101 protein-coding genes, 1 tRNA gene and 2 riboswitches are annotated in these 111,539 nt (G+C 70.6%); of the genes, 62 read left to right on the top strand and 40 right to left on the bottom strand.

What is annotated here, in order from left to right; genetic code table 11:
• The first annotated feature begins 165 nt into the window (after positions 1-165).
• The 9 genes from BLQ43_RS05530 (at position 166) to BLQ43_RS05565 (ending at position 5,353) form a co-directional block, all read left to right on the top strand.
• Positions 166-660 (top strand): ASCH domain-containing protein, encoded by a 495-nt coding sequence (locus BLQ43_RS05530; RefSeq protein ID WP_218119140.1) that lies wholly within the window; start codon positions 166-168, stop codon positions 658-660.
• A 64-nt stretch (positions 661-724) separates the two neighbouring features.
• A complete protein-coding gene (locus tag BLQ43_RS05535; protein ID WP_090019150.1) occupies positions 725-1,666 on the top strand; it encodes a phage Gp37/Gp68 family protein in 942 nt (313 codons plus the stop codon).
• A gap of 225 nt (positions 1,667-1,891) precedes the next feature.
• Complete coding sequence (locus BLQ43_RS05540) at positions 1,892-2,644, top strand: sporulation protein (RefSeq protein WP_090019151.1); 753 nt, start codon at positions 1,892-1,894, stop codon at positions 2,642-2,644.
• A gap of 176 nt (positions 2,645-2,820) precedes the next feature.
• Positions 2,821-3,177 (top strand): hypothetical protein, encoded by a 357-nt coding sequence (locus BLQ43_RS05545; RefSeq protein ID WP_143006169.1) that lies wholly within the window; start codon positions 2,821-2,823, stop codon positions 3,175-3,177.
• A complete protein-coding gene (locus BLQ43_RS05550) occupies positions 3,174-3,587 on the top strand; it encodes a cell wall hydrolase (protein ID WP_090019153.1) in 414 nt (137 codons plus the stop codon). The genes BLQ43_RS05545 and BLQ43_RS05550 overlap by 4 nt, the downstream gene beginning before the upstream one ends.
• 385 nt (positions 3,588-3,972) lie before the next feature.
• On the top strand, positions 3,973-4,335 hold the full coding sequence (locus BLQ43_RS05555) for a hypothetical protein (RefSeq protein WP_090019154.1): 363 nt from the start codon (positions 3,973-3,975) through the stop codon (positions 4,333-4,335).
• 4 nt (positions 4,336-4,339) lie between these two features.
• Entirely contained in the window at positions 4,340-4,540 is a 201-nt protein-coding gene (locus BLQ43_RS05560; RefSeq protein WP_090019155.1) for a hypothetical protein, read from the top strand.
• A complete protein-coding gene (locus tag BLQ43_RS14295) occupies positions 4,482-4,742 on the top strand; it encodes a hypothetical protein (protein WP_143006170.1) in 261 nt (86 codons plus the stop codon). The genes BLQ43_RS05560 and BLQ43_RS14295 overlap by 59 nt, the downstream gene beginning before the upstream one ends.
• 83 nt (positions 4,743-4,825) lie before the next feature.
• Positions 4,826-5,353, top strand: a complete 528-nt coding sequence (locus BLQ43_RS05565; RefSeq protein ID WP_090019156.1) for a universal stress protein — start codon at positions 4,826-4,828, stop codon at positions 5,351-5,353.
• A 354-nt stretch (positions 5,354-5,707) separates the two neighbouring features.
• Here BLQ43_RS05565 and BLQ43_RS14545 read toward each other — a convergent pair whose 3' ends face one another.
• A complete protein-coding gene (locus BLQ43_RS14545) occupies positions 5,708-5,848 on the bottom strand; it encodes a hypothetical protein (protein WP_176758535.1) in 141 nt (46 codons plus the stop codon).
• Positions 5,849-6,235: 387 nt separating this feature from the next.
• Between BLQ43_RS14545 and BLQ43_RS05570 the strand changes: the two genes are divergently transcribed.
• Positions 6,236-6,652, top strand: coding sequence for a hypothetical protein (locus BLQ43_RS05570; RefSeq protein ID WP_090019157.1), 417 nt, complete (start codon positions 6,236-6,238; stop codon positions 6,650-6,652).
• A 6-nt stretch (positions 6,653-6,658) separates the two neighbouring features.
• Here the strand turns inward: BLQ43_RS05570 and BLQ43_RS05575 are convergent, their stop codons facing one another.
• Positions 6,659-7,591 carry an ADP-ribosylglycohydrolase family protein gene (locus tag BLQ43_RS05575; protein WP_090019158.1) on the bottom strand — a complete coding sequence of 311 codons (933 nt, stop codon included), beginning with the start codon at positions 7,589-7,591 and terminating at the stop codon, positions 6,659-6,661.
• Between the two features lie 158 nt (positions 7,592-7,749).
• Here BLQ43_RS05575 and speE point away from each other — a divergent pair, with 158 nt between their 5' ends.
• The gene (gene speE, locus BLQ43_RS05580) at positions 7,750-8,607 is read left to right on the top strand and encodes a polyamine aminopropyltransferase (RefSeq protein ID WP_090019159.1); all 858 of its coding nucleotides are present in this window, start codon (positions 7,750-7,752) and stop codon (positions 8,605-8,607) included.
• A 3-nt stretch (positions 8,608-8,610) separates the two neighbouring features.
• Here the strand turns inward: speE and BLQ43_RS05585 are convergent, their stop codons facing one another.
• Together BLQ43_RS05585 and BLQ43_RS05590 are read right to left on the bottom strand one after the other, a co-directional pair.
• Positions 8,611-9,192 carry a queuosine precursor transporter gene (locus BLQ43_RS05585; RefSeq protein ID WP_437123471.1) on the bottom strand — a complete coding sequence of 194 codons (582 nt, stop codon included), beginning with the start codon at positions 9,190-9,192 and terminating at the stop codon, positions 8,611-8,613.
• 14 nt (positions 9,193-9,206) lie between these two features.
• Positions 9,207-9,941, bottom strand: coding sequence for an SAM hydrolase/SAM-dependent halogenase family protein (locus BLQ43_RS05590; protein WP_090019161.1), 735 nt, complete (start codon positions 9,939-9,941; stop codon positions 9,207-9,209).
• 175 nt (positions 9,942-10,116) lie between these two features.
• Between BLQ43_RS05590 and BLQ43_RS05595 the strand changes: the two genes are divergently transcribed.
• From BLQ43_RS05595 to BLQ43_RS05605, 3 genes are all read left to right on the top strand, one after another.
• Complete coding sequence (locus BLQ43_RS05595; protein WP_090019162.1) at positions 10,117-10,674, top strand: GcrA family cell cycle regulator; 558 nt, start codon at positions 10,117-10,119, stop codon at positions 10,672-10,674.
• Positions 10,675-10,801: 127 nt separating this feature from the next.
• Positions 10,802-11,101 carry a hypothetical protein gene (locus tag BLQ43_RS05600; RefSeq protein WP_090019163.1) on the top strand — a complete coding sequence of 100 codons (300 nt, stop codon included), beginning with the start codon at positions 10,802-10,804 and terminating at the stop codon, positions 11,099-11,101.
• A gap of 6 nt (positions 11,102-11,107) precedes the next feature.
• Positions 11,108-12,310, top strand: a complete 1,203-nt coding sequence (locus BLQ43_RS05605) for an amidase (protein ID WP_090019164.1) — start codon at positions 11,108-11,110, stop codon at positions 12,308-12,310.
• A gap of 12 nt (positions 12,311-12,322) precedes the next feature.
• Here BLQ43_RS05605 and BLQ43_RS05610 read toward each other — a convergent pair whose 3' ends face one another.
• The 4 genes from BLQ43_RS05610 to BLQ43_RS05625 all read right to left on the bottom strand — a co-directional run bounded on the left by BLQ43_RS05610 (position 12,323) and on the right by BLQ43_RS05625 (position 16,465).
• Positions 12,323-13,264 carry a sulfotransferase family protein gene (locus BLQ43_RS05610; protein WP_090019165.1) on the bottom strand — a complete coding sequence of 314 codons (942 nt, stop codon included), beginning with the start codon at positions 13,262-13,264 and terminating at the stop codon, positions 12,323-12,325.
• 126 nt (positions 13,265-13,390) lie between these two features.
• Complete coding sequence (locus BLQ43_RS05615; protein ID WP_090019166.1) at positions 13,391-14,335, bottom strand: hypothetical protein; 945 nt, start codon at positions 14,333-14,335, stop codon at positions 13,391-13,393.
• Positions 14,336-14,345: 10 nt separating this feature from the next.
• Positions 14,346-15,284, bottom strand: a complete 939-nt coding sequence (locus BLQ43_RS05620) for a diacylglycerol/lipid kinase family protein (RefSeq protein WP_176758536.1) — start codon at positions 15,282-15,284, stop codon at positions 14,346-14,348.
• Positions 15,281-16,465, bottom strand: a complete 1,185-nt coding sequence (locus BLQ43_RS05625; protein WP_090019168.1) for a CDP-alcohol phosphatidyltransferase family protein — start codon at positions 16,463-16,465, stop codon at positions 15,281-15,283. The genes BLQ43_RS05620 and BLQ43_RS05625 overlap by 4 nt, the downstream gene beginning before the upstream one ends.
• 54 nt (positions 16,466-16,519) lie before the next feature.
• On the opposite strand from BLQ43_RS05625, the gene BLQ43_RS05630 reads away from it, so the two are divergent.
• Positions 16,520-17,398: a metallophosphoesterase family protein gene (locus tag BLQ43_RS05630; protein ID WP_176758537.1), complete on the top strand. Its 879-nt coding sequence runs from the start codon at positions 16,520-16,522 to the stop codon at positions 17,396-17,398.
• A gap of 131 nt (positions 17,399-17,529) precedes the next feature.
• On the top strand, positions 17,530-18,291 hold the full coding sequence (locus BLQ43_RS05635) for a phosphocholine cytidylyltransferase family protein (RefSeq protein WP_218119141.1): 762 nt from the start codon (positions 17,530-17,532) through the stop codon (positions 18,289-18,291).
• A 5-nt stretch (positions 18,292-18,296) separates the two neighbouring features.
• On the opposite strand, the gene BLQ43_RS14550 is transcribed toward BLQ43_RS05635, so the two are convergent.
• From BLQ43_RS14550 to dusA, 9 genes are all read right to left on the bottom strand, one after another.
• On the bottom strand, positions 18,297-19,103 hold the full coding sequence (locus BLQ43_RS14550) for an NTP transferase domain-containing protein (RefSeq protein ID WP_176758538.1): 807 nt from the start codon (positions 19,101-19,103) through the stop codon (positions 18,297-18,299).
• Positions 19,100-20,227: a hypothetical protein gene (locus BLQ43_RS14555; RefSeq protein WP_176758539.1), complete on the bottom strand. Its 1,128-nt coding sequence runs from the start codon at positions 20,225-20,227 to the stop codon at positions 19,100-19,102. The genes BLQ43_RS14550 and BLQ43_RS14555 overlap by 4 nt, the downstream gene beginning before the upstream one ends.
• A complete protein-coding gene (locus tag BLQ43_RS05645; RefSeq protein ID WP_176758540.1) occupies positions 20,224-21,000 on the bottom strand; it encodes a sterol desaturase family protein in 777 nt (258 codons plus the stop codon). The genes BLQ43_RS14555 and BLQ43_RS05645 overlap by 4 nt, the downstream gene beginning before the upstream one ends.
• Before the next feature lie 173 nt (positions 21,001-21,173).
• Positions 21,174-22,250, bottom strand: coding sequence for an LptF/LptG family permease (locus BLQ43_RS05650; protein ID WP_090019171.1), 1,077 nt, complete (start codon positions 22,248-22,250; stop codon positions 21,174-21,176).
• A 4-nt stretch (positions 22,251-22,254) separates the two neighbouring features.
• Positions 22,255-23,433, bottom strand: coding sequence for an LptF/LptG family permease (locus BLQ43_RS05655; protein ID WP_090019172.1), 1,179 nt, complete (start codon positions 23,431-23,433; stop codon positions 22,255-22,257).
• Entirely contained in the window at positions 23,430-23,864 is a 435-nt protein-coding gene (locus BLQ43_RS05660) for an HIT family protein (RefSeq protein WP_090019173.1), read from the bottom strand. Before BLQ43_RS05660 ends, BLQ43_RS05655 begins: the two co-directional genes overlap by 4 nt.
• An 89-nt stretch (positions 23,865-23,953) precedes the next feature.
• The gene (locus tag BLQ43_RS05665) at positions 23,954-25,297 is read right to left on the bottom strand and encodes an MATE family efflux transporter (RefSeq protein WP_090019174.1); all 1,344 of its coding nucleotides are present in this window, start codon (positions 25,295-25,297) and stop codon (positions 23,954-23,956) included.
• Positions 25,298-25,345: 48 nt separating this feature from the next.
• Positions 25,346-26,107 (bottom strand): DUF1499 domain-containing protein, encoded by a 762-nt coding sequence (locus BLQ43_RS05670; protein ID WP_090019175.1) that lies wholly within the window; start codon positions 26,105-26,107, stop codon positions 25,346-25,348.
• Complete coding sequence (dusA, locus tag BLQ43_RS05675) at positions 26,107-27,129, bottom strand: tRNA dihydrouridine(20/20a) synthase DusA (RefSeq protein WP_090019176.1); 1,023 nt, start codon at positions 27,127-27,129, stop codon at positions 26,107-26,109. Before dusA ends, BLQ43_RS05670 begins: the two co-directional genes overlap by 1 nt.
• Positions 27,130-27,266: 137 nt before the next feature.
• Here dusA and BLQ43_RS05680 point away from each other — a divergent pair, with 137 nt between their 5' ends.
• The 8 genes from BLQ43_RS05680 to fhuF all read left to right on the top strand — a co-directional run bounded on the left by BLQ43_RS05680 (position 27,267) and on the right by fhuF (position 36,309).
• Positions 27,267-28,013, top strand: a complete 747-nt coding sequence (locus BLQ43_RS05680) for a protein-L-isoaspartate(D-aspartate) O-methyltransferase (protein WP_176758541.1) — start codon at positions 27,267-27,269, stop codon at positions 28,011-28,013.
• Positions 28,014-28,560: 547 nt separating this feature from the next.
• A complete protein-coding gene (locus BLQ43_RS05685; RefSeq protein ID WP_143006173.1) occupies positions 28,561-28,968 on the top strand; it encodes a DUF6746 family protein in 408 nt (135 codons plus the stop codon).
• 101 nt (positions 28,969-29,069) lie between these two features.
• On the top strand, positions 29,070-30,473 hold the full coding sequence (gene thrC, locus BLQ43_RS05690; RefSeq protein WP_090019179.1) for a threonine synthase: 1,404 nt from the start codon (positions 29,070-29,072) through the stop codon (positions 30,471-30,473).
• 131 nt (positions 30,474-30,604) lie between these two features.
• A complete protein-coding gene (locus BLQ43_RS05695; RefSeq protein ID WP_090019180.1) occupies positions 30,605-31,864 on the top strand; it encodes a M16 family metallopeptidase in 1,260 nt (419 codons plus the stop codon).
• A gap of 9 nt (positions 31,865-31,873) precedes the next feature.
• A complete protein-coding gene (locus BLQ43_RS05700; protein WP_090019181.1) occupies positions 31,874-32,533 on the top strand; it encodes a GNAT family N-acetyltransferase in 660 nt (219 codons plus the stop codon).
• Between the two features lie 148 nt (positions 32,534-32,681).
• Entirely contained in the window at positions 32,682-33,518 is an 837-nt protein-coding gene (locus BLQ43_RS05705) for an ABC transporter ATP-binding protein (protein WP_090019182.1), read from the top strand.
• Positions 33,515-35,542 carry an iron chelate uptake ABC transporter family permease subunit gene (locus BLQ43_RS05710; RefSeq protein ID WP_090019183.1) on the top strand — a complete coding sequence of 676 codons (2,028 nt, stop codon included), beginning with the start codon at positions 33,515-33,517 and terminating at the stop codon, positions 35,540-35,542. Before BLQ43_RS05705 ends, BLQ43_RS05710 begins: the two co-directional genes overlap by 4 nt.
• Positions 35,539-36,309, top strand: a complete 771-nt coding sequence (gene fhuF / locus BLQ43_RS05715) for a siderophore-iron reductase FhuF (RefSeq protein ID WP_090019184.1) — start codon at positions 35,539-35,541, stop codon at positions 36,307-36,309. Before BLQ43_RS05710 ends, fhuF begins: the two co-directional genes overlap by 4 nt.
• Here fhuF and BLQ43_RS05720 read toward each other — a convergent pair.
• The gene (locus BLQ43_RS05720; protein WP_090019185.1) at positions 36,231-37,208 is read right to left on the bottom strand and encodes an ABC transporter substrate-binding protein; all 978 of its coding nucleotides are present in this window, start codon (positions 37,206-37,208) and stop codon (positions 36,231-36,233) included. The two genes, fhuF and BLQ43_RS05720, sit on opposite strands and share 79 nt — an antisense overlap.
• 165 nt (positions 37,209-37,373) lie before the next feature.
• On the opposite strand from BLQ43_RS05720, the gene BLQ43_RS05725 reads away from it, so the two are divergent.
• Entirely contained in the window at positions 37,374-39,470 is a 2,097-nt protein-coding gene (locus BLQ43_RS05725) for a TonB-dependent receptor (protein WP_176758542.1), read from the top strand.
• A gap of 132 nt (positions 39,471-39,602) precedes the next feature.
• Here BLQ43_RS05725 and BLQ43_RS05730 read toward each other — a convergent pair whose 3' ends face one another.
• A complete protein-coding gene (locus BLQ43_RS05730) occupies positions 39,603-40,172 on the bottom strand; it encodes a YqgE/AlgH family protein (protein ID WP_090019187.1) in 570 nt (189 codons plus the stop codon).
• 150 nt (positions 40,173-40,322) lie between these two features.
• On the opposite strand from BLQ43_RS05730, the gene BLQ43_RS05735 reads away from it, so the two are divergent.
• Together BLQ43_RS05735 and BLQ43_RS05740 are read left to right on the top strand one after the other, a co-directional pair.
• Entirely contained in the window at positions 40,323-42,464 is a 2,142-nt protein-coding gene (locus BLQ43_RS05735) for a protein-disulfide reductase DsbD family protein (protein ID WP_090019188.1), read from the top strand.
• Positions 42,465-42,528: 64 nt separating this feature from the next.
• Positions 42,529-43,011: a peroxiredoxin gene (locus tag BLQ43_RS05740; RefSeq protein WP_437123472.1), complete on the top strand. Its 483-nt coding sequence runs from the start codon at positions 42,529-42,531 to the stop codon at positions 43,009-43,011.
• A 28-nt stretch (positions 43,012-43,039) separates the two neighbouring features.
• Here the strand turns inward: BLQ43_RS05740 and rnhA are convergent, their stop codons facing one another.
• The 3 genes from rnhA to ispH all read right to left on the bottom strand — a co-directional run bounded on the left by rnhA (position 43,040) and on the right by ispH (position 45,608).
• Positions 43,040-43,480, bottom strand: coding sequence for a ribonuclease HI (gene rnhA, locus BLQ43_RS05745; protein WP_090019189.1), 441 nt, complete (start codon positions 43,478-43,480; stop codon positions 43,040-43,042).
• Positions 43,481-43,621: 141 nt separating this feature from the next.
• Positions 43,622-44,584 (bottom strand): homoserine kinase, encoded by a 963-nt coding sequence (locus tag BLQ43_RS05750; protein ID WP_090019190.1) that lies wholly within the window; start codon positions 44,582-44,584, stop codon positions 43,622-43,624.
• 22 nt (positions 44,585-44,606) lie between these two features.
• Positions 44,607-45,608 carry a 4-hydroxy-3-methylbut-2-enyl diphosphate reductase gene (gene ispH, locus BLQ43_RS05755; protein WP_090019191.1) on the bottom strand — a complete coding sequence of 334 codons (1,002 nt, stop codon included), beginning with the start codon at positions 45,606-45,608 and terminating at the stop codon, positions 44,607-44,609.
• 173 nt (positions 45,609-45,781) lie between these two features.
• On the opposite strand from ispH, the gene BLQ43_RS05760 reads away from it, so the two are divergent.
• From BLQ43_RS05760 to gcvP, 5 genes are all read left to right on the top strand, one after another.
• The gene (locus BLQ43_RS05760; RefSeq protein WP_090019192.1) at positions 45,782-46,318 is read left to right on the top strand and encodes a hypothetical protein; all 537 of its coding nucleotides are present in this window, start codon (positions 45,782-45,784) and stop codon (positions 46,316-46,318) included.
• Between the two features lie 289 nt (positions 46,319-46,607).
• Complete coding sequence (locus BLQ43_RS14560) at positions 46,608-46,931, top strand: alanine-zipper protein (RefSeq protein WP_176758543.1); 324 nt, start codon at positions 46,608-46,610, stop codon at positions 46,929-46,931.
• Between the two features lie 208 nt (positions 46,932-47,139).
• Positions 47,140-47,235, top strand: a riboswitch (glycine riboswitch).
• A gap of 1 nt (position 47,236) precedes the next feature.
• Positions 47,237-47,329, top strand: a riboswitch (glycine riboswitch).
• A 74-nt stretch (positions 47,330-47,403) separates the two neighbouring features.
• On the top strand, positions 47,404-48,558 hold the full coding sequence (gene gcvT / locus BLQ43_RS05770; RefSeq protein WP_090019194.1) for a glycine cleavage system aminomethyltransferase GcvT: 1,155 nt from the start codon (positions 47,404-47,406) through the stop codon (positions 48,556-48,558).
• A 14-nt stretch (positions 48,559-48,572) separates the two neighbouring features.
• Positions 48,573-48,947, top strand: a complete 375-nt coding sequence (gcvH, locus tag BLQ43_RS05775; RefSeq protein WP_090019195.1) for a glycine cleavage system protein GcvH — start codon at positions 48,573-48,575, stop codon at positions 48,945-48,947.
• A gap of 177 nt (positions 48,948-49,124) precedes the next feature.
• On the top strand, positions 49,125-52,022 hold the full coding sequence (gcvP, locus tag BLQ43_RS05780; protein ID WP_090019196.1) for an aminomethyl-transferring glycine dehydrogenase: 2,898 nt from the start codon (positions 49,125-49,127) through the stop codon (positions 52,020-52,022).
• An 89-nt stretch (positions 52,023-52,111) separates the two neighbouring features.
• On the opposite strand, the gene BLQ43_RS05785 is transcribed toward gcvP, so the two are convergent.
• Complete coding sequence (locus BLQ43_RS05785) at positions 52,112-52,660, bottom strand: adenine phosphoribosyltransferase (protein ID WP_090019197.1); 549 nt, start codon at positions 52,658-52,660, stop codon at positions 52,112-52,114.
• Between the two features lie 788 nt (positions 52,661-53,448).
• On the opposite strand from BLQ43_RS05785, the gene BLQ43_RS05790 reads away from it, so the two are divergent.
• Positions 53,449-55,047, top strand: coding sequence for a hypothetical protein (locus BLQ43_RS05790; RefSeq protein ID WP_090019198.1), 1,599 nt, complete (start codon positions 53,449-53,451; stop codon positions 55,045-55,047).
• A 24-nt stretch (positions 55,048-55,071) separates the two neighbouring features.
• On the opposite strand, the gene BLQ43_RS05795 is transcribed toward BLQ43_RS05790, so the two are convergent.
• Complete coding sequence (locus BLQ43_RS05795; protein ID WP_090019199.1) at positions 55,072-56,079, bottom strand: GlxA family transcriptional regulator; 1,008 nt, start codon at positions 56,077-56,079, stop codon at positions 55,072-55,074.
• A gap of 332 nt (positions 56,080-56,411) precedes the next feature.
• Here BLQ43_RS05795 and BLQ43_RS05800 point away from each other — a divergent pair, with 332 nt between their 5' ends.
• The 9 genes from BLQ43_RS05800 to BLQ43_RS05840 all read left to right on the top strand — a co-directional run bounded on the left by BLQ43_RS05800 (position 56,412) and on the right by BLQ43_RS05840 (position 69,617).
• Positions 56,412-57,665, top strand: coding sequence for a sarcosine oxidase subunit beta family protein (locus tag BLQ43_RS05800; RefSeq protein ID WP_090019200.1), 1,254 nt, complete (start codon positions 56,412-56,414; stop codon positions 57,663-57,665).
• A gap of 76 nt (positions 57,666-57,741) precedes the next feature.
• Entirely contained in the window at positions 57,742-58,035 is a 294-nt protein-coding gene (locus BLQ43_RS05805; protein ID WP_090019201.1) for a sarcosine oxidase subunit delta, read from the top strand.
• A gap of 205 nt (positions 58,036-58,240) precedes the next feature.
• Positions 58,241-61,255, top strand: a complete 3,015-nt coding sequence (locus BLQ43_RS05810) for a sarcosine oxidase subunit alpha (RefSeq protein ID WP_090019202.1) — start codon at positions 58,241-58,243, stop codon at positions 61,253-61,255.
• Positions 61,248-61,883: a sarcosine oxidase subunit gamma gene (locus BLQ43_RS05815; RefSeq protein WP_090019203.1), complete on the top strand. Its 636-nt coding sequence runs from the start codon at positions 61,248-61,250 to the stop codon at positions 61,881-61,883. The genes BLQ43_RS05810 and BLQ43_RS05815 overlap by 8 nt, the downstream gene beginning before the upstream one ends.
• A 215-nt stretch (positions 61,884-62,098) precedes the next feature.
• Complete coding sequence (locus BLQ43_RS05820) at positions 62,099-62,611, top strand: DUF29 domain-containing protein (RefSeq protein ID WP_090019204.1); 513 nt, start codon at positions 62,099-62,101, stop codon at positions 62,609-62,611.
• 518 nt (positions 62,612-63,129) lie between these two features.
• Positions 63,130-64,785: an electron transfer flavoprotein-ubiquinone oxidoreductase gene (locus tag BLQ43_RS05825; protein WP_090019205.1), complete on the top strand. Its 1,656-nt coding sequence runs from the start codon at positions 63,130-63,132 to the stop codon at positions 64,783-64,785.
• A gap of 225 nt (positions 64,786-65,010) precedes the next feature.
• Positions 65,011-67,578: a GcvT family protein gene (locus BLQ43_RS05830; protein ID WP_090019206.1), complete on the top strand. Its 2,568-nt coding sequence runs from the start codon at positions 65,011-65,013 to the stop codon at positions 67,576-67,578.
• Between the two features lie 270 nt (positions 67,579-67,848).
• On the top strand, positions 67,849-68,598 hold the full coding sequence (locus tag BLQ43_RS05835; RefSeq protein WP_090019207.1) for an electron transfer flavoprotein subunit beta/FixA family protein: 750 nt from the start codon (positions 67,849-67,851) through the stop codon (positions 68,596-68,598).
• Positions 68,599-68,804: 206 nt separating this feature from the next.
• Positions 68,805-69,617: a substrate-binding periplasmic protein gene (locus tag BLQ43_RS05840; RefSeq protein ID WP_090019208.1), complete on the top strand. Its 813-nt coding sequence runs from the start codon at positions 68,805-68,807 to the stop codon at positions 69,615-69,617.
• A 79-nt stretch (positions 69,618-69,696) separates the two neighbouring features.
• On the opposite strand, the gene BLQ43_RS05845 is transcribed toward BLQ43_RS05840, so the two are convergent.
• Positions 69,697-70,680, bottom strand: coding sequence for an ABC transporter substrate-binding protein (locus BLQ43_RS05845; protein ID WP_218119142.1), 984 nt, complete (start codon positions 70,678-70,680; stop codon positions 69,697-69,699).
• 240 nt (positions 70,681-70,920) lie between these two features.
• On the opposite strand from BLQ43_RS05845, the gene betI reads away from it, so the two are divergent.
• From betI to BLQ43_RS05865, 4 genes are all read left to right on the top strand, one after another.
• On the top strand, positions 70,921-71,541 hold the full coding sequence (gene betI, locus BLQ43_RS05850; protein ID WP_090019209.1) for a choline-binding transcriptional repressor BetI: 621 nt from the start codon (positions 70,921-70,923) through the stop codon (positions 71,539-71,541).
• Positions 71,525-72,991, top strand: a complete 1,467-nt coding sequence (gene betB, locus BLQ43_RS05855; protein ID WP_090019210.1) for a betaine-aldehyde dehydrogenase — start codon at positions 71,525-71,527, stop codon at positions 72,989-72,991. Before betI ends, betB begins: the two co-directional genes overlap by 17 nt.
• Before the next feature lie 55 nt (positions 72,992-73,046).
• Positions 73,047-74,708, top strand: a complete 1,662-nt coding sequence (gene betA, locus BLQ43_RS05860) for a choline dehydrogenase (protein WP_090019211.1) — start codon at positions 73,047-73,049, stop codon at positions 74,706-74,708.
• A 484-nt stretch (positions 74,709-75,192) separates the two neighbouring features.
• Positions 75,193-77,115 (top strand): propionyl-CoA synthetase, encoded by a 1,923-nt coding sequence (locus BLQ43_RS05865; protein ID WP_281217563.1) that lies wholly within the window; start codon positions 75,193-75,195, stop codon positions 77,113-77,115.
• Positions 77,116-77,575: 460 nt separating this feature from the next.
• On the opposite strand, the gene BLQ43_RS05870 is transcribed toward BLQ43_RS05865, so the two are convergent.
• From BLQ43_RS05870 to BLQ43_RS05885, 4 genes are all read right to left on the bottom strand, one after another.
• A complete protein-coding gene (locus BLQ43_RS05870) occupies positions 77,576-78,445 on the bottom strand; it encodes a restriction endonuclease (protein ID WP_090019213.1) in 870 nt (289 codons plus the stop codon).
• Between the two features lie 83 nt (positions 78,446-78,528).
• Entirely contained in the window at positions 78,529-82,119 is a 3,591-nt protein-coding gene (locus tag BLQ43_RS05875) for a class I SAM-dependent DNA methyltransferase (RefSeq protein ID WP_090019214.1), read from the bottom strand.
• A gap of 362 nt (positions 82,120-82,481) precedes the next feature.
• Complete coding sequence (locus BLQ43_RS05880; RefSeq protein WP_090019215.1) at positions 82,482-82,706, bottom strand: DUF1150 family protein; 225 nt, start codon at positions 82,704-82,706, stop codon at positions 82,482-82,484.
• A gap of 132 nt (positions 82,707-82,838) precedes the next feature.
• On the bottom strand, positions 82,839-83,321 hold the full coding sequence (locus BLQ43_RS05885; protein WP_090019216.1) for an Hsp20 family protein: 483 nt from the start codon (positions 83,319-83,321) through the stop codon (positions 82,839-82,841).
• Between the two features lie 273 nt (positions 83,322-83,594).
• Here BLQ43_RS05885 and BLQ43_RS05890 point away from each other — a divergent pair, with 273 nt between their 5' ends.
• From BLQ43_RS05890 to BLQ43_RS05905, 3 genes are all read left to right on the top strand, one after another.
• Positions 83,595-85,919, top strand: coding sequence for a xanthine dehydrogenase family protein molybdopterin-binding subunit (locus BLQ43_RS05890; RefSeq protein WP_090019217.1), 2,325 nt, complete (start codon positions 83,595-83,597; stop codon positions 85,917-85,919).
• Between the two features lie 217 nt (positions 85,920-86,136).
• Positions 86,137-86,568 (top strand): hypothetical protein, encoded by a 432-nt coding sequence (locus BLQ43_RS14300; RefSeq protein WP_143006174.1) that lies wholly within the window; start codon positions 86,137-86,139, stop codon positions 86,566-86,568.
• A gap of 177 nt (positions 86,569-86,745) precedes the next feature.
• Positions 86,746-87,771: an NUDIX hydrolase gene (locus BLQ43_RS05905; protein WP_090019220.1), complete on the top strand. Its 1,026-nt coding sequence runs from the start codon at positions 86,746-86,748 to the stop codon at positions 87,769-87,771.
• Positions 87,772-88,146: 375 nt separating this feature from the next.
• Here BLQ43_RS05905 and BLQ43_RS05910 read toward each other — a convergent pair whose 3' ends face one another.
• A complete protein-coding gene (locus tag BLQ43_RS05910; RefSeq protein WP_090019221.1) occupies positions 88,147-88,611 on the bottom strand; it encodes a hypothetical protein in 465 nt (154 codons plus the stop codon).
• Positions 88,612-88,804: 193 nt separating this feature from the next.
• Between BLQ43_RS05910 and BLQ43_RS05915 the strand changes: the two genes are divergently transcribed.
• From BLQ43_RS05915 to rapZ, 5 genes are all read left to right on the top strand, one after another.
• Positions 88,805-89,191 carry a helix-turn-helix transcriptional regulator gene (locus BLQ43_RS05915; RefSeq protein WP_090019222.1) on the top strand — a complete coding sequence of 129 codons (387 nt, stop codon included), beginning with the start codon at positions 88,805-88,807 and terminating at the stop codon, positions 89,189-89,191.
• A gap of 78 nt (positions 89,192-89,269) precedes the next feature.
• Positions 89,270-90,808, top strand: coding sequence for a threonine/serine exporter family protein (locus BLQ43_RS14305; protein ID WP_143006175.1), 1,539 nt, complete (start codon positions 89,270-89,272; stop codon positions 90,806-90,808).
• Between the two features lie 293 nt (positions 90,809-91,101).
• Positions 91,102-91,800, top strand: a complete 699-nt coding sequence (locus BLQ43_RS05930; RefSeq protein ID WP_090019392.1) for a response regulator transcription factor — start codon at positions 91,102-91,104, stop codon at positions 91,798-91,800.
• The gene (locus BLQ43_RS05935; protein ID WP_090019225.1) at positions 91,793-93,490 is read left to right on the top strand and encodes a sensor histidine kinase; all 1,698 of its coding nucleotides are present in this window, start codon (positions 91,793-91,795) and stop codon (positions 93,488-93,490) included. Before BLQ43_RS05930 ends, BLQ43_RS05935 begins: the two co-directional genes overlap by 8 nt.
• A 454-nt stretch (positions 93,491-93,944) precedes the next feature.
• The gene (rapZ, locus tag BLQ43_RS05940; RefSeq protein WP_090019226.1) at positions 93,945-95,303 is read left to right on the top strand and encodes an RNase adapter RapZ; all 1,359 of its coding nucleotides are present in this window, start codon (positions 93,945-93,947) and stop codon (positions 95,301-95,303) included.
• A 24-nt stretch (positions 95,304-95,327) separates the two neighbouring features.
• On the opposite strand, the gene BLQ43_RS05945 is transcribed toward rapZ, so the two are convergent.
• A complete protein-coding gene (locus tag BLQ43_RS05945) occupies positions 95,328-96,824 on the bottom strand; it encodes a C69 family dipeptidase (protein WP_090019227.1) in 1,497 nt (498 codons plus the stop codon).
• A gap of 342 nt (positions 96,825-97,166) precedes the next feature.
• On the opposite strand from BLQ43_RS05945, the gene nadA reads away from it, so the two are divergent.
• The 3 genes from nadA to nadC are packed head-to-tail and all read left to right on the top strand — an operon-like array spanning position 97,167 to position 100,551.
• Positions 97,167-98,201 carry a quinolinate synthase NadA gene (nadA, locus tag BLQ43_RS05950; RefSeq protein ID WP_090019228.1) on the top strand — a complete coding sequence of 345 codons (1,035 nt, stop codon included), beginning with the start codon at positions 97,167-97,169 and terminating at the stop codon, positions 98,199-98,201.
• A 5-nt stretch (positions 98,202-98,206) separates the two neighbouring features.
• The gene (locus BLQ43_RS05955) at positions 98,207-99,706 is read left to right on the top strand and encodes an L-aspartate oxidase (protein WP_245659473.1); all 1,500 of its coding nucleotides are present in this window, start codon (positions 98,207-98,209) and stop codon (positions 99,704-99,706) included.
• A complete protein-coding gene (gene nadC, locus BLQ43_RS05960) occupies positions 99,703-100,551 on the top strand; it encodes a carboxylating nicotinate-nucleotide diphosphorylase (protein ID WP_245659474.1) in 849 nt (282 codons plus the stop codon). Before BLQ43_RS05955 ends, nadC begins: the two co-directional genes overlap by 4 nt.
• A gap of 1 nt (position 100,552) precedes the next feature.
• Here nadC and BLQ43_RS05965 read toward each other — a convergent pair whose 3' ends face one another.
• Positions 100,553-101,968 carry an aminotransferase-like domain-containing protein gene (locus tag BLQ43_RS05965; protein ID WP_176758544.1) on the bottom strand — a complete coding sequence of 472 codons (1,416 nt, stop codon included), beginning with the start codon at positions 101,966-101,968 and terminating at the stop codon, positions 100,553-100,555.
• Between the two features lie 202 nt (positions 101,969-102,170).
• On the opposite strand from BLQ43_RS05965, the gene BLQ43_RS14565 reads away from it, so the two are divergent.
• Positions 102,171-102,311: a YjiS-like domain-containing protein gene (locus BLQ43_RS14565; RefSeq protein WP_176758545.1), complete on the top strand. Its 141-nt coding sequence runs from the start codon at positions 102,171-102,173 to the stop codon at positions 102,309-102,311.
• 94 nt (positions 102,312-102,405) lie between these two features.
• Here BLQ43_RS14565 and BLQ43_RS05975 read toward each other — a convergent pair whose 3' ends face one another.
• The 4 genes from BLQ43_RS05975 to BLQ43_RS05990 are packed head-to-tail and all read right to left on the bottom strand — an operon-like array spanning position 102,406 to position 106,279.
• The gene (locus BLQ43_RS05975) at positions 102,406-103,668 is read right to left on the bottom strand and encodes a branched-chain amino acid ABC transporter permease (protein ID WP_245659475.1); all 1,263 of its coding nucleotides are present in this window, start codon (positions 103,666-103,668) and stop codon (positions 102,406-102,408) included.
• Positions 103,669-103,674: 6 nt separating this feature from the next.
• Positions 103,675-104,724 (bottom strand): branched-chain amino acid ABC transporter permease, encoded by a 1,050-nt coding sequence (locus tag BLQ43_RS05980; protein WP_090019232.1) that lies wholly within the window; start codon positions 104,722-104,724, stop codon positions 103,675-103,677.
• A 54-nt stretch (positions 104,725-104,778) separates the two neighbouring features.
• Entirely contained in the window at positions 104,779-105,486 is a 708-nt protein-coding gene (locus tag BLQ43_RS05985) for an ABC transporter ATP-binding protein (RefSeq protein WP_090019233.1), read from the bottom strand.
• On the bottom strand, positions 105,467-106,279 hold the full coding sequence (locus BLQ43_RS05990; protein WP_437123473.1) for an ABC transporter ATP-binding protein: 813 nt from the start codon (positions 106,277-106,279) through the stop codon (positions 105,467-105,469). Before BLQ43_RS05990 ends, BLQ43_RS05985 begins: the two co-directional genes overlap by 20 nt.
• 195 nt (positions 106,280-106,474) lie before the next feature.
• Here BLQ43_RS05990 and BLQ43_RS05995 point away from each other — a divergent pair, with 195 nt between their 5' ends.
• From BLQ43_RS05995 to BLQ43_RS06005, 3 genes are all read left to right on the top strand, one after another.
• Complete coding sequence (locus BLQ43_RS05995) at positions 106,475-106,744, top strand: hypothetical protein (protein ID WP_090019234.1); 270 nt, start codon at positions 106,475-106,477, stop codon at positions 106,742-106,744.
• A gap of 156 nt (positions 106,745-106,900) precedes the next feature.
• A complete protein-coding gene (locus BLQ43_RS06000) occupies positions 106,901-107,479 on the top strand; it encodes a PAS domain-containing protein (protein ID WP_176758546.1) in 579 nt (192 codons plus the stop codon).
• 73 nt (positions 107,480-107,552) lie between these two features.
• Positions 107,553-108,089 (top strand): NUDIX hydrolase, encoded by a 537-nt coding sequence (locus BLQ43_RS06005; RefSeq protein ID WP_090019236.1) that lies wholly within the window; start codon positions 107,553-107,555, stop codon positions 108,087-108,089.
• 295 nt (positions 108,090-108,384) lie between these two features.
• Here BLQ43_RS06005 and folD read toward each other — a convergent pair whose 3' ends face one another.
• The 3 genes from folD to BLQ43_RS06020 form a co-directional block, all read right to left on the bottom strand.
• Positions 108,385-109,302, bottom strand: coding sequence for a bifunctional methylenetetrahydrofolate dehydrogenase/methenyltetrahydrofolate cyclohydrolase FolD (folD, locus tag BLQ43_RS06010; RefSeq protein WP_090019237.1), 918 nt, complete (start codon positions 109,300-109,302; stop codon positions 108,385-108,387).
• Positions 109,303-109,452: 150 nt separating this feature from the next.
• The gene (locus tag BLQ43_RS06015) at positions 109,453-109,764 is read right to left on the bottom strand and encodes a DUF167 domain-containing protein (protein WP_090019238.1); all 312 of its coding nucleotides are present in this window, start codon (positions 109,762-109,764) and stop codon (positions 109,453-109,455) included.
• A gap of 9 nt (positions 109,765-109,773) precedes the next feature.
• Complete coding sequence (locus BLQ43_RS06020; protein WP_090019239.1) at positions 109,774-110,109, bottom strand: YggT family protein; 336 nt, start codon at positions 110,107-110,109, stop codon at positions 109,774-109,776.
• A 196-nt stretch (positions 110,110-110,305) separates the two neighbouring features.
• On the opposite strand from BLQ43_RS06020, the gene BLQ43_RS06025 reads away from it, so the two are divergent.
• Positions 110,306-110,381, top strand: a tRNA-Ala gene (locus tag BLQ43_RS06025).
• 463 nt (positions 110,382-110,844) lie between these two features.
• On the opposite strand, the gene pdxH is transcribed toward BLQ43_RS06025, so the two are convergent.
• Positions 110,845-111,441 (bottom strand): pyridoxamine 5'-phosphate oxidase, encoded by a 597-nt coding sequence (pdxH, locus tag BLQ43_RS06030; protein ID WP_245659476.1) that lies wholly within the window; start codon positions 111,439-111,441, stop codon positions 110,845-110,847.
• Between the last annotated feature and the right edge of the window lie 98 nt (positions 111,442-111,539).

Genomic DNA, 111,539 nt, shown 5'->3' on the forward strand with positions numbered 1-111,539 from the left:
GTTGCGGTGTCGTGACGGGGCGGTGGATGCTGTCCGCTCAAAACCGCGTACGGGTGCGATGAAACACCGGCTTGCGGCGAACCCCCGCCGCCACGCTTGCGGTGTCGTGACGTGGCGGTGAATGCTGTCCGCTCAGAACTTCGTACAGGTGCGATGAAACAAGCCTTGTTTCTTCAGATCGTGATGGCGCCGGGGAACGTGCGGGCGATCCTGGCCGGCGCGAAGACGCAGACGCGCCGGCTGGCGTGGCGGCCGGACGGGCGGCCGACGCGCTGGCGGCAGCTGCACGACCGGGTGCGGGCGGGCGAGGCCGTGACGCTCTGGGTGCGCGAGGCCCACGCCTTCGACGCCGACGGCACGCCCATCTACCGCGCCACGACCGCGCGCACCGACGTCCGCCGCTGGCGCTCTCCCATCCACATGCCCTGGCGCGCCTGCCGCCTGACGCTCACGCTCACGGACACGCGCCTCGCCCCCGTCACCGCCATTTCCGAGGCCGACGCCAGGGCCGAGGGCGCCCCGCCCAGCGCGGACGGCACCCACCGCGCCGGCTTCCGCGAGATGTGGGAGTCCCTGCACGGCCGCGGCGCGTGGGACGCCGATCCCGAGGTCGTGGCCCTGTCCTTCACCGCGCACCGCTGGGACGAGCAGAACGCGTGAGGCCGCCGCTTGGCACCGCCCGCTCCGGCGTGTCACACGCGGGCAGGCACGCAGCGGGGACGCCATGACGCTGATCGAGTGGACGGAGGCGACCTGGAACCCGATCGTCGGGTGCTCGCTCGTCTCGCCGGGGTGCACGAACTGCTACGCCATGCGCCAGGCCGTGCGCCTGTCGCGCAACCCCGCCACGCCACAGTACCACGGCACCGTGACCAGCTCGAAAGCGGGGCCGGTGTGGACCGGGCGCGTGAACATCGCGGGCGACAGCGTGGTGCGCGCGCCGCTGCGCCGCCGCAAGGCGACGGCGTGGTTCGTCAACTCGATGGGAGACCTGTTCCACGAGAACATCCCCACCGCCTGGATCGACCACATCTTCGCCGTCATGGCGCTGGCGCCTCAGCACGTCTTTCAGGTGCTGACCAAGCGGCCGGTGAACATGCGCGCCTACATGCGCGATCCCGAAGCGCCCGGCCGCGTGGCGCAGGCGATGGCCGCGGAAGGGGGCGAGGGGACGCAGCCGCCCTGGCCGCCGCGCAACGTCTGGCTGGGCACCAGCGCCGAGGATCAGGCGCGCGCCAGCGAGCGCATTCCCGACCTGCTCGCCACGCCCGCCGCGATCCGCTTCCTGTCGTGCGAGCCGCTGCTGGGCGCGCTCGATCTGGCGGGGCTGGACGCGCTCGGCCCCGGCGAGCCGCGCGTGCACTGGGTGATCGCGGGCGGGGAGTCCGGCCCGCACGCCCGGCCGCTGCACCCGGCCTGGCCGCGCGGGCTGCGCGATCAGTGCGCCGCGTCCGGCGCCGCCTTCTTCTTCAAGCAGTGGGGCGTGTGGCGCCCGCCCGACCCCGGCGAGACCGGCGAGCGCCGCGCCGTCGCCGCCGACGGGCGGAGCTGGCCGGACGGCGCCGCGCCCGAGGGCGTCGACACCGCGCCCGTCGTCCGCCTGAGCAAGGCGCGCGCGGGCCGGGCGCTGGACGGCGCGGACTGGAGCCAGATTCCCGGCGCCTGAGTTGGCCGGGGCCTTGCTCGCCGCGCTAGAGTGATTGGGCATGTCGTGGCGGCGGATCGATCCCCACCCCCTCTGCCGGCGCGGCGCCGAGCCCCGCGCCGCCGTCTCCCCCTCCCCTTCAGTCAAGGGGAGGGGGAGAGTGTGAGGGGGAGGGGATGCCGCGGACTGATGCCCCGGCATGGGAGTTCGATGACGTAGAACGCCGCAAGCGGGAAGGGGTGTGCGATGGTCTTCGGCAAGATCCTGGCGGCCACGGGCGTCGACGGCGCGCGCGTGGACGCGCAGCTGGACGCCGACACCGTGGACGTCGGCGGCACGATCACGGGGCGGCTGGTCGTCGACGGCGGCGGCGCCGAGCAGGAGGTGCGCGGCCTGGAAGCCGTGCTGGTGGTGGACGCGATGAAGACCGACGACCGCGCCACGCTGCCCACGGTGCTGACCCGCGCCGACTTCGACGAGGGCTTCACGCTCGCCGCGGGGGAGCGCCGCGAAATCCCCTTCGAGCTGGCCGTGCCGGCGGGCGCGCCCCCGGCCATGACCGAGCGCCCGGCGCACGTCTACGTCACCAGCGCCGCCGACGTGCCGCTGGCGGTCGACCCCACCGACGTCGACCCCGTCACCGTGCGGCCCACGCAGCTTCACCGCGACGTGCTGACCGTGATGACCGAGCACGGCCTGCATCTCGAACAGGAACACGTCATGCGCACCCGGCGCGGCGTCATGCAGGAGCTGGCGTTCGAAGCGGACGCGGGCGGCGAGCAGGCCGTCGAGGTCGCCTTCGTGCCCGCGCCCGGCGACGGTTACGACCTGATCGTCGACGAGAATCTGGCCGGGCGCACCGCCAAGCGCCTGGTGGCCGACGCCCTGGACGTGGACATCGACGAGTCCGAGGCGCGCATGCACATGCCCGGCGGGCCCGACGGCCCCGGCCTGGACCGCGTGCGCCGGGCGCTCGCGGAGCGGGTGAGCGGGACGTAACGGCAACGACTCCGGCGTTCGCGTTCGTTCGCTCTTCGTTCATGTTTTGGCTTGACGCGCCCGGCCTGTGCCGCTAATCTCGGTCGCGAAATTGCAGCCCCGTCCCGGTTCGCCCGGGGCGGGGCTTTTTCGTGTCCGGCGGTCGCGACCGCCACCCCCACAATCGAGGCAGGACGGTGCATGAAGCAGTTGCCCTGAAGCTCTGGAAGCTCGTGTTCGGCGCCGGCGGGATCGTGTTGGCGGTCAGCACGCTCGGCTGGCGCGTCTACCAGCACCTGGAGCGCCGCGTGGAGGCGCTGCGCGTGGACGTCGCCCGCCGCGACGAACCCCGCGAGGCCGAGATGCGTACGCGCATGGACAAGCTGGAAGACGACATCGGCTCGCTGCGCGCGACCATCGCCACGGTGTCCGACCTGGACCGCCACTTCGGCCACTTGAACGCCGCGCTCGCCGAGCTGCGCCAGGACGTGCGCCAGACCAACCACCGCATCGACGAGCTCCAGGGCCGCGCACCGCGCGGGAGCCCAGCATGACGATCCATTTCGACGCAGAGGACCTGCACGCCGCCGCGCTCACCCTCATCGGCGAGGCGCGCGGCGAGGGCCGCGACGGCATGACCGCCGTGGCCTGGGTCATCCGCAACCGCGTGGCCGATCCGCGCTGGCCCGGCCGGCCGGCGCGCGTGGCCCGCGAGCCCAAGCAGTTCAGCGCCTGGAACCGCCGGGCCGGGAACCTGGGGAACCTGCACCGCATGCTGCAGGCCGGGTTCCGCGACGAGCTCTACCGCAGCGCCCGCGCCATCGCGGCGGGGGTGTTCGCGGACCTGCTCGCCGATCCCACCGGCGGCGCCACGCACTACCACACCACCAACATCACCCCCGCCTGGGCGGATGGCGACAAGGAAACCGCCCGCCTGGGCAGCCACGTCTTCTACGCGCTGTAAGGGCGGGTGCGCGCGCATCCCAAGCCCGCTGATCGCAAAACCGTGGATGGCCCGAACGGCCATCGCAACACGTCCGGTGGCAAACGTGCGGCACGGACGGTTTCCGATGATCCGCCCATCCGGTCATGGCCTAATCCCCCGCGTGCTTTCGCCCGACAGCGAAAGCACGCACCCCCTTCTCCCGTCGGGAGAAGGGGGGCTGAGGCGCTGCCGTCCGTCCGCGGCCCATCCCCTTTCTCCTTCAGGAGAAAGGGGATCGGGATTTCCGCGCGGGCGCGCGGAAATCCCGAGGGGAATGAGGCGCGCATCCGTTCGCCGTGTCGGACACACCAGACCGCTTCGCGCTGAAGTCGTGACATCACTGGACCCTGAAAGGACTACCGCCATGCTCGATCTCAGTCCCCTCATCACCACGGGCGCCAACCTCCTGGAGCCCGCGCTGCTCGCCATCGCCTCGTGGGTGGCGGCGGAGCTGGCCGCGCTCATCGGCGCCCGCACGTCCAGCGAGCTGGCCGGCGTCGTCGACGACGCCCTCGGCAAGGCCGTGCGCTACGCCGTCGATCGCGCGCGCGACGAGGGCAAGGACGTCGCCACCGTGCCCGTGAAGAACGAGGTCATCCGCGAGGCCGTCAGCTTCGCCGCGGAGGCCGCGCCCAAGGCGCTCAAGAAGCTGGGCCTGAACCCCGGCACCGAGCAGGGGCGGGCGCGCATCGCCAAGTGGGTGCGCGCGCGGCTGCCGGAAGCGTGAGCCCGTGCTCTGGCTCGCCCTGGGCGGATCGGGCGTGGCGGCCTTTGCCGTCTGGCTGCTCGTCCGCCGCGCCCGCGCCGCCGGCCGCGAGGCGGCGGCGCGCCGTCAGGCCGAAGCCGCGCTCGATGCCAAGCGCCGCGCGGACGGTGTCGGCGTGCACGCTCCTGAGCGCACTCGCCAGCGCCTGCGCCGGGGCGGGTTCTAGCGTCGTCGCCCCTGCGGCGCCCGCCTACACCGACACCGTCCAGGCCCGCGCGGCCGAAGAGCTGGCCGAGTTGCCCCCGCCGTGTCCCCGCGACGCCGCTCCCGACGGCTGCTCGGCCGTGCACCGCCTGGTGATCGACTACGGCCGTCTGCGCCGGCGGGTGCGGGCGATGCGGGATGCGGCGACGGACCCGGACCGGTGATTGATCCCGATCAAGACGTGTCGCGCCGCATCGGTTAGGCTGCGTGGTGGAGGTTCGACGCGCAACGGGAGGGCGATCACGCCATGAGCTACAAGCGCATCCTCGTCGCCGTGGACGGCTCGGCCAATGCGGCCCGGGCCCTCTCGGCCGCCACCGACTTGGCGAAGCAGTGGGACAGCCGCATCGTCCTGGTGCACGCCGTCATGTCCGGCGCCCTGCCCAAGGAACTGCTGGAATGGGCGCGTGTGGAATACGGCGTCGACACGCGCCAGGAAGCCGAGCCCCAGGTGGACATGCCCGGCTTCGGCCGGCTGGGCGTGGTCACGCACGAACAAGTCTCGCGTGCGCCCTATCACACACGCGTCGCCCTTGGCCGCGCCGTGCTTCAGGACGCCGAACACCGGGCCCACAACGACGGGGTCCGCGATACGCGCGTGCTGCTGGAGGACGGCGAACCCGCCGAAGTCATCCGCCACGCCGTCGACAGCGAAAAGCCCGACCTCATCGTCATGGGCACGCGCGGCCTCGGCACTTGGCGCGGGATGCTCGCCGGAAGCGTCTCTCAGAAGGTGATCGGGCTGCACACCGTCCCGACCCTCCTCATCCCCTAAACTGTGCGCAGTTTAATCCGGCCTGTCCGCCATCAATGGGGGCGTGTCGGGCTCCAGCCCCTTTCACCGGGATGGCGGTGGCGAAAGGACCGCCCCGGGGGCCGTTTAAACCGGCCTGTCCGCCATAATTGGGGGGCATGTCGGACACCAGACCCTGCATCCGGGATGCCTGATCGGGGAGGAAGGGCGTTGGCGGCTTAATCCGTCCCGGTGGCGATAAGTGGGGGCCGGTCCAAGGCCACGCCCTGTCGCCGGGGCGCACGCGCAAACCCAAGCGCCAACGAAAAACGGGGCGTCCCGGGCGGGACGCCCCGTTCATCTGTCCGAAAGGCGGCTCGTTGTGGGTGGGCAAGCTTACTCGGTGACGATCACCGGGCCGTTGCCGAAGCTGTCACCACTGCCGGTGTTCGGCGAGCCCATGCCGAAGTAGGACGCCGCCGAGCCCACAACCACGGCGAGCACAATCACACCAATCGCCAAGCGCATCGTCTGCATCGTTCATCCTCCTTTGACCGCGACCGCAACGCGAATGTGGATGCGGTGTACGGCCGCGGCAAATTCCGGCGCTGCATAGCTCGTACGCCCCAATGTCAAAGCGTACAGGCACGCGGGTTGCATCTGGAAAAACTCCTCGAATTCGGCGTTTTACCCGTGTGTACGTGCGATGGCGGTTCCGTGACAGCCGTTTACGCGTTCGCGCCGTCGAACACGTACGGTGACCGCCGTTCGAACGCCCGGGCTGCTTGGTGTTCGGGCGCCTTCTGGGCGGCCGGCGCCAGCCTTCGCGATGCACGCGGGGGTTGATCGCGGCGGGCGTGGTGGCCGGCTTCCCCGCGCGCCTGCCAACTTTCCCAGTCTGCCCGAACGTGGCACAGTGCGGCCATGTTCAAGTGGCTTCGCAAGCTGGGCGGCGACGATGCGGACGGTGATGCCGAGGCAGCGGCGGACGCGGTCCACGCCGTCGAGCCCGGCCCGGGGTTCTTCGTGCCCGGGCACGCGGATCGCGCGGCGGCGGCGGAAGCGGTGGACGCCATCGCTGAGCGGCTGGGCCGCGTTCTCAAGGGCGCGGTCTCGGAACAACGCTACGCCGGGCTGGTGTACGACCACGACGGTACGCGCTACCGCAGCGACGTGGGGGAGATCGATCCGCGCACCGGTGAAACGGTGGTCTGCATTCTGCATCAGGACGAGCGCGAGCAGTACCTGATCTGTACGCCCAAGCGCGGGGCGGACGCGGGCCTGCCGCTGCTGGTCAGCGACACCGAGGTCGAAAAGGCGGTCGTCTTCCGCGATTCCTGACCCCGTTCACGCCGGGAAGGCGTCGGCCAGCGCGTGCCCCAGTCCGATCAGGGTTTCGCGGTTCTCCGCATGCGCGGCCCAGGCGGCGGGCAGCGCGCTCAGCCCGATGTGCGCGCCGCAGGCCGCGCCCGCCATGGCCGCCAGGGTGTCGCGGTCGCCGCCGTTGAGCATTGCGCAGTCCAGCACCGCCTCGAAGTCCGCCGGCGCGCGCAGGAAGGCGTAGATCGCGAAGGGCACGGACTCGTGCGCCGCCACCGAGCGACCGATGGCGTGGGCCACGCGCTCCGGCGGCGTGCCGTCCGACAGCGCCGCCGCCACGATCCCCATCTTCTTCTGCATCTCCCCAGTCTGCGCCGCGCGAACCAGGTCGCGGGAGACGCGTTCGCCGTCCAGCGTGTTGCCGGCCAGGGCGTGCGTCACCGCCAGCCCCACGGTGCGCGCCTGGAGCACCGCGGCGTCCTGGCCGATGTCGTGCGCGTGCGTGATCGACGCACTGGCGCGCGCCGCATGGTCCAACGCCGCGCCCGTCCGATAGGCCACGCCCACGGGCGCCACGCGCATGGCCGCCCCGTTGCCCAGCGACCCCTGGCCGCCGTGCAGCAGGGCCGCGATCTCGTGGCAGGGCTTGCCGCGGTGCTGGGCGGTGCGGAAGATCTTCGGCGGGCCGGGGCCGTAGCCGCGCCACGGCTCCGCCTCGAAGGCGGCGGCGAAGCGTTCGCCCAGCCGTTCGCGGTCCACGCCGCCGTCCTCGGCCAGCGCGCGGGCCAGTTCCACCGCCATCGCGGTGTCGTCGGTGTAGACCAGCTCGTGCGACCCGGCGACCACGCGCAGCAGCGCCTCGCGCTCGGGGTGGACGAAGGCCAGCTCGCCGATGGCGTCGCCCAGGGCGCAGCCGACCAGCGCCCCGGCGGCCAGATCGCGCAGCGTCTCCCCGGTCATGGCGTTTCCCTGTGCCTGATCCACGCCGAGGATGCCCTGGCCGCGCGAGCCCCCGCAAGGGCGCTTGACCGCCTTTGGACCGGCGGCTACCCCCGCCGCACCGGTGCGCAGCAGGACGCCCACAGCGCGTGAGCGCGTAACCGCAATAGGGGGCCGCCATGATCACCTTCACCGAACACCTGCACGACGGCTACGATCAGGTGCTGCACCTGACCGGCCCGAGCCTCGTGGACGAGCACACCGGCTTCCAGCACGTCCAGATCTTCGACACGGGCGTGGCGGGCCGGGTCATGGCGCTCGACGGCTGCGTCCAGATCACCGAGCGCGACGAGTCCGCCTACTCCGAGATGCTCACCCACTTGCCCATGCTGGAGCACGGCGACGTCCGCCGCGTGCTCATCGTGGGCGGCGGCGACGGGGCCGTGGCGGAGGAGGTGCTCAAGCACCCCGGCGTCGAACGCATCGACCTCGTCGACATCGACGCGCGCGTGATCGAGCTGGCGCGCCAGCACCTCACCAGCATCCACCGCGGCGCATTGGACGATCCGCGCGTCCACATCCACTGCGAAGACGCCTTCGCCTTCCTGGAGCGCGCCGAGGCAGGGGCCTACGACCTCGCGGTGACGGACCGGCCCGATCCCACGGAAGTGGCGGAGGGGCTGTACGCCCCGGCCTTCTATCAGCGCCTTCAGCGCGCCCTGGCGGATCGGGGCGTGGTCACGCTGCAAACCGGCTGCCCTTTCTTCCAGCCCGACGAGCTGACGCGCGACAGCGGCAACCTCGCCGCCACCTTCGCCAACGCGGGCGCGTTCTGGACGGTGGTGCCCACCTACACCGGCGGCTTCATGGCGCTCACCTGGGGCGCGAACGGCCTGCCGCTGGGCACCACGGACGTCGAGACGCTGCGCCGGCGCTTCGAGGGGCTCGATCTGGGCACGCGCCACCACACGCCCGAGATGCACCGCGCGGCCTTCGCCCTGCCGCCCTGGATCGCGGAGCTGGTGCACACGGCCTGAGCGTCACCGGCTGGTCGAAGCTGCCGGCCGGAGACGGTGCACGCGGCCGAGCAGCACGCGGAAGGGGACCAGCATCGCCAGCGCCATGCCCGCCTTCACGCCGTAGTCGCCCACGGCCCAGGTGGGCCAGGGCAGGCCGGTGCCGGCGAAGGCCAGCGTGAAGAAGGCGGCGGTGTCGAGCGCCGAGGCCGTCAGCGAGGATGCCAGCGGCGGCACCCACCACACGCGCTTGCGCAGCAGGTGGAAGAGCTGAACGTCGGTCAATTGGCCCAGCAGGAAGGCCGCGCCCGATGCCGCCGCGATGCGCGGCGTGCTGGCGACCATCGACAGCACCACCGCCGCCGCGAAGCCGGCGTAGACCACGCGCCGCGCCCGGTCCGGCCCGAAGGCGCGATTGGTCAGGTCCGTCACCAGGAAGGCGATGGGATAGCTCAGCGCGCCGTAGGTCAGCCACGCATTGATGGGGACCTGCACGGCCACGTTGGAGACGGTGACCACGGCCACCATCGCCGTGAATGCGGCCCAGATGCCGCGCGGCCAGATGCCGCGCGGAAGGCCGCGCATCCCCGTTAGCAGGGGCCTCATGCTCAGCGGGTTCGTCATGGGGTGCTCGCGATCTCCACGGGGGTGCCGACGCCGATGCCCAGCGCGGTGTCGGCGCGGCCGGCGTTGACGGCGATCTCGACCAGCCCGTTGGCGTTCGTGTACCACAGTGGCGTGCCCTCGGGCACGTCCGAGAAGGTGCGCCCCCGCGCCGGCGCGTGGCCCGCGATCCGGACCCGGGCGCCGGGTGGCAGGGTGTTCGCGCGTACGCCCGTCATGCAGTTGCCGTAGGCGTCCACGTACACGATCTCCGCAAGGTCGTCGGGCCAGTCGGCGCCGACGAGCGTGGCCGGGTCCAGCGGCATGCCCAGAGGCCGTTCGCCGCGCGCCAGCCGGGCGGCCACGGGCGCGAAGATGTCGCGGCCGTGGAAGGTGGCCGAGGCGTCCGGCGCCGTCCAGGCGATCCGCCAGGCCGCGGCGCCCCCGGCGTGCCGCGCGGCCAGCGCGAACAGCCCGTTGTCCGGGCCGACGAACCAGCGCCCGCCCGCGTGCACCACGATCCCGGCGCGCTCGGAGCCCACGCCGGGGTCGACCACGCCGAGGATCACCGCGCCCTCGGGAAGGTCGGCGGCGTAGGCGCTCACCAGATATGCGGCGGCGCGCGGGTTGAACGCGGGCGCGTCCGTGAAAAGATCGAGGATTGGCAGGTCCGGCGCATGCGCCATGGCCGCCGCTTTCATCTGCGCCAGATAGGGTCCTTGGGAGCCGAAATCCGTGATCGTGACAAGCATCGCTGGCCCGGTGTGCGTGTGGTGTCGACATGGCGCGTCCGATCGCGAGAATCCCAGGAAGTCCCTGGACATGGCCGGGCATCCTGACTATCGTATCGGGTAGTCGCTTCCACCCAAGATGTAGCGTTTCATTCACCCCTTCGGTACCAGAAGTACGAAAAGGGCGTCGTTGAGCATGAGTTGGACGGACGAGCGGATCGACGAACTCACCCGTCTCTGGCAGGCCGGCCACAGCGCTTCCGACATCGGCAAGCGCCTCGGCGTCTCCAAGAACGCCGTCGTGGGCAAGGCTCACCGCCTGAAGCTGCCCTCGCGGCCCTCGCCCATCAAGCAGGGCGAGAATGGCGAGGAAGTCCAGGCGAACGGGCACGCGGCCGCGCAGAACGGCCAGCAGGGCGGCACGCGTGGCGGGCAGGCCGCGGCCAACGGCAGCGGCCAGCAGCGCAAGCGCAGCGGCAACGGCGCCCGCAAGGGGTCCGGGAGCGGCAACGGCAAGGAGCAATGGAAGGCCGCCGCCAACAAGGTGGTCAGCCAGCGCGCCCAGCTGGAGCAGCGCGGGCAGCGCACCGGCTGCCTCTGGCCCTTCGGCGACCCGAGCGAGCCCGACTTCCACTTCTGTGGCGCGCAGTCGCTCCCCGGCAAGCCGTATTGCCAGGAGCACGCCCAGCGGGCCTACATCACCCGCTCGCGCGACCGCGACGGACAGGACGAGCGCGACGAGGAAGCGGCCTGATCGCGCCCCCGGCACGGGCCGGCCACAAAGCCGCCATTCCGGGGCGTCAGCCTCGGTGGTTCGCGGGCGGGGTGGATGGCCGCCCGCGTGCCATCGCGTTCGTTTAGATGCGTCCCGGAGGCGGAGCATGACCCTTTTCCACCGAACGCTGACAGTCGCTGTCCTGGCCGCGGCCCTGGCCGCGAGCGCCCCGGCGGCCGCCCAGGACGAGGAGCCCCAGGACCCCGGTGCCCAGGCGCGCGAGGGGGCGGAGCAAATCCTGGACGCGCTGCGCGGCCTGCTGCAGATGATGCCGCGCTACGGCATGCCGCAGGTGCAGGAGGACGGGGACATCGTCATCCCGCGCCTTGACGAGCCGGAGAACGGCGACGGCGAGGATGCGGCGCCGGACGACCCGGACGCCGGCGTGACCGAAACCCGGATCTAACTGACCATGCGCGATCCGCTCGGCGCCTTCGTGCCCGGCGGCCGGGTCGAGCCCCGCGACCGCGACAGCGGCCCGCTCGCCGGGCTGTCCTTCGCTGTGAAGGACCTCTTCGACGTCGCCGGCCACAGGGCCGGTTGCGGCAATCCCACCTGGAAGGCCACGCATCCGCCCGCCGAGACCGACGCGCCGGCGGTCCGCGCCTGCCTGGACGCGGGCGCGGCGCTGGTCGGCCGGACGGTGATGGACGAGCTCGCGTACAGCGTGCGCGGCGCCAACCCGCACGATGGCGCGCCCACCAACCCCGAGGCGCCCGGCCGCACGGCCGGCGGCTCCTCCAGCGGCGCGGCGGCAGCGGTGGCCGGTGGGCTCGCCGACTTCGCCCTGGGCACGGACACGGGCGGCTCCGTGCGCGTGCCCGCCAGCTATTGCGGCCTGCACGGCCTGCGCCCCACCCACGGTGCCATCAGCCTCGACGGCGTCATGCCACTGGCGCCGCGCTTCGACACCGTGGGGCTGCTCGCCCGCGACGGCGAGGTGCTGCGCGCCGCCGGGGACGTGTTGCTGGGGCTGGACGGCGCCGGCCCGACGCCGCTGGGCATTTGCCTCGCCACGGATGCGTTCGCGCTCGCGTCCGAACCCGCGCGCACCGCGCTCACGCCCGCCATTGCCGACCTCGTGCGGCGCTACGGCGACGGTGGCACGGTGACGCTGCCCGAGGACGGGGAGCTGCACGCCTGGACCGAGGTCTTCCGCACGCTTCAGGGGCGCGAGGCCCACCGCGCCTTCGCCCGCTGGGTAGCCGATGCGCAGCCCGCGTTCGGCCCGGAGATGGCGGCGCGCTGGGCCTTCGTCAGCCAGCTGAGCGACGAGGCCGTGGCCGAGGCGGACGCGGCGCTGCCACACATCCGCGAGCGTATGGCGGCCCTGACCTCGGGCAGCACGCTGATCGCCCTGCCGTGTGCGCCCGACGCCGCGCCGCTGCTGGACGGCGACGACGCCGCCTGGGCCGACCACCGGGAAACCGTGCTTACGCTGAATTGCGCCGCCGCGTTGGCGGGGCTGCCCCAGCTCGCGCTGCCCGCGAGCCGCGTGCACGGGCTGCCCCTGGGGCTCGGCCTCATCGGTCCGCCGGGCAGCGAGCCAGTGCTGCTGCGCGTTGCCACGGACCTCGCGGGCGCGGACAGCGATCCGGGCGCGCGCTTCGACTGATCGCCTCGCCGGTCACGTGCCGGGCAGGTCCTGGTCCGCCAGGTGGCGCAGCCCCCGCGGGGCGCGCGCGGGGTCCAGGCCGTCCGGGTCGATGCCCCAGGCGCGCCGGGGATCGATGCCGTAGTTGTCCCGAAGCCGCCCGAGGTCCGGGCCCAGGATGTTCAGCACGGTGGCCTCCTCCTCGGCCGTGAGCTGGAAGCGCCCCGGGACCTCGTGCCCCAATCGCCGGCGCAGGCGCTTGCGGAAGGCGCTGCTGGTGACGCGGGCGGCCAGGGCGCGCGCGGCGGGAACCCGTGCCAGCTGCGCCCACACGGGCGGCGGCTGCTTGCGGTCCGCCGCGCTGTTGTGGGTGGCGAACGCGGCGGGTTCGAAGCGGTCCAGGCCCAGGAAGTCGCACACGCGGTCCAGCGTGGCCTGGGGGGCGGCCTTCATGTCCTCGAACACGAGCGGCAGGACGTCGGCGGCGGGAAAGCGCGCGGTGAAGGCGTCCAGCTGGTAGGCGTAGCGCGAGGTCATGATGCCGCGCTCGGACACCCCGGCGTCCAGGGAGAAATCGCGCGTCGGCTCGATCATGTGGGCCAGTTCCGCGCCCACGCGCGCCGCGTGCCGCGCCTGCGATTCCAGCCGCCGCAGGGGATGGCGCATCAGGTAGATGAAGCGCACCCGCACCCCGGGCAGCGTGGCGATCCGTTCCGGCACAAGGGGAAGGAACGGCCGCTTGGTGTAGTCGGTGGACGCCTCCAGCGCGACGCGGTGCTGGTGCGGATCGGGATCCCACAGCGCCATGTACCAGTCGACCCCGCGGTTCCAGACCGCGTCGTCGGCGAAGAAGGCCGGCTCCTTGATCGACGAGGGCGCGACCTGCGGATGCTGGGAGAGGTAGTGGTACAGGCTCGTCGTGCCGGCCTTCATGGCGCCGATGACGAGGCAGATCGTCCCGATGTTCTGCGGCATGAAGGGGCCTGTTCCGTCGGTCGACGCACCGCAGCATGCGGCCTTCCGCGCGGCCGCGCCATCACTCGCGCAGATCAGAGATCCCGTGCTTTTGGAGGTTCCTCGCCCTGCAAACGATCCTTTGGCTTACCGGAAGCCACCGCGGCGGTAGAGCTTCCACAGCAGCGGCCAGCCGCCCAGCAGCGGGTGGCGGCGCTGGAACTCACTGGGCTGGACGCGCACGCCGCTGTGCCGTTCCACCTTCCACAACACGTAATCCACCCCGCCGCGGAAGGTTACGGTGGCCTTGATCAGGCGCAGGAGCGCGATGGTCTTGCCAAGCGGGCGTGCCAGCCGTGCCGCCAGCCGCGCCGCGCGGCGCTGGCCGCGGGTGACGGTGATGCGCAGGCGCGCGCCGTTCTGTACGGGTTGGGCGAGGCTGGTGGCGCTGGCGGCCAGGCGGGTGCGCTCGGCCAGCCGCTCGGAGGCCGCCGCGATCACGGCATCCACGCGCTCCGGCGGTTCGCTGCGCAGTTCGCGGGCGAAGGTTTCCTGCAGCCCGCGCTTCCACACGGCCGTGGGGTAAACCGTGCCGTCGAGCAGCGGAAAGGCCATGCGGTGGAAGGTTTCCACCGCGTCCACCAACGCGCGCAGCACGCGTTCGCGCGCCGACTCGTCGCGCGCGTGAATCAGGCGGCAGGGCTGGGCGAAGCGTGCCCAGATGTGCGGCGTCGCCCCGGCACCGCCGGCCGCGGCCACGAACTGGTCGGTGCGCATGACCGCCACCTTGGCGTGCAGCGTGCGCCCGCCGACCTGGGCTTCCAGATAGTGCACGTTGGGCGCCAGCGCCGCGCCCAGGGCCGCGGATACCCCGCGCCCGTACCAGGCCGTGTAGCTGTCCACGAGCACGTAGAAATCGAGCAGCGTGGTCGACGGATCGGCCGCGCGCAGCCCCGAGCCGTAGTACAGCACGGCGGCGACGGCCGGATGGCCGGCCCGCACGGTCTCGGCGAGCGCCCGCACGTCGTCGTTGACGGGGTCGTCGGCATCGCGCGTTACGGCCGCGCGCAGGGCGTTGCGAGCCTCGGGCATGCCGCCTCCTTCACGCCACGCGGAAGCGCACGGGGGCGCCCGGTGTGAGCGTCAGGCACGTGGTGGGATCGCCGGGATACAACTCGCCGTCGAGTGTGCAGTCGGTTGAGGTGCACAACCGCAGGCGCCGGGGGCGCGCCCGCCAGACGCCGCGGCCGGGCCGGTCGCGGCCGTGGCCGTAGAGAAAGGCGGGCAGGCGCAGCCGGCCCGTAAGGGGCCAGCTCACGACCGCGACGCCCAGACCGCCGTCCGGGGGCGCGGGCCGCACCCCCATGAGCAGCCGGGCGAGCGTCGTGGCATAGATGACGACGACGCGGTCCATTTGCCAGGGACCGTCGTCCAGGGCATAGGACACGACATCCGGGCGCAGCACGGGGTCGTCGTCGATGCGGCCGGCGAGCAGGCGCAGCAGGGACACGCTCAGCGTGATGCCGTCGCTCAGCGGGCCGGGCAAGCCGCGGCTGTGCAGCTCGCCGGTCGACTGGCGGATGGCGCGCGGTATGGCGGCGGCGCCGAAGAAGAAGCCGTACTGCGTCGGCCCCCCGTCACGCTGCAGCGCGATGGGGCTGCGGACATTCACCCTCAGCGTGCGCCCCGCCGACCGGGCCGCAAGGACGCGCCGGAGCGCGCGGTGCGCCGGGCCGGCCAGGCCGACATCGGCGTGGATCATATTCGTGGTGCCGCCGCGCAGCAGCACGATGTCCGGCTCGTTGGCGAAGGGAGCCTCGGTGCGCAGGCAGGTGAGCACCGCGTCGAGTGTGCCGTCGCCGCCGTCGATCGCCAGGGTGTCGACACCCTGCTGCGCGAACGCGCACAGGACAGCCGGAACCTCCCCAGCGGCGTGCGTTTCCGCCCAGAGCGCACCGGCGCCCTCGGCCACGGCGCGGACGCGGGCGTGCGCATCCGGGCGGCCGCTGTTGGCGTTGGCGAGAACCGCGAGCGTGCTCACGCCGCCGTCCGCAGCCAGGACACCACGGGCGTGCCGCGCTGGCGCAGCGCCTCCGCCTGCGCGATGCGCACGAGATGCACGCCGTCCGAGGCGACGTGCCACGCCGCGACGGCGAGCAGGCCCCAGTCCGGCCGCCCGGCGAGCCAGAAGGCGGTGAGCAGCAGCAGGTTGGGGTTGCGCCGCGCCGTGATCAGGCGGAAGCGTGAATCAAACCGCTCCCACATGTGGATCTCCAGCCCGAAGCGCGACAGGAAGTACCCCTCGCACAGCCGGCCGCCGATGTAGCCCAGGAAGATGATCCAGATCGCGGGCGCCAGCCAGTTGGCGGGGAGGCTCGCCCCCGCGGCCGTGAGCCCGATCCCCCAGGCGGCGTACCAGATGGGCGGATGAACCAGATCCAGCACGTGGTCGAAGACGTCGCCGAAGGCGCTGGAGGTCAGCGTCACGCGCGCCAGCTTGCCGTCCACGGTGTCCAGGAAGGTCATCGCCCAGGCCGCGAGCAGGCCCCAGCCGAAGGCGCCGATCCAGAACAGCCAGATGACCAGTCCCACCAGCACGGCGCTGAGCAGCGTCACCATGTTGGGCGTGATCCCCAGCCGCGCGCACGCGCGCGTCGCCCAGAAGGCGGGGCCCGGCCACACCCACTTGGTCACGAGGTCGGTGACGCCCTTGTAGGCGGCGTCGTACAGGCGCCGTTCCGCGCTGCCGGCCTGACCCGGGGCGACGCGGCGGCACACCGGGTCGGTGCGCTTGCGCAGGCTGCCGCGATAGCCCTTGGCCACCGCGCGCGGCGACAGCACGCTGAAGGCCGAATCCGGCGGCGGCCGGCGCCCCAGCCAGCGGGCGGCGTGGGGCGCCTGCGCGGCGTCCACGTGGGCGGCGAGCACCTCGTGCCCGTCGCCGTCGGTGACGGCGACGCCCGGGCTTTCCAGCAGGCCTTCCAGCAGCGCCTCGTCGATCACCGCGTCCCCGGCCAGCAGGATCACGCTGCCCGCCGTCGGCCAGGCCTGCCCCTGGTTCAGGACGGCGGTGATCCCCATCTTCGCCAGCATCCGGCGTGCGCGGGCCTCGGGCGTGAAGCCCCAGACGCGCGGCGGCGCCGCGACCGACTGAATCACGGCGTATACCGGCGCGTTCGCCGATGGCTGTTGCCCCTGGGTGGCAGCCGTCTGCACCGTCATGGCGCCTCGACGCTTTCCTGGCTCCCGGCTCGAGCGATGGTCCGATCCCGACCGATGGCCCGCCTGGTTCACGTTTCCGATCTGCACTGCCCGCCCCTGCCGGCCATGACCGTGCGGGAGGCGCTGAGCAAGCGCGTCTTGGGATATGCCTCCTGGCACCGCAAACGCAAGGCTCTGCATCGCAACGAGGTGCTGGAAGCCCTTACGCGCGATGTGGCCGCCTGCGGACCGGACCACGTCTGCGTCACCGGCGACCTGACGAATCTGGGGCTGGCCGCCGAGGCGCCCACCGTGGCGCACTGGCTGGCGCGCTTCGGCGACGCGCGGGACGTCAGCGCCGTTCCCGGCAACCACGACGCCTACGTCCCCGACGCGCCCGCACCCGAACGGCAGTGGGCGGACTGGATGCGGGGCGATGAGGGCCAGCCGGGCTTTCCCTACCTGCGCCGGCGCGGCGGCCTGGCGATCGTGGGGGTGTCGAGCGCGGTGGCGACCCCGCCGTTTCTCGCCACCGGGCGCATCGGCACCGAGCAGGCGGGCCGCCTGGAAGCCCTGCTGCGCATCGCGAACAACGAGGGATTGGCCCGGGTGGTGCTGGTGCACCATCCGCCGCAGCCGGGCGCCGTGCGCCGCCGGGTGGCCCTCAGCGACGGCGGGCGCCTGCGTGCCGTGCTGGCGCGGACGGGGGCGGAGCTGGTGCTGCACGGGCACGCGCACAAACCCGTTCGGGCGTCGCTGACCGGCCCCGAGGGTGCCATCCCGGTGCTGGGCGTGGGGTCGGCGTCCTGCGTTGGGGATGCCCGCCACCCCTCGGCGGGCTTTCTCGTGCTCGATCTGGCGGCGCGGGACGGCCGCCTGGCCGGGACGGTGACGGATCACGCCTACGATCGCGTGCGCGACGCCTTCGTCGAAGGTGCGCAGCACGCCCTCTAAGCTGGGGGCGGGGCAGCGCGAATGCCGAAGGTTCCCTCGGAAGAATGACAGTCGTTTGACAGCCACGCGACGCCAACTACGCTAAAGGGCGACGCCGAAATGGGCGCCGGGTGCGGTGAAGGGGGGCATGTGTGAAAACGGTGATTCTCAGTGCCGGGCAGGGGAAGCGCCTCCTGCCGCTGACGGAACGCGCGCCCAAGGCGCTGGTCGAGGTGGCCCCCGAGACCACGATCCTGGGCTGGCAACTCGACCAGCTCGCGGCGGCGGGCGTGGACGACGTCACCGTGGTGACCGGATTCGCGGCCGACCAGGTGGAGACCGCGCTGGCGCGCGCGCCCGCAGGCATGCGCGCGCGCACGCTCTACAATCCCTTCTGCGCCGTCGCGGACAACCTGAGCAGCGTCTGGCTGGCGCTGGACGCGCTGGGCGACGACGGCATCGTCCTCAACGGCGACACGCTCTTCGCCGCGCCCGTGGCGAGGCGCCTCATCGCCGCCGAAACGCCGGCCACGGTGGTGATCTCGCGCAAGGACGGCTACGACACCGACGACATGAAGGTGTCGCTGGACGGCGAGCGCCTCGCCGCCGTGGGCAAGCAGCTTGATTCCGGCGTCGTGGACGCGGAATCCATCGGCATGATGCGCTTCCGCGGCGAGGGCATGGCGCGCTTCCGCGCGGCCGTCCGCGACGCCATGCGCCGCGAGGACGCCCTGCGCGTCTGGTACCTCAGCGTCGTCGACGCCATGGCGCGCCAGGGCGGGGTTTCGGTGACGGAAGCGGGCGCGGACGAGTGGTGCGAGGTCGATTTCCCGGCGGACCTGACGCACGCCCGCGAAGCCCTGGCGCGCTGGCGCGCCAGCGTCAGCCCCGGTCGCGCGGCCACGGGGACCTGACTCCCCTACCGCGGTGAATCGCCCAGGATGTCCCGCACCAGCGCGAGGTCGTCGAGCTTGTCGACGTCGATCGGGGCCCGCGGGGAGTCCACCACGACCGGGCGCAGCCTCACCCCGACGCGCTTGCCCAGACGGTCCAACGCCCGGCGCAGCGTCAGCCGCTTGAGCAGGTAGAGCGCCACGGTCACCGGCCCGATCGCCAGCGCCATGCGCCAGGGCCGCTTGCGCGTGTGTTCCAGCCGCCGCCACGCCGCCACCATGCGCCGGGCGTCGGGCGTCATCAGCGCGAAGACGTTGCAGCCGCTGTAGCCGCCGTCGCGGAAATTCAGGCTCGTGCGGCTGGCCTGTGGGTAGGCGGCGGTCACGGTTGCGATGGCCGCGAACCCGGCGGCGACGTCCGCCCCTTCCAGCGCCGCCGTGTCCAGCACCTGCCGCACCACCGCCGGTTCCAGCAGCGGGTGGTCGCCCGTCACCACCAGCAGCGGCGTGTCCCCCGGCAGGTCGTCGAGCTGTGCCAGGACGCATTCCGTCGGCGTTTCGCCGGGCGCCACCCGCACCGCGCGACCGTCGGCGAAGCGCTCGGCCAGCCCCGGCGCTTCCTGCTCCGCCGGGGCGTCGGCCGCCAGGGCCACGCGCACCGCGTCCACGCGGCCGCTGGCGTCCAGCGCCGCGAGGACGTGCTCGATCATGGGCTTGCCGCCCACCTCGACGAAGGCCTTGCAGCTCTTGCCGCCGGCGGCGGCGACCGGTTCACCGGGCGCGCGCGTGCCCGCGAGCACCAGCGCCACGGCGCGCGGTTGGGAAGCGGTCATGCGATGTCCTTGGCGTAGACGCGGTAGCGCTTGGCGGCGACGCCGCCCACGGTTTCGATCACGCGGCGCGTGGGCCAGTTGTCGTCGAGGATCCACGACAGTTCCAGGTCGGTGATGCCGTGGTTGGGCGTGACGACCGCGTGCAGGCGCTGGATCAGCAAGAGCGGCAGGCCGCGGCCCACGGGGCTGTCGCGGTAGGCCCGGCGCACGCCCATCAAGAGGACGCGGCCGCTGGACAGCCCGCGCACCTTCAGCCGCCACAGCAGCTTCGCCCAGCCGAACGGCAGCAGCCGCCCGTCCAGGCCCTGCAGCGCCTCGTTCAGGTCGGGCAGGGCGACGATCATGGCCGCCGGCTCGCCGTCGATCTCGGCGATGCGCACCATGTCGGGCTTGATGAGGGGGCGCAGGTTGCTGACGAGCGCGCCCACCTCCGCCGGGGTCATGGGGACGAAGCCCCAGTTGTCCGCCCAGGCGTCGTTGAAGATGTCGATGATGGTGCGCAGCTCGGTGTGCAGCTGGCGCGGATTGATGGGGCGCTCGTGCACGTTGGGCTCCGCCGCCGTCTGCTCGGCCATGCGCCGGGCGCGGCGGGGCAGCGGCTGCGTGGGGTCGAAGTCGTAGGCGATCAGGTCCTGAACGCCGTCGAACCCGGCGGCTTCGACGGCCGGGCCGTACCATTGGGGCGCGTCGTTCATCAGCATGCGCACGGGGCGCTCGAAGCCGTCGACACGCAGCCCGACCTCGTCGTTGATGGAGAGGCTGAACGGCCCGGCCAGCCGCGTTGCGCCCCGCTCGCGCGCCCAGCCCTCGGCGGCGGCCAGCAGCGCGTGCAGCGCCTCGCGGTCGACGCCTTCCAGCAGGCCGAAGTGGGCGACGCGCGGCCCGTCGTCCGGCTGCGCCAGCCGGTCGAGCTGGGCGCTGATGCGCCCCACGGGCGCGCCGTCGCGCGTGGCCAGGAAGTATTGCGCCTCGGCGTGCTCGAAGAAGGGGTTGCCGTGGCCCAGGTGCTGCTTGCGCTCGACGTCGAGGAAGGGCGCGCGCGTGCAGTCCCCGTCGATCCGCGCCGGGACGCGCAGGAACCGCCGGAACGCCCGGCCGCCGGAAACGCGTTCGACCGCCGTCACGCGCGCTTCGCTCCGCCGGGCTTTTTGCGGCCCACGCCCTCGCGGGCGGCCTGCACCTCGTCCAGATCCGGCGTCAGCCGCGCCACCCACGGGAAGCGCGCCACCTCTTCGCCGGTGTAGCCCAGGTTGAAGACCGTTGGGCTGCGGCGGGTGTTTTTGGGGTCTGGGTTGTGCGTGCCGAAGACGAAATCGCCGAGCGGGTTCGTGATGCCGAAGTTGGTGTGGTCGTCCTGGAAGTGGTGCTGCAGGTGCAGCTGCTTCATCTTTTTCAGGAAGCGGTTGCGCGGCTGGTAGGGCAGGTGCTGGACGCTGTGCACGAACTCGTAGATGCAGAACACCACGAAGCCCGCCGCCATGCCGGCCGTGGCGCCGGCCAGGCCGCCCGCGATCGCCCCGATCGCGCCCGTGATAACCGTGATCGCGGGGATGGTGGTGTAGAGCGCGCCGAAGAGGACGCGCAGGTCGTGCGGATCGCGGTGGTGATCGAAGTGGACGCGCTTCCACGCCTTCGCCAGCCAGGGCCAGCGGTACATGCGCCCGTGCAGCACGTAGCGGTGCAGCAGGTACTCCACGAAGGGATAGGCCGCGACCACGAGAACGGCCGCCAGCACCACCGGCCGGATGGTGTCCGCGAGCCGCCAGGAGGCGTAGGCGCAGCCCGCGCCCGCCAGGATATAGACCTGGATCGAGGGATGCAGGAAGTAGGCGGTCCACAGCTCCTTCAGCGTCATCTTGTCGAGCCGGTAGGGCTGATCCCAGAACCGCAGCTTCATCGTCTCCCCCGAAGTCCCCTGTGCGCCGCGCGTCCGGGCGCGCCGCGCCGGTCCATCGCCGCGTGCATCATGGTGGGGCGCCCGGGCGCCCGCAAGCCGCTTGCCCGCGAGCGCGGCGGCCCGACCGCGACGCGCACGGAATCGTGTCCCCGGCCGCATGTGGGGCGGCGCGCTCACTCTTCCATGCTGATGACGACCCACAGGCCGAGGCTGGCGAACACGATCGCGGGTGTCCACGCCGCCACGGCGGCGGGCAGCATCCCCGTCTCGCCGAGCGCGACGAGAACGCGTTCGCTGACGAAGAAGAGGAAGCCGGCGAGGATCGTGGCGAAGCTGACCAGCAGCATGCGATTGCGCCGCGCCGCCTGGAGCGCCACCGGCGCGGCGATCAGGACCATGACCAGCGCGCCGGCCGGGTGCGCCAGCTTGCGGTGCAGCCAGAAGTTGTAGAACGATGCCGGGCGGTTGGCACTCTGCGGGTTCTTGCGCAGCGTCCACAATTCCTCAAGCCCCAGCTCCGCCGGGCTCTCCGCGAGCGTGGAAAAGCGCCCGGGCGAGATCGGCAGCACCAGGTCGAGGCGCGGCATCGTCTCCGCCGCCCCGGGCCCGTCGCTCGTGGGGCGGTGCACCTCGTGGAACTGCCAGAAGCCGTTGCGGAAGCGCGCCCAGTCCGCCGTGAAGATGTCGGTCAGCCGGCCTTCCGGCGAGCGGCGCACCACGGTCACGCCCTGCAAGCGCCGGCCGTCGGTGGCGGACCCGCTGACGTGGACCAGCGCGTCGCCGGCGGCGAACCAGGTGGGCGCGCGCTGCGGGGCCACCTCCGGCGGCATACCGCGGTAGTCGCGTTCCGCCCACAGGCGCAGGCGCGCCGAGCTGTGCTGGACCACGAACTCCTGGAAGGCCGTGTGCGCCACCGCCAGCACCCCCGCGCCCAGGATCATCGCGGCGATGACGCGGTGCACGGACACCCCGGCCGCGCGCGCGGCGACCATCTCACTGGTCATCACGAGCTGGCCGTAGACCATCATCGACGCCAGCAGCGCCGCCAGGGGCACCACGAGCGAGATCACGTCCGGCGCGCGCAGCGCGGCGTAGGCGAAGACGGGCATGAGCACGCCCGCGCCCTTACCGATGATCGCCGAGGCGTTGGCAAGCACGTCGAACACCAGCAGCAGCGCCGTCAGCGCCATGGTCGTCGCCAGGGCGCGGCTGACGTAGAGGCGGAAGACGTAGCGCGTCAGCGTGCGCATGGGCTTAGCGCCCCTCCGCCAGCTGGCGGCGGTAGCCGGGCGGCCGGCGCGGGTGCAGCGCGATGGCGATGGCCCCGCGCACGCCGCTTTCCGAGACGCTCAACAGCCACACCCCGGAGACGATGAACAGCACCGCGAACGGGCCCCACAGGGCAAGCGGCGGCGGCAGCACCCCCACCTCGGCGAAGTTCTCCCCGAAGCTGAGCACCTTCTGATAGAGCACCACCAGCACCACGCCCAGGCCCAGCCCATAGGCGCGCCCCGTGCGCCCGCGCCCCAGCAGCGCCAGCGGCACCGCCAGGAAGGTGAGCGGGATCAGGGATGCCACGTGCACCAGCCGCGTGTGCAGCTCCGTGGACCGCAGGCGGTGCTCGACGTTGGCGCCGGCGGGCGTGCCGCCCCCGGCGATCAGCTCGGGGACGGTGAACTCGCGGGAATCCTGACCGCGCGGACCGTAATCGCCGGCGGAATCCATGGGCGGTTCCCAGGTGTAGTCCGTGAAAGTGATGCGCGCGGCGCCGGTGGCGCTGCCGTCGAAGCGCACCACGCTCCCGTCGAAGAGCTGGACCACCAGCTTGCCGGTGTTCGCCTGCCGGACCAGCCGGGCGCGCTCCGCCACCACCAGGGTGCGCGGGCCGTTCTCGGGTTGCGCCTCGGCGAAGAAGTGGAGCAGCGTTCGCCCCTGGTCCGTCACGCCGTCGGCGCGCACCACGAACCGATCGTTGACCCGGTGGAAGACGCCGGGGGCCAGCCCGAGCGCGAGCGAGGTCTGGGAAATCTCCTGGATCTGCGCCCGGTAGGCGTGGCGGCTGACGGGCTGGAGGTGGCTGGCGTTCGCCAGCGCCAGGAGCGTGAGCACCAGCGCCATCGCCAGCATCGGGCGCGCGATCCGCCGCACCGAGATTCCCGCGGCCATCATGGGCAGCAGCTCGGAGGCGGTGTGCAGCCGCCGCACGGTGAGCAGCGCAGCCAGAAAGAAGGCCGCCGGGATCGCCAGCTCCAGGTAGTGCGGCAGCAGGTAGCCCAGCACCTCAAGGGCGCTGGAAACCGGCGCCCCCTGATTGGTGACCTCCTCCACCAGCCGCATCAGCCGCTCCAGGGCGAGGGCCGAGAGCACGACCACCACCCCGAGCGCGAAGTAGGCGCTCGTCCGCCGCACGATGTAGGCGGACAGCGTGCTCATGCCGGCCAGGCGGCGCGCAGGTCCGCCAGCAGCGCCTCGCGCACCCCGGCCTCGATGGCGTTGTCGTGCGCGATCTGCGGCGGGCCGGGCCAGCCGGGGTCGCTGAAGGTGGCGCCCCGGTAGCTGCGCGGGCCGCTGTAGCGCGGCAGCACGTGATCGTGGACGTGCGGGTCCACCATCATCAGCTTCAGGTAGTTCAGCTGGTCCGGCCCGAAGAGGGCGTGCAGCGCCAGCTGGATGTCGCGCACGGGCTGGGCCAACTCGGTGAAGGCGGCGTCCGGCAGCTCGGCGAAGGCGGTGACCTCGGCCTTCGCGATCAGCACCAGCGCGCCCAATGTGGCCTGCTTGGGGCGCAGCTGAACGGTCCAGTGGTCGTACTCTCGGATCAGCAGGTCCGGGTAGCCGAACGCCGTCATCGTTGCGTGCGCCATGGCGGGGCTCGCTCGTGTGCTGTGCCGGGCAGGTGTTTGGCGCCGGAGGCTAGCCCAGACGGCCGGCGCGGACCACCCGCCCGTGACCCTCAGGCCGGGGCGGGCGTTACCGCGCGCACGAGGCGCGGGTAGGCGGCGGCCAGCGAGATCCCGCGCGCGGCCATGAAGACCATCAACGCCAGCCACAGCCCGTGGTTGCCCCAGATGGGAATGAGGGCCCAGCACGCGCCCAGGTAGATCGCCAGCGAGACGAGCATGGCCGTGCGCATCGGCCCGGTGCGCGTCGCGCCGATGAAGATGCCGTCGAGCTGGAAGGCCCAGACCGACAACAGCGGCGAGGCCACCATCCACGGCAGGTAACTCGCCGCCGCCGCGCGCACCGCGCTCAGGTCCGTCATCACCCCGATGAGCAGCGTCCCCGCGCCGGCGAAGACCACGGCCGCGGCGGCGGCGAGGATGACGGCCCAGAGCGTCGCCGTGCGCACGGCCCGGCGCAGCCACGCCCGGTCGGCGCCGCCGACCGCGCGGCCGACCAGGATCTCGGTGGCGTGGGCGAAGCCGTCGAGGCCGTGGGAGAGGAACTGCTGGAACTGCATCAGCACGGTGTTGGCGGCCAGCGTCACCTCGCCGAAGGCCGCGCCGCGCGCGGTGAAGAAGGCGAAGGCGAAGATCAGCGCCAGGGTGCGCACGAAGATGTCGCGGTTGACCCGCAGCATCGCCACCAGCCGCTCGCGGTTGAGCAGCCGCTCGCGCGACCAGCGCCCGCCCGTGCGCGCCAGCACCCGCCAGCACACCGCCAGGCCCAGCGCCGCCGCCGCGACCTCCGCCAGCAGGCTCGCCCAGGCGACGCCCGCGATCGTCATGCCCAGGCCGGCGACGAAGAGCAGGTCGAGAACGATGTTCACGCCGTTCAGCGCGACCTGGAGCGCCAGCGCGTGCCGGGGCCGCTGCGTGCCCAGCAGCCAGCCGAGGACGGCGTAGTTCGTCAGCGCGAAGGGGGCGGAGAAGATGCGGATGGAAAAGTAGGTCTCGGCATGGCCGAGCACGGCGGGCGTGGCGTCCACCACCGCGAAGGCGACCGCGCCGATGGGCCATTGCAGCGCGATCAGCCCCGCGCCCAGGCCGCCCGCCAGCAGCAGCGCCCGGCCCAGGGTGGCGCGCAACTCGTCGGGGTCGTCCGCGCCCAGGGCCTGCGCGGCGAAGCCGGTCGTGCCCATGCGCAGGAAGCCGAAGCCCCAGTAGAGAAAGGAGAACACCAGCGCGCCCACCGAGACGCCGCCGATGAAGGCGGGGTCGGGCAGGTGCCCCATCACGGCCGTGTCCACCGCGCCCAACAGCGGCGTGGACAGGTTCGCCAGGATGATGGGCAGCGCCAGCGTCAGCACGCGGCGGTGCCAGCCCTGCTCGGTTTCCGGGGTGGATGGTGCGGTCATGGCCGGCGCGTGATCGCGGCAAACGCCCGGCCGGTCAAGCCGCAGGCGTTACTCGGCGGGCGCGGCGCCGGGCAGCCGTTCCTGCACCCCGGCCAGGAACTCGCGGATGCGCTTGGCATTGGCGCCCAGGTCGCTGACGCCCACGCGCGAAGCCGAGCGCACGTCGATGCGTGAACCGCCGTCCTCGCGTGCCGTGACCCGCACCGCGACGTCGTCGCGGAAGCCGAACCAGAAGGTTTCCGCCGTGGCCTCGATGCGGCGCGCTTCGGCGTCGGCGGCCGCGATGTTCCAGCCCATGGCCGCCGCCGCCGCGCGCGCCGCATCGAACGCCCGCTCCGGCGAAACGGGAACGGTCAGCGGCCGGATGTTGGGATAGGCCTGTTTCTGCTGCTTGGCCGTCGTCTCGCCGGGGTAGGCGACGGCGTTGGGCGCTTCCTCGCGAATCTCGGCCAGCGCGACGAACCGCGGCGGGTTCTTGGTGTCGGTGGTGATGTCGTGGATGGGTGGGTAGGCCTCCACCATGCGCACGTGCAGCAGCGGCACCGCTGCCGCCGCGAGCGCGATCACCAGCCCCGGCAGGGCCGTCAGGCCCAGGCGCGCGCTGCGCTGGTGCATGGCGCCGAGCAGCCCCGCCCCCGAGAGCGCCACCGCCGCCAGCGCGCCGTAGACGCTCCAGCGCAGGACGGCGAAGCCGGTCCGGAAGTCCCAGAAACCGAGCTTGGTGCCCAGACCCGCCAGCACGCCGGCCAGCGCCGCCACGACCGCGAGCGCCAGCCCGGCGCCGACGAGGGTGCGGACGATCCCGCGCATCAGGCCGCCATCCGAACGCCGGTGCGCACGCGGGCGAAAGCCTCGGCGATCACCTCCGGCGGGGCGTCGTCACGGCGCGCCGCCTCGCTCAGGTGGCGGCGCCAGTGCCGCGCGCCCGGCAGACCCGAGCACAGCCCGAGCGCGTGGCGCGTGACCGCCCGCACCGGGGTTCCCGCCGCGTGCAGTTCGCGCGCGTGGGCGATCAGGCCGTCGATCGCCGCCTCGCGGTCGGCGACCGGGTTGGTCTCGCCGTAGATGCGGCGGTCGGCGTCGGCCAGCAGCCAGGGGTGGTCGTAGGCGGCGCGGCCGAGCATGACGCCGTCGACATGATTCAACTGCTCTTCGACGCCGTCGAGGTCCTGAATGCCGCCGTTGGTGAGGATCTCCAGCTCCGGCCGCTCGCGCTTGAGCCGGTGGACCCGGGCGTGGTTCAGCGGCGGCTTCTCGCGGTTCTCCTTGGGGCTCAGGCCCTGGAGCCACGCCTTGCGCGCGTGGATGATGAAGACGGAGCAGCCGCCCCGCTCGGCTACGGTGTCGACGAAGTGGCGCAGGAAGGCGTCGTCGTCGCTGTCGTCGATGCCGATGCGGGTTTTGACCGTCACGGGGATGCGGGACACGGCCGCCCGCATGGCCGCCACGCAGTCGGCGACCAGCTCCGGGCGCGCCATGAGGCAGGCGCCGAAGGTCGCGTTCTGCACCCGGTCGGAGGGGCAGCCGACGTTCAGGTTGACTTCGTCGTAGCCCCGGGCCTCGGCGATGGCCGCGCTTTGGGCCAGCGCATCCGGGTCGGCGCCGCCCAGCTGCAGCGCCACGGGGTGCTCGGCCGGCGAGAACCCAAGCAACTTGTCGCGCTCGCCGTGGAGCACCGCGTTCGCCGTGACCATTTCGGTGTAGAGCAGCGTGCGCCGCGTCAGCAGGCGGTGGAAGGCGCGGCAGTGGCGGTCCGTGCACTGCATCATGGGCGCCACCGCGAGGCGCCGGTCCAGCGGCTGTGCGTGCGTTTCATCGGGCCGGACGGCCATCCGCCAACCTCCCTGTTTGCTCCGGTCGCGGTCCGCCCCGGTCGTGGCGGTGCGGGGCGTCGTGCTTTGGAGCGATTCGCGTACCGGTGGGCCGCGGTGGTATCTTTCGACTCTGTGGTCCAGCGATGGAGGCGGCCATGCGCCGCGCGATCCGGTTCGGCGTGCTGGCGGCCGTGGCGGCGATGCTGGCGCCCACGGCCCGGGCGGAGGGCGTCGAGGACGCCGGCGAAGCCCGGCGCGCCATGGTGCGCATCATCGAAACCAAGGTTTCGCACACCGCCAGCGTCACCAATGTGCCCCAGATCGATCCGCGCGTCATGACCGCGATGCGGGCGGTGCCGCGCCACGTCTTCGTGCCGGGGCCGTTGCGCCCCTACGCCTACGCGCCGACGCCGCTGCCGGTGACGGCGGAACAGCGCTTGGCCTCGCCCTTCCTCGTGGCGCTGATGACGCATCTGGCCGAGGTGCAGCCGGGCGAGCGCGTGTTCGAGACGGGCACGGGCGCGGGCTACCACGCCGCCGTGCTGGCGGAGATGGGGGCCGAGGTCGTCAGCGTCGAGGTGCTGGAAGACGTGGCCGAGCAGGCGCGGGCGAACCTGAAGGCCGCCGGGATCGACGGCATCGAAACCCACGTCGCCGACGGCTACTACGGCTGGGCCAGGGGCGCGCCCTACGACGCCATCATCCTGAAAGAGGCCGTGGGCGCGGTGCCGCGCGCGCTGCTCGACCAGCTCGCCCCCGGTGGCAAGCTGGTGGCGCCCATCGGCCCGGAAACCGGCGGCCAGCAGCTCACCGTCATCACCAAGAACGGCGCCGGCGGCACATCCCGCCGCGAGATTCTGCCCGTGCAGTTCACTCCGCTCCAGGGTGGGGAGCGGATTTGATGACCGGGGTGCGGATCGGAGGGTGCTGGCGGTCGGTGCGCATCTCGCGGAAATTGCAGCAGTCCAGCCTGTGCGTTATAAAGGTGGGGCGACCTTGAAGGCGTCTTCGGGCGTCACTGAAGCAAGATCGACGCGCCGTCCGGGTGATGGGGCACTCGGGCGGCGCAATCTTTTTGCGAGGGATGTTGGGGCCAGAGCGCACCCCGGCCCCACCCGGTGTGGCAGCCTCTACATCTTCCAGGCCATCCACACCAACGCGGCCGTCTGAACGGCCACGAGTGCGACCTCGATCGGCGTCACGTGGCGTCACCTCCTTCCAACACCGGCGGATTTGCGTCCGGTTGGGGGCCGGCGCGACCGGTGCGCCGAGGACGTTAAGTACGTGCAGTGCAACCAGAAAGATGAAAATCGGGCGTGTCCTCGCGAGTTTGTTGGTGGCGGGTGTGGCGTCAGGCCACGATCGCGGTAAGCCGAGGCCTTGCATCCGGCGCCCGCGTTTGATTGTCTGCGAATGCAATTCAATCGCAATTCCAAGGAGCGCCACAGCATGCAGGCACGCTGGATCGCCCTGGCCCTGGCGGCCGGGATCATGGCCGCCGGCCCCGCGCAGGCCGGCAGCGGGCACGACGACGATCACGGGCACGACGACCGCGTCGAGCACTACGAGGGCAAGAAGATCGAGAGCCGCGAGCAGGCGGTCGAGGCCCTGCGCTCGGTGAACGCCAAGCTGGACGAGCTGCTCGCCGGCGAGCTGACGCCCCAGACGATGAACACCGTCCACAAGATCAGCTACACGATGGAGAACGCGCTGCCCTACCTCCATTCCAACACGGACAGCGCGGCCAAGAGCCTGGAGAAGATGCACCTCGCCAGCGAGCGCATGGAGGCCGAGGCGGTGAAGACCAACGGCGAGGCCTACCTGAAGGACCTGCGCACCATCCTGGGCGAGCCGTAAACCGCTTGGCGGGGCGCCGGGCCGCCGGCGCCCCGCGCGCGTTGCATCCCCCGGCGTCCTGCGCTTAAGACGGCTGCGGACACCGCCGGGAGGTCGCAGCCGTGCTCTACATCTCCACCCGCGGCGAGGCGCCGCGCCTGCCGTTCGACGACGTCCTGCTGTCGGGCCTGGCGCGCGACGGCGGGCTCTACCTGCCCGATCACTGGCCGCACTTCGACGCCGCCACGTTGCGGTCCTTCGCCGGCAAGCCCTACGCCGAGGTCGCCGCCGAGGTGCTGCGGCCCTTCCTGCCCGATTCCGTCGCGGCGGACGTCATCGATCGCCTGACCGCGCGCGCCTACGCCCGCTTCGGCCACGCCGCGACCTGCCCGCTGGTCCAGCTCGACCCCAGCACCTGGGTGCAGGAGTTGTTCCACGGCCCCACGCTGGCCTTCAAGGATCTGGCGCTGCAGCTGCTCGGCGATCTCTTCGAGCACGTCCTGGCCGCGCGCGGCGAGCGCATCACCATCATCGGCGCCACCTCCGGCGACACCGGCTCCGCCGCCATCGAGGCGTGTCGGGAGCGCGAGCGCATCGACATCGTCATGCTGCACCCCGCCGGGCGCGTGTCCGAGGTTCAGCGCCGCCAGATGACCACGGTGGACGCCGCCAACGTCCACAACGTCGCGCTCGACGGCACCTTCGACGACTGCCAAGCGGCGGTGAAGGCGATGTTCGCCGACACCGCGCTGCGCGACCAATGCGGCCTGGCGGCGGTGAACTCCATCAACGTCGCGCGCATCCTGGCGCAGGCGGTCTACTACATCACCGCCGGGGTGGCGCTGGGCGCGCCGGACCGCCCCGTGTCCTACGCCGTGCCCACGGGCAACTTCGGCAACGTCTACGCCGGCTACATGGCCGCCCAGATGGGGCTGCCGGTGGAGCGGCTGATCGTCGGCTCCAACAGCAACGACATCCTCACGCGCTTCCTCAACGAGGGCGCGATGGACGCGCGGTCGGTGGTGGCGACGCTCTCGCCCTCGATGGACATCCAGGTGTCCAGCAACTTCGAGCGCCTGCTGTTCGACCTGCTGGACCGCGACGGCGCGGCCGTGCGCACCCGCATGGCGCGCTTCAGGGACACCGGCTCGCTGGACGTGCCCGCGACCGCCTGGCGCGCGGCGCGCGACATCTTCGCCGGGGCGCGCTACGACGACCGGGAGACGCTGGCGGAGATCGCGCGCATCCACCGCGAGACGGGCATGCTGGTGGACCCGCACACCGCCATCGGCATCGCCGCCGCGCGCGACCGGCGCCCGGACGATTCCACCCCCGTCGTCGCGCTGGCCACGGCGCACCCGGCCAAGTTCCCCGACGCCGTCGAGCGCGCGACGGGCGAGCGCCCGGCGCTGCCGCCGCGCCTGGCCGGGCTGTACGACTGGCCGGAACACGCCAGCGAGCTGCCCAACGATCTCGACAGCCTCAAGGCGTTCGTCCGCGAGTGCAGCCGCGCCGCGGCAGCGTGAGCAGCCGCGTCAGGTCGGGGTGATGGGGCGGGGTGAGATTCGGCGGGGTGACGGGGCGGCCGCCGCACCCTACCTTTGACCGTGACAGCTTCACGAAATCCATCTGCAACAGCGAACGGCGGACCGACACCATGAGCGTACGCGTCACCCGGCTCTCCAACGGCCTCACCGTGGCCACGGACACCATCCCCCACGTGGAGACGGTGGCCCTGGGCACCTTCGTGGGCGTGGGCACGCGCCACGAGCCGGCGGAGCTGAACGGCGTGGCGCACCTGCTGGAGCACATGGCGCTCAAGGGCACCGAGCGCCGCAGCGCCCGCGACATCGCCGAGGAGATCGAGAGCGTCGGCGGCCAGATCAACGCCTACACGGGCCGCGAGAGCACGGCCTTCCACGCCAAGGTGCTCAAGGAGCACGCCGAGCTGGCGCTGGACATCGTCGCCGACGTCGTGCGCAACCCGCGCTTCGACCAGGAGGAGCTGGACCGCGAGCGCCAGGTCATCCTGCAGGAGATCGGGCAGGCCCACGACACGCCCGACGACATCATCTTCGACCACGTGCAGGAGGTCGCCTTCCCGAACCAGGGCGTCGGCCGGCCCGTGCTCGGGCGCGCGGAGAACGTGGCGAGTCTCTCGCGCGACGACCTCATGGGCTACATGCGCCTGCACTACGGCGCGCAGCGCATGGTCGTCGCCGCCGCCGGCAACATCGACCACGACCGCTTCGTCGCCATGGCCGAGGAAAAGTTCGGCGACCTGCCGCGCACGGCCGATCAGGCCGGCGATCCGGCCAATTACGTCGGCGGCGACTTCCGCGAATCGCGCGCGCTGGAGCAGGTGCACGTGATCCTGGGCCTGCCCGGCGTGGGCTACCGCGATCCGGACTACTACACCGCGGCCGTGCTGGCGACGCTGCTCGGCGGCGGCATGTCCTCGCGCCTCTTCCAGAAGGTCCGCGAGGAGCGCGGGCTGGTCTACACCGTCTTCGCCTTCCACGCCGCCGCCACGGACAGCGGGCTGTTCGGCGTCTACGCCGGCACCGGCGCGCGCGAGGTGGCGGAGCTGCTGCCGGTGGTGTGCGGCGAGATCGCGGACGTGGTGAACACCGTCAGCGAGGCGGAGCTGAACCGGGCGCGCGCCCAGCTCAAGGCCAGCATCCTGATGAGCCAGGAGAGCACCAGCGGTCGCTGCGAGCAACTCGCCAATCACCTGTTGGTCTACGGGCGCCCGCTGTCAACCGACGAGATCGTGCAGGGCATCGAATCCGTGGATGGCGAGGCGGTGCGGCGGCTGGCCGCGCGGCTGGCGGGCAGCCGGCCCACGCTGGCCAGCCTGGGCCCGGTGGAGTCCGTGGAATCCTTCGACACCGTGGCGGGCCGCTTCGCCGCCTGAACCGATGGAATGGCCGTGCTGGACTGGCTGAACAGCATGCCCGAAAAGGGTTTGCGGCTGGTCTACGGCCGCATCTACCTGCGGCCGCCACGCCCGCGCGACTGGCGCGCGTGGTCGCGCCTGCGCCAGCGCAGCCAGACCTTCCTGACGCCGTGGGAGCCGACCTGGCCCGAGGATGCGCTCGAACGCGGCGCTTTCCGGCGGCGGCTGCGCCAGTACGCCGACGAGATGCGCCAGGGCCGCGGCTACACCTTCCTCATCTTCCGGCGCAGCGACAACGCGCTCGTCGGCGGCATCTCCATCATGAACCTGCGTCGGGGCGTGGCGCAGACGGCCACGCTGGGCTACTGGATCGGTGCGCCCTACGCGCGCCACGGCTACATGAGCGAGGCGCTGTCGGCGGTGCTGGACTTCGCCTTCGACACCCTGGGCCTGCACCGCGTGGAGGCGGCCTCGCTGCCGCACAACGTCGCTTCGCAGGGGCTGCTGCGGAAGGTCGGCTTTACCGAGGAAGGCCACGCCCGCGAGTACCTGCGCATCAACGGCCGGTGGCAGGACCACGTCCTCTTCGCCATCCTGCGCCACGATCCGCGCGGCGTCGCCGCCAAGCGCCACGACGCCGTGCCCGCCCCGCCGCCGGACGAAACCTTCCTCAGTCAGATCGAGTGACGCAGCCCAAACCGAGCGAGGCGGGCGCCCATCCGCCGGGTGGGGCAAGCGCCTTGCCCGCGACGCCTTTCCGCGCGATGGTGCGATTGCTTTCCATTCGCATCGGCTAGCTGCTACAGCTCGCCCGCGATCGCGGCGGGAGCGGCTCATGGCTTCGAGGGAAACGGACGAGACGGGTACCGGCCTGCATGCGGCCGGGATCACTGTGGTGCGCGGCGGCCGCCCCATTTTGCGGGACGTGGACGTGCGTCTCGCCACGGGCGGGGTCATGGCGGTCTGCGGCGCCAACGGGTCCGGCAAGAGCACCCTGCTTGCGGCGCTCGCGGGGCTCGTGCCCGTGGCGGCGGGAAGCGTCAGCGTGGACGGCGAGGCCATTCACAGGCTGCGCCGGCGCGAGGTCGCGCGCCGCATCGCGGTGCTCACCCAGGGTGCGCCCGCCGCGGAGGGCTTCAGCGTGCGCGAACTGGTGCACTTGGGCCGCCACCCCTGGCGCGGGCCGCTCCAGCCGGCGGGCCGCGAAGACCGCAGGGCCGTGGAGTGGGCGCTCGATGTCACGGGCACCGCGGCGCTCGCCGAGCGCGATGTGATCACGCTCTCCGGCGGCGAGCGCCAGCGCGCCCATCTGGCGATGGCGCTGGCCCAGGGGTGTAGCTACCTCCTGCTCGACGAGCCGACCACCTATCTCGATCCGCGCCATCAGCTCGACATTCTCCACCTCGTGCGCGAGCTCAACCGCACGCACGGCTTGAGCGTGCTGTGGGTGCTCCACGACCTGAACCAGGCGGCCCATTATTCGGACCGCGTGGTCGTGCTGGCCGAGGGCCGCGTACAGGCCGACGGTCCGCCGGCCGAGGCGCTGCACCCCGACCACGTGGCGGCGGCGTTCAATCTGCGCGTCCTGCGCCTGCCGCATCCCGAAACCGGCCAGCCCCTGTGCGTGCCGAGCGCCGAGCAGGACGCCCCGCTTCGCCCGGACGCGCCATGACGACGGCCGGCGCCGGCTTCCCCACCGCCGCGCGTTGCGCCGTCGCCCCCGGCGTGTGGGCGGCCGTGCTGGGCGCGGTGCTCCTGCCGCTCGCCGCGCTCGGGCACGCGGGCCTGGAGGCGCCGTGGTCGCCCGCGGACGTCTGGGCCGCCGTCGCCGGCGGGGAGTCGCCCTTCGGTCCCCTGATCCGGGAGGTGCGCCTGCCGCGCACGGCCGCGGCCTGCCTCGCGGGCGCCATGCTCGCGCTCTCCGGCGTCGTCTTCCAGGCGCTGACGGGCAACGTCCTGGCCGCGCCCGGTGTGCTGGGCGTGACCACCGGCGCGAACGTCGGGCTGGTCGCGGCGCTGCTGCTGTGGCCCGGCGCGGCGCTGGTGCCCGCGCTGCCGGCGTTCCTCGGCGGCCTCGCGGCGGCGGCGATCACAGCCGGCGTGGCGCGCGCGGCCGGCGGCGGGCCGACGCAGCTCATCCTCGCGGGGATCGCGGTCTCGCTGGCGGGCACGGCCCTCAGCACGGCGCTGGCGTTGTTCGACACCGAGCGCGTCGCGGGGGTCTTCGTGTGGAGCGCCGGGGACGTGGCGCAGGGCTCCTGGCACGCCGTCGCCGTGGCGGCCGCCGCGCTCGCGCCGCTGGGCCTCGGGCTGGCGGCGCTCGCGCGTTCGCTCGACCGCATGCGCCTGGGCGCGACCGAAGCGGCGGCGCTCGGCGTGGCCGTGACCCCCGTGCGCTTGGGCGCCGGGGCGCTGGCCGTGCTGATGGCGGCGCTGGCGGTTTCGATGGTCGGGCCGATCGCCTTTCTCGGCCTGGTCGTGCCCAACGCCCTGCGCGCGCTGGGCATCGCGCGGCCCGCGGCGCTGGCGCCGCCGGCGGCCGCGTGGGGAGCCCTCCTCCTGCTGGGCGCCGACGCCGTGAGCCTTGCGCTCGACGCCGGGGCGACGTTTTCGGCGGGGCTCGTCACCGCGCTGATCGGCGCGCCCGTCCTGGTCGCCCTGGTGGCCCGCCGGGCGCCCGCCGAGGGCCGCGGCACGGGGCTGCCGGGGCGACGGCGCAGCCCGCCGCCCGTCGCCATCGCCGCCGGGGCGGTCGGCGTTCCGCTGCTTCTGGCCGCGAGCGTCGCGACGGGTGCGACGGGACCGCCGGCGCTCGACAGCGTCCTGGCGGCTGTGGGGGCCCTCGATGCCGGCCAGGTGCCCGCGCACGTCCTCGACCAGCGCCTGCCGCGCACGACCGTGGCGCTGCTGGCCGGCGCGTTCCTGGCGCTGGCGGGCGTGCTGCTCCAGGGCGTCGTGCGCAACCCGCTGGCCGGCCCGGAGGTGCTGGGGCTGACGCAGGGCGCGGGGTTGGCGGTGGTCGCGGCCGTGCTGCTGCTGCCCGGCACGGGCCGCGAAGCGCTTCAGCTCGCCGCCGTCGCCGGCGCCGCGGCGGCACTGATCGTGGTCACGCTGGCGGCCGGACGCGCCAGCGCGCCCGTGCGGCTGGCCCTGGTGGGGGTGGCGATCTCGGGCGTTGCCGCGTCCCTCGCCGCCGTGGCCGTGCACGCGGCGGGGCTGCGCGGGGCGGAGGTGCTCACCTGGCTGGCCGGCAGCACCTACGCGCGCGGCTGGCCGGCCGTGGCGAGCGCGCTGCCGGGGTTGGCGCTGTGGCTGCCGGCCGCGCTGCTGGCCCGGCGCCTGGACGTGCTGCGCCTGGGCGACGCGCACGCGGGCGCGCTGGGCATGCGCGCCGGGACGACCCGGCGTACGGCCCTGGCGACGGCGGCGCTGGCGGCGGGTGCGGCCGTCGCGATCGTCGGCCCGGTCGCGTTCGTGGGGCTGGTGGCGCCGCACGCTGCGCGCCTCCTCGTGGGCGGCCGGCACGGGCCGCTCCTGGCCGTGGCGCCGCTGCTCGGCGGCGGGCTGTTGGCGGTGGCGGATCTTGTCGGCCGCAGCGTCCTGGCGCCGACCGAGGTGCCGGCGGGCGTGGTCACGGCGCTGCTGGGCGCGCCCTATTTCCTCGGACTCCTGGCGCTCGGGGGGCGGCGCGCATGATCCGCCAACTGCCCCACGCGGGTCCGGTCGCGGTGGCGCGCCGCCTGATCGGCCCGATCCCGCCCGCCGCCGCGATCCCGGTCTACGGCATGTCGCTGGCGCCGCCGGCGCGGCTCGCCGGCTCACCCCTGATCCCCGATCGCCTGGAGGCCGCGCTGGCGGGCTACGCCGCGGGCTGGAGCGACCCGGAACCGCGCGCCGTGGCGACGCAGTTCAGCAAGTACTGGTTCCGCGCGGCGATCCCGCCGGTCGTGGTGTGTGCCGCCGCCGGGCGCGCGGCCCCCGAGGTGGCGCCCGACGCCCTGCGCGTGGAACCGGACGGCGCGGGCATCCCCTTCCTCGTGGCGCCGGACGATCCGGCCATCGGGATTGCGCCCGCGGACGGGGCGGCGCTCATGGACCGCCTCGTGCGCGGGCATCTGGAGCCGGTCGTCGCCGCGCTGGCCGCGCGGTCGGGGCTGGCGCCGCGCGTGTTCTGGTCGAACGCGGGCAACGTGATCGCGTGGTACCTGGAACAACTCCGCGCCCAGCCCGCCACCGCGGACGCGGCGCGGGCGCTCGCCGCGCACTGGGTGGAGGCGACGGCCAACCCGCACTTCGACGGCCGCAACCCGATGTCCAAGCCGGTGATCGACACCACGGACGCCCACGGCCGCCCCGTACGCCGCCGGCGGGTGTGTTGCGCCCGCTACCTCTCCGCCGAACTGGACGTCTGCGGCTCCTGTCCGCTCAGCAGCGCCCCGGCGGCGCGCCGCGCGAAGCGCTGAGCCGTGGCGACGCCGCCGAAGGGTGCGGTGTCGCGCGAAAGCAGGTGCATCCGTCCCGCGCGAGCCGCGGGAACCGCCCGCCATGCCGAGGCGCGCGGGCCGCTCTCCCACGGCGGGGTTTCGTGGTGCGAAACGAACAGCCCGTGCGCTTCCCCCAGCCGCGCCAGTCCCGTGAGCCCCACAGTGTCGAAGCCGTAGCGTTCCGGGGTGCCGTCCCAGGCGTAGCGGAGCCCCAAGTCGGTGAGAATCCGCGGGGCCATCGCGTTGCGGGTGAACACACGGTACCGGGACGCGCCCGGCAGGGAGCTGGCGACGAAGGCCCGGTCGTCCGCGAACCCGGCGTCGGCAAGCTGCCGGCGCTGGGCGGCGAGGGTCGCGTCCAGCTCTTCCAGGCGCGTCTCGGCTTCGCCCTCTCGGCCCACGGCGCGGGCCAGGGTCCGCGTAAGCTCGCGCATGTGATCCAGGCGATCCGAGACGCCGCCGGGATAGAACCGCAGCAGCAGCGTGGGCGCGATTTCGGCCAGGCGCTCGCGGATGCCGCCGTGGCGGAATTCCGCTCCGACGATAAGGTCCGGTTCCAGCTTGGCGATGCGTTCGAGGCTCGGCTCCTGGCGCCGGCCCACCGGTGTCACCCCCGCCAGCGCCTGGGCGCGGATGTTCACATAGCGGCGGTATTCGGCCGGGGCCGCCACGCCCGCCGGCGGCACATCCAGCACCAGCAGCGTCTCGGTCACGGCGTGGACCAGGGACACCACCCGCTCGGCCGGGCCGTCGAGGCGCACGGGAGCGGCGGCGTGCCGGTCGAGGGTGAGGCCGCCGGCCGCGCGTGACGGCGACAGGGCCAGGAGTGTGAGCACGGCACACGCGATCGCCGCCGCGCGGCATGTGTTGGCAGGCATGCGGCTTCCTTCCGGATCTGGCCGGGACAGGCTGGCAAGCTTTCAGTGTTCGTGCAAATGATATTCATTTGCATTTGTTGCCCTGCGGCATTAGGTTCCCCGACCCGCGGCGGCCGGGGGCCGGCGCATCGCGCAACGACAACGGCACACACTCGGGGGTTTTCCATGAAGGATCGCGAGGGGGGTGCGCCCGCCCGGCTGGCGGCGCTCGTGCTCGCCGGCACAGCCGTGGCGGCCGGACCGGCGGGCGCCCAGACGAACCCCGACGAGGGCGGGACGGAGCTGGAGCCCGTCGTCGTTTCCACAACCCGTGTCGACACGCCCGTCTCCGACCTCACGCGTTCGGTGACGCGCATCGACCGCGAGCAGTTGCAGCAGCAGTCGCGCCTGGAACGCAACCTGGGCGACATCCTGGGCAGCCAGGTTCCGGGCATGGCGACGGGATTCCAGGGCCTGTCGAACTTTTCCCAGACGTTGCGGGGCCGCAACTTCCAGACCCTGCTCGACGGCGTTCCCCAGAACGCGCCGCTGCGCGCCACCAGCCGCCACCTTAACACCGCCTCGGTGGAAACCATCGAGCGCGTGGAGGTGATCCGCGGTGGCACGGCGGTCTACGGCTTCGGCGCGACCGGCGGGTTGGTGAACCTGATCACGCGCCGCCCCGAGAAGGGCGCCTTCAACGCCAACTCGTCGGCGGGCATCAGTTTTTCCACGCAGCATCCGGACGATTCCTTCCAGTACACCACGAGCCACGGCATCTCCGGCCGCAGCGGCCAAGTCGACTACGTGCTGCAGGGCAACTTCGCCAAGCGCGAGAGCTTTTTCGACGCGGACGGCGACCGCATCCCGCCGGACCCCTTCGCCAACCAGGGCGGGCTCGCGGAAAGCGATGAATACGACATCTTCGGCAAGCTCGGCTACACCTTCGGCGGCGGCGAGCAGCGCATCGAGCTGATGGCCAACCGTTTCGAGCTGAAGCAGTCGCCCGACTTCACCTTCGCAAACGGCGATCCCGCCGAGAACGAGGAGGCCGAAGCCGTTCCGGGCAGCATCAACACTGTCGATCCCGGCAACGAGATCACCACGATCGCCACGACCTATACCAACGACGAGATCCTGGGCAGTTCGCTCAAGGCGAAGGTGTATTACAACGACACCTCTTTCATCTTCCCCAAGTTCCCGGGCTTCACCCAGACCAAGGTGGAATCGGAAAAGTTCGGCAGCCGCACCACCGTGGAAACCCCCTTCGCGCTGGCGGGCGTCGACGCCACGGCCGTGTGGGGCGTCGACTTTCTGTACGACGAAACCACGCAGCCGGGGATCGACGGCCCCACCACGGTGCCGGAAATGGAGCAGGCTTCGGTGGCGGCGTTCGGTGAACTGGAAGTGCCCGTTGGTTCGTGGGGCCGGATTCGAGCGGGCCTGCGCCAGGAGCACATCGGCGTCGACATCGCGTCGGTCACGAACCGCCTGGGCCGGGACATCGATGCCGGTGATCTGACGTTCAACGAAACGCTCGTGAACGTCTCGGGCGTCGCGTTCGTGAGCCGGCGTGTCGAAGTCTTCGGCAGCTTCAGTCAGGGCTTCGCCGTGAACGACATCGGGCGCCTGGTTCAGAACAACCAGACCATCGACGGCGCCGGCGAGCTGTCGGACGAGGCCGAGAAGGTCGACAACTTCGAGCTGGGCGTGCGCGGGCGCACGCGCACCGCCGAAGCCTCCGTCGCGGCGTTCTACTCCAGCTCGGACAACGGCCGCACCTTCGACCAGGATCTGAACCTCGTCACCCAACCCGAGCGCATCTGGGGCGTGGAAGCGACGGCCGACTACGATCCCACGCGGCGCTGGGGTGTCGGCGGAACGGTCACCTGGCTGGAAGGCGAGGTGGACACCGACGATGACGATTCCTTCGAAAGCGACCTCCCCACCACGCGCATCCCGCCGCTCAAGCTGACCGCTCACGCCGAGTATTCGCCCGTCCGGTGGTGGGACATGCGCCTGCAAGGGCTGTTTTCGGGCGACCGCACCTCCGACGGCACCGGCTTCGGTCACGGTCCGGTCAACGACTTCACGGTTCTGAACCTGGTGTCCGCGTTCGACACCGGCTTCGGCCAGATCGACGTGGCCGTGAGCAACCTCTTGAACAACGACTTCTTCCCGGTTTCCAGCCAGGCCTCCGGCCGGGCGCCCAGCAATCGCCCGTCCACCTTCACGAAGGCCCCGGGGCGGCGCGTCTCGCTCACCTACAGCGTCGAGTGGTAGAGGGGGCGCGCCCCGTCAGCCGATCAACGGCCCGCGTCCCGACCACCGGGGCGCGGGCGCCGTCCGCTCGCGGCACGGATGGGCATTCGGCGGCTGGCCGGCGCGATGGGCCGCCGGGCGGTCGGGGCAAGCTTAGGCGTGGCCGGCGTGGCCGGACAGGCTGCTCGGGTCGAACCCGAGCTTGCCGATGGCGCGTTCCCACGTGCCGTCCGTTGCCGTGCCGAAGATCAGCTCCTCGTCGGCCGCGACGTTGAGCCAGCCGTTGGCCTGGATCTCCTGGTCCAGCTGGCCGGGGCCCCAGCCGGCGTACCCCAGCGCCAGCAGGTGGCGGCGGGGACCCTGGTAATGGGCGATGTCGCGCAGCACGTCGAGCGTGGCGGTGAGCGCCATTTCGTCCGTGACCTGCAGCGAGCCCTCCTGCACGTAGTCGGTGGAGTGCAGAACGAATCCCCGGCTGGTTTCCACGGGGCCGCCGAAGTGGATGCCGACGTCCGTGCGCGCGCCCTCGGTCTCGATGCCGACCTGATCCAGCAACTCGGCGAAGGTCAGCGCGTTGACCAGCTTGTTCACGATCAACCCCATGGCGCCCTCGTCGTTGTGGGCGCAGACATAGATGACCGCGCGTTCGAAGCGCGGATCGCCCATCGTGGGCATCGCGACGAGCAGCTGTCCGGTCAGCGAGGTGGCTTCCGTGTGCGCCATCTCGACCCCACCTTTATACACGCGGCGCGCGCAGCGCCGATGGGTTTGTGGCACGCTCACCAAGCCGTGAATCCGACGACGCTTGGCTGCATCCCATATAGGATGCTGACAGGTGCACGTTAACGCCCGGTTGGAGGCAACGCGATGCGGATGCCCGCTGTGCTCCCGGTTCTGGTTGCGGTTCTCGCCGCGCTGCTCGCTGTGACGGGCGACGCCCGCGCGGCGGCCAGCGATTGGGTTGAGAACGACCACGCCCGCGTGCGCCTCGTCGCGGCCTCCGAGAGCGTGGGCGGCGAGACGCTGCACCTCGGCCTGGAAATGGAGCTGGCGAAGGGCTGGAAAACCTACTGGCGCTCGCCCGGGGATGCGGGCTATCCGCCGCGCCTGGACTGGTCCGGCTCGGAGAACCTCGACTCGACGCGCCGCCACTGGCCCGTGCCGCACCGCTTCCAGCTCTTCGGCCTGCAGACCTTCGGCTACAAGGACCGCGTGATCCTGCCGGTCACGGCCACCGTCGCCGATCCGGGCGAGCCGGTGACGGTGAACGCGGCCGTCGACTACCTCGTCTGCGCCGACACCTGCATTCCCCACACCGCCGAGCTGAGCCTGACGCTGCCGCCCGGCGAGGGCGCGCCCAGCGACCACGCCCACGCCATCGACCGCTTCCGCGCGCGCGTGCCCGGCCTGGGCGCCGGGACGGGCATGGACGTGACGGCCGCGAAGCTCTCCGGCACGCGCGAGACGCCCGAGCTGACCGTGGCGGTGGCGGCGCAGCCGCCGTTGGAAAGCCCGGACGCCGTGGTCGAGGGGCTGGAGACGGTCGAATTCGGCCCGCCCGACGTGTCCATGGCGGAAGGCGGTGAACGCGCCGTCCTGCGCCTGCCGGCGAAGCGTGTCGAGAAAGGTGCGGAGCTGGCCGGCAAGCAGGTGACGCTCACCGTCTTCGACGGTGATCGCGGCCTGGAGCGCGAGGTCACGCTCGAACGCGGCGAGGTGCCCGTCGCGGCCGGCGGGGCTGGCGGGTCCGGGTCCGGCGCGGCCAGTAGCGGCAGCGGCCCCGGCGGCGGCGCGACGGCCGGCGAGTGGCTGGCGATGCTGGGGCTGGCGCTCGCGGGCGGGCTGATCCTCAACCTCATGCCCTGCGTGCTGCCGGTGCTGTCGCTGAAGGTGCTGTCCGTCGTGGGGCAGGGCGGCCGTGCGCCGGGTGCCGTGCGGGCGAGCTTCCTGGCCTCGGCGGCCGGGATCGTCGTCTCCTTCTGGGTGCTGGCCGCGGCGGCGGGCGCGCTCAAGGCCGCCGGCATGGCCGTGGGCTGGGGCATCCAGTTCCAGCAGCCGCTCTTCCTGGTGGCGATGGTGGTGATCGTGACCCTCTTCGCTGCCAACCTCGCCGGCTTTTTCGAGATCCGGCTTCCCGGCGCCGTGACCCAGCGCGCCGACGCCGCGGCGCGGAAAGAGGGGCATCTGGGTCACTTCCTCACGGGGGCGTTCGCCACGCTGCTGGCGACGCCGTGCTCCGCGCCCTTCCTGGGCACGGCCGTGGCCTTCGCGCTCTCGCGCGGCTGGCTGGAGATCGGCGCCATCTTCACCGCGCTCGGCGTGGGGCTGGCGCTGCCCTACCTGGCGGTGGCCGCTGTCCCCGGCGCGGCGACGCGCATGCCGCGGCCCGGCCGCTGGATGCTGCGCGTGAAGCAGGTGCTGGCCGTCGCGCTGGCGGCGACGGGTGTGTGGCTGCTTACCGTGCTGGCGGCGCAGGCGGGCACGGCGGCGGCCGTGGCCGTGGGCGGCGCCATGGTGCTCGCCACGGCGCTGCTGTGGGCGCGCCCGCACGTGCCCGGCGCGTGGCGGCGGGCCGTTCCGGTGGCCGTGCTGGCGCTGGCGGTCGCCGCCTTCGCGGCCCCCAGGGCGGTGGAGACGCGGCAGGCGGCGCAGCCGGCCGAGACGGGCGCGTGGCAGCCCCTCGACCGCGAGCGCATCGACGCGCTGGTGGATCAGGGCCAGACCGTCTTCGTCGACGTCACGGCCGAGTGGTGCATCACCTGCCAAGTGAACAAGGTCAACGTCATCAAGGCGGACGCCGTGCAGGCGCGTCTGGGCGCGGACAGCGTTACCCGCATGCGCGGCGACTGGACCTCGCGCAGCGACCGCATCGCCGACTATCTGGCCGATAACGGGCGCTACGGCATTCCGTTCAACGCCGTCTACGGCCCCAATGCGCCGGACGGCATCGTGCTGCCGGAACTGCTGACCCGGAGCGCGGTGCTGGACGCGATCGAGAAAGCCGGTCGCGGCTGACACGGCGGTGCGCGAGAGCTACGTTTCCGGCTGCGAACCCGAATACACCAAATTGGAGCCAATCATGATCCAGGTCGGGGACCGCCTGCCCACCGTGACCCTGCGCCGCATGGGGAACGAGGGCATCGAGGCCGTGACCACCGACGACTTCTTCGGCGGCCGGCGCGTGGCGCTGATCGGGGTGCCGGGGGCGTTCACGCCGAGTTGCTCGGCCCAGCATCTGCCCGGCTACGTCGAGCAGGCCGACGCCCTGAAGGCCAAGGGCGTGGACGAGGTCGCCTGCGTCGCCGTCAACGATCCCTTCGTCATGGCGGAGTGGGCCAAGGCCAAGGGCGCCGACGGCAAGGTGACGCTCCTGTCCGACGGCAACGGCGACTTCGCCGAGGCGACCGGGCTGGCGTTCGACGGCAGCGGCATCGGTCTGGGCACGCGCCTCAAGCGCTTCGCCATGGTCGTAGACGACGGCCGTGTGAGTTCGCTGCGCGTCGAGGACGACCCCGCCGCCGTCGAGGTCACGGCCGCGGAAAAGCTGATGGCGGACCTTTAGACGCCGAAACAGGGGCGCGGTGCCGTTGTCAGGCGGACGGCACCGCGTTTCGCGCCAACTCGTCGGCGCGTTCGTTTTCCGGGTGGCCGGCGTGGCCCCGGACCCATTCGAAGCTGACCTCGTGGCGCTGCATCGCGGCGTCCAGGCGCTGCCACAGCTCGGCGTTCTTCACCGGTTTCTTTGACGCCGTGCGCCAGCCGTTGCGGCGCCAGCGGTGGATCCAGTCGGTGATGCCCTGGCGCAGGTAGGTGCTGTCCGTCACCAGCCGGACGCGCGACGGCTTTTTGAGTTGTTCGAGCGCGGCGATCGCGGCCATCAACTCCATGCGGTTGTTGGTGGTTTCCCGCTCGCCGCCGGATAGCTCCTTCTCGCGCTCGCCCGACCGCAGCACCGCGCCCCAGCCGCCGGGGCCCGGGTTGCCCGAACACGCGCCGTCGGTGAAGATTTCCACCCGGGGAAGCTCGCTCATTCTTCGGTCCTGCGCTCGGGGAAACGGGTCAGGGCTCCTTCGACGAAGGTTTGTTCGCAAACCACCCCGAAGGGAGCCCTATCTTCTTGATAGACGGGTAAATTGTACGCCCAAGGTGACAACACCTTGAGCGAATTTACCCTAGGTCACGCCGTAGGCGCCGGGGCCGCGCACGCCGCGGTGAAAGCGCAGCTTGTGGATGTACTCGCGCGGGTCCTTGGGCGCAACGTAGGCGTCGGGCGGGTGGTTCAGCCAGTCGTACAGCCGGGTGAGCAGGAAGCGCAGGGCGCTCCCGCGCGCCAGCACCGGCAGCGCCTCGACCTCGCCGGGCTGGAAGGGCCGCACCTCGCCGTACGCGCTCAACAGCGCGCGCGCCTTCGTGGCGTTGAAGGCGTCGTCGGGCTCGAAGCACCACGCGTTGAGGCAGACCGCGAGATCGTAGGCGAAGAGGTCGTTGCAGGCGAAGTAGAAGTCGATGAAGCCCGACACCTCGTCGCCGCGGAAGAAGACGTTGTCGGGGAAGAGGTCGGCGTGGATCACGCCCTCGGGCAGGCCGCGCGGCCAGGCGCTTTGCAGCTCCGCCAGCTCGTCGCGCAGCTCGGCGTAGAGCCCCGGCGCCACCTCGTCGGCGCGCTCGCCCACGGCGTCCAGCAGCGCCGGCCAGCCGTCCACCGAGAGGTCGTTGGGCCGGTACATGGGGAAGTCCTGCCCGGCCAGGTGCATGCGCGCCAGCGCCCCGCCCAGCGAGCGGCAGTGGTGCGGCTGCACGCGCTTCACGCACAGCCCCTGGAGGAAGCTGACGATGGCCGCGGGCTTGCCGTTCAGCTCGTGCAGCGTCTCCCCGTCCGTGCCGCGGATGGGGGTGGGGCAGCGCACGCCGCGCGCGGCCAGATGCTCCATGAGGTTCAGGAAGTAGGGCAGGTCCTCACTGCGCACGCGCTTTTCGTAGATAGTGAGGATGTAGGTGCCCACGGTGGTCGAGAGCAGGAAGTTCGAGTTCTCGACCCCTTCCGCGATGCCCTTGCACGCGACAACCTCGCCGATGTCGTAATCGGCGAGGAAGGCCGCGAGGTCCGCGTCCGAAATTTCGGTGTAAACCGCCATGTTGTGCGCCGCCGGAACTGCCTCAGGCGGCGGCGTCGGCGAGCGCGCGCGGCAGCTTGAACTGCACGTCCTCCTGCGTGACGCGCACTTCCTCGACGCTGACGTCGAAGTGCTCGCGGCAGGCGGCGATCACCTCGTCCACCAGCAGCTCGGGCGCTGAGGCGCCGGCGGTGACGCCGATGGTCCGCACGCCGTTCAGGCGGCTCCAGTCCATCTGCTCGGCGCGCTGCACCATGAAGGAATCGCAGCCCTGCTTCTTCGCCACCTCGACGAGCCGCATGGAGTTGGAGGAGTTGGGCGCACCCACGACCACCATCGTCTCCACCTTGTCCGCGAGCGCCTTCACGGCGTGCTGGCGGTTGGTGGTGGCGTAGCAGATGTCCTCCTGCTTGGGCGCCGAGATCGTGGGGAAGCGCTCGCGCAGGGCGTTGATGACGTCCATCGTGTCGTCCAGCGACAGCGTCGTCTGGGTGACGAACGCCAAGCGCTCCGGGTCCTCGACCTCCAGCTGCCAGACCTCTTCCGGGTCCTGAACGAGCTTGATCGCGCCCTCGGGCAGCTGGCCGATCGTGCCCTCCACCTCGGGGTGACCGTCGTGGCCGATGAGGATGACGGTGTTGCCGTTCTTGTGTTGGCGCTCCGCCTCGCGGTGGACCTTGGAGACGAGCGGGCAGGTGGCGTCGATGTAGAACATCTCGCGCCGGTCGGCCTCGGCGGGGACCACCTTGGGCACGCCGTGGGCGGAGAAGATGATGGGCTTGTCGGCCGGCGCCTCGTTGAGGTCCTCGACGAAGACGGCGCCCTTGGCCTCCAGCTGCTCCACCACGTAGCGGTTGTGCACGATCTCGTGGCGCACGTAGACGGGAGCGCCGTACTTCTGCAGCGCCAGGTCCACGATGTCGATCGCGCGCTCCACCCCGGCGCAGAAGCCGCGCGGGCCGGCGAGGTAGATTTTCAGCGGCGGCTTTTCGCTTGCCTGACCGGTGTCGCTGTCAGCGGCGGGCGTGGACGGTGTCTCGCTCATCGCGGGCCATCGCTTGCTGGCGTTCTTGAATGGGGCGGCTGTCCGCACGAGCGAGCGCGCCGGCGGGGCACGCTCTTGTTCCGCGGACACCGCGACGGTACACCACAGGCCGCGATCCACAAAAGGGCCGAGCCCGCGCCCGCCCGGCGCCTTGGCCCGGAAGGCACGGTGTCATGGCCCCGCGCACGCGTCCCGTTCTCACCGCCGCGCTCGTGCTTGCCACCCTCGGCGTCGCCGGGTGTGCCAGCGATGCCCCGAAGGTGGCGTGCCCCGCCACGCAAACGGTGCCCAACGCCGGCACGCTGGTCGCCTTCACGGACGGCGAGCAGGTGCCCAGCGCGCGGCGATTCGCCGCCCGCATCGCCGGCATGAACGTCGCCTGCCAGCGCGTCGAAAGCGAACGCGGGGCGGCGCTGTCGTCGAAGCTCACGATCCGATTGCGGACCGAGAAGGGGCCGGCCCTGCAGTCGCCGCGGGTCGGATATCGCTACTTCGTCGCGGTGTTGAACCGCGAGGGCGACGTGGTGGCGCGCCGCGCCTTCCCCGTGAAGCTCGATTTCTCCGGCAATGCCACCACGTTGCGCACGACCGAGACGGTGACGCAGCGCGTCCCCCTTCCCGGGGAGGGCGCGGCCGGCGGCTACACCATTTACGCCGGCTTCGAACTGAGCGAGGCGCAACTTCGGTACAACCGCAACAACCCCGGGTGAGGGCTGGTGCGCGCGGCGCCGGTGTGAGACTCTTGTGACAGCTTTGCGGTTAGGCTTGCGCCGGATGGGCTTTTCGTGGCGCGATACCGGTTACGCGTGCGGTGTCGCGGCCGTCCGGGACGGGCCCGGCCGCCGACAGGGAACACCATCGCCAGCAGATGGCCGGCCGCCAGCGGATGGCCGGCAACCCGGCGAAATCGGGTTCCGGTTGAAGGAGGCCGAGGCAATCTCCCATACCGAGGATCCAACTTCCCGGGCCAATCACGAAGCAACGAGCAAGAGGACGACCATGAACGGGACATCCGGGCTGAAGAAGACGGCGGCGGTGGCGCTGCCGGTGCTGATGATCGCGGGCTGCACCCAGCTGTCCGCCGACGACCGCCAGCTCCTCAAGGAGGTGCAGCAGACCGCCGAGGAGGCCAAGCAGCAGTCGCAGCAAGCGGCGCAGAGCGCCGATCAGGCCGCACAGGAGGCCAGCGCGGCCCGTGAGGCGGCCGAAGAGGCCCAGGCGAGCGCGCAGGAGTCCGAGCGCAAGGCGACCCAGGCGGCGGCCGACGCCGAGGCCGCGCGCGAGAAGGCGGATCGGATGTTCCAGAAGTCCGTCAACAAGTAAGCATCGCGCCGGCGGCGCCGTCGTGGCGCCGCCGGCCGTCGCGCCGATCCGTTGCCGCCGGCCGGCCGTGCCTGCCGGCTTTTCGGCGTTTGCGCGCCCTGCTGCGCGCGGTGTTTGGAGGGTGAAGGGTGTTCCCAGGCGCGTGTTGACAGCACCCGGGCATGGCCTACCCTTCCCATTGCGGCATACCAAAGAGACACCGCCCGCGATGGCCGTTGCGGGAGAGTCCGGCGGTTCATCCCGTCGGCGCCGAAGGAGCAACCGCGCCCCGGAACCTCTCAGGCACACGGACCGCGACGGCCGGGCACTCTGGAGAAGGGATCGCAGTGCGGTCCCGCCGACGGCGTAAACCGCTGGCCGTGGCCGGTGGTGAATCGCTCAGGTCAACCGACAGAGGGGGCGGCAGGGACGATGCGTGCCAAGGCGCGCAGGCGCCCCTGCTTCCGTCCACGGCGCAGAGGACCTGAGCTCCATGGCCGACCGCGACGAGTCGTCATCCCTTCTTCAAACCCCGCTCAGCCACGTACACAAGGAGCTGGGCGCGCGCATGGTGCCCTTCGCCGGCTATGAAATGCCGGTGCAGTACCCCAGCGGCATCGTCAGCGAACACAATCACACCCGCGTGTCCGCGGGCCTCTTCGACATCTCCCACATGGGTCACATCGTGCTGCGGCTGGCGACGAGCGCGCCGGACGTGGCGCTGGAGCGCATCGTGCCGGGGGACATTGCGCACCTGCGGCGCGGGCGCATGCGCTACACCCTGCTGATGAGCGAGCAGGGCGGCATCCACGACGACCTCATGGTGGCGCGGCCGTCCACGCCGGACCTCTTCCTCGTGGTCAACGCCGCCACGAAGGCGCACGACGCCGAGATCCTGCGCCGCCACCTGGGCGAGGAGGTATCCGTGGAGCCGCAGGAGAACGCCGGCTTCCTGGCGCTCCAGGGGCCCAAGGCCGCGGACGTCATGGCGCGGCTGTGCCCGGGGGCGGCGGCTATGGACTTCATGGACGTCGCCCACCTGGAGGTGAACGGAGCGTCCGCGATCGTCAGCCGCTCCGGCTACACGGGCGAGGACGGCTTCGAGATCGCGCTGGCCTCGGCGGACACGGAAGCGGTGTTCCGCGCCCTGCTGGCGCACGAGGAGGTCGAGCCCGTCGGTCTGGGCGCGCGCGACACCCTGCGCCTGGAGGCCGGGCTGTGCCTCTACGGCCACGACATCGACACCACCACCACGCCCGTCGAGGCCGGGCTGAGCTGGACCATCGGCCGCCGCCGCCGCGAGGCCGGGGATTTCCTGGGCGCGGACGTGGTGCTCGACCAACTCGCCAACGGGCCGCCGCGCAAGCGCGTGGGGCTGCTGCCCGAGGGCCGCGCGCCCGTGCGCGAGGGCGCGGCGTTGTACGCGGGGGACGGAGGCGTCCACGTCGGCAGCGTCACCAGCGGCGGCTTCGGGCCCACCGTCAACCGCCCGGTCGCCATGGGCTACGTGGACCGGGCTCACAGCGCCTGGGGCACGGGCGTGACCGCCGACGTCCGGGGCCGCTCGCGGCCCTGCACCGTCGCCCGGCCGCGCTTCGTGCAGAACGGCGAACCCGCCATCGTCACCAGCAAACAGAACAAGAGCTGAAAGGGGAGCGCGTTATGAGCGAGATCCGCTACACCAAGGACCACGAGTGGGTGCGCGTCGAGGACGGCACCGGCACCGTCGGCATCACCCAGCACGCGCAGGAGCAACTCGGCGACATCGTCTTCGTGGAGCTGCCGGAGGCCGGCCAGGAGCTCAAGCAGGGCGACGAGATCGGCACGCTGGAATCCGTGAAGGCCGCCAGCGAGGTCTACGCGCCCGCCAGCGGCACGGTGCAGGCGGTGAACGAGGACCTGGCCGACGATCCCGCCCAGCTCAACAGCGACCCCTTCGGGGCGGGCTGGCTCTACACCTTCGCCATCAGCGACCGCGGCGAGATCGACGGCCTGATGGACGAGGCCCAGTACAAGGAATTCTGCGCGGAGGGCTGACCCTCGGGCGCGCCGGATCGTTTCGCCGTTCGGGCATGAGTCGGGGCCGCGTGCCGCCGCGTCCCCGGCGCGCACCGGCCCTCCGGCCGGTCCGTTACCGCCATGTCCGGACGCCTTTTCGCGGCGGGGCGCCGGGGTCGGGCGCTCTGCCTTCCAGACCCCACAAGGAGGTCGACCATGCCGAAGAAGCGTCGCCCGCTTTCCGAGCTGGAGCAGACCGCTGACTTCATTTCCCGCCACATCGGGCCGGACGAAAGCCAGAAGCGGCAAATGCTGCGCGCACTCAATCTGCCGTCCATGGACGCGCTGATCCAGCGCGCCGTGCCGGATTCCGTGCGCTCGCGCGGCGGCCTGCCGCTGGCCTCCACCCACACCGAGAAGGACGCGCTGGACTACATCCGCAAGATCTCCTCGGAAAACGATCTCAAGAAGTCCCTGATCGGGCTCGGCTACCACAACACCGTCACGCCCGCCGTGCTGCGCCGGCGCGTGCTGGAGAACCCGGGCTGGTACACGGCCTACACGCCCTATCAGCCCGAGATCGCGCAGGGCCGGCTGGAAGGGCTGGTCAACTTCCAGCAAATGATCATGGACCTGACCGGCATGGAGCTGGCCAACGCCTCGCTGCTGGACGAGGGGACGGCCGCAGCCGAGGCCATGACGCTCATCCGCCGGCAGACGAAGAAGAAGCAAAGCCAGCGTTTTCTGGTCGCCGACGACGTGCACCCGCAGACCATCGCGGTGATGCGCACGCGCGCGCGGCCCCTCGGGATCACCGTGGAAGTCGACGAGCCGCGCAACTTCGGGGACAAGGACGCCTTCGGCGTGCTCGTGCAGTACCCCGGTACCTACGGCGACGTCGAGGACCACAGCGAGGTCGTGAAGAAGATTCACGACAACGGCGGCCTGGTCGCCGTGGCGAGCGACCCGCTGGCGCTGACGCTGCTGACGCCGCCGGGCGAGTGGGGCGCCGACGTCGTGGTGGGCAACTCCCAGCGCTTCGGCGTGCCGATGGGCTACGGCGGGCCGCACGCCGCCTTCTTCGCCACGCACGAAAAGTACAAGCGCTCGGTGCCCGGGCGCATCATCGGGGTGTCGGTGGACGTCAACGGCAACCCCGCGATGCGCATGGCGCTGCAGACACGCGAGCAGCACATCCGCCGCGAGAAGGCCACGAGCAACATCTGCACGGCGCAGACGCTGCTGGCGAACATGGCCGCCTTCTACGCCTGCTGGCACGGGCCCGAGGGGCTGACCACGATCGCCACGCGCGTGCACCGCCTGACCGGCATCCTGGCGACGGGGCTGGAGCAGCTCGGCTTCGAGCTGGCCAACCACACCTTCTTCGACACCCTGACGATCAATGCCGGCGACGAGGCGGAGGCCATCCTCTACCGGGCGCGCGATCGCGGCTTCAACCTGCGCCTGATCGACAGCGAGCGCATCGGGGTGGCGCTGGACGAAACCGTCGAACGCTACGAGATCGAGGAGTTGTGGCGCGCCTTCGCCGGGCGCAACGAAATCGGCATGCGCGCGGCGGAGATGGATGCCGTGGCGTCGGACGGCATCCCCAACCGCCTCAAGCGCACCTCGGCGTTCCTCACCCACGAGGTGTTCAACTCCTATCACACCGAGACGGAGATGCTGCGCTACCTGCACCGGCTGGCGCGGCGCGACATCGCGCTCGACCGCTCGATGATCCCGCTCGGCTCGTGCACGATGAAGCTCAACGCCGCCAGCGAGATGGAGCCGATCTCCTGGCCGCGCTTCGCCAGCCTCCATCCCTTCGTTCCGCGCGAGCAGGCGCGCGGCTACATGCGCATGATCCGCGAGCTGGAGACGATGCTGGCGCGCCTGACCGGGTTCCACAGCGTCACGATGCAGCCGAACTCGGGCGCGCAGGGGGAGTACACCGGGCTGCTGATGATCCGCGCCTACCACGAAAGCCGCGGCGAGGCGCACCGCGACGTCGTGCTCATCCCCACCTCCGCGCACGGCACCAACCCCGCCAGCGCCAAGATGGCCGGGTGCGAGGTTCAGCTGGTGGACTGCGCGGAAAACGGCGACGTGGACCTGGACGACCTGAAAGCGAAGGCGGAGAAGCACAGCTCGCGCCTCGCCGGGCTGATGATCACCTATCCCTCCACGCACGGGGTGTTCGAGCAGGCCATCAGCGAGATCTGCGAGCTGATCCACAGCCACGGCGGGCAGGTCTACATGGACGGCGCGAACCTGAACGCGCTGCTCGGCGTGGCCTACCCGGCCGAGTTCGGCGCCGACGTGTGCCACTTCAATCTGCACAAGACCTTCTGCATTCCGCACGGCGGCGGCGGACCGGGTGTCGGCCCCGTGGGCGCGGCCAAGCACCTGGCGCCCTACATGCCCGGCCATCCCTTCGAGCCGTCGGTGGGCGGCGAGGACGCCATCGGCCCCGTGACCGCGACGCCCTGGGGCTCGGCGGGCATCCTGCCGATCTCGTGGATGTACATCACGCTGATGGGCGCCGAGGGGCTGCAGCAGGCCACGGAGACGGCCATCCTCAACGCCAACTACCTGGCCAAGCGGCTGAGCGAGGGCTATCCCATCCTCTACACCGGGGACACGGGCTTCGTCGCTCACGAGTGCATCGTGGACACGCGCGTGCTTCAGGACGAAGCCGGGATCACGGCGGACGACGTCGCCAAGCGGCTGATCGACTACGGCTTCCACGCGCCCACGATGTCCTGGCCCGTGCCCGGCACCTTCATGATCGAGCCCACGGAATCGGAGAACAAGGCGGAGATCGACCGCTTCTGCGACGCCATGCTCCGGATCCGCGAGGAGGCGCGGAAGGTCGCCAGCGGCGAGTGGCCGAGGGACGACAACCCGCTGGTCAACGCGCCGCACACGGAAGCCGGCGTGACGGCGGACACCTGGCCGCATCCCTACAGCCGCCGGGTGGCGGCCTATCCCGACCCCTCGCTCAAGGCGGACAACTACTTCCCGCCCGTGGCCCGCGTGGACAACGCGTACGGCGACAAGCACCTCGTGTGCAGCTGTCCGCCCGTCGAGGCGTACCGCGACGCGGCGGAGTAGGGCGGTCCGTCACCCGTCCTGGCGTCGATGCGTGCCGGCGGCCGATACGGTCGCCGGCACCTTTTTATTCGGGTGGAGCGTTGGCGGTCTCAGCCCGCGTCCGGGCCGAGCGAGGCGGTGTCGCCACTCGCAAAGCTCATCAGGCTGTGCACGGGCACATTCATCTTGTCGCGGCCCTGCAGGAAGGACAGCTCGATGAGGCAGGCGGCCGAGGGCACCTCGGCGCCCTGTTCGTGCAGCAGGTCGGTGGCGGCGCGCATCGTGCCGCCGGTGGCGAGCAGGTCGTCGAGCACGACGACGCGCTGGCCCGGCGTCACCGCGTCCTCCTGCATCTCGATGGCGTCCTCGCCGTACTCCAGCGCGTAGCTGTGCCGCACCGTGGGGCCGGGGAGCTTGCCCGGCTTGCGCAGCATGACGAAGCCCAGGTTCAGCCGGAGCGCCAGCGGCGCGGCCACGAGGAAGCCGCGGCTCTCGATCCCGGCCAGCACGTCGGGCTTGTGCGGCGCGACGCCGGCTTCCAGCTGGCGCACCGTCTCCTGCCACGCATCGGGGTGCGCCAGGAGTGTAGAGATGTCGTAGAAGAGGATTCCGGGCTTGGGGAAGTCCGGAACCCGGCGGATGTGGTCTTTCAGGTCCATGCCGCGCCCCCGCCTATCGGTTCGTCGCCGCGCGACTGTAGGGACACCGGGCGCGCGGTACAACGTGGCCGCGCGGCCGCCCGGGCGACACGAAGCCGTGCACGTCCTGGTCTTGCGAGCCGGACCGTCGGCTGTTTGTCTGGAATGGACAGTCAAACGCATTCGCCTGCGTTTTTTGCACCGCAAAAGCGTGTTGACACCCGAGATTGTTGCTGCCAAGTGTTAACACATTGCCGTGAACGCCCTTAACCCGAGTGGCATACCGACCGCGCGGTGCTCGTTAAGGCACGTTCAGGCACTCCTTCCTGAGAGACTTGGGCGGCCGGATTCCGGCCGCCTTTTTTCGCGTGCGGCAAAGCGCGCACGCGCGATCGTCCGGCCAGTCAGCCGCCCCGCCGCTTTGGGACAGGGTGTCGCACGGGATCGTTTAAACTTGAGTCTGAGTTCGCGTGGTGTTTGATTGGAATGCGCATTCCGCGCCGCGTGGCACGCCCCGCGTGGAATGCGTGGGTCCCGGGCGCGGCCCCGGGGTCCAGCCGCGTGACCCGCGCGGTCACGCAGCCGTGAACGCGCCCATGGAAGCCGGCCGGGAATCGAGCCGATCAGCCCGGCGCTTGCTTGCGGCACGTTCAGGCACTCCTTCCTGAGAGACTTGGGGCGGCCGGAGCCCGGCCGCCCCCTTTTTCCAAAGCCAGAACGGTGCGGCCCCGCAACATGGGATTGCGTCGCGGCCGGCGGGCTGGCAGCGCTCGCAAGATGGTTGTCCCATCGTCGCACCGCCCGAACCCATGATCGCGGATTCCCGCACGCTCGCCGATCACATGGAATTGGGCTTCGGCCGGCGCGAGTGGGCGGCGCCCGTCTGGACGGTGCTGCGCCGGCACGGGGAGGCCCTCCACGCCGGCTGGGTGGCGCCGGGACCGGTGCGGACGCAACTCGCCACCGTACTGGCGCTTCCGGCGGCGCGCGAGGCGACGACGCTGGAACTGGCGGCGCCGCGGGCGTGGGAAGCGTTCGACCCCGGTGCCGGCGACGCGTTTCCGCACCGCGATCGCGGCCTGTTCACCTACGGGTTCCGCGTCGGCGAGCAGCAGGTCCTCGTGCCGCCGACGCAAACGATCGCGACCAACCGGCCGCCGGCGAAGGTGCTGGACTCCCTGCTGGAGTCCCAGGAGCTCGCGCCGAAAACCGACCGCCACCGCGCCGGGGGCGCCAAGGCCGACGCCGATCAGGCCCTGCTGCGCCTGGACGGTGCAACCGATCCACCGGTGCAGCCGCTGTTCCGGGGCAACCGGGTGGTCGGGCTGGACAGCGTCACCGGCGACGAAGCGGCGGCGATGCTCGACCGCATGCTGGCGTGGGTGCACGCGAACGTGGCCGGGGATGGTGCACTGCCCTACACCTACTGGCCCAGCCGCGGCGAATGGTCCTCGGGCGACAACGTCATCCGCCAGCTTCTCGCAACGCTGGGGTTGATCCGCGCCGGCCGGGTGCCGGGCCGCGCGGCGACCGCCGAGCTGGCGCGGGCGAACCTGGCCCGGAACCTGCGCGCCTACCTCGTGGATTGCGGCGACCACGCCGCCATGGAATGCACCGGCAAGGGCAAGCTGGGCGCAACGGCGCTCGCCGCCCTGGCGATCCTGGAGCAGGAGGGAACGCACGGCCCGCACGCGGACGCCTTCGCCAAGCTGCGCGCCGGCGTGGACCGGCAGTGGCGCGAGGACGGCGGCTTCCAGACCTTCCTGTGGCCGGCCGAGCGCAACGACTGCCAGAACTTCTATCCGGGCGAGGCGCTGCTGTTCTACGCCGCGCTCCACCGGCACACGGGCGAGCCTGCCGTGCTGGAGCGCGCCCTGCGAAGCTTCCGCTGCTACCGCGCCTGGCACCGCCGGCATCCCAACCCGGCCTTCGTGCCCTGGCACGCGCAGGCGTGCGCGGCGCTCTACCACGCCACGGGCGACGACGAACTGCGGGCCTTCGTCGTCGAGATGACGGACTGGCTGGTGACGCTGCAGCAGTGGGGCGCGCCGCTGGCGCCCGACCTCTGGGGCCGCTTCCACGTGCCCGGCCGGCCCGACTACGGCCCGCCGCACGCCGCTTCCACCGGCGTCTACCTGGAAGGGCTGGCGACGGCGTACGCGCTCGCGCGGGACACCGGGGACACGGCGCGGGCGCAAACCTATCGCCTGGCCATCCGCCGGGGGCTGCGCAGCCTGCGCCAGCTGCAATTCGTGTCCGAGGTGGACACCTTCTACATCAGCAAGCCCGCCCGCGTGCTGGGCGCGCTGCGCACCGAGGCGTACGACAACACCGTGCGCCTGGACAACCTGGGCCACGCCCTGCTGGCGCTCACCAACCTGCCGAGCTGGGACACGGCCGAGCCGTGACCGCGGCCGGCGCGCAGGCGGTTGTCACCCGACCTCGTCGTCCAGTTCGCCGCCGGGCTCGCCGTGCGGCGGCAGGCCGCGTTCCTTGCGCGGGGTGCGGCCGAAGAAGTCGCGGTAGCACTTGGAGAAGTGCGAGGCGGAGACGAAGCCGCAGGCCAGCGCCACGTCGATCACCGACATGTTCGTCTGCACCAGCAGCAGGCGCGCCTTGTTGAGCCGCAGTTCCAGGTAGTAGCGCGCCGGCGAGCGGTGCAGGTACTTGCGGAACAGCCGCTCCAGCTGGCGCGTCGACAGCCCCGCCTTGCTCGCCAGCTCCGCGCGCGACAGCGGCTCCTCCAGGTGCTGCTCCATCAGCTCGATCACGGACAGCAGCTTGGGATGGCGCACGCCCAGGCGCGCGGGCAGGGAGATGCGCTGGTGGTCGTGGCGGTCGCGGATGCGCTCGTGCATGAACTGGTCGGCCACGCGCGCCGCCAGCTCGTGACCGTGCTGCATGGCGATGACGTTGAGCATCATGTCGATGCCCGCCGAGCCGCCGGCGCAGGTGAAGCGCTGGCGGTCGATCTCGAACAGCTCGGTGGTGACCTCGATGTCCGGGAACTCCTCGGCGAAGCCGGCCAGCTGCTCCCAGTGGATCGTGCAATGATAGCCGTCCAGCAGCCCGGCGCGGGCGAGCAGGTAGCTGCCGGTGCAGATCGCCCCGACGTCCGCGCCCGAGCGGTCCATGCGGCGCAGCCAGGAGATGAAGCTCCGGTCCACCGCGCGGTGCACGCCCTGGCCGCCGCAGATGGCGATCGTGGACAGCTGGCTCGCCTGCTCCAGGTCGCCGTCGGGCGTCAGGGCGATGTTGTTGGAGGCGGCCACGGGGTTGCCGTCCGGCGAGAACAGTGGCCAGCGGTACAGCGGCCGGTTCGCCAGGCGGTTGGCCAGGCGCATCGTCTCCACCGTGGAGGTGAAGGCGATCATGGAGAATCCGGGAACGAGAACGAACCCGATGGTCTGGGGCAGATCGCGCGGAACCGTGCCAAGCATGCCCTGTGCGGCCCTTCGTCGCTCCGTGATCCTTGGGGGAGTTGGTCGGCGCGGCGGAGTTTGGCACACTTCCGGGTGTGTCGCGATCTGAAATTTACGTGACGGAGATTCGCTAGCCGCCGGGGCCGCCATGGCGTGTTGTCGCGGTCTCTCCGGCGGGGCGCCTGGCTCCCCGAACCGCGCCCGCACGCGCGGTCGGGCGGGGTGGGCGGAAACCACCGGATCGGGGCGTGACAGCGTGGGCGAATCATCCCAAATCGGTCGGGTCGAGCGCCCACGTCCATCCATCCCCAGGGAAACGGTCCCAGGGCAACCGAGAGCGCCGAGGCGTCATGAAAGCTCGCTACTCGATCTGGTCCCTTCTGCGCAACGCCCTGAGCTACCACGAGAACTGGCCGGCGGCCTGGCGCAGCCCGGAACCCAAGCAGGAATACGACGCCGTCATCGTGGGCGGCGGCGGCCACGGGCTGGCGACGGCCTACTACATGGCCAAAGAGCACGGCATGACCAACATCGCCGTGCTGGAGCGCGGCTGGCTGGGCGGCGGCAACACGGGCCGCAACACCACGATCGTGCGCTCCAACTACATGTGGGACGAGAGCGCCGCGCTCTACGAGCACTCCCTCAAGCTGTGGGAGACGATGTCGAAGGAGCTGAACTTCAACGTGATGTTCAGCCAGCGCGGCGTGCTCAACCTCGCGCACACGCAGAACGAGGTGCGCGTCACCAAGCGCCGCATCAACTCCAACCGGCTCAACAACATCGACAGCGTGTGGCTGGAGCCGGAAGAGGTGAAGAAGTGGGTGCCGGCCATCGACCTGCTGGGCAACGGCCGCTACCCGGTGCTCGGCGGCTCGCTGCAGTTCCGCGGCGGCGTCGCCCGCCACGACGCGGTGGCCTGGGGCTACGCCCGCGCGGCCGACGCGCTGGGCGTGGACATCATCCAGCAGTGCGCCGTCGAGGGCTTCGACATCGAGGACGGCCAGGTCACGGGCGTGCGCACCACGAAGGGCACGATCAAGACCAAGCGCGTCGGGCTGGTCGTCGCCGGCCACGCGGGCGTGCTGGCGGACATGGCCGGCTTCAAGCTGCCCATCAACTCGCGCCCGCTGTCCGCGCTGGTCAGCGAGCCCATGAAGCCGTGCTTCCACACCACGGTCATGGCCGGGCAGGTGCACGCCTACTGCAGCCAGTCCGACAAGGGCGAGCTGGTCATCGGCGCCGGCGCCGACCCCTACAACAGCTATTCGCAGTGGGGCAGCAACCCGGTCACCGAGGACACCGTGGCCGCGATCTGCGAACTGTATCCCATCTTCCGGCGCGTGCGCATGCTGCGCCAGTGGGGCGGCGTGGTCGACATCGCGCCGGACGCCAGCCCGATCATGGGGACCTCGCCCGTGCGCGGGATCTACCTGAACGTCGGCTGGGGCACCGGCGGCTTCAAGTGCACGCCGGGCTCGGGCAACGTCTTCGCCGACACCATGGCCAACGACCGCCCCTCGCCGATCGCCGCGCCCTTCCGGTTGGACCGCTTCCAGACCGGCGGCGTCATCGACGAGCACGCGGCGGCGGGCGTGGCCCACTGACGCGTCACCGCGCCATCCACCGCATCCAGGTGCCAATCCACCCGGTTGACCACCGGCGACCAGACGAGAGGCAGGCATGCTGCTCATCCCGTGCCCGTACTGCGGCGAGCGCTCGGAAAACGAGTTCGGCTACGGCGGCGAGGCGCACAAGGTGCGCCCGGAAAACCCGGAGCAGCTCTCCGACGCCGATTGGAACGACTACGTCTTCCTGCAGAAGAACACCAAGGGCACCTACTACGAACGCTGGGTGCACAGTCACGGCTGCCGCCGCTGGTTCAACGTCGCGCGCGACACCCTGACGAACGAGGTGCTGGCGGTGTATCCCATGGGCGAGCAGCCGCCCGAGGTGGAGCAGCGCAAATACATCTAGGGTAAATTCGGTCAAGGCGGTCTCGCCTTGGGCGTAAAATTTACCCATCGATCAAGGGGGTAGGGGGCTTTCGGCTAGGGTTGCGAACGAGCCGGCGTCGAAAGACCCCGGGCGTCGGTGGCGACCGCCGCGGCGCTTCCCCCGAACGCCATCCGATCCGCACACGCAGGCGCTTTCGCTCAAGCAGGAACAGGGACGTACAACGATGGCCCAGCGCTACCGCCTGGACCGCGGCGGCCGGATCGATCGTGCGCGGCCGCTCACGTTCACCTTCAACGGCCAGACCTACGAAGGCTACGCCGGCGACACGCTCGCCTCGGCGCTGATCGCGAACGGCGTTCACCTGATCGGCCGCAGCTTCAAGTATCACCGCCCGCGCGGGCACTTCTCCGCCGGCGCGGAGGAGCCGGTGGTGATCCAGCTCGGCGAGGGCGCCTACACCATCCCGGACGTGCGCGCCACGCAGGCCGAGCTGCACCAGAACCTCGCGGCCAAGTCGGTGCACGCCTGGCCGACGGTCAACTTCGACCTCTACGCGGTGAACCAGTACGCGTCGAAGCTGCTGCCGGCCGGGTTCTACTACAAGACCTTCATGTGGCCGCAGGGCGCGTGGCACTTTTACGAGAAGCGCATCCGCGAGGCCGCGGGCCTGGGCGAGGCGCCGGACGAGCCGGACCCCGACTTCTACGACAAGCGCTACGCCCACGCCGACGTGCTCGTCGCGGGCGGCGGCCCCGCCGGCATCGCCTCGGCGCTGGCCGCTTCGCGCGCCGGGGCCCGCGTCATCCTGGCCGACGAGCAGTTCGAGTTCGGCGGCTCGCTGCTCTCCCGCCACCACGAGATCGACGGCAAGCCGGGCACCGACTGGGTGGCCGAGGCCGTCCGCGAGCTGGAGGCCAACCCCGAGGTGCGCGTCATGCCGCGCACGCTGGTCTTCGGCTACTACGACCACAACTGGGTCAACATGCTGGAAAGCCTGACGGACCACCTCGCGGAAAAGCCGCGGGACGTGCCCCGTCAGCGCTTCTGGAAGGTGCGCGCGCGGCAGGTGGTGCTCGCCCAAGGCGCTATCGAGCGGCCCCTGGTCTACCTGGACAACGACCGCCCCGGCACGATGCTGGCGAGCGCGGTGCAGACCTACGTCAACCGCTACGCCGTCAAGCCGGGCAACAAGGCGGTCGTCCACACCAACAACGACAGCGCCTACGCCGCCGCACTGGACATGAAGGCCGCCGGCATCGAGATCGCGGCCGTCATCGACCAGCGCAAGCAGCCCAGCGGGCCCAACACCGAGAAGGCGCGCGGCGCCGGCATCGAGGTCTACGCCGGCCACGGCATCATCGGCACCGAGGGCGGCAAGCACGTCCGCAAGGTCAAGGCCGCGCCGCTCAGCCCCGACGGCTCGCGCGTCGACGGCACACCGGTCGAGTTCGACTGCGACCTCGTGGCCGTGTCGGGCGGCTGGACGCCGTCGGTGCACCTGCACAGCCAGGCGCGCGGCAAGCTGGTCCACGACGCGGAGATCGGCGCGCCCGTGCCGGGTGAGCCGCTCCAGGCCAACCGCTCCGCCGGCGCCTGCAACGGCACGATGGGCCTGAAGAGCGTGCTCGCCGAGGGCTTCAAGAAGGGCGCCGAGGCCGCGGGCGCGCTGGGCTTCGAGGCCGGAACGCAGCCCGCGCCCGAGGCGGACGACAGCGACTTCCGCCCGGCGCGCTGGGTGTGGCTGACGCCCTCCACCAAGCCGGTGGGCCACGGCGGCAAGCACTTCGTCGACCTGCAGAACGATGTGACGGCGCAGGACCTCTACCTGGCGCTGCGCGAGGGCTACCACTCCATCGAGCACGTCAAGCGCTACACGACGTGCGGCATGGGCACGGACCAGGGCAAGACATCCAACATCAACGCCCTGCACATCGTCGCGAACGCCCGCAACATGGAGCCGCAGGAGGTGGGCACCACCACCTACCGGCCGCCCTACACGCCGGTCACCTTCGGCGCCTGGGCGGGGCGCGACTACGGCGAGTTCTTCGACCCCGTGCGCAAGACGCCCATGCACTCCTGGCACGAGCAGGCCGGCGCGGTGTTCGAGAACGTCGGCATGTGGAAGCGCCCGTGGTACTTCCCCAAGGCCGGGGAGACGATGCACGAGGCCGTGTACCGCGAGTGCCGGCAGACGCGCGAGTCCATCGGCATGCTCGACGCCACCACGCTCGGCCGCATCGACATCCAGGGCAAGGACGCCGTCACCTTCCTCAACCGCGTCTACACCAACGGGTGGAAGACGCTGAAGCCGGGGCACTGCCGCTACGGCGTGATGTGCCGCGAGGACGGCATGGTCCTGGACGACGGCGTGACGATGTGCCTCGGGGAGAACCACTACCTCATGCACACCACGACCGGCGGCGCCGGCGGCGTGCTCGCGCACCTGGAGGAGTACCTCCAGACCGAGTGGCCGGATCTGGACGTCTACCTGACCACGGTGACGGAGCAGTACGCCACCGCGGCCATCGCCGGCCCCAACGCGCGCAAGCTGCTGGCCGAGCTGACGGACGACATCGACGTCTCGAAGGACGCCTTCCCCTTCATGACCTGGCGCGAGGGCCACGTCGCGGGCATGTGGGCGCGCGTGGCGCGCGTCTCCTTCTCCGGCGACATCAGCTTCGAGATCAACGTCGAGGCCCACAACGGCCTGCACCTCTGGCAGACGCTCATGACCGCGGGGGAGAAGTACAACATCTGCCCCTACGGCACCGAGACGATGCACGTACTGCGTGCGGAGAAGGGCTTCATCATCGTCGGCCAGGAAACCGACGGCACGGTCACGCCCTACGATCTGGGCATGGACAAGCTGGTGTCCTCGAAGAAGGACTTCGTCGGCAAGCGCTCGCTGCAGCGCCCCGACATCCTGGACCCCAACCGCAAGCAGCTGGTCGCGGTGCTGCCGGACGATCCCAGCGAGGTGCTGGAAGAGGGCGCGCAGTTGGTGGAGACGGTCAAGGACGAGCCGCCCATGGACATGGTCGGCAACGTGACCTCCAGCTACCTCAGCCCGAACCTGGACCCGGACAAGCCGCGGTCCTTCGCCCTGGCGACGGTCTACGGCGGCCGGCACAAGCACGGCCAGAAGGTCTACGCGCCCATGGGCGACAAGACGATTTCCTGCACGATCACCGATCCCTTCAGTCTCTACGATCCAGAGGGAGTGCGTCTCCGTGGCTGATCTCGAAACCCGGCAGAGCCCGCTCGCCCACCTCGGGCTGGCGGGCAAGGCCCAGGAGAGCCTCGGCGATGCCGGGGTGGGCCTGTGGGAGCCGCCCTACCGCCAGTTCATCGACATCCGCTGCGAGCTGGACAAGAACCCGGCCGCGCGCGACGCCTTCAAGACCGCCATGGGCTTCGCCCTGCCGGAGACGCCGAACACCGCCAACGGGAACGGCTCGGCGGACGCGCTCTGGCTCGGCCCCAACGAGTGGCTGCTCATGATCCACGACAGCCGCGATGGCGCCGCGCGCAGCGAGTACGTCCCCAAGCTGCGCGAGGCGTTCAAGGACATCGTCGCGGCCGTGGTGGACGTCTCGCACGCCCAGGCGCTCATCGGCGCCACCGGGCCGATGCTGCGCGAGACGCTGGAGCGCGCGGTGCCCATCGACATGCACCCGCGCACCTTCCCGGCCGGCCAGGTGAAGCAGACGCTGTTCGGCCGCCACTGCGGCGTGACCATCCACGTGCGCGACGACACGCCGACGATGGACATCATCACCCGCCGCAGCTTCGCCGACTACGTCTGGACCTACCTGGAAGACTGCGCCCGCGGCGCCGTGACGCGGTGTGTGACCCTCCAAAGATGATCTTTGGACCAAGAATGATTCTTGGAACCCTGTGTCATCCGGTGTCTGGAGACACGACCGAACCGTCCGCTACGGTCTAGGGTAAGGGTGGCGCCTTCAGCGGGAACGAAGATCAGCCCCAGCCGTCGGCCGGCTGGGGCTCTTCGTATGTCCATGCCGGGCAATGTCTGTGGTGCGATGCCGTTCAATGGTACGCTCGGGTCGGAGGTTCGGCCATGGCGCTGCTGGCAAACGACGATCTCTACGAGCGCGATTTCCATGCCTGGACGCAGGACCAGGCGGCGCGGCTGCGTGCCCTGGGCCGCGACAACCGTTTCGACGTCGCCCACGTCGCCGAGGAGATCGAGGACTTGGGCAAGCGCGAACGCCGCGACCTCGAAAGCCACCTTCATCAACTCCTGCGCCACCTGATCAAGCTGGCCTGGAGTGGCGCCGACGAACCCCGCCCCGGTTGGCGCCGGGAAGTGCGCGACCACCATCGCGCCGCGCTGCGCACGCTGCGGGACTCGCCGGGGTTGCGCCAGAAGATCGACCTCGCGGCCATCTGGGCCGCCGCCCGCGCCGACGCGAACGCGGACCTGAGCGATTACGGCGAGGCGCCGTATCCCGATACGCTCGCGTGCCCGTTCGCTACGGACGACGTGCTGGGCGACGTGCTGGACCCCGGCGACGCCGTTGCCACGCTCGTTCGCGCGGGCACTTCGCAAGCTGGCGACGCTGGCACGTAAGGTTTTCCCCGGCCTTGAAGGCGTGTGCTTCACGGGGGCCTAGAGCATCGTGCGTGAAATCGTGTTTGCCGGGAAAACTGGAAACCTCACGCTAGGTTCCTGTTTTTCCTGTGCGAGCAGTTTGCGCGCCTGCGGCGCGCGAGCCTTGCGGCTGTCCACGCACGAGCAAGCAGAATCCCGCAGGTGATTCTGCTTTACGGCGATCTGCTCTAAAGCTGGGTAATTCCGGGCGTCGTTGCCTGACCGATCCCGTATATTGCACCGCCGCATAAGTGGCGGATCACAAAGGGTTGCCAAGCGGGTTCACGCGTGCGAGGTGACCGGCTGGTGCGCCTGCGAGTCCAGCCGCTGACGGGGTCGCTCGCGGCGGTCGCGCGACGGGCGCCGCGGCGGCGATCGGCCGGTGCGGCATGCCGCCACAGGGCGGTCTGACGGCCTTGGCCGGCGCGCGGCACGCCCGAGAGTCAGTTGGGACCGCACGGCGCGACATCCACGCGGCGCGGGGAGACAAGGGCGCGATGAGCGAACGCGAGTCCATGGAATACGACGTCGTCATCGTCGGCGCTGGCCCGGCGGGGCTGGCCGCGGCGATCCGGCTGCGTCAACAGGCTGAGGAGTCCGGCCAGGATCTGGCCGTGTGCGTGCTGGAGAAGGGCTCCGAGGTGGGCGCGCACATCCTCTCCGGCGCGGTGCTGGAAACGCGCGCGCTCGACGAATTGATCCCCGACTGGAAGGACAAGGGCGCGCCGCTCAACACGCCGGTCAGCGACGAAAAGTTCATGTTCCTGACCGGCAAGGGCAGCATGTCCATGCCCATCCCGCTGTTGCCCCAGGAGATGCACAACGAGGGCAACTACATCGTCTCCATGGGCAACGTCTGCCGCTGGATGGCGGAGCAGGCCGAGGAGATGGGGGTGGAGATCTACCCCGGCTTCGCCGCGGCGGAAGTGCTGTTCGACGAGCAGGACCGTGTGGTGGGCGTGGCCACGAACGACATGGGCGTGGCCGCCGACGGCTCCGCCAAGGCGGGCTATGAGCCCGGCATCGAGCTGCGCGCCAAGTACACGATGTTCGCGGAGGGCTGCCGCGGCTCGCTGTCCGGCCAGCTCATCGACACGTACGGCCTGCGCGAGGGCGCCGATCCGCAGACCTACGGCATCGGCCTGAAGGAGCTGTGGGAGGTTCCGGACGAGAACCACCAGGAGGGGCTGGTCGTCCACACCGCCGGCTGGCCCATGGACAACAAGACCTGGGGCGGCTCCTTCATCTACCACCTGGAAGACAACCAGGTGTACGTCGGCTACGTCATCGGCCTGGACTACGAGAACCCGCACCTCTCGCCCTTCGACGAGTTCCAGCGCTTCAAGACGCACCCGGCCGTGCGCGGCATGCTGGAGGGCGGCAAGCGTGTTTCCTACGGCGCGCGCGCGCTCAACGAGGGCGGCCTGCAGTCAATCCCGCGCCTCGTCTTCCCGGGCGGCATGCTCATCGGCTGCTCGGCGGGCTTCCTGAACGTGCCCAAGATCAAGGGCAACCACAACGCCATGAAGACGGGCATGCTGGCCGCCGAGTCCGTCGCCGAGGCCATCGCCGAGGGCGACGCGGGCCAGCAGACGCTCGACCGCTACCCGACCAAGTTCGAGCAGTCCTGGGTGCACGAGGAGTTGCACCGCGCGCGCAACTTCCGCCCCGCCGCGGCGCGCTTCGGCATGGCGCTGGGCACCGTCTACGCCGGCTTCGACCTCAAGGTCATGAAGGGCAAGCTGCCGTGGACCCTGCACCACAAGCACTGGGACCACGAGACGCTCAAGCCCAAGGACCAGATGCCCAAGATCGAGTACCCGAAGCCGGACGGGGTGGTCAGCTTCGACAAGCTCTCCAGCGTCTATCTGGCGAACGTCTGGCACGAGGAGGACCAGCCGGTCCACCTGCGGCTCAAGGACGACAGCATCCCCGTCTCGCACAACCTCGAATACTTCGACGCGCCGGAGCAGCGCTACTGCCCGGCCAACGTCTACGAGATCGTGCGCGACGACGACGGGTCCAATCCGCGCCTGCAGCTGAACTTCACGAACTGCGTTCACTGCAAGACGTGCGACATCAAGGATCCCAAGCAGAACATCCAGTGGGTGACGCCGGAAGGCGGCGGCGGCCCCAACTATCCCAACATGTAAGGCCCGGAAGCGGGCCGCCGCGGCGGCGGCCGGTGGGGCGCGGCGCAATCCCACTAGCTGCCGTCGCAGGATCGCAAGCCCCCGTCACGGACGCGGGCTTATGCCCTCACCGGGTTGCGCGAAACCGGAACCGGACATGCGCTCGGCACGGCCGTCCCCGGCGGGGGCGCCGGCCGGCGGCGCTGAAAACAACGCCACGACATCCTTCCAGGCGGAGACGGACACATGTCGAAATTCCCCGAGAGCGCAAACGTCGTCATCATCGGGCAGGGCGGCATTGTCGGTGCTTCGGTGGCCCATCACCTGATCGAGCGCGGGTGGGACAACATCGTCGGTATCGACAAGTCGGCCATCCCGACGGACATTGGCTCGACGTCGCACGCCTCCGACTTCTGCTTCATGACGGCTCATGACCACATGACCGTCTACACGACCACCTACTCGAAGAACTTCTTCGAGAAGTACGGCTACTACGCCCGCGTCGGCGGCTTCGAGGTCGCGCGGGCCGACGACGACGAGCGCATGGAGGAGCTCAAGCGCAAGGTGGGCTCCGGCAAGGCCTTCGGCACCAACGTGTCGCTCGTCAGTCCGGAAGAGGTGAAAGCCAAGTTCCCGCTGGTCGACGAGACCAAGATCCAGGGCGCCATGTGGGACCCGGACGCCGGCCTCGTGATCCCGCGCTCGCAGAGCATGACCGGCGACATGGTCCAGTGGGCCGAGGACACCGGCAAGCTGCAGGCCTTCGGCAACACCGCCGCGACCAGCCTCGACATCCAGAACGGGCGCATCGTCGGCGTCGAGACGACGCGCGGCTACATCAAGGCGCCCTACGTGGTGTGCTGCGCCGGCCTGTGGGGCCGCCTGATCGCCGAGATGGCGGGCGAGGACCTGCCCATCATGCCGGTCGAGCACCCGCTGCTGTGGTTCGGCCCCTTCAACGAGTTCGAGGGCACCGGCAAGGAGATCGGCTACCCGCTGTTCCGCGACCAGGGCAACTCCGCCTACATGCGCGACACGGGCGATCCCAAGACCACCGAGGGCGGCCAGTTGGAGTGGGGCTACTACGAGGAGAAGGCCCCGCGCATGGTGCACCCCAAGAACATCCTCACCAAGGAGCAGGCGCGGCTGTCGCCGTCGCAGCGCGACCTCGACCTGGAGCAGGTCATGGAGCCGCTGGAGAAGGCGATCGAGCTGACGCCGGTGCTCGGTGAGCTGGGCGTGGACGAGCGCCACTCCTTCAACGGCCTGCTGCAGGTCACGGCGGACGGCGGCCCGTCCATCGGTGAGTCCCCGAACGTGCGCGGGCTGTGGTACGGCGAGTCCGTCTGGATCAAGGACGGCCCCGGCACCGGCAAGGTCATCGCCGACTGGATGACGGACGGCCGCGTCGAGATCGATCCGCACGGCATCGACGTCGCGCGCTACTACCCGATCCAGAAGACGCCGTCCTACATCCACGACCGTTGCTACGAGACGGCCTTCAAGATCTACAATCCGCCGGTGCACAACCGCGAGCCCTACAGCATGGGCCGCAACCTGCGGTGCAGCCCCTTCTTCGCCCGCGAGCAGGAGCTGGGCGGCTACTTCATGGAGGCCGCGGGTTGGGAGCGCGCCCACGGCTACGCCGCCAACGAGAAGACGCTCATGGAGAAGTGGGCGGATCACGTGCCGACGCGCCAGAACGAGTGGGACGCCCGCCACTTCTGGCACGTCTCCAATGCCGAGCATCTGGAGATCTCCAACAACGTCGGCATGATCAACCTGTCGCACTTCGCGATCTACGACGTCTCGGGGCCGGACGCCGAGGGACTGATGGAGTTCTGCTCCGTCTCCAAGGTCGGCGGCAACACCCCGATCGGGAAGGGCGTCTACTCCAACTTCCTCGACCACGAGGGCGGCATCCGCGCGGACCTCACCATCATCCGCCTCGACACCAACCACTACCGGGTGATCGACGGCGGTGACACGGGGAACCGCGACTACGTCTGGATGACCCGCATGGCCGAGGACTACGGCTTCAACGTCACGATCGAGGAGCGCTCGGACCAGTACGGCTGCCTGGGCGTGTGGGGCCCGAACGCCCGCGAGACGCTGAAGCAGCTCGCCGATCACCCCGAGCAGCTGGACCCCGAGAACTTCCCCTTCGCGGCCTCGCGGGACTTCACGCTCAAGGGCATCCCGGTGAAGGGCTTCCGCATCTCCTACGTCGGCGAGCAGGGCTGGGAGCTGCACTTCCCCTTCAGCTACGGCCTGCCGCTGTGGGACATGCTGCGCGAGCAGGGCGTGCCGGCGATCGGCATCGAGACCTACGCCAACAGCCGCCGCCTGGAGAAGAGCCTGCGGCTGCAGAACCACGAGCTGCTGACCGAGTACAACATGTACGAGGCGGGGCTCGCGCGGCCGAAGGTCAAGGACGCCGACTTCTACGGCAAGCAGGCCTATGTGGCCCAGCGCCAGCGCGAGCATCAGCCGGCCTATCTGTGCACGCTGACGATGCAGGACAACGTCGATTCCAACGGCGTGGCGCGCTATCCGGTGGGCTCCTGGCCGATCCTGGACCCGGAGACGGGCGAGACGCTCAAGGACGAGCTGGGCCGGCCGTCCTACGTTACCTCCGTCGCCTACGGGCCCTCGATCGGGAAGAACATCGCCATGGCCTACCTGCCCTACAGCTACTGCGAAGAGGGCCGGCAGGTCACGATGGAGTACTTCCACGAGCACTACCCGATGAAGATCGAGGCGGTCGGCTACAAGCCGCTCTACGACCCCAAGAACGAGCGGCCGAAGTCGTAACGCCGCCACCGGCCCGCCGGGGTCCGCGCGGCCCCGGCGGGCGCGGTTTGACAGGTTTCGGACGGGCTGCTAGGCGACGCCCGCTCCGGTCAGAGCGCAATGAGACGACGCAGAATTGCTCTACGAGCCTCATCGCACTCTATCTCTTTCGTTTGCGGGCATGATTCAGCGCCCGGACCGCTTGCGCGCCGCCGGCGTGCGCTGGCCTTTCGGCCTGGTCGGTCCGACCTCGTCATGCCCTAGGCACACCCCAACCAGCGTGGGACAACGATGAAGGTTCTCGTTCCGGTCAAGCGCGTGCTCGATCCCTACGTGAAGGTCCGCGTGAAGAAGGACAACAGCGGCGTCGACCTGTCCAACTCCAAGATGGCGATGAATCCCTTCTGCGAGATCGCCGTCGAACAGGCGATCCGGCTGAAGGAGCAGGGGCACGCCTCCGAGGTCGTGCTGGTGTCCGCCGGCCCGCAGCAGGCCCAGGAGACGATCCGCACGGGCCTGGCGATGGGCGCCGACCGCGGCATCCTCATCGAGTCGGACGAGGCGCTGGAGCCGCTGGGCGTGGCCAAGCTCCTCAAGGCCGTGGTCGAACAGGAGGATCCCGGCCTCGTCCTCATGGGCAAGCAGGCCGTGGACAACGACAACAACCAGACCGGCCAGATGCTGGCGGCGCTGCTCGGCTGGTCGCAGGGCACCTTCATCTCCGAGGTCAACGTCCAGGACGGCACCGCGCGCATCACGCGCGAGATCGACGGCGGCCTGGAGACGCTGGACCTCAAGATGCCGGCGGTGCTGACGACGGACCTGCGGCTGTGCGAGCCGCGCTACGCCTCGCTGCCGAACATCATGAAGGCGAAGAAGAAGAAGCTGGACAAGACCGCGCCGGCGGACTGGGGCGTCGACGTCACCCCGCGCCTGGACGTGCAGAAGGTCGAGGAGCCGCCCGCGCGCGAGGCCGGCGTCAAGGTCTCCAGCGTGCAGGAGTTGGTGGACAAGCTGCGCAACGAGGCGAAGGTCATCTGATCGCGGCACACCGTGCGCGTTGGCTGGCAGCGAGCGCCCGGCCCCTAGGGTCGGGCGCTTTTTTGTGCACCGCGATCGAAGCCGATGCGGTTAGCATAAAGCAGGTGGTCGGACCTTGGCGGCCCGCAACGCCCGGCCTACGATGGTGAATCGTATGTCAACCGTCGCGGCGCGGCGGGTGTGCACCGGGGGGAAGAGCCCGCAAGATGCCGCGCTTCCGCCAATCCCTTGCCGGTCGCCGACGCGGGCCGGGGTGGGGCACCGGCACGGTGGTCGCCACGGTGATGGCGGCGCAGGCCGTCGCGGCGGAACCGGTGCGCCTCGTCACCGGCAACGGCTACGCGCCCTTGTCCGACGAGGACTGGCTCAACGGCGGCCTGGTCACGGACGTGGTGCGCCAGGTCTACGCGCAGCTCGATCGCCGCGTGACGATCGACTTTCTGCCGTGGGTGCGCGGCGCGCAGGCGACGCGCGCGGGGCGGTACCGTGCCACCTTCCCCTACATTCACAACGCCGAGCGCGAACGGCGGTATTTCTTTTCCAAGCCGGTGATCCGCACGGAGAAGCGCCCGATGACGCTCGCCGGCAGCGGCCTCCGCGCGGAAACCGTGGGCGAACTGGCGGGGCTGACCTACTGCATGCCCCACGGCTATCCGCCCCAGGCCGCCATCGCCCGCCTGACCGAGCGGGGCAGGCTGCGCCGGCTCGATCCGCCGAGCATGCGCGCCTGCGTGAAGACCCTGGCCGAGGGCTACGCCGACTTCATCCCCGTCAGCACGCTCCAGGGCCGCGCGGTGGCGGATGCGGTGCTGCCGGAGGGGCGCAAGGTCCGCTTCCTCGAGATCGTGCTTCAGTGCAACGGCCAGCACGTGATCTTTCCGCGCGGCCAGCCTGGGGCCGAAAAGGCGCGCGACCGGTTTGACCGGGGCCTCGCCGCGCTCAAGCGCAGCGGCCGGCATCAGGAAATCGTCGCCCGCCACATCCGGCGTCTGCGCGAGGTGGCGTCAAACGGCGACTGAGGCTGCTGAGCGGACACGAAAAGGGCCGGCACCCCTCGGGATGCCGGCCCGCTCGCGGCTGGTTCCGGTCGCGGCCGGATTAGCCGGACATGCCCAGCGCGTCCTTGATGACGGCGACCGGGTCGCCGTCGCCGCTGCGCGTGGTCACGCCCGTGGTGGTGTACTTGCCGCCCTGCTTGAACCAGCGCTCCAGGATCTTCGGGTTGTTGCGGATGAGCTCCTTGCCGGCCTCGGCGTAGTCCATGTCCTTGTTCAGGACATAGTCGCCCATCTTGTTCTGCTCGTTCAGCGTGAAGGTGAAGTTCTCAAGCAGCTGGCCGACGTTCGGGCAGTCCCAGGCGTAGCCCTTGCGGGTCATCGTGTAGACCGTGGCGCCGCCCTTGTTGGGCCCCCAGTACTCCTCACCGCCGGAGAGGTAGCGCGTGTTGTACTTGAGGTTCATCGGGTGCGGCTCCCAGGCGAGGTGGGCGATCGGCTTCTCGTTCTTCACCATGCGCCCGACCTGGGCCAGCATCCCGGCGGAGGAGGAAGGCACCAGCTCCCAATCGCCGAGGCCGTAGGCGTCGTCCTTGATCATCTGTTTGATGATCTTGTTGCCGTCGTTTCCGGCCTCGATGCCGTAGATCTTGCCGTCGAACTTCTCCTTGTTCTCGGCGAGATCCTTGAAGCTCTTGATCCCGGACTCATACACGTATTCCGGCACGCCGACCGTGTACTTGGCGCCGTCCAGGTTGACGCCGATGATATCGATCTCGCCCTTCTTCATGTACTTTTCGATCATGCCGCGCTGCGTGGGCAGCCACAGCCCCAGGAACGCATCGCGCTCGTTGCGGGCCAACGACTGGAACATGATCGGCACGGACGCGGTGATGATGTCCGTCTCGTAGCCCAGTTGCTGCAGCACCCAGGCCAGCGTCTCGGTCTTGGCCGTCACGCCCGTCCAGTTCACCTGCTCCAGGCGGACCGTCTTGCACGCGTCGTTTCCGTTGTCCTGGGCCGAGGCCACGCCGGTGGTGGCAAGCAGCCCGACCGCGGCGACAGCGAGTGTTTTGCGCAGTTTCATGTGAACGCCTCCCGTACCTTCATCGGCCGGCCGGGTGCCGGCCGTGGGTGTCGCACTGGTCAACCCGGAAAAAGCTACGCACCGCCGGGCCGACCGTCGATACCCTTAGCATACGTTTTTTGATTGAGCGTTCAACCAAAAACCGCTACACAGGACTCGCGACGCGGGACGACGCCGGCGCTTCGGCGGGCTCCGGGCCCGCACGGCCGGCGCCGAAACACCCGCGCGGGGAGGTCGGCGATGCCCAAGGTCGGGATGGAGGAGGTGCGGCGGCGCCAGCTCATCAACGCCACGATCCGAACGATCCACGAGCTGGGCTACGAAAAGGTCACGCTGAGCCGGGTCGCGCGCACCGCCGGCATCTCGCCGGGGCTCGTGCCCCACTACTTCCGCGACAAACAGGGGCTGTTGGCGGCGACGATGCGCCACATCGCGGAAGAGTTGCGCATGGAGCTGTCCCGCCATCTGGCGGACGCGCACGGGCCGCGCGAGCGCTTGCACGCCATCCTGAACGCCAACTTCGCCGCGCGCTGCTTCACGCCGGAGATCGTCTCGGCGTGGCTGGCGTTCTGGGGGCAGGCGCACAGCGACCCGAACCTGACGCGCATGCAGCGCCTCCTGCGCCGCCGGCTGCGCAGCAACCTGGCGCGGCCGCTGCGCGCGTTGGTGCCCGACACCGACGCGCACCGCATCGCCCTGGGGCTGTCGGTCTTCATCGACGGCCTCTCGCTGCGCCACGCGCTGGGCGAGGAGGGGCTGGACCGCGACCGGGCCCACGCCTTCGCCCGCGACTACCTGGAAACACAGCTCGCGAACGCGCCCCACCGCGCCGAGGAGACCCACGATGCCCAACCTGCCTGACGGGAGCCTGTACATCGGCGGCCGCAGCGCGAACGCCCGCGACGGCCGTACCTTCACCACGATCAACCCCGCCACCGGCGAGGTGCTGGCGACCATCCAGCAGGCCGGCGCGGACGACGTCGAGGCGGCCGTCGCCGCCGCCGAGCGCGGCCAGCGCGCCTGGGCCGCGCTGGGGCCGACGGAGCGCGGCCGCATCCTGCGCCGCTGCGCCGACGCCCTGCGCGCCCACCGCCAGGAGCTGGCGGAGTTGGAAACGCTGGACGCAGGCAAGCCCATCCAGGAAACGCCCGAGGCCGACGTCGATTCCGGCGCGGACTGCCTGGAATACTTCGCCGGCCTGACCGACAAGCTCCAGGGCAGCTTCCAGGAGGTGGAGAACGCCTTCGTCTACACCCGGCGCGAGCCGCTCGGGGTGTGCGCGGGCATCGGCGCCTGGAACTACCCGCTCCAGATCGCGTGCTGGAAGGGCGCGCCCGCGCTCGCCGCCGGCAACGCCATGGTGTTCAAGCCGGCGGAGCTGACGCCGCTCTCCGCCATCCGCGTGGCCCAGCTCTTCAGCGAGGCGGGCGTGCCGGACGGCGTCTTCAACGTCGTCCACGGCTTTGCCGAAACCGGGCAGGCGCTGGTGCGCCACCCGCGCGTCGCCAAGGTCTCGCTGACGGGCGAGGCGGAAACCGGCAAGCTCGTCGCCTCGGACGCCGTGAGTTCCTCGCTCAAGCACGTCTCCATGGAGCTGGGCGGCAAATCGCCGCTGATCGTCTTCGACGACGCCGGGCTGGATGAGGCGGTGTCCGGCGCCATCCTGGGCAACTTCTACACCCAGGGCGAGGTGTGCACGAACGGCACCCGCGTCTTCGTGCACGAGCGCCTCCGCGACGCCTTTCTGGACAAGCTCGTCGAGCGCACGAAGCGCATCCGCCTGGGCGATCCGCGCGATCCCGAAACCCAGATGGGTCCCCTCATCTCCAGGGAACACCGCGAAACTGTCCTCGGCTACATCGAGGCCGGCAAGCGCGAGGGCGCCAAGCTGCTCACCGGCGGCGGCGTTCCCGACGACCCGGCGCTGGCGAACGGGGCCTACGTCGAGCCCACGATCTTCGACCAGTGCAGCGACGACATGACGATCGTGCGCGAGGAGATCTTCGGCCCCGTGCTGTCCGTGCTGACCTTCAGCGACGAGGACGAGGTCGTCGCCCGTGCCAACGACACGAAGTACGGCCTCGCGGGTGGCGTGTTCACGCGCGATCTCAACCGCGCCCACCGCGTCGCGGCGAACCTGCAGTGCGGCATCTGCTGGGTGAACCACTACAACGAGACGCCCATCCCCATGCCGTTCGGCGGCGCCAAGCACTCCGGCCTGGGCAAGGAGAACGGCGTCGAGGCGCTGGACGCCTACAGCCAGCTCAAGAGCGTCTACGTCGCCACGGCGCCCTGCGAAGCGCCGTACTGAGCCGGCGCCGCCGCCCCAGCGACAACAGCATCAACAACCCGGGAAGGCTGTCGAGATGGCCGAGACCGAGACGTTCGACTACGTGATCGTGGGCGCCGGCTCCGCGGGGGCCGTGCTCGCCCACCGCTTGAGCGAGGACCCCGAGACCTCCGTCCTGCTCCTGGAAGCGGGGCCGATGGACTATTCGGTCTTCATCCACATGCCGGCGGCGTTCGCCGAGCCGCTCAAGGGCCGCCGCTTCAACTGGGCCTTCAAGACCGAGGCCGAGCCCCACATGGGCGAGCGCGTGATGGACCAGCCGCGCGGCAAGGCGATCGGCGGCTCCAGCTCCATCAACGGTATGGCCTACATCCGCGGCAACGCCGGCGACTACGACCGCTGGGCCGAGAACAAGGGCCTGGAAACCTGGTCCTACCGCCACTGTCTGCCGTACTTCAAAAAGGCGGAGACGCACGAACTCGGCGGCGACGCCTACCACGGCGACCGCGGGCCGCTCTACGTCACGCGCGGGAAGTGCGAGAACCCGCTGCCGCAGGCCTGGATCGAGGCCGGCCAGCAGGCGGGCTACGGCTACACGCCGGACATGAACGGCTACCGCAACGAGGGCGTCGGCCCCATGGACCGCACCACCAAGGACGGGGTGCGCTGGTCCACCGCCAACGCCTACCTGCGCCCGGTCTGGGGGCGCTCGAACCTGACCGTGCGCACGCGCGCCTTCACCGAGCGCATCCTCATCGAAAAGGGCACGGCCGTCGGCGTGCGCTACACCAAGGGCGGCCGCACACGGGACGTCCGCGCCACGCGGGAGGTGCTGTGCTGTGCCGGCGCCATCCAGTCGCCGCAGCTTCTCCAGGTTTCCGGCATCGGCCCGGCCGACCGCCTGCGCGGCATCGGCGTGGACGTGGTCGCCGACCTGCCGGGCGTGGGCGAGAACCTGCAGGACCACCTGGAGTGCTACATCCAGGAGCGCGCCAAGGCGCCGGTCAGCCTCTACCCCGTGACGCGGCCGGTGAAGCGCACGCTCGTCGGCATCCAGTGGCTCTCCACGCGCAAGGGGCTGGGCGGCAGCAACCACTTCGAGGCCGGCGGCTTCATCCGCTCCGAGCCCGGCATCAAGTGGCCCAACATCCAGTACCACTTCCTGCCGGTGGCGGTGAACTACGACGGCACGGGCGCGGCCCCGTACCACGGCTATCAGGCCCACGTCGGGCCCATGCGCCCGGAAAGCCGCGGCTACGTGCGCGCGCGCAGCGCCGACATGCGCGCCGCGCCCGCCATCCGCTTCAACTACAACCAGACCGAACGCGATCTGCGCGAGATGCGCGACAGCATCCGCCTGACGCGCGAAATCCTGCGCCAGCCCGCCTTCGAGCCCTACCGCGAGCGCGAACTGGCGCCCGGCGACGACGTGCAGAGCGACGCCGAGATCGACGAGTTCATCCGCGCCGAGGGTGAAAGCGCCTACCACCCCTCGTGCACCTGCGCCATGGGCGACGGCGAGGGCGGTGTCGTGGACGCCCAGGGCCGCGTTCACGGGGTCGAGCGGCTGCGCGTGGTTGATGCCGCCATCATGCCCACGATCCCGTCCGGCAACCTCAACGCGCCCACGATCATGCTGGCGGAAAAGCTGGCCGACGCCATCCGCGGCCGCGACCCGCTGCTGCCCGAAGACCCGCCGGTCTGGGTCCATCCCGACTGGGAAGCCAAACAGCGCTGAACGAAACACGAGCGTGTTAGCGCGCCTTAGGCGCGCGAGGCGGTCTGCGACCGCCTGTCCATCCCTTGCGTCAGTCCAATGGACGCCCGCCAGGGTGAGCTCGCGGGGCTGTCTTGGGGAAGGTGCCGGCCCCGTTCGGATCGGAAAATCCGGTGTTCAGCCGGGCCGACCGGCTGCGCGCAGGGTCTCCTCCCTGCCTCCCAGAAGGCCGCCAACCCCGAGTGCCCTCCCCCTCAGGGCATGATGGGGTCGCTCCGGGAACGGCGTGGGCCCTGAATCATGCCCGCACATGAATGAGATAGCGCGCGATGAGGCGCGTCGGGTCATTCCGCGTCGTCTCATCGTGCTCGATTTCCGTGGGTGGCGGTCGCCTTGCCCGCCCATCGGCGCGCCCGGTGGGCGGGTTTTTTGTTCGATGTGGGCCGGGCGGCCGGTTTGATTCGCGCGGCCTGCCGGCGCATCCTGTGGCAAAAAGAAATTCCACATGCGGCGAACGGGGAGGTGCGTCATGGCCGGCTACCGCGAGCTGTACGAGCGCTCGCTTCGCGACCCCGAGGGCTTCTGGGGCGAGGAAGCCGAGGCGATCACCTGGCACCGCCGCTGGGACCGCGTGCTGGACGACAGCGAGGCGCCCTTCTACCGCTGGTTCACCGGCGGCCAGTTGAACACCGCCTACAACTGCCTGGACCGCCACGCCGACGGCGGGCGCGGCGAGCAGCCGGCGCTGATCCACGACAGCCCCGTCACCGGCACGCAGACCACCTACACCTACGCGCAGCTGCGCGACGCCGTGGCCCGCTTCGCCGGCGTGCTCCGCGGCCTGGGCGTGGGCCACGGCGACCGCGTCATCGTCTACATGCCCATGATCCCCGAGGCCGCGATCGCCATGCTCGCCTGCGCGCGCATCGGCGCGGTGCACTCCGTGGTCTTCGGCGGCTTCGCCGGCGCCCAGCTCGCCAAGCGCATCGACGACGCCGAGCCCAAGGCCCTCGTCACCGCCTCCTGCGGCATCGAGCCGGGCGGCGTCGTCGACTACAAGCACCTCTACGAGCACGCGTTGTCCGAAGCCGCGCACGCGCCCACCACGGTCGTGGTGAAGCAGCGCGAGCGCCAGCCGTGCGAGCTGGTCAACGGGCGCGATCACGACTGGGACAGCGCCATGGCGCACGCGGCGCCGGCCGACCCCGTGCCCGTCGCCGCGACCGATCCGCTCTACATCCTCTACACCTCGGGCACGACCGGCTGGCCGAAGGGCGTCGTGCGCGACAACGGCGGCCACGCGGTCGCCCTGCACTGGACGATGAAGGGCCTCTACGGCATCGACCCCGGCGAGGTGTTCTGGACCGCCTCCGACGTCGGCTGGGTCGTCGGCCACTCCTACATCGTCTACGGCCCGCTGCTGCGCGGTGCGACCACGGTGATGTTCGAGGGCAAGCCCGTGGGCACGCCCGACGCCGGGGCCTTCTGGCGCGTCATTGAGGAGCACGGCGTCGCCGCGCTCTTCACCGCGCCCACGGCCTTCCGCGCCATCCGCCAGCGCGACCCCGAGGGCCGCGAGATCGCCAAACACGACCTGCGCGGCTTCCGCACCCTCTTCCTGGCGGGGGAGCGCTGCGATCCCGACACCTTCGTCTGGGCGCAGAACCGACTCAATGTGCCCGTCGTCGACCACTGGTGGCAGACGGAAACCGGCTGGGCCATCGCCGGCAACCCCATGGGCATCGAGCCCATGCCCGTCAAACCCGGCTCCGCCTGCAAGCCCATGCCCGGCTGGGACGTGCGCGTGCTCGACGAAGGCGGCGCCGAGCTCGGCGCCAACGAGGTCGGCGCCATCGCCTGCAAGCTGCCGCTGCCGCCGGGCACGCTGCCGAGCATCTGGGGCTCGCGCGACCGCTTCTACAACGAGTATCTCTCCACCTTCCCCGGCTTCTACCGCACCGGGGATGCCGGGATGCTCGATTCCGACGGCGACGTCTGGGTCATGGGCCGCCTCGACGACGTCATCAACGTCGCCGGGCACCGCCTGTCCACCGGCGCCATCGAGGAAGCGCTCGCCAACCACCCCGATGTGGCCGAATGTGCCGTCATGGGTGTTCACGACGACCTCAAGGGGCAGGTGCCCGTGGGCCTGGTGGTGCTCACGGCCAGTTGCGATCGGGATTCCGACGCCGTCGCCAAGGAATGCGTCCAGCAGGTGCGCGAGGAAGTCGGCCCCGTCGCCGCCTTCAAGCACGTCGCCGTCGTCCCGCGCCTGCCCAAGACGCGCTCCGGCAAGATCCTGCGCGGCACGATGCGCAAGCTCGCCGACGGCGAGGAACCCACGGTGCCGCCCACGATCGACGATCCCGCCATCCTCGACGAAGTCCGCCACGCCCTCGCCGACCTCCGTAAACATTGGGATGTTTAATCCCTTCAGTCAGTCGAGCGGACGCCGTCCAAACGAGATGGTGGCGGCTGTCTTGGGGAAGGTGCCGGCCGCAGTGTCATAGGGCGGATTGGCCGTAGGCCCGCCTGCGGCGTCGCCGCGCCAGCGGCAATCCGCCTAAACACGAGCGTGTTTAATCGCGGCAGTCAGTCGAACGGACGCCGTCCAAACGAGATGGTGGCGGCTATCTTGGGGAAGGTGCTGGTATAAGGGCTGCCGACGTTTACCACCGAAATCGTCATTGCCCGGCCCAGACCGGGCAATCCCGGCGCGGGTTGGCAGGCCGCGGGATTTCGGGGCGGTCGCGACGGGTGGGATCACCGCTTCGGAGAGCGGTGATGACGCGTGCGGGCGAGACGCAACCGCCGGCGGCAATCCCCGGCGTCATGCCCGGACACTGATCCGGGCATCCAGCGCCAAACGTCCGAAACGGGGCGAAGCGTTAAATGCTCTCGAACCAGGACCCGTCGACCACGACCTGCTCCACCGTGCGCGTGTGGACGCCCAGGCCGTATTTCTTGATGAGGTCGCACAGGAAGTCGCCGTCCACGAGGTCAATGGCGGTGGCCCCGTCGCGTGAGGCTTCCTTTTGCGCGTCGGCGGTAAACGTGCCGGTGGTGATGATGAGACCCTTGTCGCAGCGCCCGGCCATGGCGCCGCGGAAATCCCGGATCACGCCCGATCCCACGCTGCCCGCGTAGCGCTTGCACTGGAACAGGACCTGGAAGGAGATCAGGTTCACGCGCAGCACGCCCGTGCCGTCGATGCCGCCGTCGCCGGAGCGCTGCGTGACTTCCACCTTGATGAAGCCCGCCTCGCGCAGCAGGCGTTGGGCTAGCCGCTCGAACGCCTCGGGCGGCATGGCTTTCACGACATCGAGAAGCTGCGTCTTCCAGTCCGTTTCGGCGTCGTTTTCCGGCTGCGTGCCATTTGGCGGCGTCACGCCGTTGTCGCCGTTTCCCCCGTCGCCGTTGGTGCGCCTGCGCTCATAGTTCATGCGACGAACTCGGCGCGGGACGTCCGCGCAATCGGCTTCGCTGTACTGTTCGCCTTCGGGCGTGATGGTCCAGACACCCCTGGTAGAATTCTGGATTGCCCCAGCTTTCTTTAAGTACGTCTTAGTCCAGCCGAAATTATAATGTAGGCGTGTCTGGCGCCCGTCGTTGTGGAGGACGTTTGCAGCCTCATCAGAAATGTCTTTGATCTCGATGACTTTCTGCAAAAGTTCTTGATTTGATGCTGATCCACCAAGCTCTCTCAGCGCTTTGAGGCAGGGCCACATCAATTCATCGAAACGCGGGGCGCTCGTCATCTGTCGGTCTCCGCGGCAACACGCAGAGCACCGTTTAGGCCCCGAACCCCGACACCGTCAACGTGCGTTTGGGGCGTACCACGCTACTGAATCGCGAAGTAGCGGGCGGGATCGTCCGGGGGTGTGGCGGCGCTGCCGGTCACGACGAGGGTTTGGAGCACGTCTTCGACGCGCTGCCGGCGTTTGGGCGAGAGCTTGCCGGCGAAGGCGCGGGCGAGCGTCTCCGGGTCCACGGGGCCGTCGGCCTCGCGCAGGATGTCCTGCACGGCGCGGATCTGCGCCAGGCCGTCGCTGGGCCACTTGGGCTTGGACTCCTCGGCCACGAGCGCGAGCTCGGTTTCGGGCGTTTCCGCCTCGGCCGGTTCCGGCACCTTGTGCGCCAGCTTGGGGCGCTGGAACTCGGGGCGCAGCCAGCGCACGTGCCCGCGCGCCTCTTCCGCCGCGCGCTCCTGGTTGAGCGCCACCAGCCGGCCCAGCAGGTCCTGTTCCGCCGCCTCCTGCTCGGGCGTCACGTGCGGGCTGGGCGCGGTGGCGCCGGGCTTGCCCACCAGCGCGTCGATCAGGTCGCGCCAGCCGTAGGCGCGCAGCACGGCCGCGTCGATCTCGTCGTGGATCTCCTTCAGCACGCCCACCAGCCCGGCGTCGTAGACGTCCTTCTCCGCCGCCGAGAGCGGCTCGGCGTCCGCTCCGGCCTCCAGCGCGCGCACGCGCTCCAGCACGTTGTACAGCCCCGTCATCGTCAACTGTGGGTTGGCGTCCAGCACCGCCTTGCGGTGGCGGTCCAGCCGCTCGCCCTGGTGGCGCAGGTGCCGGGCCAGCGCCGGCGAGAGCGCGTCGAAGGCCGGGAAGGGGAAGGGATCGAAGCACCGCGACTTGGTGTAGCGCGGATCGTTGCCGACGCCGAGGTTGCCGCCCGCCGCCAGCATCCAGCGCACGTGCAGGCGCGAGGACAGCACGCTCAACGCGCCCGCGTCGTCCAGCCCGATGTTCACCAACATGTTGTCGGGCCGGACGGCGGCGTCGAGGAACTGGAAGAAGCGATGCTTCGCCGTTTCGACCGTGGCGATGTAGCGGGGCAGGCCGTCCAGGATTTCCCGCAGGTCGCTACGCGGTTCGCCGAAAATCCACCAGTTGTCCCGGTACACGCGGCGGCGGTTCTGGTCGCGTTCCGGTTTCACGTGGTCGACCACGTGCTGATAGACGGCGCGAAATCGTTCCCGAACCTCGTCGGCGCGCAGCCCGAATAGGTCGATAACCATGACGCCGCGCGGGCGCTGGGTGAGATCGCGGCCGTTGCGATAGGGACGGATGTGCGCGTCCAGCCCGGCGACGCGGCCCAGGCCCAGCTCCTGGGCTTTCCGCGGCGTCACGATGAAGCCTCTCCCATGAAGAGAGACGCCACGGCTCGCCAGGTTGGTGTTGGCGAAAAGCGATCTCGTGAGCGAGAGGTCCGCGCCGATCGTGAAGTTCGCCAGCACCTTGCCCTGCTCGCGCTCCAGGTCCACGCGCGGGGCGTCGGTGTTCAGGTCGGCTTCGCGGGTGACGCGGCCCAGCACGCCTTCGCGTTCGCCCTTGGCCGCCACGGTCATGGCGATGCGCACGGCGGCGCGGTCGGCCTGTTTCAGCCACGGATGGTCCGGCACGGCGAAGACGAGCGAGAGCGGGTCCTTGGCGTTCAGGTGGCGTTCCACGACGCGGCGCGAGAAGGTCTGCGTGATCGAGTTGGTGGTGATGAAGCCGAAGCGGCGCAGGCGCCATCCCTTGGCGCGCAGGCGCGTCGCCGCCGCGTCCCAGAAGTGCATGACGAAATCGGCGCCGCGCGGCATCTCCGGCCGCGCCGCCCACACGGCCTCGGCGTAGCCGTCGCCCAGCTCGGCGCGCAGGTCCTTGCCCGCGATAAAGGGTGGGTTGCCGACGACGAAGTCCGCGTCCGGCCAGCCGGCGGGTTGCGGGCCGTGGTAGCGATAGGTCTCCACGCGCTGTGCCGTGTCGGGCACCGGCTCGCCCGTGACCGGGTGCGGCGTATAGCTGCGCCCGTCCCACACCGTGATGGGGCGGCCGTGGTCGTCGCGGCGCAGCTCGCGCTGCGTCCAGGTGAGGACGGCGTCCTGCTCGCGGATGGTGTTGTGGGGGTGCAGCACGGGCTCGCCGATGGCCTCCACCCCGCCGGTCTTGAGCTGCCACTTCAGGTAGCCGATCCACAGCACGAGGTCGGCGATGGCGACGGCGCGCGGGTTGACCTCCAGCCCCAGGAACTGGCTCGGGTCCACGGTCTCGCCCGAGAGCGCCAGGCGCGGCGCGGTTTCGTCCAGCTCCGCCAGGGCGGTGACGACCTCGCCCTCCAGCCGCTTCATCAGCTCCATCGCCACGTAGAGGAAGTTGCCCGTGCCGCACGCGGGGTCGAGCACGCGCGTCGTCGCCAGGGTGTTGAGGAAGTCGCGCAGCACGGCGCGCGCCGCGTCGAGCTTCCCGGCGCGGCGCAGCTCGTCGGCGCGCGCCTTCACGTCGCGCCAGTCGGCGCGCAGCGGCTCCATGACCGTGGGGATGACGAGGCGCTCGACGTAGGCGCGCGGGGTGTAGTGCGCCCCGAGCTGCGCCCGGTCGCGCGGGTTGAGCGCCCGTTCCAGCAGCGTGCCGAAGATCGTGGGCTCGACGTCGGCCCAGTTGCGCCGGGCCGCGGCCAACAGCTCGCCGATGCTCTCGGCGTCCAGCGGCAGGGCCGTGCGGTCCTTGAACAGCGTGCCGTTGAAGCGCTTGAGCTGCGCGTTGAGGTGCAGGGCGTAGCCGCCCGTGTCCATGATGCCCCAGAAGGTCTCCAGGGCGGTGGGGAAGTTGGCCGGCGTTTCCACCTGCTGCGCCAGAAGTTCCGTGAACGCGTCTTCCGGCAGCAGGTCCACGTCCTCCGCGAACATCGTGAAGACGCAGCGCATGAGGAAATCCGCCACGGCGTGCGGGTCGTGGCCGGCGCCTTCCAGGCGCGTCGCGATGCGGGCGAGGCGTTTGGCGATGTCCTGCGTGACCTCGGCGGACTCGCGTGCCGGGTCGAGCGTCTGCGGCGCCGTCCAGATGGCGCGCAGGCGCTCGCGGACCTTGGGATCGTGCAGGTCGTCCAGGTCGATGCGGTAGTGCTGGGTGTCGGGGAAGTGGGCGTAGTTCTTCCCCTGGCCGGAGAAGTCGGCGAAGACCTCGATGACGTTGCCGACGTCGACCACGAGCAGGAAGGGCGGGTAGCCGTGCTCGACGGGCAGGGCGCGGGCGTAGCCTTCCGCCTGATCGCGGGCGCCGCGCATGATGCTGTCCCAGCCCCGCCGCCGGCCTTTGGACCGCGGCGCCGGCGTTTCGCCGAACATGTCCGGCGCGTCGGCATCGTCGCGCTGCCCGGCGCGCCTGGGGGACTGCTTGGCTTCCAGGATGAAGCAGTCGCGCTTGTAGCAGTCGATGAAGCGCGTCGTGCTGGCGCCGCCGGGGTGCTTGAAGGTAACGCCGCGCTCGAAGACGCAGGTCGCGCGTTCGTTCGCCTCGGTGGCCGGGCCGGGACGCGGCAGGTCGAGCAGCTCGCACAGCTCGACGATGAAGAGCTGGTAGTTGGACCGCTCGGACCCCTCGGGATCGCGCCACTTGGCGACGAAAGCCTCGACCGCGGGGTCGGTGTCGGGCGCGTCCTGCTCCGCCATCCGGGCCTGCTCCCTGCACGCGGACATGCGCGACGGGATGAGAACCACGACGCACGCCCGACCGCAAGCGGTCAGTGTGCCGCCGTCGATGCCGGTCTCATGCTGCGCGAAAAAGCGCCGGGGCTGCGCGAACGGACGCGCCGCCGGCGTACGGGCGGGATCAGGGGGGGTGGTCGACGGATCGGCGCGCCGGGCCGGCGCGCGGGGAGATACCCCGCGCGGGTCCGGCGCATCGCGCGCGTTTCCGGTCAGGGCATGATGAGGTCAGGCTGCGTCAGCCTGGGCTCTTAATCATGCCCGCACACGAATGAGATAGAGCGCGATGAGGCTCGTCAGATGATTCCTCGTCGTCTCATCGCGCTCTAGTGGACGCTGAGCGGTTCCATGTCGTGCTGGCGCACGGCGGCGAACGCCACGTCGCGGTCGTCCATCACGGCCATCTGCGTGCCGTCGGCGGCGTAGATGCCGTAGCCCCGGCCGCCGTCGTCCTTCGTGACCGCGCGCACATAGGCGACGTCGTTGACGCCCCAGGCGGCCAGTTCCTGCTCGCTGAAAGCCTCGGTGTGTTCAACCTGCTGGACGGTCATGCAGATCCTCCTTCGTTCGGCCCGGTGGGCCCGCGTCGGCCCCTGGACCAGAGCCCCCGGACAGCCGTGCGTCCGGTGGCGTTGTCGCGTCGCGTGCCGCCGAATGGCGGCGCCGGCCGGCCCGATCGGGGGTCAGCCCGAGCGGGGCGTTTGGGCGCGGGCCCGGCCGCGCTGGTGCGTGGAGACGTCCCGCGTGCCCTGGTGGTTCGTCTGGATCTCCACGGTGCGCACGACCGGTTCGGGCCGTACCCGTTGAAGATCGACGTGCAGCAGGCCGTTGTCCAGATGCGCGCCCTGAACTTCGATGCCTTCCGACAATACGAAGCTGCGCTGGAACTGCCGCGACGCGATTCCGCGGTAGAGGTAGACCCGCTCGCTCTCGTCGTCGGCGCGCCGGCCCCGGATGGTGAGCTGCGTGTCCTCGACGCGGACCTCCAGCTCCTCCGGCTTGAAGCCGGCCACCGCCAGCGTGATTCGCAGCTGGTCGTCGCCGAGCTGCTCGATGTTGTAGGGCGGATAGCCGTCGCTGGCCGTTTTCGACACACGGTCGAGCGCCCGCTCGAAGTGGTCGAATCCGAGCAGCAGCGGATTGTTGAAGACGGATACGCGCGACATCTCGGCCTCCTCGCGCGAGCAAGGCTGTCGCCTGGCCCCTGCGACCGGCCCGCGTGCGGGCCCGATCCGGGCAGTGTATCAGGACCCCGGCTCGTCCGGCGGTCCGTGTGCGTGCACGGCCCGTTCAACGGCGCCGCGCATCAGCGCATGTGGGGAGCCTCCCCCGGACGGTCAATAACGCACGGCGGGCAGCCCGGCGCACGCCACGCGCCCCCTTCGTTCGCGGCGCCGTGTGCTCTACTGTCCCCGGCGACGACGAGAGGGAGAGACATCATGGGTCAGTTCGGCTTCGGCCAGGCGGTTCGCCGCGTGGAGGACACGCGGCTGCTCACCGGGCACGGCAGCTACACCGACGACCTCGGCCAGCCCGGCGACGCGCACCTGAAGCTGGTGCGCAGCCCGCACGCGCACGCCGTCATCAGCGCCGTCGACACGACCGAGGCGCGCGAACAGCCCGGCGTGCTGGCGGTCTACACCTGCGCCGACCTGGACGCGCGGGGCATCGGCGACATCCCGTGTCTGGCCCCCATGCAGGGCCGCGACGGCAATCCGGGCGTGACGCCGGGCCATCCCGTGCTGGCGCGCGGGCGCGTGCGCCACGTCGGCGATCCCGTGGCCGCCGTCGTCGCCGAGAGCGCCGAGGTCGCGGACGCCGCCGCCGAGCTGGTCGAGGTGGACTACGAGCCGCTGGACGCCGTCACCGAGGGCCCGGCGGCGCTGCGCGAGGGCGCGCCGCAGCTGCACGAGCAGGCGCCGAACAACCTCGCGCTGGACTGGGAGATCGGCGATCCCGACGGGACGGCCGACGCCGTGGCCCAGGCCGAGCACGTCACGCGCCTGCAACTCGTCAACAACCGCGTCGTGGTCAATGCGCTGGAACCGCGCGCGGCGCGCGGCAGCTACGACGCCGAAACCGGGGAATGGCACCTCGCCACCGCCACGCAGGGCGTCTTCGGGCTGCGCCGGCAGCTCGCGGAGCAGGTGCTGGGCGTGGATCAGGACCGCATCCGCGTCACCACGCCGGACGTCGGCGGCGGCTTCGGCATGAAGATCTTCCTCTACGCCGATCAGGTCCTGGTGCTGCTGGCGGCGCAGGATGTCGGCCGCCCCGTGCGCTTCACCGCCAGCCGCGGCGACGACTTCGTCAGCGCCAGCCAGGGCCGCGACCACGTCACCGACGCCGCGCTCGGCTTCGATGGCAGCGGGCGCATCACCGGGCTGTGGATCGACACCGTCGCCAACATCGGCGCCTACGTCTCCAACATGGCGCTTTTCGTCGCCACCCAGGCGGGGGCGCGCATGTACCCCGGCGCCTACGTCGTGCCGGCGGTCTACGGGCGCACGCGCGTCGCCTTCACCAACACCGTGCCCGTGGACGCCTATCGCGGCGCCGGCCGGCCCGAGGCCGCCTATCTGATCGAGCGGCTGATGGACACGGCCGCGCGCGAGCTGGGCATGGACCCGGCGGCGCTGCGCCGGCGCAACTTCGTCCCGCCGGAGGCCATGCCGCACACCACCGCCACCGGGCTGACCTACGACTGCGGCCAGTTCGCCCGCTTGCAGGACACGGCGCTGGAGAACGCGAACGCCGCCGGGCTGGCGGAGCGGAAGCGGGAGGCCCGCACGCGCGGCAAGCTGCGGGGGCTGGGCCACGCCAGCTACCTGGAGTGCTGCGGCGGCATCGGCAGCGAGGAGGCGCGCTTCCGCCTGGACGCCGACGGCGGGGTGACGCTCTCCGTGGGCACGCAGTCGAACGGGCAGGGGCACGCCACGGCCTACGCGCAGATGGTGGCCGACAAGCTGGGCCTGACGCCCGAACAGGTGCGCGTGCGCCAGGGCGACACCCGCGACCTCAACCGCGGCGGCGGCACGGGCGGCTCGCGCTCCGTCATCATGGGCGGCGGCGCGGCCACGGCGGCCACCGACAAGGCGGTCGAGCGCATGAAGCGGATCGCCGGGCACCTGCTGGAAGCCTCGCCGTCCGACCTCGATTTCGCCGAGGGCCGCTTCGCCGTGGCCGGCACGGACATCGCGGTGTCCTTCCAGGCGGTCGCCGAGGCCGCGCACGGCACCGACCTGCCGGCCGAGTTGCAGGGCGGCGTCGACGAAACCGCGCAGTTCAGCGAGGCGGGGCTGACCTATCCCAACGGCTGCCACGTCTGCGAGCTGGAGGTGGACGAGGCCACCGGCCACGTGGACATCGTGCGCTACGTCATCGTCGACGACATGGGCACCATCCTGAACCCGTTGATGCTCCGGGGACAGATCCACGGCGGCGCGGTGCAGGGCATCGGGCAGGCCCTGCTGGAGCACACCGTCTACGACGCCGACAGCGGCCAGCTCCTCACCGCCACCTTTCAGGACTACACCATGCCGCGCGCGGCCGACGTGCCGGACTTCGAGATTGCCTTCGTGGAGGACATCCCCACGCCCTCGAATCCCTGGGGCATCAAGGGCGCGGGCGAGGCCGGGTCCATCGGCGCGCCGCCGGCGGTGATGAACGCGCTGGTGGATGCGCTCCAGCCCTACGGGGTGCGCCACCTGGACATGCCCGCCACGCCCGAGCGCGTGTGGCGGGCGATGCACGGCGCGGGCTGAGGGCGCACGAAAAAACCGCCGGCGCTGTGCGCCGGCGGTTCGCGGGAAGGCCGGTCGTTCCCCCAACCCCACAGTGGCGTCCGGGCCTCTCCCACTCGGATTTTGGCACAGGAGGCGGTTCGGGTTCGCGTTTGCGGCAACGTCGCCGGCGCCTCCTGCAACCTACAGGGGATGCTTCCAAAGCCGGGTTGATATTTCGTAAACGCATGGAATTGGCATGACCGAAACCGCTTCGGACAATGAACACGGGTGGGCCGGTCTCGCCGCCGCCGGCCGCGCGCTGCTGGTGCCGCTGACGCCGGCCGTGCTGCGGGCCGGGGCCGATCTTGCCGAGACGGCGCGCGAGCGGGCGAGGGTCGCGGACGCCGAACCCGCCGACCTCTTGGCCGGCAACGCCTTCCTCGCACTGGAAGCGGGCGCCGGGGACGCGCGCGGCATGGCCGCTGCCTGTCTGGGCGCGATCGCGCGGGTGCGCCGGCTCGACTCCTTCGTCGTGCGGGTCACGCGCGCCGGGGAGGCCCTCGACTGTGCCATCGAATCGGTTGCACCCGGCGGGTCCGGCGCCCATGCCGTCCGCGCGCGCCTGGCTTCCCTGACGGGCCTGGCACCGGCCGAGCTGGTGCCGGGGCGCGTTGCTGAAATGGGGTGATGCCAGCGAGCTGATCAGGGATCGTGCGCGCCGGCGTGACCCCATCCCCCTCTGGCTTTGGAGCTGTCGCACCAAACCCGTCTCCCCCTTCCCCGCGTCGGGGGAAGGGGGAGACCATAGAGGGGGTTGGGGCGCTTGATTTCAGAAGCGGCTCGCAGTCGCGAAACGGACGGCGGTATGACCGTGAACGGCATCGACACCGAAACCCGCCTCGCCACCGGGGCCAGCGCGGTCACCGTCGACCTCACGGCCGTGATCGTGGCGGTCGGCGCCGGCACCCCGCGCGTGCTCACCGTGCGCCCGCCGACCGCCGGGGCGGACGCCCTTCCCTGGGGCCCGCTCGGCCCCGAGCACCGCACCCTCCAGGCCGGGCTGCGCGCCTGGGTGGAGCGGCAAACCCGCCTGCGCCTCGGCTACGTCGAGCAGCTCTACACCTTCGGCGACCGCGACCGCGTCCACGCCGGCGGCGATCCCGGCGGCGGCGACCGCAACATCTCCGTCGCCTACCTCGCGCTCGTGGACACGGCCGCGCCCGTGGGTGTGTCCGACGCCGCCTGGCGCGACTGGTACGCCCACCTGCCGTGGGAGGACGCCCGCGACGGCGTCCCCGCCGCCCGCACCGCCATCGTCGAGCACCTGCGCGGCTGGGCCGAGCGCGGCGACACCCCCGCCGAGCGCCGCCACCGCCGCGAGCGCGTGCGCCTGACCTTCGGCGGCCCCGACACCCCCGCCCCCGACACCCCCGCATGGGACGAAGAGCGCGCGCTGGAACGCTACGAACTCCTCTACGAAGCCGGGCTCGTCCCCGAAGCCTGGCAGGACGCGGGCCGCGGCGTCCCCGCCTGGGTGGCCGAGCTGCCCGGCACGGCCATGGCCGCCGACCACCGCCGCATCCTCGCCACCGCCATCGCCCGGCTGCGCGCCAAGATCAAATACCGCCCCGTCCTCTTCGAGCTGCTGCCCGCCGAGTTCACCCTGCTCGACCTCCAGCGCACCGCCGAGGCCCTCTCCGGCGTGCGCCTGCACAAGCAGAACTTCCGCCGCCTCGTCATGCGCCAGAACCTCGTCGAACCCACCGGCGAAGTCGCCACCGACACCGGCGGCCGACCCGCACGCCTCATGCGCTTCCGCCCCGACGTCCTTCTCGAACGCCCCGCCCCAGGCGTGCGCGTCACCGCCACCCGACGCGCCAGCCCTTTTTAAAACACGCGCGTGTTTTATCGCTTCAATCAGTCCGATGGACGCCCGCCAGGGTGAGATCGCGGGGCTGTCTTGGGAAAGGTGCCAGGGTCGTAATACGCGTGCTCAGTAAGCGACATTCACCATCGGCCGGGTGATATCGGCGGAATCGCGTTAGGGTTCTTTCTCCTTCAGGAGAAAGACAGAATGAGGCCATGTCGTCCGCTCTATGAAATGAAGTATAAGGCGGATTCGCCGCGCGAGCGGCAATCCGCCTAAACGCAGGCGTGTTTCATTGCTGCCGTCAATCCAATGGACGCCCGTCCGGGTGAGATTGCGGGGCTGTCTGGGGAAGGTGCCAGTTCGACCTTCAGGTGGGCTGAGCCATGACGTTTTTCGTCATGGTCTGTTTGCCGTGCGTCGGGGCAGGGCGCGGAACGGGTCGCGCATGACCATCAGCGCGCTTCGCCGCGGCGGCGGTGCGGCGGCAAGCCGGTGGGCAAGCAGCGTCCGCGCCTGTCGTTCCGAGGCGGGTTCCTGGCGCCACAAGCGCAGCGCCGTTTCCATCACCGTCGGCGGGTCTGGCAAGGGAACCACCTCCGCCGGCCAGCCGTCCGGCCGGAACAGGATCGTCAGCAGGTGCGCCGGATCGGCGCCGCACATCTGCACCAGCCCGCCGGCGTAGGTCGTGGAGACGCCGGCGGCGCCAAACTCGTACAGCGCGATGCGCTCGCGCGAAACACGCAGCGCCGCCGCCACCTCCCGCCGCGCCAGCCCGTGCATCGCCCGGAACCCCGCCACGACCTTCGCGATCCGCGCCGTTTCCGCCGCGACCGCCCGCGTACCCGGCAGCTCGTCGACCATTGAAACAACTCCTACGGCCGTTCGGCGGCTACCCCGAGGCATCGTGACCCGCTGAGGCCTTGATTCACCTACAACCGCATGACCGCGGCTCAGCCTCACTTGTATTGCAGTTACAACATTCAGCCTTCAATGTCTAGAAATCCTTGAATGGACTGTGTTCCTTCCCGAACGCCGCAACCGCAGCGTTTGGGGCATGGCGAGCGACCTCGACTCAGAAGACCGCCGCTTCTGCAAAGCCTTCGGCCGTCGACTGGCGGAGTTGCGGGATCAGGCAGGGCTTACCCAAGCTCAGTTGGGCGAGCAGATCGGTCGCTCGGAGAACACGGTTGTTTCCATCGAAACTGGGCGATCGGGAACCTCCACCTATGTTGCCGCGCGCATGGCGCGTGCACTTGGAGTCACGCTCCCCGATCTTTTTGATGTCGCGGATCAGCCGGCCCAGAACAGCGAGAAGCGACGTTTAATCCGTCAGCTCGTGAAAACCATGCGCCACGACGATCCACAGACGCTGCGCCTCATCGCGCGCTTGGCCGAGGTGACCCACGACGAGCTTGAAGACGGCTCGTCGGACCGGGTTTAGCCGCCCAGCTATTTACACGCGCCGCGCCACTTCAGGACAATCCTTCGCGCGCTGGTGGCGGCCGAACGCGGCGGCGATATGGATTGGTTCAAGGAATTTCTCACAGATGCCCTGGGCCTGAGTCCCGGTGTCGCGGCTCTGGCCCTGGTCCTGGTCGGCGGCATCGGCTGGTTGTATCTCTTTCACGTCAAGCTCTTGTGGCGCGTCGGAACGCGCGACACCCCCGGCCTCCGCGAAGAGGCCGACAAGGCGGCGCGCCCACATCTGGTACCCGGCGCGGAGGAGACCTATCGCGCGCTCCGGCAGGGCCTTTTGACCTTTCTCAATAACCGTCTGGGTGCGCATCCGTGGAGCGCACGAAGCTACGACTGGTGCCTGCGATTGGCGGTGGCTTATCCAATCATAACTGTATTGTTGGTCTGGGCCGCTACCGGTCAGAATACTTCTGGTATAGATGGCATGCTGCCGGCGACGATAGGGCCTGAGTCGCGCATGCTCACGGTTGTGTTCTTGGCGATCTCATTGGGCGCGGTGGCCTGGGGCGAGCAAACACGTGGTTGGCGGGCTATTGCTTTCTATTCCGCTGCCGCTGGCGCTGCTATTGTCGGTGTAAGTTCTGCTAGTTCTGTCGCTTTTGCTGTGACTGGATATGTCGTTCTAACTTTTTCCACTGCTGTCGCTACAGCTTCCACAGGCCTTGTTGCTGGTAATTTCACTGCGGCTGTCGCCATTGCTGTCGCCGGCTATGTCGCTATTGCTTTGGCTGTCGCCGGATCTGCCATTGTTGCCGCCACTTTAGCTGTAGCAACACTTTTCGGTGCATTTGGTGTTGCTATCATCGTAAGCTTGCTCGACCATCAGTTATCTGGAAGAGAGAAATCTGGATTGGATTACGTTTTATTTGTATCTGTTTTTTTGCTGGGGTTATTAGTACTTGCAGTGATTTTGATCTGCTCGCGCTCGTGGCTAGAGATGAACGAATCCGGCAGAAGCCTGCTCGTCTTCCTGGCCGCATTGCCGCTGATAAATTCCGTGGCGGACTGGCTCTCGCTCGGCCTGACCCGGCATCTACTCAGCCGGGCCGGCGGAACCTGGTCCAGTCTGGGCAACGGGGTCGTGGACGCGCTCGCGGCGGTGATCTTCTTGGGGGTGCTGGCCGTTGCCGTGACCGCGGGGTTGCAGGGGCTGAACGCGCTTGCCCTGGCAAGCGGGGCGGAGGCGGCGCTGATCGACGTGGCCGGTGTTCTCCAGCGCGTGCGGGAGACGCCGGGCGACCCGGCGGTCTGGTGGGTCTATATCATGCTGTTTTCGACCTTGCTGCCGAGCTTCGCCCACGCCGTGGTGGCTGCGGCAGCCGTGGTCACCGTCGCGCTGCCGGGCTCGTGGCGAGACTGGCAACGAAAGAAGCTTGCGGCCGGATTCACGGAGGACCATCCGCAGGAGGTCTGGCGCGCGGCGGCGTTCCTGACCCTTCGCCGCGTGGCGGCGATCCTGCTGGCGCTCCTCGCTCTTGGCGCCGTGGCGGCGGTATTGGGCGGGTACCACGTCGCCCTGCCGTGGCTTGCGGACGCGCTGCTCGTCATCGCCGAGACCACCGCGATGGCGCTGGGTGCGTAGCTCATCCGCATCGGCGGGTTTACGAAACGGCGTCCGGCACCTTTCCCAAGATTGACCACGATAGGGCGTCCGGCACCTTCCCCAAGACAGCCCCGCGATCTCACCTTGGCGGGCGTCCGCCAGACTGACGCATGGGATGCAACGCCCGGCGTTGCCCTGGAATCGTCACGATTGTGCCAAGCTGTGGCGCGGGGTGGTGGCCTGGAATGCGGTTATCGCGTGAAAGGCGCCCGTCCGGTGGATTCCGGATGGTGGCGTCCTTACATGCCGGTCAAAAGGGGATGGACCGCATCATGCCGGAAACCGTGGCGCTGGTGGACGACGACCGCAACATTCTGACCTCTGTTTCCATGGCGCTGGAGGCGGAGGGCTACAAGGTGCGCACCTATGCCGACGGGCAGGAGGCCTTGCGCGGGATCGGGACGCAGCCGGTGGATGTGGCGATCGTGGACATCAAGATGCCGCGCATGGACGGCATGGAGCTGCTCAACCGGCTGCGCGAGGAGTCCAACCTGCCGATCATCTTCCTGACCTCGAAGGACGACGAGGTGGACGAGGTGGTGGGCCTGCGCATGGGCGCGGACGACTACATCACCAAGCCGTTCTCGCAGCGCCTGTTGATCGAGCGCGTGCGCGCGGTGCTGCGCCGCGAGCGGCTGGCGGCGGGCACCGAGACGGACGAGGGCGAGCAGACGATCGTGCGCGGCGAACTGACGCTGGACCCGGCGCGGCACCTGTGCACCTGGAAGGGGCGGGAGGTCACGCTGACCGTGACCGAGTTCCTGATCCTGAAAACGCTGGCCCAGCGCCCCGGGCACGTGAAGTCGCGCGATCAGCTCATGGACGCGGCCTACGGCGAGGCGATCTACGTCGACGACCGCACGATCGACAGCCACATCAAGCGCCTGCGCAAGAAGTTCAAGGCGGTGGACGACGACTTCGCGCAGATCGAGACGCTCTACGGCGTGGGCTACCGCTACCGCGATGCCTGACGCCGACACCGGAACCAGCCAAGCCGCAGGCGAGCAGGACGCGCGGCGCACGGTGCGCGCGGCGGGGCGCCGCCGCCACCGTCAGGCGTGGCGGTCGCCCCTGCTGTGGCGGATTCTGGCGATCAACGTGCTGGTGCTGCTGATCCCCGTGCTGGGACTGCTGCACCTTCAGCAATACCGGGAAAGCCTGATCGGGGCGGAACTGTCGGCGCTGCGCACCCAGGCGCGCGCGTTTTCCACCACCCTGGCCAACAGCGCCGCCGTGGTGTCGGCCAGCGGGCAGGAGCGTTTGCTGCCGGAGGCGACGCGGCACGCCCTGCGCGTGCTGGCGGCGGGGCGCGACATCCGCGCGCGCGTCTTCACCCGCGACGGCCGCATGATGGCGGACAGCTTCGCGCTGCTGGGCGCGGGCGGGCAGGTGCGCGTGGAACACCTGCCGCCGCCGGATTCCACGACCTTCCTCCCCGCAGCGCTCAGCGACGCCTACCGCTGGGTGCTGCGCCATGTGCCCGGTGTGGGGGAGTTTCCGCGCTACCGGGAAAACGCCGTCCAGAGCGCCGAGGACTACCGCGCCGTCGAACGTGCCCTGGAGGGCGAGGGCGCGGGTCGGGTCTACCGCAACGGCGAGGGCGGCCTCGTGCTGACGGTGGCCTCGCCGGTGCAGCGCTACCGCAAGGTGCTGGGCGCGCTGATGATCTCGCGCAACGGCACGGACATCCAGGCGGCCGTGCGCGACCGGCGCACCGACATCCTGATCGTTTTCGGCATCGCGCTGGGCGTGACGCTGCTGCTGTCGTTCTACATGACGCGCGCGATCGCGCGGCCCATGCGCCGGCTGGCGGAGGCCGCGGACGCCGTGCGCCACGCGCGCGGGCGGCAGGCCAACATCCCCGACCTCTCGCAGCGCGGCGACGAGATCGGCGACCTCTCGGCGGCCCTCAACGAGATGACCGAGGCGCTGTGGGACCGCCTGGACGCCATCGAGCGCTTCGCCGCCGACGTGGCGCACGAGATCAAGAACCCCCTGACCTCGCTGCGCAGCGCGGTGGAGACGGTCTCGCGCGTGGACGATCCCGAGCAGCAGAAGAAGCTCATGGGCATCATCCTGGAGGACGTCCAGCGCCTGGATCACCTGATCAGCGAGATCTCCGACGCCTCGCGCCTGGATGCCGAGCTGTCGCGCGCGGAAACCGCGCCCGTGGAGCTGGCGCGGCTGTTGGAGGCGCTTGTGGAGGTGCAGCGCGCCGGCGCCGAGGAAACTGGCCCGGCGTTCGAACTGCACCTGCCGCACGGGGCGGACGGCGAGCGCGACGCACTCATCGTGCCGGGCCTGGAGGCGCGGGTGGCCCAGGTCTTCCGCAACCTGATCGCAAACGCCGCGACCTTCTGCCCACCCAACGGCACGATCGCCGTCACCGCCCGCCGTGTGGACGGCTGGGTGGAGGTCACGGTGGACGACGAGGGCCCCGGCGTGCCCGAGGCCAAGCTTCAGGCCATCTTCGAGCGCTTCTACACCGACCGCCCGACGGCCGAAAAAGCGGGCACCCACTCCGGTCTGGGGCTCGCCATCTGCAAGCAGATCGTCGACGCCCATCGCGGCACGATCACCGCCGAAAACCGCCGCGACGCCGACGGCACGATCACCGGCGCACGCTTCACCGTCCGCCTCCCCGCCCAAGACCAAAGATGATCTTTGGGAGCATCTGTCATTCGATACCAGCGTGGCATCGAGATGAATGGGTCTCTCATGACCGAACGAAAGGTTGTTTGATCCCATCCGTCTCTCGACACCGGTGTGCCGTGGCGGATGGACCGGGCACGCACGACCAAATATGATTTGTGGAAACGGGCGGTTTGCTGCGTGGCAGCGAAACCGCCCTACAGTGCTACGTTACCCTTCTCGGAGAAAATGATGTCTCCCTGCGGTTGTGTAGGGCGGATTGGCCGTAGGCCCGCCTGCGGCGTCGCCGCGCAAGCGGCAATCCGCCGATCGAACGGCGTGGGCAGCTGCGGTTCGAAGAGAAGACGCCCAACGAGGCCACGCGCCAAGCCATCGAAGAGGCGCGCGCACGCACCGATCTTACGCGCCACGCCAGCGCTGCGGCGCTGTTGAGCGGGGAGGATAACGCGTAAGTTCGGCTGCCATGACCCACCGCATCCACGCCACCTGTGTCGCGCTCGACGGGCGGGGTGTGGTGCTGCGCGGGCCGTCGGGCGCGGGCAAGTCGGCGCTGGCGCTGCGGCTGATCGCGGAAGCCGGCGCCGCCCTGGTGGCGGACGACCAGACCGAGCTGACCGCCCACGGCGGCGAGGCGGTCGCGACGGCCCCGGCCGGCCTGCCCGCAGCGATCGAGGGGCGCGGGGCCGGGCTGCTCGCCGCGCCGCGCATCGAGCGCGCGCCCGTGGCGCTGGTGGTCGACCTCGTGCCCGGCACCACCGTCCGCCTGCCCGATCCGGCCGAGGTCACGCTCGACGGCATCACCGTCCCGCGCGCCGAGCTGGACGCGGGCGACCCGGCGGCCGTCGCGAAAGTGTTGCTTGCGGTGCGCGGGGGCTGCGGCGCAGGCTCGCGCCCCACACCGCAGGATCGTACCGCCATGACCGAGGCGCCGCCACCCGCCGACCCCGCCGCCGCGCGCCGCGTCGTGCTCGTCACGGGCATGTCGGGGGCCGGCCGCTCCACCTTCCTGCGCGCGCTGGAGGACGTGGGCTACGAGGTCGTGGACAACCTGCCTTTGCACCTGCTGGACGCCGTGGTGCGCGAGGACGGCCGTGACACCCCCGTCGCCATCGGCATCGACATCCGCTCGCGCAGCTTCGCCGTCGAGCCCTTCCTGGACGCGCTGGACGCGCTGCGCGCCGATCCGGCGCTGGCGGTCACGCTGGCCTTTCTGGACTGCGAAAACGCCGTGCTCCAGCGCCGCTACACGGAAACGCGCCGCCGCCACCCGCTGGCGCGCGAGCGCCCCGTGCGCGACGGCATCGCCGCCGAGCGGCGCCTGGTCGAGCCGCTGCGCACGCGCGCGGACATGGCGATCGACACCTCCACGCTCGATCCCAAGGACCTGCGGCATCTGGCCGCCGCGCAGCTCGGCCTGGACCGCCAGGCGGGCATGGCGATCTTCGTCACCTCCTTCGCCTTCCGCGAAGGCGTGCCGCGCGAGGCCGATCTGGTCTTCGACGTGCGCTTTCTGCGCAACCCGCACAGCGATCCCGAGCTGCGCCCGCTGACGGGCCTGGACCCGGCCGTGGGCGAGCACGTGTGCCAGGACCCGGACTACCCCGCGCTGCGCGCCGGGCTGGCGGCCATGCTGCGCCGCCTGGTCCCGCGCTACGAGCGCGAGGGCAAGAGCTACCTCACGATCGCCGTCGGCTGCACGGGCGGGCGCCACCGCTCCGTCGCCGTGGCCGAGGACTTGGCCGCCATCCTGCGCGGCCTGGGCCGCGAGCCGGTGCTCAGCCACCGCGACCTGGGCGACAGCGCGGGCGGAGCGCCGGCATAAGCGGTCGCCGGCGCTCGCGACGGGTCAGCGGCAGGTCACCATCTCGTAGTCCAGCTTGCCCATCGGTTCCGCTTCGATCACCGGGATGTCATCGAGCAGCTTGGTGCGGGCCTCGATGCTGCCCAGCAGGTCGCGGCCGAGGTCCAGCGCGGCGGCCGCACGCGTGTGGCTGTAGTCGGTGAGCACCTGCCGCGCCAGCTTGCTCTTTTCGTTCTCCAGCAGCGTGCGCGCGGTTTCCTCCACCTCGTCCGTTTCCGCCAGCCGCGCGTCCTCGAAGGCCGTCAGGGCCTCGGTGACCTCCGGCAGGTATGTGTCCGCGTTGGTGCAGGTGAAGTACATCAGCCGCTTGAACACGCGCCCGGCGAACTCGGTGCCCTCCTGACGTGCGGCTTCCTCGGTGACGAAGGTGGAGTCCGAGCCCTTCGTCAGATAGCGGTGCTTGCGGAATTCCGGCGGCACCGAGGTGACGCCGATGCGCCAGGGGATGAAGGGTGCTGTCACCGAGCCGGTGGGCGCGACCCACAGCGTGCGCAAGGCGTCGTGGTCCACGTCCCCGCTGAGCCGCGCCGCCTGTCCGTAGCCGTTGGTGTCCTTCGACATGGCCGGGTCGCGGACGACGTTGAGGAACTCACGGAAGGTCATGCCGGGGGCGAGGTCGCGCAGCTTGCCCTCGATCTCCTCCACCGTCGGCCGGCGCATGGGCGCGTCCTGGGCGCCGTAGACCTCGTGGACGTTGAAAGTGTCCGTGCCCTCGGGGTCGTACCAGCCCTGCTCCTCGGCGAAGGAAATCAGGTTGTCGGATGCCAGGACGTCCTCGGACTCCTCGAAATTCTTGGGGATTTCGCCGATGTAGCCGGGGTAGGACATGCGCACTTCGTCCGGGCCCAGGCGCTTGGCGACCCACAGCCCCTGGCTGCCGGCGAAGTTGATGAAGACCCAGCCTTCCCTGTGGTCGGCGAAGAGGTGGGAGTTGCCGCCGTAGGTCGAGTAGCCGTGCTTGTCGATCAGCTCGCCCGTGATCTCCACGGCCTCGCGCGCGCTTTCGGCGCGCTGCATGACGATGCGGGCGAGGTCGCTGTACTGCGGCCCGGTCTGCGGCGCTTCCGTCATCTCGATCAGCTCGCTGCGCGAGGGCGACCAGATGTCGCGCGCGGCCACACCCTTTTCGTTCAGGCCGCCGTTGGTGAGCGGCGGCGGGAAGCCTTCCCAGTTCGTGTAGGTCATCGAGATGTAGGCGTAGGTTTCCGGCACCTGCGGGATCTCGGTGAGCTTGCCCGGCTTGTCGGTGCCGCCGTACATGCTGGCGTCCTCGGTGACGCCGACGGTGATCGTGGCGTCCTCGGGATGCGTCTGGTGCGGCACGATGCGCAGGTAGTGGCTGGAAACCTCGTCGCCCGTGCCGCCGATGTAGACCTCGCCGTCGGCGGTCAGGTTGCGGCCGACGTAGAGGCCGTAGCTCGCCTCGACGGCGGGGGCGGCCAGCAGCGCGGCGGCTGCCAGCGGGAAGGCAATGCGGCGCATGTCGTTTCTCCGTGCGGTGTCGATCGCGCGGGCCCATGGACCCGACGTTGGCGAGGCTACGCCGGGCGGACGACGGCGGGACACGCTGCATCGGGAGGAGCGGGGTCGCCCTTGGGGATTGACACCCTTATGCTCAAACCTAGCATAAGGACAGGGTCAATTCGGTCGAGGCGGCACGCCTCGGGCGAAAAATTGACCCGTGAAAAAAACCCGAAAGGGTCAATTCGGTCGAGGCGGCACGCCTCGGGCGAAAAATTGACCCGTGAAAAAACAGGGTGGCCGGACAATCGGCCACATCTTTTTGGCCGGTAAAATGCTCATACTGAGCATAAGGAGACTCGCATGGCCCTCGAGGTCCAGCCGGGCGACAGCGCCCCCGCCGACACGGCCCCCACCTACACAGCCGAGGTGGCCGAGCGCGTTGACCACCTATACGACCGAATGAAGAGCGTCATTCCGCCCTTCGAGTGGCCCGCCTACGCGCCGGAGATCGACGCCATCCTGCGGCTCAAGCGGGAGCGCAACGCCGTCGTCCTGGCGCACAACTACCAGACGCCGGAGATCTTCTACGGCGTCGCCGACATCGTGGGCGATTCCCTGGCGCTCGCCCGCAAGGCCGCGGAGACCGAGGCGGACGTGATCGTCCAGGCGGGTGTGCACTTCATGGCGGAGACGGCGAAGCTGCTGTCCCCGGACAAGACGGTGCTGATCCCGGACGTGCGCGCCGGCTGCTCGCTGGCGGAGTCCATCACGCCCGAGGACATCGCGCTGCTGCGCCAGCGCTACCCCGACGCGCCCGTGGTGACCTACGTGAACACCTCGGCGGCCGTGAAGGCGGCCTCGGACATCTGCTGCACCTCCTCCAACGCCGTGACAATCGTGGAATCCCTGGGCGCGGAGCGGGTGATCTTCCTGCCCGACGAGTACCTGGGCAAGCACGTCGCCCGCCAGACGGACGTGGAGATCATCACCTGGAAGGGCCACTGCGAGGTGCACGAGCGCTTCACCGGGCAGGAGATCGCCAACTACCGCGAGAACCACGCTGGCCTTCAGGTCATCGCCCATCCCGAGTGCCCGCCGGACGTGCTGGACGCGGCGGACTTCGTGGGCTCGACCTCGCAGATGATCGGCTACGTACGCGACCGGCGGCCGGATCGCGTGCTCATGGTCACGGAATGCTCCATGAGCGACAACGTCGCCGCCGAGGTCAGCGACGTCGAGTTCGTGCGCCCCTGCAACCTCTGCCCGCACATGAAGCGGATCACGCTGCCCAAGATCCGGCAATCGCTCGAAACCCTGAGCCCCGAGGTGACGGTCGATCCGGGCGTGGCGGCCGACGCGCGCCGCGCCGTCGACCGCATGCTGGCGGCGAGCTGAGGGTCGTGGCGGACGCGCCCGTCATCGTGGTCGGCGCCGGGGCGGCGGGCCTCGCGACGGCGCTGCACCTGGCGCCGCTGCCCGTCACCGTGCTGACGCCCGCATCCCTGGGACGCGAGGCCGCGACCGGCTGGGCGCAGGGCGGTTTGGCCGCAGCCGTCGGGCCGGACGACACCCCCGCGCGCCACGCCGCGGACACCGAGGCCGTCGGCGGCGGGCTGGTCGACCCGGCCGTGGCCCGCGCGGTGGCGGACGCCGCGCCGGAGCGCATCGCGTGGCTGGACCGGCTGGGAACGGTGTTCGACCGGGACGACGGCGGCGCGCTGGCGCTCGGCCTGGAAGCCGGACACAGCCGCCGGCGCATCGTGCGCGCGGCGGGCGACGGCTCGGGCAAGGCCGTGCTGGATGCTCTGATTGCTGCCGTGCGCGCGGAGCCCGCCATCACGGTGCGCGAAGGCGCGTGGGCGGTGCGCGTGCTCACCGGCGAGGCGGGCGTGCAGGGCGTGGCGCTGGCCGACGGCACGGTGCTGCCGGCGCGCGCGGCGGTGCTGGCCTGCGGCGGCGTCGGCGGGCTGTTCGCGGGCACGACGACCCCGCTGGGCGCGTGCGGGCAGGGGCTGGCGATGGCGGCGCGGGCGGGCGCGGGCATCCGCAACGCCGAATTCGTGCAGTTCCACCCCACGGCCATGGACCTCGACGCCGACCCGCTGCCGCTGGCGACGGAGGCGCTGCGCGGGGAGGGCGTGCCGCTGGTCGATGCCACGGGCGCGCGCGTCATGGCCCGGCACCCGGCGGGGGAGCTGGCGCCGCGCGACGCCGTGGCGCGCACGGTGCACGAATGCCGCGCGGTGGGGCACGCGGTCTATCTGGACACGCCCACCCAGCTCGGTGGGGACATGCCCGCGCGGTTTCCGCGGGTGACGGCGGCGTGCCGCGCGGCCGGGCTGGACCCGGTGACGCGGGCGATCCCCGTGCGCCCGGCGGCCCACTTCCACATCGGCGGCGTCGCGGCGGACCTGCACGGGCGCACGGGCGTGGACGGGCTCTACGCCTGCGGCGAGGCCGCGTGCACCGGGCTGCACGGCGCCAACCGGCTGGCGAGCAACGGCGTCATCGAGGGGCTGGCGACGGCGCCCTGGGTGGCCGAGGCCATTGCCGCGTCGCCGCCCGCCGATGCGAGAGCGCCGCGCGCTCAGGTTCAGCCGCAGGCCGCCGCCGACCGCGCGCCGCTGGCCCTGCGCCGGCTGATGGAGCGGAACTGCGGTCCCGTGCGCGACGGCGCCGGATTGGCGGCGGCCGTCGACTGGCTGGCGGACCGCGCGGATCGCGACGACACCGCGCTGGCGGCCCTCGTCATCGCCGAGGCCGCGCGGCGGCGCCCGGAAACGCGCGGCGCGCACGCCCGCCGCGACGCGCCCGACGCCGAGGCAATCGCCGGCGACAGCCAGCTGACGCTTGCGGATGTGGTTCCGCGCTCCGTCGGCCTGGAGGGATGCGCCGCATGATCCCGCCGCACCTCATCGCCCCCGCTGTCCGCGACGCGCTGGCCGAGGACCTGGGCCACGGCGGCGACCTGACCTCGCAGGCCGTGGTGCCGGCGGGCACGCGCGTCACAGCCACCGTCGCGGCGCGCGCGCCGGGCACGCTGTGCGGCGTGCCGCTGGCGGCAGAGAGCTTCCGGGCGACCGATCCCGGCGCGCAGATCACGGTCCACCGCGACGACGGCGACAGAGTCGGGGCGGGCGACGCGATCCTGACGGTCGCGGGGGATGCGCGTGCCGTGCTGGCGGCCGAGCGCACGGCGCTGAACTTTCTCGGCCACCTCTCGGGCATCGCCACCGCGACGGCGGAACTGGTGGCCCGAGTCGCGCCCCACGGCACGCGCATCGCCGAGACGCGCAAGACGACGCCGGGCCTGCGCGGGCTGGAAAAGGCGGCCGTGCGCGCGGGCGGCGGGCACAACCACCGCTTCGGCCTCGACGATGCGGTGATGATCAAGGACAACCACCGCGCTCTCGCGGACCCGGCCGAGGGCCTGGCGGCCCTGGTGGACCGCGCACGCCGGCGTGTCGGCCACACCGTCACGATCACGGTCGAGGTGGACACGCTCACCGAGCTGGACCGCGTGCTGCCCGCGCGCCCCGACATCGTGCTGCTGGACAACATGGCCCCGGCGACGCTGGCCGAGGCCGTGCGCCGCGTGGCCGGGTGCGCGCTGACCGAAGCCTCCGGCGGCATCACGCGCGACACGGCCGCCGCAGTCGCCGCGACGGGCGTGGACGTTATCTCCGTCGGCTGGCTCACCCACAGCGCCCCGGCGCTGGACGTGGGGTTGGACGTCACGACGTGATCTACACGACAGGCCCCACGCTGGCCGGCGGGGTGGCGAGCAGCTCGGCCAGGGTGTCGAGTGCGCGCACGAGGGCGTCCTCGTGTTCCGGCGCGCACAGGCACAGCCGCACGGCGCGCGGGTCGTCGCCCACGGCGAAGGCGTCGCCCGGCGACACCACCACGCCCCGCGCCTCCGCCTGCTGCGCGAACGCGGCCGTGGACCAGGCGGCGGGCAGCTTCAGCCACGCGTGGAAGGAGTGTGGATGGGTCGATAGCGCGTCCGCCGGCAGCCGCGCGCGGGCCAGGTCCTGCCGCCGGGCCGCGGCGTCGCGCTGCGCCCGGGCCGCGTTCCCGGCGATGTCGGTGTCCAGCGCCACGCGCGCCCATTCCAGGGTCAGCGTCGAGGTCATCAGCAGCGAGGCGCGCAGGGCCGCGATCAAGCGCGCGTGCAGCGCGTCCGGCGGCACCACGTAGCCCACGCGCACGCCGGGCGAGACGGCCTTGGACAGCCCCGTCAGGTGCACCACGCGCTCGCGGTCCATGGCAGCGAGGTGGGCGGGTGCCTCGGGGTCGAGGAAGGCGTAGATGGCGTCCTCGATCACCGTCAGATCGTGGTCGCGGGCGACGGCGAGGATGTCGCGGCGGCGCCGTTCGCCCATCGTGGCGTTCGTGGGGTTGTGCAGCGTCGGCATCGTGAAGACCACGCGCGCCCCGCTGCGCCGCGCCGCCTCGGCAAGCGCGTCGGGGCACAGGCCGTCGCCGTCCATCGCCACCGGCACCGGCCGCAGGCCGAGCGCGTGGGCGGCGGCGCGAACGCCGGGGTAGGTCAGGGCTTCAACCAGCACCGCGTCGCCGGGCGTGCACAGCGCGTTGAGCGCCAGCGTCAGGCCCGGTTGCGTGCCGGGCACGGCCACGACCCGCTCCGCATCCACGGGCAGGCCGGTGGCGGCCAGCCACGCCGCGCCGGCCTCGCGGTGTTCGGCACGCCCGGCGGCGGGCTGGTAGCCGCCCAACTCCGCCCAGCGCTCGGGGCCGGGCAGGGCGGCGGCCGTCTGCGCCAGCGCGTCCGCCACCAGCCCCGGCACGGGCAGGTTGGTGCTGAGGTCCACCGTCGCCGCGCCGCCGGGATCGGGCGCGTCGCTGCGCGAGGCGCGCAGGCGGGCGGTGAAGGCCGTTTCCTTCGGGCTCGGCGGCTCGGTGGCGGCGCACACGAAGGTGCCGCGCCCGACCGTGGCCTCGACCAGCCCCCGGCGCTCGGCTTCGGTGTAGGCGCGCGTCACCGTGCCCACGGTGACACCCAGCGCCTCCGCGAGATGGCGGTGCGTGGGCAGGCGCGTGCCCGGCTGCAGCTCGCCGCCGGCGACGGCGTCGGCGAGGGCGTCCGCGATGGCGCGGTAGCGCGGCCCGGTGCGGCCGTTCAGATCAGGCTGCCACATTGTACCCCGACAAAACTTCTGTTGATGCCGATTGTTTCTCTCTTGTATCGCCATAAAAGGGACAATACAAGAGGCGGAGCGTTATTGTATGGGTACAATCAAGGCGCAGCGCGGAACGGTGCGTCGGCTGCTGGCTGCACCGTCCCCCGTAGCCCCGGTGCGCGGAATTGGCCGGGCATTGAACCACGTGCCCGGGATGCTGGTGCGAACGCTTCGACAGTGGCGGCGGCGGGCGCGTGGCCGGGCGGAGCTGGCCGGGCTGGACGCCCGCGCCCGCGCGGATCTGGGCGTGCGCTGGGAGGACGCGCGGGCCGAAAGCCGCAAGCCGGGCTGGCGGGCGTGAGCGCGGGGCGGCTGCCTGCCGCCCAACGGGCCAACGAAAAGAAGCCCGGTGCGCGGGGCACCGGGCTTCGGAAGGTGTCGATTTTGCGCTGACGTCACCCGGCCCGGAAATCCGCCTCGCGGTGGTCCGCCGTGGCGCGCTTGGGGCTGTCGCCGGTGCCGTTGGTCCCGAGCAGGTAGCGCGAGACGATCTTGTTTTCCTTGATGATTCCTTGCGGGCGGAAGAGCACCACGACCGCCAGCAGGATCGCCACCAGCATCCAGCGGATGTAGGAGCTGCGCTCCGCCAAGGGCTGCGAGACCTCCGCCAGCACGGGCTCCAGGCCCGCGGCGATGAAGGCGGTGCCGGCCCAGACGCCCCAGATGACGAAGGCGCCCAGCAGCGCGCCCTTGTTGTTGCCGCTGCCGCCCAGCATCAGCATCACCCAGATCAGGAAGGTGGCGAAGAGATGCCGGAAGTGGGTGTAGTCGATCGTCACCATGTAGTGGGCGTAGAGCGCGCCCGCGACGCCCATGATGACCGCGCCCGCGACGAAGGCCTGCACGCGGTAGTTCGTCACCGCCTTGCCGTTCATCCCGGCGCTGGCTTCCTCGTCGCGGATGGAGCGCAGCACGCGGCCCCAGGGCGAGCGTGTCGCCGCCTCCAGCACCAGATAGACGAGCGCCAGGAAGATCACCAGCACGATCAGGTAGATGAAGCTGTAGTGCCGGGGCTCCAGCGGGCCCAGGAAGGCGACCAGGAACTCCGGCATCCAGGCGCAGCCGCCCTCGCCCACGGCGCACTTCAGCGGCTGGGGAATGCCGCGCAGCGGCTGCGGGCCGTTCGCCAGCCAGCGCTCGTTCTGGAAGATGCGCCGGATGATCTCGGCGATGCCGATCGTGGCGATGGCCAGGAAGTCCATGCGCAGGCGCAGCACCGGCGGCGCGATGATGAGCGCCACGATGCCGGCCACGCCGCCGGCGGCGACGACGCCCACCAGGAAGGGCATCTCCAGCCCGAAGGCCTGCTGGCTGTACTGCGCCAGCGTGCCCGTGGGGGCCGAGGTGGTCACCAGCGCCGTGGTGAAGGCGCCCACGGCGAAGAAGCCGGCGATGCCGAAGTTCAGGTGGCCGGTGTAGCCCCACTGCACGTTCAGCCCCAGCGTCAGCACGGCGTAGATGCTGGCCATGCTCAGGAAGCTGACGACGTAGGACAGGTTGCCCGCGCCCATCAGACTGGCGATCAGCAGCCCCAGGGCGATGCCGGCCACCGCCGCGCCGGGCACGCGCGCGTACCAGCGCCCCGGCACCAGCCACAGCGCCAGCACGAAGATCGGGATCGCGAGCAGGATACCTTTGACGAATGCTGCCTCGGTCATGACGGCTCACTCCCCCGGCGCGCCAAGCAGGCCCTGGGGCCGGATGACGATGGTGATGATCAGCAGCACGAAGGCCACGGCGGGGCCGTAGGCCGGGCTGATGAGCGAGGTGGAGAGCTGCGTGGCCACCCCGATGATGAGCGCGCCCACGAGTGCGCCGCGCGGGTTGCCGATCGAGCCCATGATCACGGCGGCGAACATCGGCAGCAGCAGCCAGAAGCCCATCTCCGGGCGCAGCTGCGAGGACAGGCCGTACATCGCCCCGCCGGCCGTGGCGAGCGCGCCGGCCATCATCCAGGTTGAGGCGATCACGCGCTCGGTGTTGATGCCGCGGACGCGGGCCAGCTCGGGGTTGTTGGCCGTGGCCCGCATGGCCTTGCCCATCTTGGTGTATTCCAGCAGCAGGTAGACGGCCGCCACCAGCACGGCCGCGAGCAGCAGGATGAAGAGCTGGTCCGCCTGCACGCGGATGCCCAGCGGCAGGTCCAGCGCCGGCGCGGACCTGCCGGGGTAGTAGAAGCGGAAGTCGCCGCTCCAGATCATGTAGATGATGGAGCGCAGGAAGAACGCCATCGCCAGCGACGCCATGGCGAAGAGCACCAGCGAGGCGTTGCTCGTGCGCAGGGGCCGGTACATCACGCGGTCGATGGCCAGGCAGACAACGCCCACGATGGGGGCGCCGACGAGGATGCCCAGCACGAACTCCCAGCCGAAGGAGAACGGGCCGATGCGCGCGGTATTGGGCAGCAGGTCCACCACCGCGAAGGCCAGATAGGCGCCCAGCGACACCAGCGCGCCGTGTGAGAAGTTGGGAAACTTGAGCACGCCGTAGGTCAGCGTCAGCCCGATGCTGCCGAGTCCGATCACGCCCCCCAGCATGATCCCCCAGGCGATGAGCGAGATGATGCGTCCCGAGGACACGCCGCTGGCCAGCGAGATCACGATCCAGATGGCGAAGAGCGCGATCAGCGTGCCCCACAGCATCTTCCTGGTCTGCACGGCGGCGCGGATGCGCTCGCTCAAGCGGATGTCGGCCTGGTCCTGTGCGACGGCCATGCCGTGACTCCCTGTTCGAAGGTCTTGTCCGTGCGATCCGGTGCCGTGGCGCGATCAGCCGCCCAGGTAGAGGCGCGCCACGTCCGGGTCGTTGAGCAGCTCCTGGCCGGTGCCTTCCACGCGGTTTTCGCCGCTGGCGAGCACGTAGCCCCGGTGCGCCATCTGCAGCGACTGCTTGGCGTTCTGCTCCACCATCATGATCGCCAGCCCGGTGCGGTTGATGGTGCGGATGCGGTCGAAGATGTGCTCCACCATCTTGGGCGCGAGCCCGGCGGACGGCTCGTCGAGCAGCAGCAGCGACGGGTCGAGCATGAGCGCGCTGCCCATGGCGACCATCTGGCGCTCGCCGCCCGACATCTTGCCCGCCCGCTGGCGCCGGCGCTCGGCGAGGCGCGGGAAGAGCTCGAAGACGGTGTCCTTGCGCTCCTGCAGGCTGGCGCCGGTCAGCGTGTAGGCGCCGATCTCCAGGTTTTCCTCGACCGTCAGCCAGGTGAAGACGTTGTCCACCTGCGGCACGTAGCACATGCCCGTGCGCACGATCTCGTAGGGCTCGAAGCGGGAGATGTCCTGGCCGTTGAAGCTGATCGTGCCGCGCCAGGGGTGCAGCAGGCCGAAGACGGCTTTCATCAGGGTCGACTTGCCGGCCCCGTTGGGGCCGATGATGGAGACGATCTCGGCGTTGCCGATCTCCATGGAGACGTTGGAGAGGATTTCGGCGTCGCCGTAGCCGCAGGTGATCCCGTCAACCTTCAGCAGCGGCATACTGGCCCCCCAGGTAGGCTTCCAGCACGCGCGGGTCGTTGCGCACGACCTCCGGCGGGCCCTCCATGAGCTTGGCCCCCTCGCTCATCACGATGACCGGGTCGCACAGGTTCATCACCAGGTCCATGTCGTGCTCGATGAGCAGGAAGGTGATGCCGCGCTCGCGCTGCATGTAGCTGATGTTGTCGGTGATGCGCTGCATCAGGGTGCGGTTCACGCCCGCGCCCGGCTCGTCCAGCAGCACCATCGCCGGCTCGGCCATGAGGATGCGGCCCAGCTCCAGCAGCTTCTTCTGGCCGCCGGACAGCTTGCCGGCGTATTCGTCCTTGATGTGGGTGAGGTTGAGGAACTCCAGCACCTCCAGCGCCTGCTGGCGGATGCGGGCTTCCTCCGTGCGCACCTTGCCCGGCCGGAAGATCGCGGCGAGCACGAACTCCCCGCTCTGGTGCGGGGGCACGAGCATGAGGTTTTCCAGCACCGTCATGCTGGGGTGCTCGCGCGGGATTTGGAAGGTGCGGCACAGTCCCTTCAGGAAGATCTTGTGCGCGGGCAGGTTGGTGATGTCGTCGCCGCGGAAGCGCACGCGTCCGCTGTCGGGCGGGATATAGCCCGTGATGATGTTGAACAGCGTGGTCTTCCCGGCGCCGTTGGGCCCGATGAGCCCGGTGATCGTGTTCGGGGCGACCGACAGGCTGGCGTGGTCGATGGCCCGCAGGCCCCCGAAACTCTTCACCAGGTCGTCGACTTCCAGCATGGGCGGGCTCGTCCCCTCGGACGCGGCGTGTTCGGCCACGGCGCTCCCCTTCTTTCACGTTGTTGCTGCGCTTGGATCGACCGTGTGAGTCCGACCGGACCCCTTCGCGTGCAGGTTAGGCTACGTTAACGGAAGCCCCAACCGAGCCCAACCCCCTCGATAATCCCCTGGGGAGCTTGCGTCTTTTCCGTTGTGTCAGGCAAACTGATGACGGCTTTGGAGTCCGGAGCGATCATGCGCCTTCCCGGCAGTCTCGGGCAGAACGAGCAGGTCAACACCGTCCTGCGTCAGCTGCAGAATCTGGTCCAGCGGCCACAGATTCCGGATCAGAGCGTGCCGGAGACACGGCCCAACCGCCAGGTCGGCGGCGGGCAGCCGGACGCCGGGACGCCGGATCCGGCTACGCAGCAGGAGCGCCCGTTCGATCCCGCCGAGCGCGCCGCCCGCGCCGCCGAAGCCGGGCGCATCCTCCCGCGCGGCAGCTTCGTGGATCTGGTGGTCTAGCCGGTTCTTTTCGTTGACCGGTTTTGTGTAGCGGCATTAATATAAAATTTAACGTGAATGCGGGCGCAGCATCGGTCGCCCGCCGTCGTTGGCGGCAACGGCCCTGCCGGGGGAGGGCAGAGCCCAATGTTTGCGAGGAAACCGGAACCGGACCGCGTGCTGTCCGCGCCGGCCGAGACGCGGCTGAGCGCAACCCAAACGACTCCGAGAGACATCCCCGAGGCGCGCTTGTCCGAATTTTACCGCTACTGGCACGCCCGGCGCTGTGGGACCGGCGAATGGCCGCGTCGCCGCGATCTCGACCCGGCTGACATTCCGGCCCTGCTGCCCAACCTCATGCTGGTCGAGGTGCACGGCGAGCGGTACCGCTACCGCCTCGTCGGGACGGCCGTTACCGACGCGCTCGGCATGGACCCCACCGGCCGCTTCATGGACGATCTGCCGGCGGGCACGCCGTTCACCGGGCTGATGACGCGGATCCACGACGCCGTGCGGCAAGCCGAGGGGCCGGTTTGCGCGCACTCGCGGCACGTGACGCCGTATGGAACGCTGCGGTCGTGTGGGCGGGTGCTCTGCCCGCTGGCGGACGAAGATGGCGGGCTGGCGATGATCGCGACCTGCGCCGTCGTGATCGCCAACGCCGACGCACCGACGGTCGTCGACGGGGGCGGCGAGGTCGTTCTCGACGGCGTGTTCCCGATCGTGCCGGACACGGAAGCCGTCCCGGCGGCATAAACGCGCCCGCGCGCCCAACAGCGGCCCGCCGCCGCCTTGTCGCGGGCCTCGGTGCCGCCCACACTCCCGCACCATGAGCGATCCCGAGCGCCCCGCCCGAACCGGCTTCGTCCGCCGCATTCCCGAGGGTGACGACCGTCACCGCCTGGTCTGCGGCGACTGCGGCTTCATCCACTACGAGAACCCCAAGATCGTCGTCGGCGCCGTGTGCTATGCGCCCGACGAGCGCATCCTGCTGTGCCGGCGCAACATCGAGCCGCGGCTGGGCACCTGGACGATGCCCGCCGGCTACATGGAGCTGGGGGAGGCCGCGGAAACGGGCGCGGCGCGCGAGGCCTGGGAAGAGGCCGGCGCGGACATCGCCATCGAAAGCCTGCTGGGGGTGTATTCCATTCCCCACATCGGGCAGGTGCACCTGATTTACCGGGCGCGTTTGTTGAATCCGGAGACGATCGAAGCGGGGCCGGAATCGGCGGAGCTTATCCTGGTGCCCTGGGGCGATATCCCCTGGGCCGAGCTGTCCTTCCCCTCGGTGCGCTGGGCGTTGACGCACTTCCGCGACACCTATCACCAACACGCCTTCCCGCCGCGCGAAAACCCGGAAATCTGAAGGCCGGAGCGGACGCCTTTTCAGAAATCAGACGTGGATGGCCGTTACCATCGGACGCCGATCCGGTGGTCCACGTACCTGAACATGAATAATACCGCCGAGTTGATGAAATCATCGACCCCAACCCCCACTGTCATCTCTCCCTTCCCCTAGCAGGGGAAGGGGGAGACGGGTTTGGGGCGACAGCCCAAAACCCAGAGGGGGATGGGGCTATGCTCTCGCAGCTTATGACTTGATTGGCTCGATGGTATAAGTGTCCGCTCCGGGCGCAACTGATTTCATTGCCTCGCTGGTATCAGCTCCGCGCCGGCTCGGCGACGTTGTGCTGGCGGCAGGTGGCGGTGACGGTGTTGGCGAGCAGCACCGCGATCGTCATGGGGCCGACGCCGCCGGGCACGGGCGTGATCGCGCCGGCGACCTGCTTGGCCTCGTCGAAGGCGACGTCGCCGACCAACTTGCCTTTTTCCTCGCCCGGCTCGGGGTCCAGGCGGTTGATGCCCACGTCGATGACCGTGGCGCCGGGCTTGATCCAGTCGCCGCGCACCATCCGCGTCTTGCCCACGGCGACGACGAGGATGTCGGCGTCGCGGCACTCGGCGGCGATGTCGCGCGTGCGCGAGTGCACGATCTCGGTCGTGCAGTTGTTGGCCAGCAGCAGGTGGGCCATGGGCTTGCCGACGATGTTGGAGCGCCCGGCCACGACCGCCTTCTTGCCGGAGAGGTCGCCGAGCTGATCCTTGAGCAGCATCAGGCAGCCCAGCGGCGTGCAGGGCACCATGGCGTTGTCCAGGTCGCCGGTCGCCAGCCGGCCCACGTTCATCAGGTGGAAGCCGTCCACGTCCTTCTGGGGATCGATGGTGTGGATCACCTTGTCCTCGTCGATGTGATCCGGCAGCGGCAGCTGGACGAGGATGCCGTGGACGCGCTCGTCGTCGTTGAGCTGCTGGACCAGGTCGAGCAGCTCGTGCTCGCTGGTGTTGGCGTCCAGGTGGTGGTGGAAGGACTCCATCCCCACCTCGACCGTCTTCTTGGCCTTGGAGCGGACGTAGACCTGACTGGCCGGGTTCTCGCCCACCAGCACGACCGCCAGGCCGGGCGTGATGCCGTGCTGGTCCTTCAGCGCCTGGACCTGCTGCGCGACGCCGCTGCGCAGATCGGCCGCGAAGCCCTTGCCGTCGATGATGGTGGCGTCACCCGCCTGGGCCTGGCTCATGGCGTTGCTCCCCTTCGTGTCATGGCTGTTGGTTCGGCGCGCCGGTGGTGGCGCGCCCGTATGCAATCCGCCCGGGATGTGCGCGCAAACGCGCGCGGGCGCGTGTTTGTCACCGCCGTTCGTGTGTTCGCAACCGACCCGCTCGATAGCTCATTCACAATCGGCCGCGAGGCGCGCGGCGAGTTCGGCCGGGTCGCCGCGCAGGTGGACCGTCTTGTCGCGGCCCGTCTGGCCGGCCGTTAGGGTGACGTCGGCCTTCTTCAGGCCCCAGCGCTTGGCGAGGAAGGCGGTCAGCGCGGTGTTGGCCTTGCCGTCCTGGGCCGGGGCGCGCACGCGGACCTTGAGCGCGGGGCGCCCGTCGGCGTGGGCGTGGAGGCCGTCGATGCGGTCCGCTTTGGCGCCCGGCTGGGCGCGCACGCGCAGGCGCAGGCCGTCGGCGAGCTGGTCCCACGGGCCGTCCATGGGTAGGCGCTACATTGGCGTCCCGCCCGCGACCGGGGCGCCGGCGGTCTGAAGTTGCATGGCGACGTTGCCGAGGATCCGCTGCAGCAGGAAGATGCCGAGGATCAGCACGATCGGCGAGATGTCGATGCCGCCCAGGTTGGGCAGGAACTGGCGAATCGGCCGCAGCGCGGGTTCCGTGATCCGCCACAGGAAGTCGACGACCATGTAGACGAACTGGTTGCGCGTGTTGATCACGTCGAAGGCGATCAGCCAGCTCATGATCGCGGAGATGATGATCGCCCAGACGTAGAGCTGCAGGGCGATGTTGACGACCTGGATCAGCGGCAGGAGCACGGTCTGCATGCGGTGGAACCTTCAACCGGCGTGCGGGCAGTGAGCGCGGGCAGGCTAGCCATCGCCCCGGACCCACACAAGGCCGCGGCGCAGGCTTGACAGCCCGCAACCGTGTCCGCATGTTCCAGCGCACACGACGGCGGCGCGGGCATCACAGCCCTTGTCTCAGCCCGCCGTTGGCCTTACGTCCTTCGTGGACCTCGGTGGGGCCGTAGCTCAGCTGGGAGAGCGCCAGAATCGCACTCTGGAGGTCACGGGTTCGAATCCCGTCGGCTCCACCACCCACCTTCCTCGCGTTTCCTAAAGCCAGAACGGCTTTGCCGGTTATTCGCCAGTTACTCGGCCACGGGGCGCGTTGGCGTTTTTCCGCGCAGACCGGCGAATCGCCTGTTGGCGGATCCAGTCGAATGGTGCGGCGGTCGTGACTTGCGTCATCCCAAGACCCCGATCTTGGGATCCAGCGTGCCGGGGATCGGCGGATTGCCGCTGACGCGGCTAATCCGCCCTACATGAATGCAAATCGTCTTGTAGGTCGGTTCGATTCCACTGAAAATAGCCGCAAGCTTTTTATTTCCCCGTTTTGCTTGTATAAAGTTACGGATGCGATAAAACAGGATCGTGTTTTGGTCATGAGTGACCCGTGCATTTGCTGCGTGATGCCGGTATCGAATGACAAAAAGGGATTAAACACCCTCGTGTTTACGCCGCTGTCGAATGACAGATGGTTCTAAGAATCATCCGTGGCTATGGGTACAACATTGTGGTGGTCCAGCCGCCGGCGTCGTCGGGCTCGTAGACGAGGCGGTTGTGCAGGCGGAAGCGGCCTTCCTCCCAGAACTCGATGCGGGTTGGGGAGATGCGGAAGCCGGACCACTCGGGCGGGCGCGGCACGGGGCCGACGGCGTAGCGGGTGCCGTATTCGGCGACGCGCTTCTTGAGGGCGTGCTTGGATTCCAGCGGGCGCGACTGCTTGCTGGCCCAGGCGCCGACCTGGCTGCCGTGGGCGCGCGAGGCGAAGTATTCGTCGGCTTCCGCGTCGCCGACCTGGCTGACGTGGCCTTCCACGCGCACCTGCCGGCGCAGGCTCTTCCAGTGCATGACGAAGGCGGCCTTGGGGTGGGTTCGCAGCTGCACACCCTTGCGGCTTTCCAGGTTGGTGTAGAAGACGAAGCCGTCGTGGTCGTAGCCCTTCAGCAGCACCATGCGCACCGAGGGCATGCCGTCCTCGCCGACGGTGGCGACGGCCATGGCGTTGGGGTCGTTGATCTCGCTGTCCCAGGCGTCCTGATACCAGGACGCGAACAGCTCCAAGGGGTCGGCGGGCGGGTCGTCGGGGAACATGGTTGCGTCGGCCCTTTGCATTTATGGGTTATGGAAAAATCGTGGCCGCTGGCGTGACGGGTCAAGTATACTCCCGCCCAGGCAGCGCATTCGTGCGG

Origin of the sequence: Limimonas halophila (assembly GCF_900100655.1) — a bacterium.
GTDB classification, from domain to species: domain Bacteria; phylum Pseudomonadota; class Alphaproteobacteria; order Kiloniellales; family Rhodovibrionaceae; genus Limimonas; species Limimonas halophila.

What these genes read in the sequence shown, in the direction of transcription:
- BLQ43_RS05710 (WP_090019183.1), top strand. Translation starts at nt 33,515, where the DNA reads ATGACGACGGCCGGCGCCGGCTTCCCCACCGCCGCGCGTTGCGCCGTC.
- BLQ43_RS05680 (WP_176758541.1), top strand. Translation starts at nt 27,267, where the DNA reads ATGCGCCGCGCGATCCGGTTCGGCGTGCTGGCGGCCGTGGCGGCGATG.
- BLQ43_RS05695 (WP_090019180.1), top strand. Translation starts at nt 30,605, where the DNA reads ATGAGCGTACGCGTCACCCGGCTCTCCAACGGCCTCACCGTGGCCACG.
- BLQ43_RS05585 (WP_437123471.1), bottom strand. Translation starts at nt 9,192, where the DNA reads ATGAGGCCCCTGCTAACGGGGATGCGCGGCCTTCCGCGCGGCATCTGG.
- BLQ43_RS05800 (WP_090019200.1), top strand. Translation starts at nt 56,412, where the DNA reads ATGAAAGCTCGCTACTCGATCTGGTCCCTTCTGCGCAACGCCCTGAGC.
- BLQ43_RS05810 (WP_090019202.1), top strand. Translation starts at nt 58,241, where the DNA reads ATGGCCCAGCGCTACCGCCTGGACCGCGGCGGCCGGATCGATCGTGCG.
- BLQ43_RS05565 (WP_090019156.1), top strand. Translation starts at nt 4,826, where the DNA reads ATGAGCTACAAGCGCATCCTCGTCGCCGTGGACGGCTCGGCCAATGCG.
- dusA (WP_090019176.1), bottom strand. Translation starts at nt 27,129, where the DNA reads ATGGCCGTCCGGCCCGATGAAACGCACGCACAGCCGCTGGACCGGCGC.
- betI (WP_090019209.1), top strand. Translation starts at nt 70,921, where the DNA reads ATGCCCAAGGTCGGGATGGAGGAGGTGCGGCGGCGCCAGCTCATCAAC.
- BLQ43_RS06005 (WP_090019236.1), top strand. Translation starts at nt 107,553, where the DNA reads ATGAGCGATCCCGAGCGCCCCGCCCGAACCGGCTTCGTCCGCCGCATT.
- BLQ43_RS05625 (WP_090019168.1), bottom strand. Translation starts at nt 16,465, where the DNA reads ATGACGGTGCAGACGGCTGCCACCCAGGGGCAACAGCCATCGGCGAAC.
- BLQ43_RS05785 (WP_090019197.1), bottom strand. Translation starts at nt 52,660, where the DNA reads ATGGACCTGAAAGACCACATCCGCCGGGTTCCGGACTTCCCCAAGCCC.
- BLQ43_RS05880 (WP_090019215.1), bottom strand. Translation starts at nt 82,706, where the DNA reads ATGACCGTCCAGCAGGTTGAACACACCGAGGCTTTCAGCGAGCAGGAA.
- BLQ43_RS05930 (WP_090019392.1), top strand. Translation starts at nt 91,102, where the DNA reads ATGCCGGAAACCGTGGCGCTGGTGGACGACGACCGCAACATTCTGACC.
- BLQ43_RS05555 (WP_090019154.1), top strand. Translation starts at nt 3,973, where the DNA reads ATGCTCGATCTCAGTCCCCTCATCACCACGGGCGCCAACCTCCTGGAG.
- BLQ43_RS05615 (WP_090019166.1), bottom strand. Translation starts at nt 14,335, where the DNA reads ATGCCCGAGGCTCGCAACGCCCTGCGCGCGGCCGTAACGCGCGATGCC.
- BLQ43_RS05595 (WP_090019162.1), top strand. Translation starts at nt 10,117, where the DNA reads ATGAGTTGGACGGACGAGCGGATCGACGAACTCACCCGTCTCTGGCAG.
- nadA (WP_090019228.1), top strand. Translation starts at nt 97,167, where the DNA reads ATGGCCCTCGAGGTCCAGCCGGGCGACAGCGCCCCCGCCGACACGGCC.
- fhuF (WP_090019184.1), top strand. Translation starts at nt 35,539, where the DNA reads ATGATCCGCCAACTGCCCCACGCGGGTCCGGTCGCGGTGGCGCGCCGC.
- BLQ43_RS06015 (WP_090019238.1), bottom strand. Translation starts at nt 109,764, where the DNA reads ATGGACGGCCCGTGGGACCAGCTCGCCGACGGCCTGCGCCTGCGCGTG.
- BLQ43_RS14550 (WP_176758538.1), bottom strand. Translation starts at nt 19,103, where the DNA reads ATGACCGCTTCCCAACCGCGCGCCGTGGCGCTGGTGCTCGCGGGCACG.
- BLQ43_RS05540 (WP_090019151.1), top strand. Translation starts at nt 1,892, where the DNA reads ATGGTCTTCGGCAAGATCCTGGCGGCCACGGGCGTCGACGGCGCGCGC.
- BLQ43_RS05805 (WP_090019201.1), top strand. Translation starts at nt 57,742, where the DNA reads ATGCTGCTCATCCCGTGCCCGTACTGCGGCGAGCGCTCGGAAAACGAG.
- BLQ43_RS05760 (WP_090019192.1), top strand. Translation starts at nt 45,782, where the DNA reads ATGGCCCCGCGCACGCGTCCCGTTCTCACCGCCGCGCTCGTGCTTGCC.
- rapZ (WP_090019226.1), top strand. Translation starts at nt 93,945, where the DNA reads ATGACCCACCGCATCCACGCCACCTGTGTCGCGCTCGACGGGCGGGGT.
- BLQ43_RS05655 (WP_090019172.1), bottom strand. Translation starts at nt 23,433, where the DNA reads ATGAGCACGCTGTCCGCCTACATCGTGCGGCGGACGAGCGCCTACTTC.
- rnhA (WP_090019189.1), bottom strand. Translation starts at nt 43,480, where the DNA reads ATGAGCGAGCTTCCCCGGGTGGAAATCTTCACCGACGGCGCGTGTTCG.
- BLQ43_RS05630 (WP_176758537.1), top strand. Translation starts at nt 16,520, where the DNA reads ATGGCCCGCCTGGTTCACGTTTCCGATCTGCACTGCCCGCCCCTGCCG.
- BLQ43_RS05905 (WP_090019220.1), top strand. Translation starts at nt 86,746, where the DNA reads ATGACCGTGAACGGCATCGACACCGAAACCCGCCTCGCCACCGGGGCC.
- BLQ43_RS05650 (WP_090019171.1), bottom strand. Translation starts at nt 22,250, where the DNA reads ATGCGCACGCTGACGCGCTACGTCTTCCGCCTCTACGTCAGCCGCGCC.
- BLQ43_RS05840 (WP_090019208.1), top strand. Translation starts at nt 68,805, where the DNA reads ATGCCGCGCTTCCGCCAATCCCTTGCCGGTCGCCGACGCGGGCCGGGG.
- BLQ43_RS14560 (WP_176758543.1), top strand. Translation starts at nt 46,608, where the DNA reads ATGAACGGGACATCCGGGCTGAAGAAGACGGCGGCGGTGGCGCTGCCG.
- BLQ43_RS05740 (WP_437123472.1), top strand. Translation starts at nt 42,529, where the DNA reads ATGATCCAGGTCGGGGACCGCCTGCCCACCGTGACCCTGCGCCGCATG.
- ispH (WP_090019191.1), bottom strand. Translation starts at nt 45,608, where the DNA reads ATGAGCGAGACACCGTCCACGCCCGCCGCTGACAGCGACACCGGTCAG.
- BLQ43_RS05835 (WP_090019207.1), top strand. Translation starts at nt 67,849, where the DNA reads ATGAAGGTTCTCGTTCCGGTCAAGCGCGTGCTCGATCCCTACGTGAAG.
- BLQ43_RS05550 (WP_090019153.1), top strand. Translation starts at nt 3,174, where the DNA reads ATGACGATCCATTTCGACGCAGAGGACCTGCACGCCGCCGCGCTCACC.
- BLQ43_RS05995 (WP_090019234.1), top strand. Translation starts at nt 106,475, where the DNA reads ATGCGCCTTCCCGGCAGTCTCGGGCAGAACGAGCAGGTCAACACCGTC.
- BLQ43_RS05980 (WP_090019232.1), bottom strand. Translation starts at nt 104,724, where the DNA reads ATGGCCGTCGCACAGGACCAGGCCGACATCCGCTTGAGCGAGCGCATC.
- BLQ43_RS05790 (WP_090019198.1), top strand. Translation starts at nt 53,449, where the DNA reads ATGATCGCGGATTCCCGCACGCTCGCCGATCACATGGAATTGGGCTTC.
- BLQ43_RS14305 (WP_143006175.1), top strand. Translation starts at nt 89,270, where the DNA reads ATGGATTGGTTCAAGGAATTTCTCACAGATGCCCTGGGCCTGAGTCCC.
- BLQ43_RS05600 (WP_090019163.1), top strand. Translation starts at nt 10,802, where the DNA reads ATGACCCTTTTCCACCGAACGCTGACAGTCGCTGTCCTGGCCGCGGCC.
- nadC (WP_245659474.1), top strand. Translation starts at nt 99,703, where the DNA reads ATGATCCCGCCGCACCTCATCGCCCCCGCTGTCCGCGACGCGCTGGCC.
- BLQ43_RS05985 (WP_090019233.1), bottom strand. Translation starts at nt 105,486, where the DNA reads ATGCCGCTGCTGAAGGTTGACGGGATCACCTGCGGCTACGGCGACGCC.
- BLQ43_RS05865 (WP_281217563.1), top strand. Translation starts at nt 75,193, where the DNA reads ATGCGGCGAACGGGGAGGTGCGTCATGGCCGGCTACCGCGAGCTGTAC.
- BLQ43_RS05610 (WP_090019165.1), bottom strand. Translation starts at nt 13,264, where the DNA reads ATGCCGCAGAACATCGGGACGATCTGCCTCGTCATCGGCGCCATGAAG.
- BLQ43_RS05685 (WP_143006173.1), top strand. Translation starts at nt 28,561, where the DNA reads ATGCAGGCACGCTGGATCGCCCTGGCCCTGGCGGCCGGGATCATGGCC.
- BLQ43_RS05700 (WP_090019181.1), top strand. Translation starts at nt 31,874, where the DNA reads ATGGCCGTGCTGGACTGGCTGAACAGCATGCCCGAAAAGGGTTTGCGG.
- folD (WP_090019237.1), bottom strand. Translation starts at nt 109,302, where the DNA reads ATGAGCCAGGCCCAGGCGGGTGACGCCACCATCATCGACGGCAAGGGC.
- gcvH (WP_090019195.1), top strand. Translation starts at nt 48,573, where the DNA reads ATGAGCGAGATCCGCTACACCAAGGACCACGAGTGGGTGCGCGTCGAG.
- BLQ43_RS05670 (WP_090019175.1), bottom strand. Translation starts at nt 26,107, where the DNA reads ATGCGCGGGATCGTCCGCACCCTCGTCGGCGCCGGGCTGGCGCTCGCG.
- BLQ43_RS05605 (WP_090019164.1), top strand. Translation starts at nt 11,108, where the DNA reads ATGCGCGATCCGCTCGGCGCCTTCGTGCCCGGCGGCCGGGTCGAGCCC.
- BLQ43_RS06020 (WP_090019239.1), bottom strand. Translation starts at nt 110,109, where the DNA reads ATGCAGACCGTGCTCCTGCCGCTGATCCAGGTCGTCAACATCGCCCTG.
- BLQ43_RS14545 (WP_176758535.1), bottom strand. Translation starts at nt 5,848, where the DNA reads ATGCAGACGATGCGCTTGGCGATTGGTGTGATTGTGCTCGCCGTGGTT.
- gcvT (WP_090019194.1), top strand. Translation starts at nt 47,404, where the DNA reads ATGGCCGACCGCGACGAGTCGTCATCCCTTCTTCAAACCCCGCTCAGC.
- BLQ43_RS05915 (WP_090019222.1), top strand. Translation starts at nt 88,805, where the DNA reads ATGGCGAGCGACCTCGACTCAGAAGACCGCCGCTTCTGCAAAGCCTTC.
- BLQ43_RS05720 (WP_090019185.1), bottom strand. Translation starts at nt 37,208, where the DNA reads ATGCCTGCCAACACATGCCGCGCGGCGGCGATCGCGTGTGCCGTGCTC.
- BLQ43_RS05845 (WP_218119142.1), bottom strand. Translation starts at nt 70,680, where the DNA reads ATGAAACTGCGCAAAACACTCGCTGTCGCCGCGGTCGGGCTGCTTGCC.
- BLQ43_RS05825 (WP_090019205.1), top strand. Translation starts at nt 63,130, where the DNA reads ATGAGCGAACGCGAGTCCATGGAATACGACGTCGTCATCGTCGGCGCT.
- BLQ43_RS05590 (WP_090019161.1), bottom strand. Translation starts at nt 9,941, where the DNA reads ATGCTTGTCACGATCACGGATTTCGGCTCCCAAGGACCCTATCTGGCG.
- BLQ43_RS05535 (WP_090019150.1), top strand. Translation starts at nt 725, where the DNA reads ATGACGCTGATCGAGTGGACGGAGGCGACCTGGAACCCGATCGTCGGG.
- betB (WP_090019210.1), top strand. Translation starts at nt 71,525, where the DNA reads ATGCCCAACCTGCCTGACGGGAGCCTGTACATCGGCGGCCGCAGCGCG.
- speE (WP_090019159.1), top strand. Translation starts at nt 7,750, where the DNA reads ATGATCACCTTCACCGAACACCTGCACGACGGCTACGATCAGGTGCTG.
- pdxH (WP_245659476.1), bottom strand. Translation starts at nt 111,441, where the DNA reads ATGTTCCCCGACGACCCGCCCGCCGACCCCTTGGAGCTGTTCGCGTCC.
- BLQ43_RS05645 (WP_176758540.1), bottom strand. Translation starts at nt 21,000, where the DNA reads ATGAAGCTGCGGTTCTGGGATCAGCCCTACCGGCTCGACAAGATGACG.
- BLQ43_RS05705 (WP_090019182.1), top strand. Translation starts at nt 32,682, where the DNA reads ATGGCTTCGAGGGAAACGGACGAGACGGGTACCGGCCTGCATGCGGCC.
- BLQ43_RS05870 (WP_090019213.1), bottom strand. Translation starts at nt 78,445, where the DNA reads ATGACGAGCGCCCCGCGTTTCGATGAATTGATGTGGCCCTGCCTCAAA.
- gcvP (WP_090019196.1), top strand. Translation starts at nt 49,125, where the DNA reads ATGCCGAAGAAGCGTCGCCCGCTTTCCGAGCTGGAGCAGACCGCTGAC.
- BLQ43_RS05665 (WP_090019174.1), bottom strand. Translation starts at nt 25,297, where the DNA reads ATGACCGCACCATCCACCCCGGAAACCGAGCAGGGCTGGCACCGCCGC.
- BLQ43_RS14300 (WP_143006174.1), top strand. Translation starts at nt 86,137, where the DNA reads ATGACCGAAACCGCTTCGGACAATGAACACGGGTGGGCCGGTCTCGCC.
- BLQ43_RS05725 (WP_176758542.1), top strand. Translation starts at nt 37,374, where the DNA reads ATGAAGGATCGCGAGGGGGGTGCGCCCGCCCGGCTGGCGGCGCTCGTG.
- BLQ43_RS05830 (WP_090019206.1), top strand. Translation starts at nt 65,011, where the DNA reads ATGTCGAAATTCCCCGAGAGCGCAAACGTCGTCATCATCGGGCAGGGC.
- BLQ43_RS05730 (WP_090019187.1), bottom strand. Translation starts at nt 40,172, where the DNA reads ATGGCGCACACGGAAGCCACCTCGCTGACCGGACAGCTGCTCGTCGCG.
- BLQ43_RS05910 (WP_090019221.1), bottom strand. Translation starts at nt 88,611, where the DNA reads ATGGTCGACGAGCTGCCGGGTACGCGGGCGGTCGCGGCGGAAACGGCG.
- BLQ43_RS05945 (WP_090019227.1), bottom strand. Translation starts at nt 96,824, where the DNA reads ATGCGCCGCATTGCCTTCCCGCTGGCAGCCGCCGCGCTGCTGGCCGCC.
- BLQ43_RS05890 (WP_090019217.1), top strand. Translation starts at nt 83,595, where the DNA reads ATGGGTCAGTTCGGCTTCGGCCAGGCGGTTCGCCGCGTGGAGGACACG.
- BLQ43_RS05965 (WP_176758544.1), bottom strand. Translation starts at nt 101,968, where the DNA reads ATGTGGCAGCCTGATCTGAACGGCCGCACCGGGCCGCGCTACCGCGCC.
- BLQ43_RS05795 (WP_090019199.1), bottom strand. Translation starts at nt 56,079, where the DNA reads ATGCTTGGCACGGTTCCGCGCGATCTGCCCCAGACCATCGGGTTCGTT.
- BLQ43_RS05660 (WP_090019173.1), bottom strand. Translation starts at nt 23,864, where the DNA reads ATGGCGCACGCAACGATGACGGCGTTCGGCTACCCGGACCTGCTGATC.
- betA (WP_090019211.1), top strand. Translation starts at nt 73,047, where the DNA reads ATGGCCGAGACCGAGACGTTCGACTACGTGATCGTGGGCGCCGGCTCC.
- BLQ43_RS05735 (WP_090019188.1), top strand. Translation starts at nt 40,323, where the DNA reads ATGCCCGCTGTGCTCCCGGTTCTGGTTGCGGTTCTCGCCGCGCTGCTC.
- BLQ43_RS05575 (WP_090019158.1), bottom strand. Translation starts at nt 7,591, where the DNA reads ATGACCGGGGAGACGCTGCGCGATCTGGCCGCCGGGGCGCTGGTCGGC.
- BLQ43_RS05885 (WP_090019216.1), bottom strand. Translation starts at nt 83,321, where the DNA reads ATGTCGCGCGTATCCGTCTTCAACAATCCGCTGCTGCTCGGATTCGAC.
- BLQ43_RS05820 (WP_090019204.1), top strand. Translation starts at nt 62,099, where the DNA reads ATGGCGCTGCTGGCAAACGACGATCTCTACGAGCGCGATTTCCATGCC.
- BLQ43_RS05570 (WP_090019157.1), top strand. Translation starts at nt 6,236, where the DNA reads ATGTTCAAGTGGCTTCGCAAGCTGGGCGGCGACGATGCGGACGGTGAT.
- BLQ43_RS05750 (WP_090019190.1), bottom strand. Translation starts at nt 44,584, where the DNA reads ATGGCGGTTTACACCGAAATTTCGGACGCGGACCTCGCGGCCTTCCTC.
- BLQ43_RS05875 (WP_090019214.1), bottom strand. Translation starts at nt 82,119, where the DNA reads ATGGCGGAGCAGGACGCGCCCGACACCGACCCCGCGGTCGAGGCTTTC.
- BLQ43_RS05975 (WP_245659475.1), bottom strand. Translation starts at nt 103,668, where the DNA reads ATGACCGAGGCAGCATTCGTCAAAGGTATCCTGCTCGCGATCCCGATC.
- BLQ43_RS05935 (WP_090019225.1), top strand. Translation starts at nt 91,793, where the DNA reads ATGCCTGACGCCGACACCGGAACCAGCCAAGCCGCAGGCGAGCAGGAC.